This window comes from Geodermatophilus nigrescens (genome assembly GCF_900129495.1).
Lineage (GTDB): Bacteria > Actinomycetota > Actinomycetes > Mycobacteriales > Geodermatophilaceae > Geodermatophilus > Geodermatophilus nigrescens.
The window spans coordinates 113820-226471 of record NZ_FQVX01000003.1 but is presented as its reverse complement, the minus strand read 5'-3'; the positions used below and the strand labels follow the sequence as shown (position 1 = coordinate 226471).

Annotated in this window: 112 protein-coding genes, 1 tRNA gene, 1 pseudogene and 3 riboswitches (2 of these 117 cut by a window edge); of the genes and pseudogenes, 59 read left to right on the top strand and 55 right to left on the bottom strand. The window is 76.3% G+C overall.

The window, feature by feature from the left end:
- The 3 genes from BUE37_RS14720 to BUE37_RS14710 form a co-directional block, all read left to right on the top strand.
- On the top strand, positions 1-2156 hold the 3' portion of the coding sequence (locus BUE37_RS14720; protein WP_073421030.1) for a (Fe-S)-binding protein. Its footprint begins 136 nt before the window's first position; only the last 2156 of its 2292 coding nucleotides appear in the window; the start codon falls outside the window, past its left edge; it ends in the stop codon at positions 2154-2156.
- 101 nt (positions 2157-2257) lie between these two features.
- Entirely contained in the window at positions 2258-3229 is a 972-nt protein-coding gene (locus BUE37_RS14715) for a DUF389 domain-containing protein (protein ID WP_217651276.1), read from the top strand.
- Positions 3230-3288: 59 nt separating this feature from the next.
- Complete coding sequence (locus BUE37_RS14710) at positions 3289-4557, top strand: CynX/NimT family MFS transporter (RefSeq protein ID WP_073421028.1); 1269 nt, start codon at positions 3289-3291, stop codon at positions 4555-4557.
- On the opposite strand, the gene dcd is transcribed toward BUE37_RS14710, so the two are convergent.
- A complete protein-coding gene (gene dcd, locus BUE37_RS14705; RefSeq protein ID WP_073421027.1) occupies positions 4532-5113 on the bottom strand; it encodes a dCTP deaminase in 582 nt (193 codons plus the stop codon). The two genes, BUE37_RS14710 and dcd, sit on opposite strands and share 26 nt — an antisense overlap.
- A 157-nt stretch (positions 5114-5270) precedes the next feature.
- On the opposite strand from dcd, the gene BUE37_RS14700 reads away from it, so the two are divergent.
- The 4 genes from BUE37_RS14700 (at position 5271) to BUE37_RS14685 (ending at position 12535) form a co-directional block, all read left to right on the top strand.
- Positions 5271-8066 carry a S8 family serine peptidase gene (locus BUE37_RS14700; RefSeq protein WP_139252997.1) on the top strand — a complete coding sequence of 932 codons (2796 nt, stop codon included), beginning with the start codon at positions 5271-5273 and terminating at the stop codon, positions 8064-8066.
- Positions 8067-8180: 114 nt separating this feature from the next.
- Complete coding sequence (locus tag BUE37_RS14695) at positions 8181-8753, top strand: PAS domain-containing protein (RefSeq protein ID WP_073421025.1); 573 nt, start codon at positions 8181-8183, stop codon at positions 8751-8753.
- 1 nt (position 8754) lies between these two features.
- On the top strand, positions 8755-9705 hold the full coding sequence (locus BUE37_RS14690) for a methyl-accepting chemotaxis protein (protein ID WP_217651275.1): 951 nt from the start codon (positions 8755-8757) through the stop codon (positions 9703-9705).
- Positions 9706-9835: 130 nt separating this feature from the next.
- Entirely contained in the window at positions 9836-12535 is a 2700-nt protein-coding gene (locus tag BUE37_RS14685) for an ATP-binding protein (protein ID WP_245794618.1), read from the top strand.
- 6 nt (positions 12536-12541) lie between these two features.
- Here BUE37_RS14685 and BUE37_RS14680 read toward each other — a convergent pair whose 3' ends face one another.
- Positions 12542-13180, bottom strand: coding sequence for a maleylpyruvate isomerase family mycothiol-dependent enzyme (locus BUE37_RS14680; protein WP_073421024.1), 639 nt, complete (start codon positions 13178-13180; stop codon positions 12542-12544).
- Positions 13181-13303: 123 nt separating this feature from the next.
- Here BUE37_RS14680 and BUE37_RS14675 point away from each other — a divergent pair.
- Positions 13304-13374, top strand: a tRNA-Gly gene (locus tag BUE37_RS14675).
- A 16-nt stretch (positions 13375-13390) separates the two neighbouring features.
- On the opposite strand, the gene BUE37_RS14670 is transcribed toward BUE37_RS14675, so the two are convergent.
- The 4 genes from BUE37_RS14670 to BUE37_RS14660 are packed head-to-tail and all read right to left on the bottom strand — an operon-like array spanning position 13391 to position 17286.
- A complete protein-coding gene (locus BUE37_RS14670) occupies positions 13391-13870 on the bottom strand; it encodes a flavin reductase family protein (RefSeq protein WP_245794617.1) in 480 nt (159 codons plus the stop codon).
- Positions 13867-15741: an FAD/NAD(P)-binding protein gene (locus BUE37_RS14665; RefSeq protein WP_073421023.1), complete on the bottom strand. Its 1875-nt coding sequence runs from the start codon at positions 15739-15741 to the stop codon at positions 13867-13869. Before BUE37_RS14665 ends, BUE37_RS14670 begins: the two co-directional genes overlap by 4 nt.
- A gap of 43 nt (positions 15742-15784) precedes the next feature.
- Positions 15785-15862, bottom strand: coding sequence for a putative leader peptide (locus BUE37_RS24990; protein ID WP_425432426.1), 78 nt, complete (start codon positions 15860-15862; stop codon positions 15785-15787).
- A 59-nt stretch (positions 15863-15921) separates the two neighbouring features.
- Entirely contained in the window at positions 15922-17286 is a 1365-nt protein-coding gene (locus BUE37_RS14660) for an aminotransferase class V-fold PLP-dependent enzyme (protein ID WP_073421022.1), read from the bottom strand.
- A gap of 33 nt (positions 17287-17319) precedes the next feature.
- Positions 17320-17433: riboswitch (SAM riboswitch) on the bottom strand.
- A 70-nt stretch (positions 17434-17503) separates the two neighbouring features.
- Between BUE37_RS14660 and BUE37_RS14655 the strand changes: the two genes are divergently transcribed.
- Both BUE37_RS14655 and BUE37_RS14650 read left to right on the top strand, forming a co-directional pair.
- The gene (locus BUE37_RS14655; RefSeq protein ID WP_073421021.1) at positions 17504-17995 is read left to right on the top strand and encodes an NADPH-dependent FMN reductase; all 492 of its coding nucleotides are present in this window, start codon (positions 17504-17506) and stop codon (positions 17993-17995) included.
- Between the two features lie 3 nt (positions 17996-17998).
- Positions 17999-19084, top strand: coding sequence for an LLM class flavin-dependent oxidoreductase (locus BUE37_RS14650; RefSeq protein WP_073421019.1), 1086 nt, complete (start codon positions 17999-18001; stop codon positions 19082-19084).
- Between the two features lie 19 nt (positions 19085-19103).
- Here BUE37_RS14650 and BUE37_RS14645 read toward each other — a convergent pair whose 3' ends face one another.
- The 10 genes from BUE37_RS14645 to BUE37_RS23915 form a co-directional block, all read right to left on the bottom strand.
- A complete protein-coding gene (locus BUE37_RS14645) occupies positions 19104-20441 on the bottom strand; it encodes an NtaA/DmoA family FMN-dependent monooxygenase (protein WP_073421018.1) in 1338 nt (445 codons plus the stop codon).
- An 11-nt stretch (positions 20442-20452) separates the two neighbouring features.
- Positions 20453-21676 (bottom strand): LLM class flavin-dependent oxidoreductase, encoded by a 1224-nt coding sequence (locus tag BUE37_RS14640; RefSeq protein ID WP_073421017.1) that lies wholly within the window; start codon positions 21674-21676, stop codon positions 20453-20455.
- Complete coding sequence (locus tag BUE37_RS14635; RefSeq protein WP_073421015.1) at positions 21669-22499, bottom strand: DUF1684 domain-containing protein; 831 nt, start codon at positions 22497-22499, stop codon at positions 21669-21671. Before BUE37_RS14635 ends, BUE37_RS14640 begins: the two co-directional genes overlap by 8 nt.
- Positions 22500-22507: 8 nt before the next feature.
- On the bottom strand, positions 22508-23095 hold the full coding sequence (locus BUE37_RS24220; protein WP_073421014.1) for an FAD-dependent oxidoreductase: 588 nt from the start codon (positions 23093-23095) through the stop codon (positions 22508-22510).
- On the bottom strand, positions 23092-24093 hold the full coding sequence (locus BUE37_RS14625) for an ABC transporter substrate-binding protein (protein ID WP_073421013.1): 1002 nt from the start codon (positions 24091-24093) through the stop codon (positions 23092-23094). The genes BUE37_RS24220 and BUE37_RS14625 overlap by 4 nt, the downstream gene beginning before the upstream one ends.
- 30 nt (positions 24094-24123) lie before the next feature.
- The gene (locus BUE37_RS14620) at positions 24124-25095 is read right to left on the bottom strand and encodes an ABC transporter substrate-binding protein (protein ID WP_073421012.1); all 972 of its coding nucleotides are present in this window, start codon (positions 25093-25095) and stop codon (positions 24124-24126) included.
- A gap of 159 nt (positions 25096-25254) precedes the next feature.
- Positions 25255-26034, bottom strand: coding sequence for an amino acid ABC transporter ATP-binding protein (locus tag BUE37_RS14615; protein ID WP_073421011.1), 780 nt, complete (start codon positions 26032-26034; stop codon positions 25255-25257).
- Positions 26031-26999: an amino acid ABC transporter permease gene (locus BUE37_RS14610; RefSeq protein ID WP_073421010.1), complete on the bottom strand. Its 969-nt coding sequence runs from the start codon at positions 26997-26999 to the stop codon at positions 26031-26033. The genes BUE37_RS14615 and BUE37_RS14610 overlap by 4 nt, the downstream gene beginning before the upstream one ends.
- On the bottom strand, positions 26996-27526 hold the full coding sequence (locus tag BUE37_RS14605; RefSeq protein WP_073421009.1) for a GNAT family N-acetyltransferase: 531 nt from the start codon (positions 27524-27526) through the stop codon (positions 26996-26998). The genes BUE37_RS14610 and BUE37_RS14605 overlap by 4 nt, the downstream gene beginning before the upstream one ends.
- Positions 27527-27774: 248 nt before the next feature.
- Positions 27775-27888, bottom strand: a riboswitch (SAM riboswitch).
- A gap of 139 nt (positions 27889-28027) precedes the next feature.
- On the bottom strand, positions 28028-28201 hold the full coding sequence (locus BUE37_RS23915) for a VOC family protein (protein WP_175562897.1): 174 nt from the start codon (positions 28199-28201) through the stop codon (positions 28028-28030).
- A 112-nt stretch (positions 28202-28313) separates the two neighbouring features.
- Between BUE37_RS23915 and BUE37_RS14600 the strand changes: the two genes are divergently transcribed.
- From BUE37_RS14600 to BUE37_RS14585, 4 genes are read left to right on the top strand one after another with little or no spacing between them, the layout of a single operon-like run.
- Entirely contained in the window at positions 28314-28868 is a 555-nt protein-coding gene (locus tag BUE37_RS14600; RefSeq protein WP_139252996.1) for a TOPRIM nucleotidyl transferase/hydrolase domain-containing protein, read from the top strand.
- 47 nt (positions 28869-28915) lie between these two features.
- Positions 28916-29776 (top strand): putative protein N(5)-glutamine methyltransferase, encoded by an 861-nt coding sequence (locus BUE37_RS14595; RefSeq protein ID WP_073421008.1) that lies wholly within the window; start codon positions 28916-28918, stop codon positions 29774-29776.
- Positions 29777-29786: 10 nt separating this feature from the next.
- The gene (locus BUE37_RS14590) at positions 29787-30206 is read left to right on the top strand and encodes a hypothetical protein (RefSeq protein WP_073421007.1); all 420 of its coding nucleotides are present in this window, start codon (positions 29787-29789) and stop codon (positions 30204-30206) included.
- 38 nt (positions 30207-30244) lie between these two features.
- Complete coding sequence (locus BUE37_RS14585) at positions 30245-31912, top strand: GAF domain-containing sensor histidine kinase (protein ID WP_073421006.1); 1668 nt, start codon at positions 30245-30247, stop codon at positions 31910-31912.
- Positions 31913-31924: 12 nt separating this feature from the next.
- Here the strand turns inward: BUE37_RS14585 and BUE37_RS14580 are convergent, their stop codons facing one another.
- The 4 genes from BUE37_RS14580 to BUE37_RS14565 all read right to left on the bottom strand — a co-directional run bounded on the left by BUE37_RS14580 (position 31925) and on the right by BUE37_RS14565 (position 34803).
- Complete coding sequence (locus BUE37_RS14580) at positions 31925-32563, bottom strand: response regulator (RefSeq protein WP_139252995.1); 639 nt, start codon at positions 32561-32563, stop codon at positions 31925-31927.
- Between the two features lie 66 nt (positions 32564-32629).
- A complete protein-coding gene (locus BUE37_RS14575) occupies positions 32630-33658 on the bottom strand; it encodes a type III polyketide synthase (protein ID WP_073421003.1) in 1029 nt (342 codons plus the stop codon).
- A gap of 40 nt (positions 33659-33698) precedes the next feature.
- Entirely contained in the window at positions 33699-34454 is a 756-nt protein-coding gene (locus BUE37_RS14570; protein ID WP_245794616.1) for a methyltransferase domain-containing protein, read from the bottom strand.
- Between the two features lie 7 nt (positions 34455-34461).
- Positions 34462-34803, bottom strand: coding sequence for a DUF3140 domain-containing protein (locus BUE37_RS14565; RefSeq protein WP_073421002.1), 342 nt, complete (start codon positions 34801-34803; stop codon positions 34462-34464).
- 90 nt (positions 34804-34893) lie between these two features.
- Here BUE37_RS14565 and BUE37_RS14560 point away from each other — a divergent pair, with 90 nt between their 5' ends.
- The 10 genes from BUE37_RS14560 (at position 34894) to BUE37_RS14520 (ending at position 41682) form a co-directional block, all read left to right on the top strand.
- A complete protein-coding gene (locus tag BUE37_RS14560) occupies positions 34894-35445 on the top strand; it encodes a DUF6328 family protein (RefSeq protein ID WP_073421001.1) in 552 nt (183 codons plus the stop codon).
- Between the two features lie 28 nt (positions 35446-35473).
- On the top strand, positions 35474-36637 hold the full coding sequence (locus BUE37_RS14555; RefSeq protein ID WP_083628705.1) for a ribokinase: 1164 nt from the start codon (positions 35474-35476) through the stop codon (positions 36635-36637).
- Between the two features lie 128 nt (positions 36638-36765).
- Complete coding sequence (locus tag BUE37_RS23910; protein WP_175562896.1) at positions 36766-36906, top strand: hypothetical protein; 141 nt, start codon at positions 36766-36768, stop codon at positions 36904-36906.
- Positions 36907-37081: 175 nt separating this feature from the next.
- Complete coding sequence (locus BUE37_RS14550) at positions 37082-37720, top strand: TetR/AcrR family transcriptional regulator (RefSeq protein WP_073421000.1); 639 nt, start codon at positions 37082-37084, stop codon at positions 37718-37720.
- Between the two features lie 107 nt (positions 37721-37827).
- Positions 37828-38250: a hypothetical protein gene (locus tag BUE37_RS14545; RefSeq protein WP_073420999.1), complete on the top strand. Its 423-nt coding sequence runs from the start codon at positions 37828-37830 to the stop codon at positions 38248-38250.
- Positions 38251-38296: 46 nt separating this feature from the next.
- The gene (locus BUE37_RS14540) at positions 38297-38482 is read left to right on the top strand and encodes a hypothetical protein (protein ID WP_073420998.1); all 186 of its coding nucleotides are present in this window, start codon (positions 38297-38299) and stop codon (positions 38480-38482) included.
- A 59-nt stretch (positions 38483-38541) separates the two neighbouring features.
- Positions 38542-38940 (top strand): lipopolysaccharide assembly protein LapA domain-containing protein, encoded by a 399-nt coding sequence (locus tag BUE37_RS14535; RefSeq protein WP_073420997.1) that lies wholly within the window; start codon positions 38542-38544, stop codon positions 38938-38940.
- Positions 38941-39143: 203 nt separating this feature from the next.
- On the top strand, positions 39144-40988 hold the full coding sequence (locus BUE37_RS14530) for an acyl-CoA dehydrogenase (protein ID WP_073420996.1): 1845 nt from the start codon (positions 39144-39146) through the stop codon (positions 40986-40988).
- 243 nt (positions 40989-41231) lie between these two features.
- Complete coding sequence (locus BUE37_RS14525; protein ID WP_245794615.1) at positions 41232-41480, top strand: hypothetical protein; 249 nt, start codon at positions 41232-41234, stop codon at positions 41478-41480.
- Between the two features lie 10 nt (positions 41481-41490).
- Positions 41491-41682: a hypothetical protein gene (locus BUE37_RS14520; protein ID WP_073420995.1), complete on the top strand. Its 192-nt coding sequence runs from the start codon at positions 41491-41493 to the stop codon at positions 41680-41682.
- Between the two features lie 7 nt (positions 41683-41689).
- Here BUE37_RS14520 and BUE37_RS14515 read toward each other — a convergent pair whose 3' ends face one another.
- The 5 genes from BUE37_RS14515 to BUE37_RS14495 all read right to left on the bottom strand — a co-directional run bounded on the left by BUE37_RS14515 (position 41690) and on the right by BUE37_RS14495 (position 46865).
- Complete coding sequence (locus BUE37_RS14515) at positions 41690-42295, bottom strand: response regulator transcription factor (RefSeq protein WP_073420994.1); 606 nt, start codon at positions 42293-42295, stop codon at positions 41690-41692.
- Positions 42292-43506: a sensor histidine kinase gene (locus BUE37_RS14510; RefSeq protein ID WP_139252994.1), complete on the bottom strand. Its 1215-nt coding sequence runs from the start codon at positions 43504-43506 to the stop codon at positions 42292-42294. Before BUE37_RS14510 ends, BUE37_RS14515 begins: the two co-directional genes overlap by 4 nt.
- 41 nt (positions 43507-43547) lie before the next feature.
- Positions 43548-44363: an ABC transporter permease gene (locus BUE37_RS14505; protein ID WP_073420993.1), complete on the bottom strand. Its 816-nt coding sequence runs from the start codon at positions 44361-44363 to the stop codon at positions 43548-43550.
- A gap of 24 nt (positions 44364-44387) precedes the next feature.
- Positions 44388-45335, bottom strand: a complete 948-nt coding sequence (locus BUE37_RS14500) for an ABC transporter ATP-binding protein (protein ID WP_083628703.1) — start codon at positions 45333-45335, stop codon at positions 44388-44390.
- Between the two features lie 168 nt (positions 45336-45503).
- Positions 45504-46865: an MFS transporter gene (locus BUE37_RS14495; protein ID WP_073420992.1), complete on the bottom strand. Its 1362-nt coding sequence runs from the start codon at positions 46863-46865 to the stop codon at positions 45504-45506.
- Between the two features lie 243 nt (positions 46866-47108).
- Between BUE37_RS14495 and BUE37_RS14490 the strand changes: the two genes are divergently transcribed.
- From BUE37_RS14490 to BUE37_RS14475, 4 genes are all read left to right on the top strand, one after another.
- Entirely contained in the window at positions 47109-47861 is a 753-nt protein-coding gene (locus BUE37_RS14490) for a 3-hydroxybutyrate dehydrogenase (protein WP_073420991.1), read from the top strand.
- 17 nt (positions 47862-47878) lie between these two features.
- Positions 47879-49816 (top strand): helix-turn-helix domain-containing protein, encoded by a 1938-nt coding sequence (locus BUE37_RS14485; RefSeq protein WP_073420990.1) that lies wholly within the window; start codon positions 47879-47881, stop codon positions 49814-49816.
- A gap of 111 nt (positions 49817-49927) precedes the next feature.
- On the top strand, positions 49928-50818 hold the full coding sequence (locus BUE37_RS14480; RefSeq protein WP_073420989.1) for a 3-methyladenine DNA glycosylase: 891 nt from the start codon (positions 49928-49930) through the stop codon (positions 50816-50818).
- Positions 50815-51639, top strand: a complete 825-nt coding sequence (locus BUE37_RS14475; RefSeq protein WP_073420988.1) for a tyrosine-protein phosphatase — start codon at positions 50815-50817, stop codon at positions 51637-51639. The genes BUE37_RS14480 and BUE37_RS14475 overlap by 4 nt, the downstream gene beginning before the upstream one ends.
- A 4-nt stretch (positions 51640-51643) precedes the next feature.
- On the opposite strand, the gene BUE37_RS14470 is transcribed toward BUE37_RS14475, so the two are convergent.
- The 3 genes from BUE37_RS14470 to BUE37_RS14465 form a co-directional block, all read right to left on the bottom strand.
- A complete protein-coding gene (locus BUE37_RS14470) occupies positions 51644-53758 on the bottom strand; it encodes a diguanylate cyclase domain-containing protein (protein ID WP_083628702.1) in 2115 nt (704 codons plus the stop codon).
- A gap of 171 nt (positions 53759-53929) precedes the next feature.
- Positions 53930-54082: a hypothetical protein gene (locus tag BUE37_RS23905; protein ID WP_175562895.1), complete on the bottom strand. Its 153-nt coding sequence runs from the start codon at positions 54080-54082 to the stop codon at positions 53930-53932.
- A 160-nt stretch (positions 54083-54242) separates the two neighbouring features.
- Positions 54243-55937, bottom strand: coding sequence for a putative PEP-binding protein (locus BUE37_RS14465; protein WP_073421879.1), 1695 nt, complete (start codon positions 55935-55937; stop codon positions 54243-54245).
- A gap of 169 nt (positions 55938-56106) precedes the next feature.
- On the opposite strand from BUE37_RS14465, the gene BUE37_RS14460 reads away from it, so the two are divergent.
- The 4 genes from BUE37_RS14460 (at position 56107) to BUE37_RS14445 (ending at position 60399) form a co-directional block, all read left to right on the top strand.
- On the top strand, positions 56107-56877 hold the full coding sequence (locus tag BUE37_RS14460; RefSeq protein WP_245794614.1) for a DeoR/GlpR family DNA-binding transcription regulator: 771 nt from the start codon (positions 56107-56109) through the stop codon (positions 56875-56877).
- Positions 56874-57899 carry a 1-phosphofructokinase family hexose kinase gene (locus tag BUE37_RS14455; RefSeq protein ID WP_073420987.1) on the top strand — a complete coding sequence of 342 codons (1026 nt, stop codon included), beginning with the start codon at positions 56874-56876 and terminating at the stop codon, positions 57897-57899. Before BUE37_RS14460 ends, BUE37_RS14455 begins: the two co-directional genes overlap by 4 nt.
- A gap of 18 nt (positions 57900-57917) precedes the next feature.
- Positions 57918-60071 carry a PTS fructose transporter subunit IIABC gene (locus tag BUE37_RS14450; protein ID WP_073420986.1) on the top strand — a complete coding sequence of 718 codons (2154 nt, stop codon included), beginning with the start codon at positions 57918-57920 and terminating at the stop codon, positions 60069-60071.
- Positions 60072-60138: 67 nt separating this feature from the next.
- Positions 60139-60399 (top strand): HPr family phosphocarrier protein, encoded by a 261-nt coding sequence (locus BUE37_RS14445; protein WP_073420985.1) that lies wholly within the window; start codon positions 60139-60141, stop codon positions 60397-60399.
- A 62-nt stretch (positions 60400-60461) separates the two neighbouring features.
- Here BUE37_RS14445 and BUE37_RS14440 read toward each other — a convergent pair whose 3' ends face one another.
- Together BUE37_RS14440 and BUE37_RS14435 are read right to left on the bottom strand one after the other, a co-directional pair.
- The gene (locus BUE37_RS14440) at positions 60462-60929 is read right to left on the bottom strand and encodes an SRPBCC family protein (protein WP_073420984.1); all 468 of its coding nucleotides are present in this window, start codon (positions 60927-60929) and stop codon (positions 60462-60464) included.
- An 80-nt stretch (positions 60930-61009) separates the two neighbouring features.
- A complete protein-coding gene (locus BUE37_RS14435; protein WP_083628701.1) occupies positions 61010-62173 on the bottom strand; it encodes an AGE family epimerase/isomerase in 1164 nt (387 codons plus the stop codon).
- Between the two features lie 37 nt (positions 62174-62210).
- Between BUE37_RS14435 and BUE37_RS14430 the strand changes: the two genes are divergently transcribed.
- Positions 62211-62981: an SDR family NAD(P)-dependent oxidoreductase gene (locus BUE37_RS14430; RefSeq protein WP_217651273.1), complete on the top strand. Its 771-nt coding sequence runs from the start codon at positions 62211-62213 to the stop codon at positions 62979-62981.
- Between the two features lie 39 nt (positions 62982-63020).
- Here the strand turns inward: BUE37_RS14430 and BUE37_RS14425 are convergent, their stop codons facing one another.
- From BUE37_RS14425 to pdhA, 3 genes are read right to left on the bottom strand one after another with little or no spacing between them, the layout of a single operon-like run.
- Entirely contained in the window at positions 63021-64547 is a 1527-nt protein-coding gene (locus tag BUE37_RS14425) for a dihydrolipoamide acetyltransferase family protein (protein WP_073420982.1), read from the bottom strand.
- 2 nt (positions 64548-64549) lie between these two features.
- Positions 64550-65527, bottom strand: a complete 978-nt coding sequence (locus BUE37_RS14420) for an alpha-ketoacid dehydrogenase subunit beta (RefSeq protein ID WP_073420981.1) — start codon at positions 65525-65527, stop codon at positions 64550-64552.
- Entirely contained in the window at positions 65527-66666 is a 1140-nt protein-coding gene (pdhA, locus tag BUE37_RS14415) for a pyruvate dehydrogenase (acetyl-transferring) E1 component subunit alpha (protein WP_073421876.1), read from the bottom strand. Before pdhA ends, BUE37_RS14420 begins: the two co-directional genes overlap by 1 nt.
- Before the next feature lie 219 nt (positions 66667-66885).
- Here pdhA and BUE37_RS14410 point away from each other — a divergent pair, with 219 nt between their 5' ends.
- Both BUE37_RS14410 and BUE37_RS14405 read left to right on the top strand, forming a co-directional pair.
- Positions 66886-67383, top strand: coding sequence for an Lrp/AsnC family transcriptional regulator (locus BUE37_RS14410; RefSeq protein WP_073420980.1), 498 nt, complete (start codon positions 66886-66888; stop codon positions 67381-67383).
- Between the two features lie 9 nt (positions 67384-67392).
- Entirely contained in the window at positions 67393-68460 is a 1068-nt protein-coding gene (locus BUE37_RS14405; protein ID WP_073420979.1) for a M42 family metallopeptidase, read from the top strand.
- Between the two features lie 37 nt (positions 68461-68497).
- On the opposite strand, the gene BUE37_RS14400 is transcribed toward BUE37_RS14405, so the two are convergent.
- Positions 68498-68761 (bottom strand): DUF3253 domain-containing protein, encoded by a 264-nt coding sequence (locus tag BUE37_RS14400; protein ID WP_073420978.1) that lies wholly within the window; start codon positions 68759-68761, stop codon positions 68498-68500.
- 53 nt (positions 68762-68814) lie between these two features.
- On the opposite strand from BUE37_RS14400, the gene BUE37_RS14395 reads away from it, so the two are divergent.
- Positions 68815-69333, top strand: a complete 519-nt coding sequence (locus BUE37_RS14395; protein WP_073420977.1) for a hypothetical protein — start codon at positions 68815-68817, stop codon at positions 69331-69333.
- Positions 69334-69388: 55 nt separating this feature from the next.
- Here BUE37_RS14395 and BUE37_RS14390 read toward each other — a convergent pair whose 3' ends face one another.
- On the bottom strand, positions 69389-70732 hold the full coding sequence (locus BUE37_RS14390; protein WP_073420976.1) for a serine hydrolase domain-containing protein: 1344 nt from the start codon (positions 70730-70732) through the stop codon (positions 69389-69391).
- 15 nt (positions 70733-70747) lie between these two features.
- The gene (locus tag BUE37_RS14385) at positions 70748-71065 is read right to left on the bottom strand and encodes a DUF3817 domain-containing protein (RefSeq protein ID WP_073420975.1); all 318 of its coding nucleotides are present in this window, start codon (positions 71063-71065) and stop codon (positions 70748-70750) included.
- A 108-nt stretch (positions 71066-71173) separates the two neighbouring features.
- On the opposite strand from BUE37_RS14385, the gene BUE37_RS14380 reads away from it, so the two are divergent.
- A complete protein-coding gene (locus BUE37_RS14380; protein ID WP_083628700.1) occupies positions 71174-71707 on the top strand; it encodes a hypothetical protein in 534 nt (177 codons plus the stop codon).
- 69 nt (positions 71708-71776) lie between these two features.
- On the opposite strand, the gene BUE37_RS14375 is transcribed toward BUE37_RS14380, so the two are convergent.
- Entirely contained in the window at positions 71777-72913 is a 1137-nt protein-coding gene (locus tag BUE37_RS14375; RefSeq protein WP_245794613.1) for a C40 family peptidase, read from the bottom strand.
- 7 nt (positions 72914-72920) lie between these two features.
- Positions 72921-73064, bottom strand: a riboswitch (cyclic di-AMP (ydaO/yuaA leader).
- A gap of 181 nt (positions 73065-73245) precedes the next feature.
- On the opposite strand from BUE37_RS14375, the gene BUE37_RS14370 reads away from it, so the two are divergent.
- On the top strand, positions 73246-73467 hold the full coding sequence (locus BUE37_RS14370; protein WP_139252993.1) for a hypothetical protein: 222 nt from the start codon (positions 73246-73248) through the stop codon (positions 73465-73467).
- Positions 73468-73515: 48 nt separating this feature from the next.
- A pseudogene (locus BUE37_RS14365) lies at positions 73516-74334 on the top strand (YhjD/YihY/BrkB family envelope integrity protein); the annotation flags it as partial.
- A 17-nt stretch (positions 74335-74351) separates the two neighbouring features.
- Here the strand turns inward: BUE37_RS14365 and BUE37_RS14360 are convergent.
- Positions 74352-76799, bottom strand: coding sequence for a penicillin-binding protein (locus BUE37_RS14360; protein WP_073420973.1), 2448 nt, complete (start codon positions 76797-76799; stop codon positions 74352-74354).
- A gap of 86 nt (positions 76800-76885) precedes the next feature.
- Positions 76886-78940 (bottom strand): HelD family protein, encoded by a 2055-nt coding sequence (locus tag BUE37_RS14355; protein WP_073420972.1) that lies wholly within the window; start codon positions 78938-78940, stop codon positions 76886-76888.
- 105 nt (positions 78941-79045) lie between these two features.
- Here BUE37_RS14355 and BUE37_RS14350 point away from each other — a divergent pair, with 105 nt between their 5' ends.
- Complete coding sequence (locus BUE37_RS14350; RefSeq protein ID WP_073420971.1) at positions 79046-80059, top strand: zinc-binding dehydrogenase; 1014 nt, start codon at positions 79046-79048, stop codon at positions 80057-80059.
- 83 nt (positions 80060-80142) lie between these two features.
- On the opposite strand, the gene BUE37_RS14345 is transcribed toward BUE37_RS14350, so the two are convergent.
- The 3 genes from BUE37_RS14345 to BUE37_RS14335 all read right to left on the bottom strand — a co-directional run bounded on the left by BUE37_RS14345 (position 80143) and on the right by BUE37_RS14335 (position 84058).
- Positions 80143-80817 carry an acVLRF1 family peptidyl-tRNA hydrolase gene (locus BUE37_RS14345; protein WP_073420970.1) on the bottom strand — a complete coding sequence of 225 codons (675 nt, stop codon included), beginning with the start codon at positions 80815-80817 and terminating at the stop codon, positions 80143-80145.
- A gap of 4 nt (positions 80818-80821) precedes the next feature.
- Positions 80822-82048, bottom strand: coding sequence for an MFS transporter (locus BUE37_RS14340; RefSeq protein ID WP_073420969.1), 1227 nt, complete (start codon positions 82046-82048; stop codon positions 80822-80824).
- 195 nt (positions 82049-82243) lie between these two features.
- Positions 82244-84058 (bottom strand): phosphoenolpyruvate carboxykinase (GTP), encoded by a 1815-nt coding sequence (locus BUE37_RS14335; RefSeq protein WP_073420968.1) that lies wholly within the window; start codon positions 84056-84058, stop codon positions 82244-82246.
- A 219-nt stretch (positions 84059-84277) separates the two neighbouring features.
- Between BUE37_RS14335 and BUE37_RS14330 the strand changes: the two genes are divergently transcribed.
- Both BUE37_RS14330 and BUE37_RS14325 read left to right on the top strand, forming a co-directional pair.
- Complete coding sequence (locus tag BUE37_RS14330; RefSeq protein WP_073420967.1) at positions 84278-85450, top strand: NADH:flavin oxidoreductase/NADH oxidase; 1173 nt, start codon at positions 84278-84280, stop codon at positions 85448-85450.
- Positions 85447-85884 carry a hypothetical protein gene (locus BUE37_RS14325; RefSeq protein WP_245794612.1) on the top strand — a complete coding sequence of 146 codons (438 nt, stop codon included), beginning with the start codon at positions 85447-85449 and terminating at the stop codon, positions 85882-85884. The genes BUE37_RS14330 and BUE37_RS14325 overlap by 4 nt, the downstream gene beginning before the upstream one ends.
- Here BUE37_RS14325 and BUE37_RS14320 read toward each other — a convergent pair.
- Together BUE37_RS14320 and BUE37_RS14315 are read right to left on the bottom strand one after the other, a co-directional pair.
- Entirely contained in the window at positions 85848-86390 is a 543-nt protein-coding gene (locus BUE37_RS14320) for an SRPBCC domain-containing protein (protein ID WP_083628699.1), read from the bottom strand. The two genes, BUE37_RS14325 and BUE37_RS14320, sit on opposite strands and share 37 nt — an antisense overlap.
- Positions 86387-86728 carry an ArsR/SmtB family transcription factor gene (locus BUE37_RS14315; RefSeq protein WP_073420965.1) on the bottom strand — a complete coding sequence of 114 codons (342 nt, stop codon included), beginning with the start codon at positions 86726-86728 and terminating at the stop codon, positions 86387-86389. Before BUE37_RS14315 ends, BUE37_RS14320 begins: the two co-directional genes overlap by 4 nt.
- A 74-nt stretch (positions 86729-86802) precedes the next feature.
- On the opposite strand from BUE37_RS14315, the gene BUE37_RS14310 reads away from it, so the two are divergent.
- Together BUE37_RS14310 and BUE37_RS14305 are read left to right on the top strand one after the other, a co-directional pair.
- Positions 86803-87042 (top strand): hypothetical protein, encoded by a 240-nt coding sequence (locus tag BUE37_RS14310; protein WP_073420964.1) that lies wholly within the window; start codon positions 86803-86805, stop codon positions 87040-87042.
- 75 nt (positions 87043-87117) lie between these two features.
- Positions 87118-87360 (top strand): acyl carrier protein, encoded by a 243-nt coding sequence (locus BUE37_RS14305; RefSeq protein WP_073420963.1) that lies wholly within the window; start codon positions 87118-87120, stop codon positions 87358-87360.
- A 57-nt stretch (positions 87361-87417) separates the two neighbouring features.
- On the opposite strand, the gene BUE37_RS14300 is transcribed toward BUE37_RS14305, so the two are convergent.
- The 3 genes from BUE37_RS14300 to BUE37_RS14290 all read right to left on the bottom strand — a co-directional run bounded on the left by BUE37_RS14300 (position 87418) and on the right by BUE37_RS14290 (position 89679).
- On the bottom strand, positions 87418-88110 hold the full coding sequence (locus BUE37_RS14300) for a DsbA family oxidoreductase (protein ID WP_083628698.1): 693 nt from the start codon (positions 88108-88110) through the stop codon (positions 87418-87420).
- Between the two features lie 29 nt (positions 88111-88139).
- A complete protein-coding gene (locus BUE37_RS14295; RefSeq protein WP_073420961.1) occupies positions 88140-89153 on the bottom strand; it encodes a cation diffusion facilitator family transporter in 1014 nt (337 codons plus the stop codon).
- A gap of 148 nt (positions 89154-89301) precedes the next feature.
- On the bottom strand, positions 89302-89679 hold the full coding sequence (locus BUE37_RS14290; protein ID WP_073420960.1) for an FKBP-type peptidyl-prolyl cis-trans isomerase: 378 nt from the start codon (positions 89677-89679) through the stop codon (positions 89302-89304).
- A 270-nt stretch (positions 89680-89949) separates the two neighbouring features.
- Between BUE37_RS14290 and BUE37_RS14285 the strand changes: the two genes are divergently transcribed.
- Entirely contained in the window at positions 89950-91656 is a 1707-nt protein-coding gene (locus tag BUE37_RS14285) for a glycoside hydrolase family 13 protein (RefSeq protein ID WP_073420959.1), read from the top strand.
- Here the strand turns inward: BUE37_RS14285 and BUE37_RS14280 are convergent.
- The 4 genes from BUE37_RS14280 to BUE37_RS14265 all read right to left on the bottom strand — a co-directional run bounded on the left by BUE37_RS14280 (position 91646) and on the right by BUE37_RS14265 (position 95966).
- The gene (locus BUE37_RS14280; RefSeq protein WP_073420958.1) at positions 91646-92920 is read right to left on the bottom strand and encodes an MFS transporter; all 1275 of its coding nucleotides are present in this window, start codon (positions 92918-92920) and stop codon (positions 91646-91648) included. The two genes, BUE37_RS14285 and BUE37_RS14280, sit on opposite strands and share 11 nt — an antisense overlap.
- Positions 92921-92997: 77 nt before the next feature.
- A complete protein-coding gene (locus BUE37_RS14275) occupies positions 92998-93807 on the bottom strand; it encodes a lysophospholipid acyltransferase family protein (RefSeq protein ID WP_073420957.1) in 810 nt (269 codons plus the stop codon).
- Positions 93804-94559 carry a GNAT family N-acetyltransferase gene (locus tag BUE37_RS14270; protein ID WP_073420956.1) on the bottom strand — a complete coding sequence of 252 codons (756 nt, stop codon included), beginning with the start codon at positions 94557-94559 and terminating at the stop codon, positions 93804-93806. The genes BUE37_RS14275 and BUE37_RS14270 overlap by 4 nt, the downstream gene beginning before the upstream one ends.
- 150 nt (positions 94560-94709) lie before the next feature.
- On the bottom strand, positions 94710-95966 hold the full coding sequence (locus BUE37_RS14265; protein ID WP_073420955.1) for an acyl-CoA dehydrogenase family protein: 1257 nt from the start codon (positions 95964-95966) through the stop codon (positions 94710-94712).
- A gap of 176 nt (positions 95967-96142) precedes the next feature.
- Between BUE37_RS14265 and BUE37_RS14260 the strand changes: the two genes are divergently transcribed.
- Genes BUE37_RS14260 through BUE37_RS14250 form a run of 3 tightly spaced genes read left to right on the top strand, consistent with a single transcriptional unit; the run spans position 96143 to position 97973 of the window.
- Positions 96143-96943: a DeoR/GlpR family DNA-binding transcription regulator gene (locus BUE37_RS14260; protein WP_073420954.1), complete on the top strand. Its 801-nt coding sequence runs from the start codon at positions 96143-96145 to the stop codon at positions 96941-96943.
- Entirely contained in the window at positions 96940-97311 is a 372-nt protein-coding gene (locus tag BUE37_RS14255) for a DUF4406 domain-containing protein (protein ID WP_245794611.1), read from the top strand. The genes BUE37_RS14260 and BUE37_RS14255 overlap by 4 nt, the downstream gene beginning before the upstream one ends.
- Positions 97308-97973, top strand: a complete 666-nt coding sequence (locus BUE37_RS14250) for an NUDIX domain-containing protein (protein ID WP_073420952.1) — start codon at positions 97308-97310, stop codon at positions 97971-97973. Before BUE37_RS14255 ends, BUE37_RS14250 begins: the two co-directional genes overlap by 4 nt.
- Before the next feature lie 28 nt (positions 97974-98001).
- Here BUE37_RS14250 and BUE37_RS14245 read toward each other — a convergent pair whose 3' ends face one another.
- Positions 98002-99981 carry an acetoacetate--CoA ligase gene (locus BUE37_RS14245; protein ID WP_217651272.1) on the bottom strand — a complete coding sequence of 660 codons (1980 nt, stop codon included), beginning with the start codon at positions 99979-99981 and terminating at the stop codon, positions 98002-98004.
- Positions 99982-100153: 172 nt separating this feature from the next.
- On the opposite strand from BUE37_RS14245, the gene BUE37_RS14240 reads away from it, so the two are divergent.
- From BUE37_RS14240 to BUE37_RS14205, 8 genes are all read left to right on the top strand, one after another.
- Entirely contained in the window at positions 100154-101179 is a 1026-nt protein-coding gene (locus BUE37_RS14240; protein ID WP_073420950.1) for a hypothetical protein, read from the top strand.
- A 92-nt stretch (positions 101180-101271) separates the two neighbouring features.
- A complete protein-coding gene (locus tag BUE37_RS14235; RefSeq protein ID WP_073420949.1) occupies positions 101272-102675 on the top strand; it encodes a hypothetical protein in 1404 nt (467 codons plus the stop codon).
- An 88-nt stretch (positions 102676-102763) separates the two neighbouring features.
- Complete coding sequence (locus BUE37_RS14230; protein WP_073420948.1) at positions 102764-103165, top strand: DUF2237 family protein; 402 nt, start codon at positions 102764-102766, stop codon at positions 103163-103165.
- A 75-nt stretch (positions 103166-103240) separates the two neighbouring features.
- The gene (locus BUE37_RS14225; protein WP_073420947.1) at positions 103241-103735 is read left to right on the top strand and encodes a glutathione peroxidase; all 495 of its coding nucleotides are present in this window, start codon (positions 103241-103243) and stop codon (positions 103733-103735) included.
- Positions 103736-103863: 128 nt separating this feature from the next.
- Positions 103864-104580 (top strand): mycothiol-dependent nitroreductase Rv2466c family protein, encoded by a 717-nt coding sequence (locus tag BUE37_RS14220; RefSeq protein ID WP_073420946.1) that lies wholly within the window; start codon positions 103864-103866, stop codon positions 104578-104580.
- A gap of 98 nt (positions 104581-104678) precedes the next feature.
- A complete protein-coding gene (locus BUE37_RS14215) occupies positions 104679-105755 on the top strand; it encodes a FecCD family ABC transporter permease (RefSeq protein WP_083628696.1) in 1077 nt (358 codons plus the stop codon).
- Positions 105756-105765: 10 nt separating this feature from the next.
- The gene (locus BUE37_RS14210; RefSeq protein WP_083628695.1) at positions 105766-106875 is read left to right on the top strand and encodes a FecCD family ABC transporter permease; all 1110 of its coding nucleotides are present in this window, start codon (positions 105766-105768) and stop codon (positions 106873-106875) included.
- Entirely contained in the window at positions 106872-107720 is an 849-nt protein-coding gene (locus BUE37_RS14205; RefSeq protein ID WP_073420945.1) for an ABC transporter ATP-binding protein, read from the top strand. The genes BUE37_RS14210 and BUE37_RS14205 overlap by 4 nt, the downstream gene beginning before the upstream one ends.
- 117 nt (positions 107721-107837) lie before the next feature.
- Here the strand turns inward: BUE37_RS14205 and BUE37_RS14200 are convergent, their stop codons facing one another.
- The gene (locus BUE37_RS14200; RefSeq protein WP_245794610.1) at positions 107838-108770 is read right to left on the bottom strand and encodes a siderophore-interacting protein; all 933 of its coding nucleotides are present in this window, start codon (positions 108768-108770) and stop codon (positions 107838-107840) included.
- Positions 108771-108882: 112 nt separating this feature from the next.
- Here BUE37_RS14200 and BUE37_RS14195 point away from each other — a divergent pair, with 112 nt between their 5' ends.
- The gene (locus BUE37_RS14195; protein WP_073420944.1) at positions 108883-109884 is read left to right on the top strand and encodes an ABC transporter substrate-binding protein; all 1002 of its coding nucleotides are present in this window, start codon (positions 108883-108885) and stop codon (positions 109882-109884) included.
- 11 nt (positions 109885-109895) lie between these two features.
- Here BUE37_RS14195 and BUE37_RS14190 read toward each other — a convergent pair whose 3' ends face one another.
- Both BUE37_RS14190 and BUE37_RS14185 read right to left on the bottom strand, forming a co-directional pair.
- The gene (locus tag BUE37_RS14190; protein WP_073420943.1) at positions 109896-110858 is read right to left on the bottom strand and encodes an EamA family transporter; all 963 of its coding nucleotides are present in this window, start codon (positions 110856-110858) and stop codon (positions 109896-109898) included.
- Positions 110859-110899: 41 nt separating this feature from the next.
- The gene (locus BUE37_RS14185; RefSeq protein WP_073421869.1) at positions 110900-111295 is read right to left on the bottom strand and encodes a VOC family protein; all 396 of its coding nucleotides are present in this window, start codon (positions 111293-111295) and stop codon (positions 110900-110902) included.
- A gap of 120 nt (positions 111296-111415) precedes the next feature.
- Here BUE37_RS14185 and BUE37_RS14180 point away from each other — a divergent pair, with 120 nt between their 5' ends.
- Complete coding sequence (locus tag BUE37_RS14180) at positions 111416-111784, top strand: hypothetical protein (protein WP_073420942.1); 369 nt, start codon at positions 111416-111418, stop codon at positions 111782-111784.
- An 84-nt stretch (positions 111785-111868) separates the two neighbouring features.
- A protein-coding gene (locus BUE37_RS14175) for a thioesterase family protein (protein ID WP_073420941.1) crosses the window boundary here: on the top strand, positions 111869-112652 show its 5' portion. It continues 53 nt past the right edge of the window; 784 of the gene's 837 nt are visible here — the first part of the coding sequence; it begins with the start codon at positions 111869-111871; its stop codon lies off the right edge, out of view.

Sequence of the window (112652 nt, the reverse complement as noted above, 5' to 3'; positions counted from 1 at the left end):
GGCCGGTCGGCCCGCGGCTGAAGACGCTCGTGGTCGAGTCGCTCGGCCACACCCGGATGCTCAAGTGGTCGGCCATCGGCGCCGCCCACTGGTTCGTCTTCGTCGGCTTCTACGGCCTGTTCCTCACGCTGGTCGAGGCCTTCGGCGAGGTCTGGGACCCGGCCTTCCACCTGCCGCTCATCGGCGAGTGGGGCCTGTGGAACCTCTTCGCCGACGTCATCGGCACCGGCACGATCCTCGGGATCCTGTACCTGATCTACCGGCGCCAGAAGGACCACCCGCGCCGGCAGGGCCGCAGCAGCCGCTTCGCCGGCTCCAACGAGGGCCGCGGCTACTTCGTCGAGGCCGTCGTCCTCACCGTCGGCGTCTGCATCCTGCTGATCCGCGCGCTCAAGGTCTCCTCGGACCTCACCGAGGCCCCCACCTGGTCACACCCGGTCGCGAGCCTGCTGGCCACCGTGCTGCCCGACAGCCCCGACCTGCTCAGCGTCGTCGCCTTCGTGAAGATCGTCGTCTCGCTGACCTGGCTGGTCGTCATCAGCCGGATCCTCAACATGGGCGTCGCCTGGCACCGGTTCAGCGCCTTCTTCAACATCTACTTCAAGCGGAACGACGACGGCACCGTCGCCCTCGGCCCGCTGCAGCCCATGACCTCGAACGGCAAGCCGATCGACTTCGAGGACCCGGGCGAGGACGACGTCTTCGGTCGCGGCAAGATCGAGGACTTCACCTGGAAGGGGATGCTCGACTTCACCACCTGCACCGAGTGCGGGCGGTGCCAGAGCCAGTGCCCTGCCTGGAACACGGGCAAGCCGCTGTCTCCCAAGATGGTGATCATGGACCTGCGGGACCACCTGTACGCCAAGGCCCCGTACCTGCTCGGTGAGAAGACGGCGTCGGAGACCGCGCCGGACTACGACGTCCTGAAGCCGAGCGACGAGCAGGTCTGGTCCTCCGGCTACGCCCGCATCGAGGGCACCAACGACGCGCAGGCGCACCGGCCGCTCGTCGGCACGCTGGAGGAGGGCGGGGTCATCGACCCCGACGTCCTGTGGAGCTGCACCAACTGCGGCGCCTGCGTCGAGCAGTGCCCGGTCGACATCGAGCACATCGACCACATCGACGACATGCGCCGCTACCAGGTGCTGATCGAGTCCAACTTCCCGTCCGAGGCCGGCGTGATGCTGCGCAACCTCGAGAACCGCGGCAACCCCTGGGGCGTCAGCCCGAGCACCCGCGAGGACTGGATCAAGGAGATGGACTTCGAGGTGCGGATGGCCGACGGCCCGCTGCCCTACGACGTCGAGTACCTGTTCTGGGTCGGCTGCGCCGGCGCCATCGATGACCGCGCCAAGAAGGTCACCAAGGCCGTCGCGGAGCTGCTGCACACCGCCGGCGTCGAGTTCGCCGTCCTGGGCTCGGGCGAGACCTGCTCGGGCGACCCGGCCCGCCGCATGGGCAACGAGTTTGTCTTCCAGATGATGGCGCAGGAGAACGTCGAGACCCTCAACGGCGTCTTCGAGGGCCGCGTGCCGGGCACCCGCAAGATCGTCACCACCTGCCCGCACTGCTTCAACTCGCTGGGCAAGGAGTACCCGCAGGTCGGCGGCGAGTACGAGGTCGTGCACCACACGCAGCTGCTCAGCCAGCTGGTGGAGGAGGGCCGGCTCACCCCGGTCACCCCGGTCGACCGCAAGGTCACCTACCACGACCCGTGCTTCCTCGGCCGGCACAACAAGGTCTACACGCCGCCGCGGGAGATCCTCGACAGCGTGCAGGGCCTCTCCACCCAGGAGATGCACCGCTGCAAGGACCGCGGCTTCTGCTGCGGCGCCGGCGGCGCGCGCATGTGGATGGAGGAGAAGATCGGCAAGCGGATCAACGTGGAGCGCACCGAGGAGGCCCTCGGCCTCGACCCGGACGTCATCTCCACCGCCTGCCCGTTCTGCATCACGATGCTGTCGGACGCCCTGACGTCGAAGAAGCAGAACGGCGAGGCCGCCGAGCACGTCGAGGTCCTCGACGTCAGCCAGATCCTGCTGCGCTCGATGGCCCCGGTCGGCACGCCCGGCACCGAGCACGGCGCCGAGGTGGGCACCGCCGACGACGACGTCGCCGGCACCGGCTCGGCCGCCACCGGGCACGGCCAGGCCTAGCCCGCACCGCGCACCACCCCGACGGACGCCGTCGGCGAGGCAGCCCCTCGCCGGCGGCGTCCGTCGTCTGCAGGGGCCCGCGCTCCGGTAGAACACGCGTCGTGCTGCTGCACCTGAGGGTCACCGTCCCGCCGGACCGCACCGACGACGTCCGGGACCTGTTCGAGCGCTGCCCCGGGACGGCCCACCTCGCCGTGTTCCCCGGCTCCTCGCTCGACCCGCCGGGCGACCTGTTCCTCGTCGACGTCGCCCGGGAGTCCGCCGACGCGCTGGTCGCGGGCCTGCGGCGGCTGCACGTCGACCGCGACGGCGGGATCACCATCGAGACCGTCGACACCGCCGTCTCCGCCCGCGCCGAGCGCGCCGAGGAGGAGGCGCCCGGCGACGGCTCTGACGCCGTCGTGTGGGAGCAGGTGGTGCGGACGACGGCGGCCGACTCGTCGCTGTCGGTCTCCTACCTGGCCTTCCTCACCATCGCGACGCTGCTCGCGGCGGTGGCCATCGTCAACGACTCGGCGATCCTGGTGATCGGGGCGATGGTGCTCGGGCCGGAGTTCGCGCCGCTGGCCGGGCTCGCCGTGGCGCTCGTGCACCGGCGCCGGGGCATCGCGCGCACGGCCGCCAAGGCACTCGTCGTCGGCTTCGCCGTGGCGATCGCCGTCACCGCGCTGGTCACCCTCGCCGGCCGCGGGCTGGGCTGGTTCGGCCCGGAGGTGCTCGCCATGGAGCGCCCGCAGACCGGGTTCATCACCCGGCCCGACCGCTGGTCGGTCGTCGTCGCGGTGCTGGCCGGCATCGCCGGGGTGCTGTCGCTGACCTCGGCCAAGAGCAGCGCGCTGGTCGGCGTGTTCATCTCCGTCACGACCGTCCCCGCGGCCGCCGACATGGCGGTGGCGCTGGCCCTGGGCGGCGGCACCGAGTTCTGGCGGGCGACGGCGCAGCTGGGGATCAACCTCGCCGGCATCCTCGTCGCCGCGGTGGCCACCCTGGCGCTGCAGCGGGCGCTGTGGCGGCGGGTGCCGCAGGTCGTGCCGCGGCTGGAAGCGACGGACGGCGCCCGGCTGCACGTCTGAGGCGGTTGCACGCTGCACCCAGTGGCGGGCGCCGACCCGGCGGGGCGCACCATCGACGGGTGACCCGCACCGCCGCCGCTCCCCCGACCACCCCCGGCGCCGCCGACCGGCGGCGGGGCCTGGTGCTGGTGGCGACGGCGATCGTGCTGACGGCCGCCAACCTGCGGACGGCGGTCAGCACCGTCGGCCCGGTGCTCGAGGAGATCGAGCGCGGACTCGGCGTCTCCAGCGCCGCCGCCGGCGTGCTGACGACGCTGCCGGTGCTGTGCTTCGCCGCGATCGGCTTCGCCGGCCCGCCGCTGGCCGCCCGCTTCCGGGACGCGCACGTCCTGGCCGGCGCGCTGCTCACCATGGCCGCCGGGCTGGTGCTGCGGGCCGTCGTCGACTCCTTCCCGCTGTTCCTCGCCGGCACCGTGCTGGCCATGGTCGGCGGGGCCCTGGGCAACGTGCTGCTGCCCGGCCTGGTCAAGCGCTGGTTCCCCGGGCGCACGGGCCTGCTGATCGGCGCCTACAGCGCGAGCATGGCCATCGGCGGCGCCGTCGCCGCGGTCTCCACCGCGCCCATCGCCGCCGCCGTCGGCGAGTCCGGCTGGCGCTGGGCGCTGGGCGTCTGGGCGGTGCTGGCCCTGGCCGCCGCGCTGCCGTGGTTCCTCGTCCCGCGCCAGCCCGGCACCGGCCGCGCCGCGCACCGGGCGGTCCGGATGCGCCCGCTGGCGCGCAGTCCGCTCGCCCTCACCATGGCCGCCTTCTTCGGGCTGCAGGCGATGCAGGCCTACGTGGTCATGGGCTGGTCGGCGCAGTACCTGCGCGACTCCGGGCTCAGCGCCGCGACCGCCGGCCTCCTGCTGGGGATCAACTCGATCGTCGTCATCCCGGTGAACGCCGTCGTCCCGTCGCTCACCGTGCGGCAGAGCTGGCAGCGGCCGCTGCTGCTGGGCTTCATGGCCTGCTACGCCGTCGGCTGGACGGGGCTGTGGCTGGCTCCCCGCACGCTCCCCTGGCTGTGGATGAGCGTCCTCGCCGTCGGCATGGGCACCTTCAGCATGGTGCTGGCGCTGATCGGCCTGCGCGCCCGCACGCCGGAGACGGTCGCCGCGCTGTCCACGGTCACCCAGGGCTGGGGCTACGTGGTCGCCGGCACCGGCCCGCTGCTCGTGGGCGTGCTGCGCGGCGCGACCGGCGGCTACACCGGCATGTTCGTGCTGGTCGGCCTCGCCACCGTCGGGCTGACCGTCACCGGCTGGCTGGTCACCCGCGACCGCTACGTCGACGACGAGGTGCCCGGTTGGTCGCCCGCGGAGGTCAGCGCCGCGTCTCCGCGCGGGTGAAGTTGCGGAAGGACCGCGACGGCGTCGGGCCGCGCTGGTCCTGGTAGCGGGAGCCGTAGACCGCCGAGCCGTAGGGGTGCTCGGCCGCCGAGGTGAGCCGGAACAGGCACAGCTGGCCGATCTTCATCCCCGGCCACAGCGTGATCGGCAGGTTGGCCACGTTGGACAGCTCCAGCGTGATGTGGCCGGAGAAGCCCGGGTCGACGAAGCCCGCCGTCGAGTGGGTGAGCAGCCCGAGCCGGCCCAGGGAGCTCTTGCCCTCCAGCCGGGCGGCGAGGTCGTCGGGGATGCTCACCAGCTCGAGGGTGGAGCCCAGCACGAACTCGCCCGGGTGCAGCACGAACGGCTCGTCGCCGTCGGGCTCGACCAGGGTGGTGAGGTCGTCCTGCTGCTGGGCGGGGTCGATGTGGGTGTACCGGGCGTTGTTGAACACCCGGAAGTAGCGGTCGAGCCGGACGTCGATGCTCGAGGGCTGCACCAGCCCCGCGTCGTGCGGCTCGATGCCGAGACGCCCCTCGGCGATCGCGGCGCGGATGTCGCGGTCGGACAGCAGCATGGCGCGGAGTCTAGGGAGACGGCGCCTCACCCCTCCGGGTTCCTCCCGCGCCCGCCGGCTCCACCCCGCCCGCCGGCACGCCGAGGACCGTCGTGCCGGCCCGTCGGGGCGCCGGCCGCCGGCCGGGCGGGGGACCCGGGCCGGCAGGGAGGCGGACGTGTCCACCCTCAGCAGGCGCACGCAGGCAGCCGTGCTCGTGTCGGCCGTCGTGGTCGGCTACGCCGGCGCGGCGGCGTACACCGCGCTGGCCGCACCGGCGCTGCCGGTCGCCGAGGACTTCGGGCCCGGTGACGGCCTGGACCGCTACGTGGTGACGGCGGACAGCGGCGACGCCGCCGGGCTGCTCGGCGCGCTGGAGGCCCTCGGCGGCGTCGAGAACGCGCAGCGGCTGAGCGACGGCCGCGCCCTCGTCGCCACCGCAGAGCTGTCCGTCGCCGACCTCGAGGCGGTCGACGGCGTGGCGGCGGTGGAGCGCTCGCCCGAGGTCCCGGTGCTCGGCACCGTCAGCGACCCCTACTGGGCGCAGTACGGCTGGAACCTCGAGAACACCGGGACCAACGCCTACAACCAGGCCGCGGTGGCCGACGCCGACGCCGACGCCACCGACGGCTGGGCCGTCGGGACCGGCGCGGGCACCGTGGTGGCGGTGGTCGACACGGGCTTCGACTCCGACCACGAGGACCTCGCCGGGGCTCTGTGGACCAACCCGGCGGAACCCTGCGGCACCGTGGACACCGACCGCAACGGCAAGGCCGGCGACTGCCACGGGTGGAACTTCACGACGAACTCCCCCGACGTGGACAACGGCGCGCAGGGCACCCACGGCACCAACGTCTCCGGGACGATCGGTGCCCGGGCCGGCAACGGCCGGGGCACCGCGGGCATCGCACCTGACGCGACGATCATGCCGCTGGTGATCGGCAGCGGGAGCGGCGTCGACGCGTACCTCGGCGCCGAGGCGATCCGCTACGCCGCCGACCACGGCGCGGACGTCGTCAACGCCTCCTGGGGCGGGGCCTTCACCGGCGCGCCGCTCGAGGCGGTCCGCTCGGCCATCGCCTACGCCGGGTCCAAGGGGGTCCTCGTGGTCGCGGCGGCCGGCAACGACGCGGGCAACCGCGACACCCAGCCCGTGTACCCGGCCAGCTACACCGAGGCGAACCTGGTGACCGTCGGGTCCAGCACCGCGTCCGACACCGTCACCCCCTCGTCCGCCTACGGCGCGACGTCGGTCGACCTCTTCGCCCCAGGCAACCTGGTGGCGACGACCTGGAACGACGGCGGCTACCGCCTCGTCGGCGGCACCTCGATCGCGGCGCCGCACGTGGCCGCTGCCCTGGCGCTGTACCGGGCTGCGATGCCGACCGCCTCGATCGCCGAGCTCAAGCAGGCGCTGCTCGAGGACACCGACCCGGTCGCCGCCTTTCGCGGCCGGTCGGTGAGCGGCGGGCGCCTGTCGCTGACCGGCCTGGCCGAGCGGGTGCTCGACTCGGTCGACTACACGTTCACCGGCATGTCCGCCCCGGCCGGCGTGGTCAGCCCGAATGTCGCGGTGAGCGGCACGACGGCGCCCGGGACGTTCAGCGTGACCCTGGGCCTCGGCATGCAGCACGAGGGCGAGGTGTGGGCCGTCGCCGGCGCCGAGATCGGTCTCGACGGCGCGACCGTCACCACCGGCGACGACGGCCGGGCCGTCTTCAGCCTGGGCGCCCGGACCTCCCTCGACGGCCTGGCGCTGCGGCCCTCGGTGTCGCTGGGCGACGGCAGGTACGTGCTCACCGTCCAGCTCACCCGCGACGGCGCCGCGCTCGGCGGCACGCGGGCGGCCCCGCTCCTCGTGGGCACCGCGGCCGAGGCGGGACCCGACCGGCCGGCCGACGGGTCCGGCACGGGCGGCTCGGGCACGGGCGGCTCGGGCACGGGCGGCTCGGGCACCGGCGGGTCCGGCACCGGAGGATCCGGCACCGGAGGATCCGGCACCGGCGGGTCCGGCACCGGCGGCTCGGGCACCGGAGGATCCGGCACCGGAGGATCCGGCACCGGCGGGTCCGGCACCGGCGGCTCGGGCACCGGCGGGTCCGGCACCGGCGGGTCCGGCACCGGTGGATCCGGGACGGGCGGCTCCGGCACGGGTGGCTCGGGCGCCCCGGGCGACGGCGCGCAGACGCCCGACACGGACAACGGGTCGGGCACGGGCGGGTCCGGCACCGGCGGCTCCGGCACCGGAGGATCCGGCACCGGCGGCGCGGGCACCGGCGGGTCGGGCACCGGCGGGTCCGGCACCGGCGGATCGGGCACCGGCGGCACCCCGCCGTCGTCCGGCACGGGCACGGTGACCTACCCCGGGGTGGGCGAGTTCCGGATCACCTCGATCACCCCCGTCACCGTCGGGGCGTCGGGCGGGACGCGGGTGCGGGTCAACGGCCAGGCACTGCCCTCGGGCGCACGGGTCCGGATCGGCGACTCGGCCGCCGCGACGGTGGTCCGCTCGTCGACGACGTCGCTGGTGTTCACGACGCCGGCGCGGGTGGCCGGCCGCTACGACGTCACGGTCTTCGCGCCGGACGGGCGGTCGCAGGTGCTCGAGGACGTCCTCGAGTACGTGGCGGTCCCGGCGGCCGGCGCGACCCCCGCTCCGGACGGCGGCAGCGGCTCGGCCACCCCGCCCCCGGGCGGGTCCGGCACGGCTCCCGGCGGCACGGCGCCGGGCGGGGGCTCCGCTCCCGGCGGCGGCACGGCCCCCGGCGGCGGCACCGCGCCGGGTGGCGACACGGCTCCCGGCGGGACGGCCCCCGGCGGCACCACGCCCGGCGGCGGCTCGGCGACGCCCGAGACCCGCACCGGCCCGGACGGCCAGCGGCTGGTCCGCTCGGCCCGCCTGGGCGGCATCCCGGCGTCGCTCTGGGCGATGGACTGCTCGGTCTCCTGCCGCGGCCTCGTCGTCGGCAGCTGACCCCTCGGGCCGCCCGGTCAGGGACCAAGGTCCCGGACCGGGCGGTCCGGCTGCACCCGGAACGCCACCTGCCGATATCTGCGGGGAGGACCATCCGACGCAGGAGGACACCGCGTGCTCGACACCCGCCCCCGGACCGGCCGCAGCGGCCGCACGGCCGTGCGGCCCACCGGCGAGGAGCGCAGCTTCGCGGCCGAGGAGCTGATCGTCTCCAAGACCGACCTGCGCGGCGTCATCACCTACGCCAACGACGTGTTCCTCCGCGTGGGCGCCTACTCCCTCGACGAGGTCATCGGGCAGCCGCACAACCTCATCCGGCACCCCGACATGCCGCGCGCGGTGTTCAAGCTGCTGTGGGACACCCTGGCCGCCCGCCAGGAGCTGTTCGCCTACGTGAACAACCTCGCCGCCGACGGCGCGAACTACTGGGTGCTCGCCCACGTGACGCCGTCCTACGGCCCCGACGGCGCGGTCGTCGGCTACCACTCCAACCGGCGCCGCCCCTCGCGCCGCGCGCTCGACCGCATCCGCCCGCTCTACGAGCGGCTGCTCGCCGAGGAGCGCCGCCACCCTCACGCGCGCGCCGCGGTCGCGGCGTCGTCGGAGCTGCTCGGCCAGGTCGTCGCCGAGCAGGCCGCCTCCTACGAGGACTTCATCTGGACGGTCATCAGCCAGGAGGAGAACTGACGTGGCGCGCTCCCGGAACCGTTCCGACGCCGCCGAGCTGGAGGCCTACCGCGCCTTCGTGCGCCGCCTGACCGAGACGTGCGAGGCCGCCGCCCGCGGCGACCTCGAGGCCCGCGCCGTGCCCATGGCCGGCTCGGAGGACGTCCCCGAGCTCGTCGCCCTGCAGCACGGCGTCAACCGCGCGCTCGACGTCAGCGACGCCTTCGTCCGCGAGTCGCGCGCCGCGCTGACCTCGGCCGCCGAGGGCCGCTACCACCGCAAGGTGCTGCTCACCGGCCTCAGCGGGGCCTACCGGCAGGCCGCGACCGACATCAACACCGCCCGCGACGCCATGCGCGAGACCGCCGGGCGGGTCACCGACGCGCAGACCTCGCGGCTGCGCCTGGCCGACGACTTCGAGTCCGTCGTGCTGGCGATGAGCGAGCAGGTGGCGACGGCGGCCACCGAGATGAGCGCCTCGGCCGCCGGGCTGACCACCGCGTCCTCGGCCGCCTCCGGCGCCGTCGGCGACGCCTCGGCCACGCTGACCTCGCTCACCCGCACCTCTGCCGAGATCCGCCAGGTCATCGCGCTCATCGAGTCGGTGGCCGCCCAGACCCGGCTGCTGGCGCTCAACGCCACCATCGAGGCCGCGCGCGCCGGGGAGGCGGGCAAGGGCTTCGCCGTCGTCGCCTCCGAGGTCAAGGACCTCGCCGACCAGACCGCCTCGGCCACCGAGCGGGTGACCACGCAGGTCGAGGCGATCCGCGCCGCGTGCGACGAGGTCACCGCGGTCATCGGCTCGGTCGGCACCACCGTGGGCGAGATGAACGGCCTCGTCGACGGGATCGCCGCCGCCGTCGACGGGTCGGCGTCCCTGGGCACCACCGACACCGACGTCACCGGCCTGTCGCAGATGGCCGAGCGGCTGCGGTCGGAGGCCATCGGCTTCCTCGGGGAGATGCGCCGCTAGGGCTCCACCGTCGCGGCGGCTCCCCAGCGGACGGATGTACCGTGCAGCCAGTCGGTGGCCGTACTCGGCCGCCAGTTCCGACGCCGTCCCGTCCCCGGCGGGCCGGCGCTGCTGTGCCGTGGAGGTGTGCGTGGCCCCGGATGCCGCTGCGCGTCCCGGCGTCCAGGACATCCCGTCGGGGCCCGACGTCGCCGACGTGTTCGCCGGCGGCAGCGAGAACGGCCGGCTGATGGCCGCCGTCGACTGGGCGGCGACGCCGGTCGGCCCGGTGGCGACGTGGCCGGCGAGCCTGCGCTACGCCATCCGCACCGTGCTGGCCTCGCGGTTCCCGATGATCCTCACCTGGGGACCGGAGTTCACCCAGTTCTACAACGACGGCTACGCCACCCTCATCGGCGCCAAGCACCCCGCCGCCCTCGGCGGCGACCTCCGCGTGACCCAGGCCGAGCACTGGACCTCGCTGCAGGGTCCGATCGAGCAGGCCATGGCCACCCGCGTCCCGACCTGGATCCCGCAGCTGCTCCTGCTCCTTGAGCGGGCCGGGTACCGCGAGGAGACCTACTTCACCGTCTCCCACGCCCCGGCCTTCGGGGACGACGGCGAGGTGGCCGGCATGCACGCCGTCTGCACCGAGGTCACCCGGCAGGTGCTGGCCGAGCGGCGGCAGGTGCTGCTGCAGGAGGTGGCCGGCGCCGGCGGGCGCCGCGAGGACGAGCACGACCTCGCGACACAGGTGTGCGCCGCCCTCGCCACCGGTCCGCTCGACGTCCCGTTCGCCGCCGTCTACCTCACCGACGACGACGGGCGGCTGCAGCGGGCGGCCACCTGCGGGGTCGACGCCGGCCTGCTGCCCGCGACCGCCGGAGGCCTGCCCGACCTCGCGGCGGTCCCGGTCGCGGGCCTCGGCGTCACCGGCGGGCCGTTCGGCGAGCCGGTCACCGACGCCGTCACCCTCCCGCTGTCCGGCGGGTCCGGAGGTGAGCCGGTCGGCGCGCTGCTGGTCGGCGTCAGCCCGGCACGCGCCCTCGACGCCGAGTACCGCTCGTTCCACCAGCTGCTCGCCGGGCAGGTCGCCGGGGCCGTCGTCGACGCCCGCGCCTACGCCGGCGAGCGCGCCCGCGCCGAGGCCCTCGCGGAGCTCGACCGGGCCAAGACCACCTTCTTCGCCAACGTCAGCCACGAGCTGCGCACCCCGCTGACCCTGCTGCTCGCCCCCATCTCCGACGCGCTCGACGAGGCCGGGGACCAGCTGCCGCCCGCCGCGCACGACCAGCTCGTCCTCGCGCTGCGCAACGGCCAGCGCCTGCAGCGCCTGGTCAACGACCTGCTCGAGTTCGTCAGCATCGAGGCCGGCCGGACGGCCGCGGTGCGGGTGGCCACCGACCTCGCCGCCGACACCGCCGAGCTCGCCGGCGTGCTGCGCGCCGCCGCCGAGCGCGCCGGGCTGACGCTCACCGTCGACTGCCCGCCGCTCCCCCGGCCGGTCGCCGTCGACCCGCGGATGTGGGAGAAGGTCGTCCTCAACCTGGTCGCCAACGCGGTCAAGTACACGTTCGTCGGCGGCATCACCGTGCGGCTGGCCGCCGTGGACGACGGGGTCGAACTGACCGTCTCCGACACCGGCGTGGGCATCCCCGCCGAGGAACTGCCGGCGCTGTTCGACCGGTTCCACCGGGTGACCGACTCCCCCGCCCGCAGCCGCGAGGGCACCGGCCTGGGCCTCGCCCTGGTCCGTGAGCTCGTCGACCTGCACGGCGGCACCGTCGGGGTGCGGAGCACGCCCGGCGCCGGCAGCACCTTCACCGTCCGGCTGCCCTGGGGCGAGCCCGACGCCGCGAGCGCGCCGCCGTCGACCCCCGCCGCGGTGCGCGCCGCCGCCCTGACGCCCTGGGACGACGACCCCGGCCGGCGGGCGCGCCCCGCCGCGGCGGAGGAGACGCTGGGCACCGTCCTGGTCGTCGACGACAACGCCGACATGCGCTCCTACCTCACCCGGCTGCTCGCGCCGTCGTGGACGGTGCGGACCGCCGCCGACGGCGAGGAGGCGCTGCGCGCGACCCGGGCCGCCCTGCCCGACATCGTGCTGACCGACGTGATGATGCCGGGACTCGACGGGTTCGGGCTGCTCCAGGCGCTGCGGGCCGACCCCGGCACCCGCGACGTCCCGGTGGTCATGCTCACCGCCCGGGCCGGCCAGGAGGCCGCCGTCGAGGGCTTCGACGCCGGCGTCGACGACTACCTGCCCAAGCCGTTCGAGTCCGCCGAGCTGCTCGGCCGGCTGCGGGCCGTCCTCGAGCGCGCGCGGGGACGCCGTGCCGCGCTCCCGCCGCCGCCGGCGCACGCGCACCGGCCGGCTCCCGCGGCCGCCCCGCCGCCCCCGCGGCCCCGCGCCGGCGACGCGGCCGACCTGGCGCCGTCGAGCGCGCCGGCCCCGGCCGTCCCGGCCGACGGCGCCCGGCGGGCCACCTGGCGGTTCCCCTCGGCGGCGGCGTCGATCCCGCCGCTGCGCCGCCGGCTGCGCGGCTTCCTCGCCGACGCCGGGATCGACGAGGACCGCGCCTACGACCTGGTGCTGGCCTCCTGCGAGGCGGCCACCAACGCGATCGAGCACGCCCAGGACCCGCGGGAGCCGGTGGTCGAGGTGCGGGTGTCGGTCGACGACGGTGCCGTGGAGATCGCGGTGCACGACACCGGCCAGTGGCGGGAGCGCACCTCGAGCATGGACCGCGGCCGCGGCTCGATGCTGATGAGCGCCTTCGCCGAGGTCACCGCGGTGCCCGGCCCGGACGGCACCACCGTCACGATCCGCAGCCCGCGCCCGCGGGACTGAGCGGCCTCACCGCCGGCCGGCGAGCACGGCGGCGCCCGGGCCGGCGAGGTCCCCCATGGCCGCCCGGCGGCCGGCGGCGACGAGCAGCAGCGAGAGCACCGGCCCCTCGGCCGCCGGGCCCGTGCCGTGCCGCAGGCCGGTGTCGGTGGCCACCAGGGTGACGCCCTCGACCCGCTGCCGGCCGCCGCCCACGGCCTGGCCGCTGCGCACGTGCGCCAGCAGTGCCCGGGCCACGGCGTCGCGGGGCGGGTCGCGGGGGATGCCGAGCGGGCGCCGCACGTCCTCCCCGTGCACGAACGCCTCCACCAGCCGGGTGTCCCGCGGGGCGGGCGGGCCGGTCCGGCGGCCGGCGACGGCGCGGAAGGCGGCCAGCGTCTCCTCCGGGTCGGCGGCCCGCGCGGCGCGCAGCTCGGCCTCGTTGGCGGCGTCGAAGTCGAACCGGGCGGCCGCCATGCCGGCCAGGAACCGCAGCGGCGTCGTCCGCGCGCTGCCGAGCAGGTGCGCGAGCACGTCGTGCACGTCCCAGCCGGCGCACAGCGACGGCGTGGCCCACTGCGCGGGCGTCAGCCCGGTGAGGTCGTCGGCCAGCGCCCGGCGCTCGGCGGCGACGACGGGCCAGACGTCCTGCGGCGCGGTCCTCGGCACGGTCGGTGCTCCCGTCGGTCGGCGGCGGGCGGCCGGCTGACCCTCCCGGGGGACAGACCGGCACCGGCCGCGGGACTCATCGCGGGGCGCCTTGCTACGCTGGCGACCGGCCTCCGGGCCACTGCGGGTGTAGTTCAATGGCAGAACATCAGCTTCCCAAGCTGACAGTGCGAGTTCGATTCTCGTCACCCGCTCCGCGTACCGCTCTCGTCAGGCCGCCACCGGTGTGTGCGTCCCGAACCGCCGCCCGTGGTAGGTCAGCGGCGCTCCACTCCCTGCCGAGGCGTGCAGCACGGTGGCCAGCACGATGACGTGATCGCCGCCGGGGACCAGGTCGCTGACCTCGCAGGCGAGCCATCCGGGGCAGCCGCCCAGCCGCGGTGCCCCGGTGTCCTCCGACCACGCGACGCCCGCGAACCTGTCCTCGGCCCTGCGCGCGAAGAGCCCGGCCAGGTCCGCCTGCGAACTGCCGAGCACGTTGACGCCGAACGGCGCGCCCACCGCCAGCCGGCCTAGCAGACTCGACGAGCGGTCGAGCGCGGCCATGACCATGGGCGGCGCCAGGGACAGGGAGGCGAAGGAGCTGACGGTGGTCCCGTGCGGGTCGCCGCCGGACAGCGTGGTGACGACGGCCACCGGCGTCGCCACGCCCGCCATGACCTCCCGGAAGGCATCGGGGAGACCGCTCACGAGGCCACCTCCACCGCGGCCTCCGCGGGGGTGAGCACCTGCCACAGCGCGCGGGCGAGCGCGTCGTTCTGCCGGAAGAACGGGGCGTTGGTGTTCGGCCGCGCGAACGCCGCGACCTGTGCGCCGGAGGTCCAGTAGCCGGCGGCGAACACCCGCTGGTGCGCTACCCCGGCGGCGTCCACCACCCGCTGGGCGACGTCGACGTGCAGCCGCCCCCCGCCGCTCCTGCCCGCCGCCTCACCCCGCTGCAGCAGGCCACTGACCAGCGGGTCAGGAGTGACAGCGACGTCCGGGGCCGGCAGGCGTGCCTCCACCAGGGCACGCGCCTCCGTGACGCCGTCCACGTTCGCCGACCTGGCGCGGAACGAGCCCGTGGTGCCGTCGAGGTCGATCTGGACGTCGCCGCCGAGGAAGCGGACCACTCCGGCCTCGGAGAGCGCGACCAGCTCCTCCAGCCGCGGCGCCGGCGGCCCGCTGGCCAGGTAGCTGAAGAGGTTCATCCACCAGCCGGCCACGTCCTCGGCCTCCGACCGCGCGGTCAGCCGACCGGTGGCGGCGAGGGTGACGACGGTGCCGTGGCACAGCAGCAGCGCGGTGAAGACGGCGGCGTCCGGGCTGTGCGCCGGATCCGCCGCGCGGGCGAGGTCGCCGCGGACGTGCGCCCGCAGGGCCTCCTGCAGCGCGTCGCCGTCGGCGAACCGTCGGCCCGCCAGCGGGCGGTCCCGGGCGGGCAGGTCGAAGCGGTCCGCGGGGTCGGGGACGGCCCGCTCCACGAGCGCGTCCACCCCGGCCGGATCGGCGGCGAAGCGCTCGGCGAACTCCTCCCAGGCCACTCCCGTCCGCTCCGGGTGCGCGCGGAACAGCTCGGTGTAGTGCGCCCACGCCAGCTCGCGCGCGATGACCGGCGCCAGGTCCGCCCGCAGGTCGAGCCGGCCCGGGCCGAAGGCGTCGTCGATCGCCGCCGGGGTGAAGAAGCGCAGCGGGACGGGCGGACCCGGCCAGACGTAGCCGAGCTTGGAGCGGTAGGGCACCCCGCGACGCGATCCGACGTGCAGCACCGGCTCCCGCCCGGAGGCCAGGTAGCGCAGCCGCCCGTCGTCGCCCCGCTCGAACCGGCCTCCCCGGCCGCTGGTGAGGAGGACGACGAGGTCGACGAAGGCGAGTCCGGCGCCGCGGACGAGGACGTCCTCGCCGGACCGGAGCACCGACAGGTCCAGGTCGGCGGTGTAGCCGGGGGGCACGTACGTCAGGCCGCGGGCGGCGGCCCAGCGCTCGGTGGCCCGCTCGGCGGGAGCCGGCCGGGCGTCGAGGTGCCCCTGGGCCAGCAGGACGGCGTCGGCGGCCAGCACCCGGCCGTCGGCGAGGACGACGTCGGCGCCGTCGGGACGGGGCCGCACGTCGACCGCCCGCTGGCGGTGGCGGTGCACCCGCACCTGCGGCTCGCCGGCGGCCACCACCTGCTCGAGGACCCACCCGAGGTAGGCGTTGACCAGAGGACGCGACGGGAACGACGTCGGGGTCAGCCGCCGCGCCTCGGCACCGACGGGATCGGTCTCGGGCAGCGTGCGGCCGACGCGCTCGACCCACTGCCACAGCGTGGTCCCCTCCCCCACTGGGCCGTCGACGACGACGGAGCGGTCGGGCAGCACGGTGACGTCGGCGACCAGCGAGTTGGCCCACAGCAGCCGCGGCTGCTCAGCACGCCAGACGCGCCCGCCGCCCGGCGGGTGCGGGTCGACCAGGTGGACCTGTAGTGGCCGGTCCGCGGGCGACGCGGCGGCGTTGGCGACCAGGCGCTCGAGCACGCCGACGGCGGTCGGGCCGGCGCCGACCACGCACAGGACGGCAGGACGGGGGGACGGGATGGTCATGACGGATGGGCTCCAGGCCGGGACGTCGCGGGGAGGACGGCGTTCAGCGAGCCGGGCAGAGGGCGCTGCTGGTGCGGCGTAGGTCGATGTGCCGGCGTCGGGACAGAGCCGGTCGGCGCACGCACTCCCTCCTCTCCCTCTCCCAGGGGAACAGCCGGACGGCGATCGCGCTTCCCCGGGTCACTGGGTGCTCCCGCACCCGGCGCCCCGGGCGAGCGCGGCCGGGTCGGCGAGGGGGCGCGGGTCGTCGGCCGGCTGCCAGCGGCCGTCCCGGCGCGCGTAGGCGATCCGCGGCCCGGTGGTGCAGAAGGCGTCGAGAGCGGCCAGCAGACGGTCGGCGTCGGCCCGGGTGGTGCCCACGCCCACACTGGCCCGCAGCGCACCCTCCGGCACGCCCAGCCGCGCGAGCAGCGGGTGCGCACAGAACCGGCCGTCGCGCACGCCGATGCCGTGTTCGGCCGACAGGTACGCCGCGATGAGGCCGGGATCGGCTCCGGCGACGGTGAACGAGACGACGCCGGTCGGCTCGGCCGAGTCAGGCCAGATCCGCAGGACACGGACACCCGGCAGGGCGGCGAGGCCCTCGACCAGCCGCGCCCGCAGCTCCCGTTCGTGCCGCTCGAGCACACCCGCCGGGAGTCCGGCCAGCGCGCCACAGGCCTCGGCCAGCGCCACGGCGCCCAGCACGTTCGGCGAGCCACCCTCGTGCCGGTGCGGCGCCCGTGCCCATGCGACGTCGGTCAGGGCGACCTCGGTCACGGCACCGCCGCCGGCCAGGTGCGCGGGTGCGGCGTCGAGCCAGTCACGGCGGCCGACCAGGGCACCGGCGCCGAACGGGGCGTAGAGCTTGTGGCCGGAGAAGGCCACCCAGTCCGCGCCGGTGTCCGCGAGGGAGAAGCTCCGGTGCGGGACCAGCTGGGCGCCGTCGACGGCCACCCGTGTCCCCGCTGCATGCGCCAGGGCGACGACCTCGCCGAGCGGCAGTGCCTCACCGGTCACGTTGGAGGCCCCGGTGACCGCCAGCAGCGCGTACCTCCCTGCGGCCAGCTCGGCCGCCAGCACGCCCAGGGTCGCGGTCACCGTGTCCTGCACCGGCAGCACGGTCACCGGACCGCGCCGCTGCCAGGGCAACAGGTCGGCGTGGTGCTCGGAGTCGAGCACCAGCACCCGGGCGCCGGGAGGGACGGCTCCGGCCAGCAGGTTGAGGGCGTCGGTGGTGTGCCGGGTGACGACGCACACGTCGTCGGCCCGCGCGCCGACGAAGCCGGCCACGGCACCGCGGGCCGACTCGTACAGCGCCGTGGAGACCTGCGAGAGGTAGCCCGCGCCGCGGTGGACGCTCGCGTAGAGCGGCAGCACCTCGGTCACCCGGTCGGCGACGACCGCGAGGGCCCGGGTGCTGGCGGCGGTGTCCAGGTCCGCGTACCGCACGTCGCCACCGGTCGCGAGCGGGACGGTCGTGTCGGCACCCACGAGCGGGAGGAGCGGGCCCTGCCCGGGACGGACCGTCGGTGCGGAGCGGGGATCGAGGACGGCGGTGACCATGGGGGACTCCTGGCGGGCCGGGACCCGGGAGCGGGTCCGCGCTTGCGGACTGCCGGACGGCAGCCGCCTGGTCGTCACCCGGGGCACCCCATCGCGGAGGAGGGTTGCCGGCCAGCGAGCCGGGGCTTCGCGCTGGCACTCGTGACCTGCCCTCAGCGTGCCAGCACGCGGACATACACGTCAAACCCGATCGGGATGGTGTAGTTCACTAGGAGGCATGGGCACGATCGCCGTCGTCGGCAACCCCAGGCCCCGTTCCCGCACCCGCGCCGCGGCCGAGCTGGTCGTGGAGCGCCTGACGGGCGCGCCGCCGGACGTCGTGGTCGACGTCGTGGACCTCGGGCCGGGGCTGCTCGGCTGGGGCGACCCGGCCGTCGGCGAGGCGGTCCAGGCGCTGAGGGCGGCCGAGGTCGCCGTCATCGCCAGCCCCACCTACAAGGCCACGTACACCGGACTGCTCAAGCTCTTCCTCGACCAGATCGGCACCGGAGACCTGGCGGGTGTGGTCGCCGTGCCGCTCATGCTCGGCGGCGGGCCGACCCACGCCCTGGCGCCGGAGCTGCTGCTCAAGCCCGTGCTCGTCGAGCTCGGCGCGACTACGCCGACCCGCGGGCTGTACCTCGTGGAGAAGAGCTGGGACGACCCGGCGGCGCTGGAGCCGTGGCTGGCCACCGCGGCTGCGCAGGTCGCCGCCGCCCGGCGGGGCTGAGCCGTGGAGGTCCACTGGTTCCTGCCCAGCCGTGGCGACGGTCGGGACGTCGGCCCGGCCACCACCGACCGCGGGCACAACGCCGCGGCGCTGCGCCGCCGCCCGACGCTCGAGTACCTGGCCGCGGTCGCGCAGGCCGCCGAGCAGAGCGGCTTCACCGCGGTGCTCACCCCGACCGGCTCGGGCTGCGAGGACGCCTGGGTGCTCTGCTCGGCACTGCTGCCCCGGACCTCGCGGCTGGAGTTCCTCGTCGCCTTCCGACCCGGCTTCGTGCTGCCGACGCTGGCCGCGCAGCAGGCGGCCACCTTCCAGCGACTGTCCGGAGGCCGGCTGCGCCTCAACGTGGTCACCGGCGGCGACCCGGTCGAGCAGCGGGCCTACGGCGACTTCCTCGGCCACGGCGAGCGGTACGAGCGGACCGGGGAGTTCCTCGAGGTGCTGCGCCGCTGCCTGGCCGGCGAGCGCTTCGACCTCGCCGGCCGGCACGTGCGGGTCGAGGGCGCGGGCCTGACGCAGCCGGTCGACGTCGTCCCTCCGGTCTACCTCGGCGGCGCGTCCCCGGCCGCGGAGGAGGTGACGGCACGCTGGGTCGACCGCTACCTGCTGTGGGGCGAGCCACCGCCCATGGCCGGTCCGCGGATCGAGCGGGTGCGGGAGAAGGCGGCCGCGCACGGGCGCACGCTGCGCTTCGGCATGCGCCTGCACGTGGTCAGCCGCGACACCCCGGAGCAGGCCTGGGCCGAGGCCGACCGGATGCTGGCCGGGATGCCGGCCTCGGCGATCGCGGCCACCCAGGAGCGCTTCGCCCGCATGGACTCGGTCGGGCAGGCGCGGATGGCCTCGCTGCACGGCGGCCGGGCGGGTGACGGCGCCCGCTCGCTGGAGGTGGCGCCCAACCTGTGGGCCGGCATCGGCCTGGTGCGGGAGGGCGCCGCGACCGCGCTGGTGGGCAGTCACGAGCAGGTCGCCGAGCGGTTGGCCGAGTACGCCGCCCTCGGCCTCGACGAGTTCGTGCTGTCCGGCTACCCGCACCTGGAGGAGGCGTGGCGGGTCGGCGAGGAGGTCCTGCCCCTGCTCCGCGCACGCTGAGCGGGGGCAGGACCGCACCTCACGGCAGTGGCGCCAGGCCGAGGTGTTCGCGCAGCGTCGTCCCCTCGTAGTCGGCCCGGAAGACCCCGCGCTCCTGCAGCAGCGGCACCACGCGGTCGACGAAGGGGTCCAGCCCGCCGGGCACCAGGTGCGGCACGAGGATGAAGCCGTCGCTGGCGTCGGACTGGACGAGGTCGTCGATCTCCGCGGCCACCGTCTGCGGGCTGCCGACGAACGACTGCCGGCTCTGCACCTCGGTCATCAGCTCGCGGATGGAGTAGCCCTTCTCCGCGGCGAGCTCGCGCCACTGCCGGGCGGTGGCCAGCGGGTCGCGGTACATGCGCACCTGCGCCCGGCCCTGCGCCACGTGGGTCTCCCCCACCAGCGGGTCGACGTCGGGCAGCGGGCCGTCGGGGTCGTAGGCGGACAGGTCGCGGTTCCACACCTGCTCGATGAACCGCAGCGCCGTCTGCCCGGACACCTGCTGTCGGCGGATCTCGTGGGCCAGCTCGGCGGCCTCGGCGTCGGTGTCGCCGACGACGAACGTGGCCGCCGGGAGGATGAGCAGCTGGTCGGGCGTGCGCCCGTACCGCCCCAGCCGGCCCTTGACGTCGCGGTAGAAGGCCTGGCCGGCCTCCTTGGTGCCGTGCCGGCTGAAGATCGCGTCGGCGGACGACGCGGCGAACTCGCGGCCCTCCTCCGAGTCGCCGGCCTGGAAGACCACCGGCCGGCCCTGCGGGCTGCGCGGGACCGGGAACTGCCCGGCGATGTCGAAGTGCGCGTCGGAGTGCGCGAACGCGCCCGGGTGCGGGTCGCGCAGGAAGACCCCGGACTCCTGGTCCGCCGCGATCTCGTCGCCGCGCCAGGAGTCGAACAGCTCCCACGTCGTCTGCAGGAACGTGCGGGCCCGCTCGTAGCGCTGGTCCTGCGGGAGGAAGCCGCCGCGACGGAAGTTCTCGCCGGTGAACGCGTCCCAGGAGGTGACGACGTTCCAGGCGGCCCGCCCGGCGGTGAGGTGGTCGAGGCTGGCGAACTGACGGGCCACCTCGAACGGCTCGTTGAACGTCGAGTTGATCGTCCCGGTGAGGCCGAGCCGGTCGGTGACCGCGCCGAGGGCGGCCAGCACCGTGAAGGTGTCCGGCCGCCCGACGACGTCGAGGTCGTAGATGGCCCCGTTCTGCTCGCGCAGCCGCAACCCCTCGGCCAGGAAGAGGAAGTCGAACTTCCCGCGCTCGGCGGTCTGCGCGAAGTGGACGAACGAGCTGAACTCGATCTGGCTCCCCGACGCGGGGTCGCTCCACACGGTGGTGTTGTTGACGCCCGGGAAGTGCGCGGCGAGGTGCACCTGCTTGGTCACGTCTGCTCCTCTCAGGCGACGACGGCGTCGCGGGCGTAGCGGCTGGCGGGGCGCGGCAGGCCGAGCAGCCCGCGCAGCGTCGACGCCTCGTACGCGGTGCGGAACACGCCGCGGCGCTGCAGCTCGGGCACCAGGCCGCGGGTGATCGCGCGGAGGTCGTGCGGCAGGGCACCGGGGCGCAGCCGGAACCCGGTGAGCCCGGCGCCGGCCCACTCCTGCAGCAGGTCGGCCAGCTCCGCCGGCGTGCCCGCGAAGACCAGCGCGTCACTGCGGTACTCCACGCCTGCCCGCTCGTCGAGCCGCTCCCGGCGCGCCCGGGCGGCGGCCGGGTCGTCGTCCAGGAAGACGACGACGTCGCCGAACACGTGCACCTGCTCGTCGGCACGGCCGGCCGCGGCCTGCGCCTGCCGCACCTCGGCCAGGATCGCGCGGGCGTCGCCGGCGTCCCGCGGGGTGGCGAAGCCGAGGTCGGCGGACGAGGCGACCAGCTCGTAGGGGATGCGCTGGTGCGCCAGCGCCGCGACCGGCGGCTGCCCCTGCGGCGGGCGGGGGGTGATCGAGGGGCCCTTGACCGAGAAGGAGCGGCCCTGGAAGTCGATGTAGTGCAGCTTGTCGAGGTCGACGAACCGGCCGGTGGCGACGTCGCGGATCTCCGCGTCGTCCTCCCAGCTGTCCCAGAGCCGGCGGACCACCTCGACCCAGTCGGCGGCCTCGTCGAACGCGTCGCGCAGCACCTGCTGCACCGCGGGGTCGTCGCGGTCGACCCGGGTGAGCTCGGGGAACTCCCGCCGGCCGACCAGCCGGGCCTCGTGCTGGGCCAGGGAGACCTGCACCCGCACGCCGGCCCGCCCGCCGCTCACGAAGTCCAGGGTGGCGATCGCCTTCGACAGGTGGAACGGCTCGGTGTGGGTGACCACGGCGGTCGGCACCAGGCCGATGTTCCGGGTGAGCGGCGCGACCCGGGCGGCCACCAGGACGGCGTCGAGCCGGCCGCGCACCCGGTCGGTGCGGTCGTCGGGCCGGAACCGGTCGTCGGACTGCAGCGCGAACGAGTCCTCGATCGTGACCAGGTCGAGCAGGCCGGCCTCGGCCTCGCGGACCAGGTCGGCCCAGTAGCCGGCGGTGGACAGCTCCGCGGGGCGGGCGTCCGGCTCGCGCCAGGCGGCGGGGTGCCAGCCGGCGCCGTCGAGGGCGACGGCCAGGTGCAGGTGGCCGGTGGGTCGGGGGTCAGGCATCGGTGGAGTCCTCCAGCCGCTCGAAGGGGATCCGCTCGCCGGCCTCCACGGCCACCGGCAGGTGGTTGCCGGCGGGCGGCAGCGGACAGGTGGCCAGATCGGTGTAGGCGCACGGCAGGTTGGTCGCCCGGGTGAAGTCCAGGCTGACCGAGCCGTCGGGACCGGGCACGTCCAGCGCCAGCGACCGGTTGGCCGCGTAGGTGGTGACGCCGCTGGTCGCGTCGGTGAAGAGCACCAGGAGGCCGCCGGGCTCCGCGCCGGGGAACGCGGTGAGCGCCAGCGGCTGCCCGTCGAGCTCGAACTCGACGCGGCCCGGGGCGTCGTAGACGTGCAACAGCCCGTCGACCGCGGCGCCGACCGTGGTGGGACGCGGCTCGTCGAACGGGACGTAGCGCCCCGGGACGACCCAGCGCGGGTCCGGCTCGTACGCCGGCGTGCCGCGGTACCGGGCGCGCAGCGGGTTGTCCGGGCGCCGCGGCCGCAGGATGTCGTGGCCGCCGCGCTTGGCGATCTCCAGCACGGTGTCGCCGTACGTGGCCAGCACGCCGCCGCGCTCGGGGACGACGCCGAACACGTGCCGCCCGGCCAGCGGGACGCCGTCGAGGGCGAGCTCCTCGGTGACGTCGAGCACGACCTCGACACCCGCCGCGCCGGTGGACCAGGCGCCGGGCACCTCGTCGAAGCGCTGCGGCGTGCCGCTCAACCAGTGCAGGGCGGTGACGGCGAGGAACCCGTGCGGGTCGGCCAGTCGGGTCTCGTGCCGGTGGTGCCAGTCGGCCCAGGCGCGGGTGAAGGCGTCCCGGTCGGCGAGGGTGGTGGTCATGTCGCTCCTCAGGCGGTGAGGGCCGGGACGGGGATGCCGGGCTGCCCCAGCGCGAGGTCGGCGAGCACCCGGCCGACGGCAGGGGCGCCGACGAGGCCGCAGCCGCCGGCTGGGCCGACGACGACCCGACGGAGAACGACCGGGGAGACGCGGTCGGGCAGGAGGAACCCAGGCCCGAGCAGGGCGGGTGTCCGGTCGCCCGCGGTGACGACCGCGACGCGGGCGTGCACGTCGGCGCCTGCGGCCTGGCGCGCCCGGACGCCGTCACCGTCGGGCAGCACCGCGGTGACCCGGCGGTGGTGGCCGATGACGGCGCCGTGCGCGGCGGCCGCGTCCTGCAGCACGGTCACCGCGGTCCCGGGGTCCATCTGCTGTCCCGCCTCCTGTCCGAGTTCGGCCCACAGCCGGCGCCCCTCGGCGACCAGCGCCGGGTCGACGCGGCCGCGTGGGGTGCCGGGGCGGTACCCGGGGCCGACCCGCTCGAGCAGGACGACGCCGACGCCGCGGCGGGCCAGCCACCAGGCGGCCGCCGAACCCGTCGCCCCGCCGCCGACCACGACGACGTCGGTGGAGCGGGGGATGCCCACGGAGGTCACGACCCGACCGGCGGGTTGACGACCGGCTCGTCGACCGCCTCGTCCGACAGCCCCCACCGCTCCAGCGTCGCGGCGTAGCTGCCGTCGTCGAAGGCGTGCTGCAGTGCGGCCTCGAACGCCTCGACCAGCCCGTTGCCCTTGAGGGTGGTCGCCGCGACGTAGGTGGTGTTCGGCCAGCCCGCGTTGACGGTGCCGACGACCTCCACCTCGGCGTTGACGCTCTCCTGGTAGACGGCGTTGGGGTTGGGGCCGAGGTAGGCGTCGATCCGCCCGGACTGCACCCCGAGCAGCGCGTCCGAGGCCACCGCGTAGTACTCCAGGGTCGCGGGCTCGAGGCCTGCGGCCTCGTTCTGGGCGGTCCAGTCGAGCAGGATCCGCTCCTGGTTGGTCCCCGAGCCCACGGCGAGCGTCAGTCCCGCGATGTCGGCCGGCTCCTCGATGGTGAGGCCGCTGCCGGTGCGGGCGGTGAACGCCATGATCCCCTGGCGGTAGGTGGCGAAGTCGAACAGCTGCAGCCGTTCGGCGTTGACGCCGACGTTGCTGAACACCGCCTCGAGGTCGCCGCTCTGCACGCCCAGGGGCCACTGCTCCCAGGAGGTGTTCACCACCTCGAGCTCGAGACCGAGGGCGTCGGCGACGAGCTGGGCGACGTCGACCTCGCTACCGACGACGGTGGCGTTGTCGTCGGCGAGGAAGCCCAGCGGCGGCTCGCCGCTGCCGTTCACGCCGACGGTGAGCACGCCGTCCTCGCCGATGTCGGCCGGGACCAGCGCGGCGGCGTCAGGGGCCTCGTCGGTGCGCACCCGGTCGGCCTGCTCGGGGCTGGTGTCGACCGACAGCGGAGTGCTGCCGGCCGCCTCCGAGGCGGCGTCGGACGCCGACCCGGCGCGCTGGTCGGCCTCGATCTCGGCCGAGCTGGTGCAGGCCGACAGGGCCAGCGCCGCGCCCAGCGCGACGATGGCGGCCGGCCGGCGGGGGCGGAGGACGGTGCGGGACACGGGGATCTCCTCGGTTCTCGGATCGGCCGCTCAGGCGCCCAGGCCCGGCGGGTTGGTCTCGGCGTCGTCGACGGCCTCCGACGTCAGGCCCCAGCGCTCGAGCACCTGCGCGTAGCTGCCGTCGGCGATCGCGGCGTCGAGGGCGGCGGTGAACGCCTCGGCCAGGCCGTTGCCCCGGGCGGTGGCGACGGCGATCTCCGCGGTGTCCGGCCAGCCGCCGTTGGTGAGGCCGGCGACCCGGACGTCGTCGGGAGAGGTGGCCGCGCTGTAGGCGGCGGTGGCGTTCGGGCCGACGTAGACGTCGAGCCGGCCGGACTGCAGGGCGAGGACGGCGTCGTTGTAGGACTCGTAGTAGTCGATGGTCACCGGCTCCAGGCCCGCGGCGCGGTTCGCCTCGTCCCAGGCCAGCAGGATCTGCTCCTGGTTGGTGCCCGAGCCGACGCCGACGGTCAGCCCGGCGACGTCCTCGGCGGACTCCACCGACAGGTCGCTGTCGGCGCGCACCAGCCAGCCGAGCTGGTCGACGCGGTAGGAGGAGAAGTCGAACAGCTGCTTGCGCTCCTCGGTCACCGTGACGTTGGAGATGGTGGCGTCGACGTCGCCGGACTGCGTGGCCAGCGGCCAGTTCGACCAGTCGTTGGCGACGAGCTCGAGTTCCAGGTCGAGGGCGTCGGCGACGAGCTGGGCGATGTCGGTCTCAGAGCCGATGACGGTCTGGTTGTCGTCGGCGAGGAAGGCCAGCGGCACGGCGCCCGGGGTGACCGACACCCGCAGTACGCCGTCGGGGAAGGCGCCGTCGGGCAGCAGGGCGATGGCCTCGGGGCTCGGCTCGGTGCGGATGCGGTCCTGGTCGGCGCCGGTGTCGACGGTCAGGGCGCTGCCGCCCTCGTCGGCGCGGGCCTGCGCCTCGATCTCGCTCGCGCTGCTGCACGCGCCCAGCGCCAGCACCGAGGCGGCGGTCAGGGCGGTGGCGAGCAGGGCCCGCGGGGTCCGGACGGTCACGGGAGGGGTCTCCTTCTGGTGGGGGGACGGCGGCACGCGGGCGCGCGCCACCGGCGGGCGGCGCGCACGGGCGCCGTCCGGGTGGTGACGGGATGGAACGGCCCTGGTGCAGGGACCCACGCCGAGCCTGCGAGGCGTGGGGGGCAGCAGGGTCCTTCGTCAGAGGACGCGGGCGAGGAAGGCGCGGGTCCGGTCGTGCCGGGGCGCGTCGAGGACCTGGTCCGGCGGCCCGGACTCGACGACCCGGCCGGCGTCCATGAACACCACCTGGTCGGCGGCCTTGCGCGCGAAGCCGATCTCGTGGGTGACGACGACCATCGTGGTGCCGTCGCGGGCGAGGTCCTCGATGACGCCGAGCACCTCGCCGACGAGCTCCGGGTCCAGCGCCGACGTCGGCTCGTCGAACAGCAGCACCGCCGGGCGCATGGCGAGGGCCCGGGCGATGGCGACACGCTGCTGCTGGCCGCCGGACAGCTGCCGCGGGTAGGCGCCGGCGCGGTCGGCCAGGCCGACCCGGTCCAGCAGCACCCGCGCCTCGGCCTCCACCTGGGCGCGCGGCCGGCCCTGGGCCGACACGGGCGCCTCGACGACGTTCTCCAGCGCCGTCAGGTGGGGGAAGAGGTTGAACGACTGGAAGACGAACCCGAAGCGGGTGCGCTGGCGCAGGAGCTCCTTCTCCTTGAGCTCGTGCAGGGTGTCCCCGCGCCGCCGGTAGCCGACCAGCTCGCCGTCGAGGGCGACGAACCCGCGGTCGACCTTCTCCAGGTGGTTGAGGCAGCGCAGCAGCGTCGACTTGCCCGATCCCGAGGGCCCCAGGACGACGGTGACCGTCCCGGGCTCCACCACCAGGTCGACGTCGTGCAGCACCTCGACGCCGCCGTAGGACTTGCTCACCCCGTGCACCTCGACCCGCCCCGGGCGGACGGCCACGGTGGTCACCGGGCCACCTCGCGGGCGGTGCGGACGCGGGCCAGACCGGCGGTGAGGTTGCCCCGCAACCGCTGCAGCGGCGTCGGGGGCAGCGTGCGAACCGCGCCGCGGGCGTAGTGCCGCTCGACGTAGTACTGGATGACCGTCACCACGGTGGTGAGGACGACGTACCAGACCGCCGCGACGACGAGCATCGGCAGCACCCGCTGCGTGCGGCCGTAGATGACGCTCACCGTGTAGAACAGCTCGCCCAGCGCCAGCACGTAGACGATCGAGGTGCCCTTGAACAGGCCGATCACCTCGTTGACCGCCGTCGGCACGATGGAGCGCATCGCCTGCGGCAGCACGATGCGGGTGGTCTGCCGGCGGCGCGGGATGCCCAGCGACGCCGCTGCCTCGAGCTGTCCCTGGTCGACCGAGAGGATGCCGGCCCGGACGATCTCGGCCGAGTAGGCGGCCTGGTGCAGGCCGAGGCCCAGGATGGCGGCGCCGAACTTGTCGATCAGCGACAGCGTCTCGACGCTGGCGAACGACGGACCGAACGGGATGCCGAAGTCCAGCGACTGGTACAGGTAGGCGAGGTTGTACCAGAGCAGCAGCTGCAGGATCAGCGGCACGGAGCGGAACACCCAAGTGTAGCCCCAGCTCACCGCCTGCAGCAACGGCGAGCGCGACAGCCGCATGAGCGCGAGCACCGTGCCGAGCGCGAAGCCGAGGACGGCGGTGATCAGCGTGAGCTGCACCGTCGTCCACACGCCGCGGACGATCGACTCCTCGGTGAGGTAGGCCGCGACGACGTCCCACTCCCACCGCGGGTTGGTGACCAGTGAGTTGACGGCCATGGCCAGCAGGACCGCGACGACGGCGGTGGCCACCCAGCGGCCGGGGTGCCGTGCGGGCACCACCCTCAGCCGGTCGTAGGGCGTCCCGGCCGGCGGAGCCGCGGTCTCGGGACGGGAGGCGAGCGAGGTCATGCGGGTCCTCCCAGGGACCTCTCGAAGGCGTACAGGCGCTCGGCCACCGGCAGGCGGCGCAGGGTCTCGGTGTCGGTCGGGCGGGGGACGGCCGGGTCGAACAGCGGCGTCCATCCGGCGGAGAGGTACAGGTCGCGTGCCTCGGGCTGCCGCGGGCCGGTGGTCAGGTACATCCGGCGGTAGCCGGCGGCGGTCGCGCGGGCCTCGAGCTCGGCGAGCACCCGGCGGGCCAGGCCCTGCCGGCGGTGCGCCGAGGAGGTCCACATCCGCTTGACCTCGGCGGTGGCGGGATCGCCGTGCCGGCGGATCGCGCCGCCGGCCACCGGGACGCCGTCGGCGACGAGCAGGACCAGGTCGCCGTCGGGCGGCAGGAACTCCGCGTCGGGATAGCGGGTGAGCTCCTCGGCGGCGCCGCCGAAGAGGTCGCCGTAGCGGCGGTCGTACTCGACGGCGAGCTCGGCGAACAGGGGTGCGGCCAGCGGATCCCCGGGATGGACGGAGACGACCTCGAGCGGTGGTGCGGACATGGCGGGGCTCCTCGCGGACCTTCGTGGGAAGGGCAGGGCGCGCGGCATCGCCCGGCTGCCGGGCCGGCAGGCGGGAGGACGCGCGGGGATCTCCGGCGGTCAGCCGGTCACGAGGTCAGCGACAGAGCGCGCTGTCGGTGCGGTGCAGGTCGACGGTCGGTCGGCCGACCAGGTGGAGCGAGCAGATCCGCACGTCGCCGGTGCTCCCGTGTGCCACGGCTGAGCTCCTCTGTCTGGCCCCTGCGGGGCGGCTGGGCTTGCGGACGCGCGGTGCGCGTCCGCCAGGTCGTCACCCGGGGCACCCCGTCCCAGTGGAGGGTTGCCGGTCAGCGAGCCGGGGCTTGACGCTGACGCTCAGGACCTGGCAGCAATCTAGGACGCGGGCGCCAATCCCGTCAATTCCCATCGACTTGGTGTAGTTGCGACCTGGCGCACAGATCGCTCGGGGTCCGACCGCCTGGACGAGGCCGCCGGCGTCATCGGCGAGCCCCCGCCCTCTGGTCAGCTCCCCTGGCGGAGCTCCTCCGCCAGTCCGACGACGATCCCCTCCGGGTCGCGGACGTGGCACAGCCGGTGGAGGTCCTCGCACTCCGCGCCGAACTCGACGAGGAACGCGATGACCGCGTCCAGGTCCTCGACGACGACGAGCACGTCGTCCATCCGCGTGAGCGCCACGGGGTCCTCCTGTCCCTCGCGACCCCGTCGGCCGCTCCGTCCCGGGGATGACGCCATCCGGCCGGTCTCGACGTCCTGGGCGCCCGGCGCGCCGTCTGGGACAGTCCCGCGGGTGACCGCGCCCGATCCCCTCCCCCGGGCGGTGGTGCTGGTCGAGGGCGCGAGCGACCGGGAGGCCGTGCTCGCCGCCGCCCGCGCCCTGGGGCGGGACCTCGCCGCCGAGGGCGTCCGGGTCGTCGCGCTGGGCGGCGCCGGGGGCGTGGCCCGGCAGGTGGCGGAGCTGACCGCCGCCGGTCTCGGCGACCGCCTGCGCGGCCTCTACGACGTCGGCGAGGAGGCGTTCTTCCGGCGGGCGCTGGGTGCCGCCGACGCCGGCGACCTGGCGGCGCGGGGGTTCTTCGCCTGCGTGGCCGACCTGGAGGAGGAGCTGGTCCGCGCGCTGGGGGTGGCCGGCGTCGAGGCGGTGGTGACCGCCCAGCGGGAGGCCCGCGCGCTGGAGACCTTCCGCAACCAGCCGGCGCAGCGCGGCCGTGCCCCGGAGGCCCAGCTGCGCCGGTGGCTCGGCACCACCAGCGGGCGCAAGGCCCGCTACGCGCGGGCCCTCGTGGAGCACCTGGACCCCGGCGCCCTCCCGCCGCCGCTGCGCCGCCTCCTCGCGGCGACCTGACCCGGCGCACGGGGCGTCCCGGCCCGCCGCCCTGGCAGCCTGGCCCCGTGCACCTCTCCCCCGCCGGCACCGCGGCCCTCGTCGCCCGGCTGCGCGCGGCCGGCTGCGTCTTCGCCGAGGACGAGGCCCGCCTGCTCGCCGAGGCCGCGGCGACGCCCGGCGAGCTGGAGGCGCTGGCCGCCCGCCGGGCAGCCGGGGAGCCGCTGGAGCACCTGCTGGGCGCGGTCGAGTTCTGCGGCCTGCGGATCGCCGTCGGCGCGGGGGTGTTCGTACCGCGGCAGCGCACCGCGGCCCTCGTCGCCCGGGCCGCCGGTGCGGCCCGCGCCGCCCGGGCGCGGACCGGCCGGCCGCCGGTCGCCGTCGACCTGTGCTGCGGCTGCGGCGCCGTCGGCCGGGCGCTGGCCGAGGCCGTCGAGCTCGGTGAGCTGCACGCGACCGACGTCGACCCGGCGGCCCTGCCCTGGGCGCGGCGCAACCTCGACCCCGTCGGCGGGACCGTGCACGGCGGCGACCTCTACGCCGCGCTGCCCGGCCGGCTGCGCGGGCGGGTCGACGTCCTGGTCGCCAACGCGCCCTACGTGCCCACCGGCGCGCTCGCCCTCCTGCCGCCCGAGGCGCGGCTGCACGAGCCGGCCGGCGCGCTCGACGGCGGCGACGACGGCCTCGACGTGCACCGGCGCATCGCCGCGGGCGCGCCGGGCTGGCTGGCGCCGGGCGGGGTGCTGCTCGCCGAGGTGGGCGAGGAGCAGGCGCCCGTCCTGGCCGCCGTCCTGACCCGGGCGGGACTGCGGCCCGTCACCTGGCCGCCCGAGGAGGACGGGACGACCGTGGTGACCGGGACCCGAACGGGCGGTCCGGTTCCGGATACCGGGCCCTTGGTCCCTGTCCGGCGGGACGGACGCGGGTGAGGATCCGGTCATGGCCGCCGATCCGCACCTCGAGCCGATCCGGCTGCTGCCCCTGCCGTCCCGCCGGCCCGTCCCGTCGTTCCTGGTCGACGTCGACGGCACCGCCGCCGCCGACCGCGCGCTGAACTGGGCGCTGCGCGAGGCCGCCCGCCGGGAGGGCACCGTGCTCGCGGTCGCCGCCGTCGACGCCCCCGGGGAGGCCGGCCGCGCCGCCGCCCTGGCGCGGGCCGACGCCGCGGTGGTGCGCGCCGTCGCCGAGACCGGCGTCGCCGGCCGGGTGCGCACCGTCGTCGCCGAGCGGGCACTGCTCGACGCGCTGGGCACCGCCGGACGCGGCGGCGACCTCGTCCTCGTGAACGGCACCGGCCGCGCCCTGCTGCGCCCGGTCGCGCCGCGCTTCCCCGGCCGGCGCCCGGGCTCCGGCGCGTGACCCCGACGACTCCCCCTGCGTCCTCCTCGGGACGGGCCGTGCCCCCGCCTCCCCCCGGGGACCGACCGGACCGCACCGCCGCGGGCCCCGAGCCCGGCCTCACCGCCGGCGTGCGCGCCGCCGCGGCCGGCGAGCACCTGGAGGCCACCCTCCGCGAGATCGTGGAGGCGGCGGTGGCCCACGCCGACGCCACGTACGGCGCGATGGGCGTGCTGACCGCCGACGGCCGCGAGCTGGACCGCTTCGTCATCGTCGGCATGGACGACACCGTCCGGGCCGGCATCGGCCGTCCCCCGGCCGGCGCGGGGATCCTCGGCCTGCTGGTCGAGCGCCCGGAGCCGCTGCGGCTCGCCGACCTGGGCGCGCACCCCGCCTCGGTCGGCTTCCCGCCCGGCCACCCGCCGATGGCGTCGTTCCTGGGCGTCCCGGTGTGCGTGCGCGAGCAGGTGTTCGGCCACCTCTACCTCACCGAGAAGCGCGACGGCGGCGAGTTCACCGCGGCCGACGAGGAGGCGGTGCAGGCGCTAGCCGCGGCCGCGGGCCTCGCGATCGGCAACGCGCGGCTGGCGGAGGCCGCCGAGCAGCGCCGGGTCTGGACGCAGGCGGCCGTCGAGGTCTCGACCGCGCTGCTGTCGGGCGCGGAGCCGGTCGCGGCCCTCGAGTCGATCGTGCAGCAGGTGGTCGCGCTCACCGGCGCCGACGGCGCGTCCCTGCTCGTCGCGCGCGAGGGCGACCCCGACGCGCTCACCATCCTCGCCTCCGCCGGCGTGTACGCCGGCGAGCTGGAGGGCGTCCGGGTCCCGCTCGAGGACACCCACGTCGGGCGGGTGCACCGCAGCGGCGTCGGCGAACTGGTCGAGGACATGAGCGCCGACCCGGTGCGGGGGCGGCACGCGGAGGTCGCCGTCGAGCTGACCCGCGGCGCGCGCTCGGGCGTGGTCGTCCCGCTCGGCCGGTCGCTGGGGACGCTGGTGTGCGTGCGGGGCGAGGACCGCGAGCCCTTCGGCGCCGACGTGCTCGACGCCCTGACCTCCTTCGCGACCCAGGTGACGGTCGCCCTCGAACTCGCCCGCAGCCAGCGCCGCGAGCGCGAGCTGCAGGTCCAGGCCGACCGCGACCGCATCGCCCGCGACCTGCACGACCACGTCGTCCAGCGCATCTACGCCACCGCGCTGTCGCTGGACCGGATCGCCCGCTCGCTGGAGGAGGCCGACCCCTACGCGGCCCGCCGCGTCGAGCGCAGCGTCGACGAGCTCGACGAGACGATCACGCAGATCCGCTCGGCCATCTTCGAGCTGCACGACCCCGCCGACGCCCCCGACCACCTCGGTCTCCGGCTGACCGACGTCGTCACCCGGGTCACCGAGAACAGCGGCCTGGACTGCCGCGTGGACGTGACCGGCGACGTCGACGGCCTGACCGGCGCGCTGGCCCACGACCTGCTGGCGGTGGTCCGCGAGCTGGTGACCAACGCCGTCCGGCACGCCCGGGCCTCGCGACTCACGGTCAGGGTGGACGCCGGGCCGCCCGGCGGGGCCGACGTCACGGTCGTGGTGGCCGACGACGGCCGCGGCCTGCCCGCGGTGCCCCTGCGCAGCGGCCTGGACAACCTCACCGACCGTGCGCAGCGGCGCGGCGGGCGGCTGGCGGTGCGCAGCGCACCCGGCGGGACCGAGGTGACCTGGACGGTGCCGCGCCCCGCGTGAGGGCACGGGCGGTCAGCGGCCGGGACGGGGTCCGCGCAGCTCGGTGGCGAGGATGGCCGCCTGGGTGCGCCGCTCGAGGCCGAGCTTGGCCAGCAGGTGGCTCGTGTAGTTCTTCACCGTCTTCTCGGCCAGCCCCATCCGGGCGCCGATCTGCCGGTTCGTCAGCCCCTCCCCGATGAGCGCGAGCACCGTGCGCTCCTGCTCCGTCAGCCCGGCCAGGCGGCGGTCCGTCCCCGCCCGCTGCGGCTGCCCGGTGCCGGCGAGCGTCCCGCCGGCCGCCACGGTGCGCACCGCCGAGACCAGGTCCGCGCCGCGCACCTGCTTGACCAGGTAGCCGGCGGCCCCGGCGGCGAGGGCGGCGGCCACCGCCTCGTCCTCGGCGAAGCTCGACAGCACCAGGAACCGGCAGGCGGGCAGCCGGTCCCGCAGGCCCCGCACGACCTCGGCGCCGTCGCCGTCGGGCAGCCGCATGTCGACGACCGCGACGTCGGGCCGCACGGCGGGGCCGCGCGCCAGGGCCTCCGCCACGGTGCCGGCCTCGCCGACGACCACCAGCCCCGGGTCGTCCTCGAGGACCTCCGCCACGCCACGGCGGACCACCTCGTGGTCGTCGACGAGGAAGACGCGGACCGGGCGCTGCGGAGCTGCCACGACCACCCTCCCTCCGACCGTGACTGCGGTCACAGAGGGTAGTGCCTGAGGCGGCTGTCCTGCGCGTTAGGCGGGCAGCAGTAGCGCTGCGTACAGGGTCAACCCCGGACCGAAGGCCATGGCGACCACCGGGCCGTCGACGTCGGCCAGCTCCTGCAGCACCAGGAGCACGGTCGCCGACGAGCAGTTGCCGTGCTCGGCGAGCACCCGCCGGGAGGCGGCGATCTGCTCCTCGGCCAGGCCGAGCTCGTCGCGGACCACGTCGAGGATCCGCGGGCCGCCGGGGTGCACCGCCCAGCCGGCGACGTCCTCGACGCGCAGCCCGGCGCCGTCCAGCAGCTCGGCCACCACGTCGCCGACGTGCCGGGAGAGCACGTCGGGCACCCGCGGCGAGAGCCCCATGCGGAACCCGAGGTCGGTGACGTCCCAGGTCATGTGGTCGGCCGTCGAGGGGTCCGTACGGGCGACGACGCCGGCCAACCGGCGGCCGCGGCCCGCGCCGGGCTCGACGACGACGGCCGCCGCGGCGTCGGAGAACAGCGCGTGCGCCACGACCTGGTCGAGGTCCCGCACGGCGGGCTGCACGTGCAGGCTGGTCAGCTCGCAGCACAGCAGCACCGCCGGGCGGGACCGGGCGGTGACGAAGTCGCCCACCGCCGCCAGCCCCGGGACGGCGGCGTAGCAGCCCATGTGCCCCACGAGCAGCCGCTGCAGGCCCGCCGGCATGCCGAGGTCGCTGGCCAGCCGGATGTCCAGCCCCGGGGTGGCGTACCCGGTGCAGGTGGCCACGGCGAACAGGCCGACGTCGCCGGGGGCGAGGCCCGCGGAGTCCAGCGCCGTCGCCACGGCCTGCTTGCCCAGCGGCAGCGCCTCCTGGACGTAGCGCGCCATGCGCGCGCCGGTGCCCCACCCGCTGAGGTCCTCGTCGACGGGGTTGGCCACCGCGTGGCGGCGGCGCACGCCGGCGCTCGACCAGATCCGCTTCGCCGCCCGGACGCCGTCGTAGTGGCGGGCGAAGAAGCCCTCCCAGGCGGCGTCCTGGTCGAGGGTGGCCGGCAGGGCGGCGCCCGCGCCGGTCAGCACGGCGGCGCTCACCCGCGCGGCCCCCGGGGGAACGGGCTGGTCGGGGAGGCGGTCACCTCTCGACCGTACGTGCGGGCGGGGCGCCGCGCCGCCCGGGCGCCTCCCGCTTGCGGCCGTAGCCGGCGAAGAGCACGGCGGTGGTGCGCAGCGGCCGCATCCGGACGACGTCGCGGCGCCCGAGCCGCCAGGCGACGACGTCGCGCACCGAGGGCCGCAGGCCGACCAGCCGCAGGTCCAGGCCGAGCCGGTCGGCGGCCGCGAGCAGCCGGCGCCGGTCGACGAACAGCGCCGGATCGTGGATGCCCGGCGGCGGCCCGCCGGGCAGGCGCTCGGCGATCCGGACGGCGACCACCTCCGCCAGCCGGGTCGCGGCGATCGCGTCGACGACCAGCGTGCCGCCGGGGCGCAGCAGCCGCGCCGCCTCGGCGAGCACCGCCTCGTGCTCGGCGACGTGCTCGAGGATCTCCCCCGCGACGACGACGTCGGCGCACCCGTCGCGCAGCGGCACCGCGAGCACCGACCCGCGCACCGCGAGGACGCCGTGGTCCGCGGCGACCCGGAGCCCCGCGGCGCCGAGGTCGACGCCGACGTGCCGGTAGCCCAGGCGCGCGGCGTGCGGCGCCATCAGCCCGCCGCCGCAGGCGAGGTCGACCAGCAGCGCGTCCGGGCCGGCCGCGGGTGGGACGTGCCCGGCGCGCGAGGCGGCCAGCCAGTGCAGCATCGCGAACCCGCCGGCGGCCTCCCACCACTGGTCGGCCAGCCCGTCGTACTGGGCGAGGTCGTTGCGCCGCGGGTCGCCGATGCGCACCCGCCGGCTACTTCTTCAGGGGGTCGTGGCCCCAGTTCATCAGCGAGTACCGCCACTTCGAGGACTCGACGTCCTCCTTCTTCGGCTCCTGCGCCATGTGCCGCTGCACGTAGCCGTGGACCTTCTTCATGGCGGCGTAGTCGTCGTCGTCGAGGTCGCCCTTCTTCTTGCCCAGCAGCTCGACGATGCGGCGGCCCATCTCGTGCCCGGTCGACTCGCCGGACCCGCCGCTCTTCTGGCCGACCTCCTGCGACTCGTCGGTGTCCAGCCACTTCCTCAGCTCCGAGGCGCTCATGTTGACCGCCTCGTCGAAGTCCTTCCGGATGGCGTCCCGGTCGTCGTCGGCCACGGTTCCTCCTCGGTCGCGTCCCCCGCCGGTACCTCGCTCCCGACCTCGGGAAACGGGTGCGGCGCGCGGCGGCCGGGTAGGGCACCCCGTGTGAGCGTCGACGGGACGGGGCAGCGGTACACGCCGTCGGCCGCGCGCAGCGCCCAGGAGCGCGGGGAGACCCTCGACCAGCTGCTCGACCGGAACCTCGCCGAGCTGCTGCAGGAGCTCCGGGTGGCCATCACCGGCGTCCAGGTGCTGTTCGCCTTCCTCCTCGGCCTGGCCTTCACCGCGCGCTTCCGCGAGCTCGACGACGTCCAGCTGACCGTCTACACCGTCACCCTGCTGGCCACCGCGCTCGCGACCGTGGTGCTCATCGCGCCGGTGTCGTTCCACCGGCTGGTCTTCCGCCGCCGCCGCAAGGCCGCGCTGATCCGCGTCGCCGACCGGATGCTGCTGGCCGGGCTGGCGCTGCTGGTGCTGGCCATCAGCTCCGGGGTGCTGCTCATCCTCGACGTCGTCCTCGGCCGCTGGGCGGGCGTGCTCGGCGGCGGCGCGGTGCTCCTCGTCGGGCTGGTCACCTGGTACGCGCTGCCCCTGGCCGCCCGCCGGCACGAGGCCACCCCCTCCCCCGACGCCGACGCGGGGCCGCCCGCAGGATGAGGGCCCCGCCCGCACCCGGAGGTCGCCCGTGTCCGTCACCGTCGTCGGCAGCCTGAACGAGGACGTGCTGGTCGCCGTCGAGCGGCTGCCCGGGCGCGGCGAGACCGTCGTCGGCCGCGACGCCGCGCTCGCCCCGGGCGGCAAGGGCGCCAACCAGGCGGCGGCCGCGGGCCGGCTCTCCGGCACGGGGGTCGCCATGGTCGGGCGCGTGGGCGAGGACCCCGCGGGCGGGCGTCAGGTGGCCGCGCTGCGGGAGGCGGGCGTGGACACCGCGGGGGTGCTCGCGACGCCGGGGACGCCGACCGGCTCGGCCACCATCCCCGTGGAGGACGGCAGCGGCGAGAACCTCATCGTCGTCGTGCCAGGCGCCAACGCCGCCCTGGCCCCCGCCGACGTCGACGTGCCGGCGGTGCGCGGCGCCGACGTCGTCCTCCTGCAGCTCGAGGTGCCGCTCGAGGCGGTGCGGGCCGCCGCGGACGCCGCGTCCGGCACCGTGGTGCTCACCCCGGCGCCGCCCCGGCCGCTGCCGGAGGAGCTGCTGCGGCGGGTGGACGTGCTGGTGCCCAACGAGCACGAGCTCGTGCAGCTGGCCGGCGCCGGCCCGGCCGGGCGCACGCCCGCCGAGCTCGCGGAGCTGGCCCGCGGCCTCGGCGTCGCGGCCACCGTGGTCACCCTCGGCGCGCGCGGCGCGCTGGTCGTGCCGGCGGGGGGCCCGGCGCTGCTGCAGGCGCCGCCACCGGTGCGCGCCGTGGACACCACCGGCGCCGGCGACTGCTTCACCGGCGCCCTCGGCGCCGCCCTCGCCCGGGGCGACGACCTGCCCGGCGCCGTGCGCGAGGCGGTGGCCGCGGCGGCGCTGTCGACGACGGGCCCCGGCGCGCGCGGGGGCCTGCCCGACGCCGCCGCGGTGCGCGCGCTGCTGTCGCGGGTGCCCGGGGCGCAGGAGGTCGGGGCGAGCGAGGTCGACGGGGGTTCGGCGGCGGGCCGGGCTGGGCAAGGCCCCCTCGACCACCAGGACGGACCCGAGGAGGACGCCGTGACCGAGCCCGAACGGCCGCCACGCTCGCCGGAGCGCGCGGAGGGCGACCCCGCCGGCGAGCAGCCCGACGACGACGGCCGCACGCCCCGCGCCGAGGACCCCGCGGAGGGTCAGCCGATGGGCGACGGCCCCGCCGACACCCCCGGCAGCTGACGCCGGACGGACCCGTCCGGTCCCCGGGCCGGACGGGTCCCGGGGTGACGTGGATCACCTCACCCGCTGGGGGTCCGCGCAGCTCAGGGCCTGTTTCCGGGTCCGGCGGCTCGGGCAGGCTGGGCCTCATGGAGGACACCCAGCACGAGGACCGGCCGGCGCACGAGACCCCCGGCGAGCCCACCGGAGAGCCCGCGACGACGGCGCAGGCCGCCGCCGAGCGCGTCGTACGGCTGCTCGCCAACCCCCGCCGGACCCGCCGCGCCTGACCCGCGCGGCACCTCCGGCCACTCCGGTCCCGGAACCGGTTCGTCACAGCGGTCCCACCCGGCACCGGCGTCCCGACCTGCGCGTTCGCCTCTCGGGACCCCAGTGGGATCACCCGTGCCGGGGGTCCGGCGTGCCGCGAACTGATCCGTCACGGGAGGCGGCAGAGTCGCCGTCGTGACCGCCGCCCTCTCCCTCGCCGACGCCGACAGCCCGGCCCCGGTCCGCCGCAGCCGCGCGGAGCGGGAGGCCATCGTCCTGGACACCGCCGAGCGCCTGTTCGCCGCCCGCAGCTCCCGCAGCGTGGGCATGGACGAGCTCGTCCGCGAGACCGGTCTGGGCAAGATGACCGTCTACCGGCTGTTCAAGAGCAAGGACGAGCTCGTCGGCGCGTACCTCGCCCGCAAGGCCGCCACGGTGCTCGGCCACATCGACGAGCTGCTCTACCTCGCGCCGGACCCGCGCGCCGCGCTGCTCGCCGTCGTCGACTCGGTGCAGGCCGACGTCACCCGCGCCGGCTTCCGCGGCTGCCCCTTCACGAACGTGAGCAGCGAGTACGACGACCCGCAGCACCCCGCCCGCAGCGCGGCCGCCGACTACAAGTTCGAGCTGCACGCCCGGCTGGAGCGGCTGGCCGAGGAGGTGGCCCCCGGCGTCGGTGAGGACCTCGCCGCGCAGGTCCACCTGATCATCGACGGCATGTACCTCTCCGGCGGCCTGCTCGGCCCCGACGGCCCGGCCTCCCACGGCCGCGACCTCGCCGAGCGGCTGATCGACATCGCCACCGCCCGCTCCGCGGCCGGCGACGCCGCCTGACCCGCGTCGGCGGGGGCCCTCCGGCCCCTCCTCCCCCCGCGGCGACTGCCCGGCGAGCGCACCCCGCTCGCCGGGCAGACGTGTCCGTGGACCCGCAGGATGAGCCGGTGACCGACCGCACCCGTCCCGACCTCGACGACACGACCGTCGAGGGGCTGGGCAAGCTCTCCGAGGCCCTGGAGACCATCGAACAGGCCCGCGGCCAGCTCTACGGCTTCCACCAGCACTCCGGCAAGGCCGACCGGCTGCTGCAGGAGGCCGTCGAGAAGTTCCGCGAGGCCGGCCACACGCAGCTCGCCGACGACCTCGACCGCGACCTCGTCGGCCGCAACGTCATCGCCGACCGCTGGACCTTCCAGATCGTCGAGGACTACGACGCGTCCTACTGGTCGGCGTTCCGCGACTTCGACGAGCGGGCCCGCACGGAGCTCTCCGGCGGGGACCGGCACGTGTTCGAGGCGCGGATGAAGCAGCGCGAGCGCACGGCCGGGCACCCGGCGCACGAGGCCGGCCCCGCGCTCGACGACTGAGCCGCCCGGGTCGCCGTCGCCACGGGGCGCGCGCAGACTCGGGCCGGTGAGCACGCGCGAGCAGAAGATGCCCGAGCCGGACTCCCCGCGCTCGGTCGGCCCCCTCGGCAGCGACACGTCGGGCCCGCCGGCCCCGGACTCCGACGGCCCGGAGGCCACCGGCCCGGCCGACGGCGCGGCCGGCCCGTCCTGGCCGCCCGCGGAGACGGAGCCGGCGGCGCACCGGGACTGAGCTCCCCCGGCGGGGTGCCGGCCGTTTGAGCGGGGCCTCCAGCGGACAGACCGTCGGGCGTGACCGCTCCCGGAACGCCCGCCGAGCCCCGGCCCTCCGCGCCGGGCACCGATCCCTTCGCCACCGGCTACGGGACGACCGCCTCCGGCCCGACGGCCGGCACCCCGGCCGCCACGTCGGGTGGCACGTCCGGCGGCACCACCCCGGCCCCGCGGCCCTCCCGCGCCGGGTCCGCCGGCCGCACCATCGGCCGTGGCCTGGCGCTGGCCCTGCTCATCGCCGTCACGGTGGTCCTGGTGCTGTTCATCGTGTTCAACGGCGAGACGGTGCCGATCAGCCTGGTCTTCACCGACGTCCGCGCGCCCCTGGTGGTGGCGCTGCTCATCGCTGCTGGGCTCGGCGCCCTGTTCGCCGCCCTGCTGGGCGCGGTGCTGGCCGCCCGACGCCGCAACCGCTGACCCCCGCCGGGCCCGCCCGGCACCTCCTAGCCCGCCGGGCCTCCTCCCCGGCGCCGACGGCCCGGGACACCCCGCTCTGACCCCTGCGGGCGTGTCCCGGGCCGCGCCCTTGCTCCTGGTTACCCGCCGGTAATAACGTTCGTTACCGGCGAGTAGGCACACCTGCCGCCGCCCACCGGCACGGAGCACGGGAGCGACACCGCATGAGCCACTACACCGCGAACCTGCGGGACCTCGAGTTCAACCTGTTCGAGTTCCTCGACACCAAGGACCGGTTCGGCACCGGCCCGTTCGAGCAGATGGACGCCGAGACGGCGCGCGGTGTGCTCGCCGAGATCCGCCGGCTGGCCGAGGGCCCGATCGCCGAGAGCTTCACCGACGCCGACCGCAACCCGCCGGTGTTCGACCCGGCCACCTCCTCGGTGACGCTGCCCGAGAGCTTCAAGCGGTCGGTGCGCGCGATCGAGGACGGCGAGTGGTACCGCCTCGACCTGCCCGAGCACCTCGGTGGCTTCGGCGCCCCGCACGCCCTGACGTGGGGCGCCTTCGAGATGGTGCTCGGCGCCAACCCCGCCGTCTTCATGTACGGCTCATGGGCCGCCTTCGCCGCCGTCCTGCACGAGCTCGGCACCCCCGACCAGAAGCGCATGGCCGAGCTGATGCTCGAGCACAAGTGGGGCGCCACCATGGTGCTCACCGAGCCCGACGCGGGCTCCGACGTCGGCGCCGGCCGTACGAAGGCGGTGCGCCAGGACGACGGCTCCTGGCACGTCACCGGCGTCAAGCGGTTCATCACCTCCGCCGAGCACGACCTCTCCGACAACATCGTCCACCTCGTGCTGGCCCGCCCCGAGGGCGCGAAGCCGGGTACCAAGGGCCTGTCGCTGTTCGTCGTCCCCAAGTTCCACGTCGACCTCGAGACCGGCGCCCTCGGCGAGCGCAACGGCGTGTACGTGACCAACGTCGAGAAGAAGATGGGCCTCAAGGTCTCCACGACCTGCGAGCTCACCTTCGGCGACGGGCCGGTGCCCGCCAAGGGCTGGCTGGTCGGCGAGGTGCACGACGGCATCGCGCAGATGTTCAAGGTCATCGAGCACGCCCGGATGTTCGTGGGCACCAAGGCGATCGCCACCCTGTCGGCCGGTTACCAGCAGGCCCTGGCCTTCGCGAAGGAGCGGGTGCAGGGCGCCGACCTCACCGCGACGTCGAAGGACGCCCCGCGGGTGACGATCACCCACCACCCCGACGTGCGCCGCTCGCTGATGCTGCAGAAGGCGCACGCCGAGGGCATGCGGGCGCTGTACCTCTACACCGCGAGCTTCCGCGACCAGGTGACCGAGGCCGAGGCCGCCGGCACCGCGGACAGCGAGGAGGCGCGGCTGGCCGCCCGCGTCAACGACCTGCTGCTGCCGGTGGTCAAGGGGTACGGCTCCGAGCGGGCCACCCAGCTGCTCACCCAGGAGTCGCTGCAGACCCTCGGCGGGTCGGGCTTCCTGCAGGACTACCCGATCGAGCAGTACATCCGCGACTCCAAGATCGACACCCTCTACGAGGGCACGACGGCGATCCAGGGCCAGGACTTCTTCTTCCGGAAGATCGTCAAGGACGGCGGCGTCGCGCTGACCTGGCTGGCCTCGCAGATCCAGGCCACGATCGACGCCGAGGTGGGCAACGGCCGGCTCAAGGAGGAGCGGGCGCTGCTGGCCACCGCCCTCGCCGACGTCCAGGGCATGCTCACCGCGATGTTCGGCCAGCTCACGGCCGCGCAGGAGGACATGGCCAACGTCTACCGGGTCGCCCAGAACACCTCGCGGCTGCTGCTGGCCGCCGGTGACCTGGTCACCGCCTGGCTGCTCGTGCGCCAGTCGGAGGTGGCCCTCGCCGCCCTCGCCGGCGAGGTGGGCGAGAAGGACCGCCTGTTCTACGAGGGCAAGCTCGCCGCCACGCGCTTCTTCTGCACCCAGGTGCTGCCGAAGCTCACCGCGGAGCGGGCCATCGCCGAGGCCACCGACAACGCGCTGATGGAGATCCCCGAGGCCGCGTTCTAGGAGGACCCGCCTGCCCCCCACCGCTCGCACGCTCGCGGCGGGCCCCTGCAGGCGGGCCGTTCCAGCACCTCACCGAGATGGCCGCCGTCCCCACCCGGGGGCGGCGGCCGTCGTCGTGTGGGGCCGCCGTGTGGGCCCGGCCTCGCGGCATGGTGCCCGACCTCGCGCTGCGGGGTGGGGTCGGGCACCACACGGCGAGGCCGGCAGCCGGGGCCGGGCCGTTTCGGGGGGACGACGGCGGGCATGCCCCTCCCCGTGACCGACCCGCAGGGCAGCGACCGCATCCAGCAGGACGTCCCCACCGCGTCGGGGACCGGCGACAACAGCGACAGCGGCTCGTCCTTCGAGGACGTGCCCCTGACGCGCGAGGACGCGCTCGAGCGCGACGCGGCCGCGGGCGACGACCTGCCGGCCCGCGCGGACAGCGACGTCGCCCGCGCCCGGGGCGGCGACGCCTCCGGCGAGGTCGAGGGCCCCACCCCCCGTTCCTGAGGAGGACCAGATGAGCGAGACCGACCACAGCGGCTACGGGGAGTCCCCCGACACCACCGACGGGCCGACCGAGTCGAACATGGTCGACGGCGTGCCCGGCGAGGACCGCTCCGACGGCGGCGAGGCCGACGTCACCCTCACCACCGACGCCGAGGCGCAGCGCGACGACTCGGTCGTGCGCGGCGGCAACCAGGCCGGCTGAGCGCAGCTCAGATCCAGCCGTGGCGGCGGGCGACCTCGACGGCGACGTGCCGGTTGGCCGCGCCGAGCTTGCCCGCCGCCGAGGACAGGTGGTTGCGCACCGTCCCCGGTGACAGGTGCGCCCGCGCGGCGATCTCCTCGACCGGCGCCCCGCCGGCGGCCAGCTCCAGCACGTCGGCCTCGCGCGGCGTCAGCGGGCTGTCCCCCGCACTGATCGCCTCGGCGGCGAGCTCGGGGTCGACGTAGCGGCCGCCGCCCGCCACGGTGCGCACGACGTCGGTGAGCACCGCAGCGGGCACGGTCTTGGGCAGGAACCCGCGCACGCCCGCGGTGAGCGCCCGCTTGAGGTGCCCGGCCCGCCCGTGCCCGGTGACGATCACGACCGCGCAGCCGGGCACCAGGCCCTGCAGCTGGGCGGCGACGGAGATGCCGTCGAGGTCGGGCATCTGCAGGTCGAGCACCGCGACGTCGGGCGTGTGACGGCGGGCCATCGCCAGCGCCTCGTCGCCCGACGCCGCCTGCGCGACCACCTCCAGGTCGTCCTCCAGCGCCAGCAGGGCCGCCAGCGCCGAGCGGATGAGGTTCTCGTCGTCGGCGAGCAGCACGCGGATCACGGCACCTCCTCCACGGCCGGCACGCGCGCCGGCACCCGGGCCACGACGACGAACCGCTCGCCCACCGGCCCGGCCGACAGCTGCCCGGACGCCGCCGTCAGCCGCTCGGCCAGGCCGCGCAGCCCGCTGCCCCAGTCCGCCCCGGCGCCGGTGACGCCGTCGTTCTCCACCCGCAGCTCCACCGGGTCGCCGGGGACGAGGGTGATGGTGCAGGTGCCGGCCGAGCTGTGCCGCAGCACGTTGGTGACCGCCTCGCGCACCACCCAGCCCAGCGCCGCCTGCGCCGCCGTCGGCAGCCTGGTGCCGGCCTCCTCGCCGCGCACGGTGCAGGCGATGCCGGCGGCGCGCAGCACCGAGCGGGCACCGGCGAGCTCGCCGGCCAGGTCGGTGGAGCGGTAGCCGCGGACGACGTCGCGCACCTCGCGCAGCGACTCCTCGGCGATCCGGCTGATGTCGGCCACCTCGTCGGCGGCGCCGGGCCGGCCGCGGCGCACGAGCTCGCCGGCCAGCTGGCTCTTCACCGCGATCGCCGAGAGGTTGCGGCCCATGACGTCGTGCAGGTCGCGGGCGAAGCGCAGCCGCTCCTCGGCGACGGCGAGCTGCAGCTGCACGCCGCGACTGCGGTCCATCTCGACGACGACGTCGAGGATCCAGACGGAGAACCGGAAGGCCAGGGTCGTCGCGGCCACCGCCACCCCGATCGAGACCGCGCCGACCACGGCGGCCGGCACCGCGCTGCCGTCGAGCAGCGCGCCGACGGCGGTGAGGACCGTGACCCCGGCGGCGCCGGCCACCAGACGGCGGGTGGCGACGGTGACCGACAGCGCGAGCAGCACCTCGGCGCCGACGAACCCGGCCGCCCAGGGCACCGCGGGCGAGGGCCCGCTCGCCGTCCCCGCGGCGCCGACCACGACCACGCCGACGACGACCAGGCCGGCGAGGACCGCGACCGCGAGCGCCACCCGGTCGGGGCCGGCGGCGCGGTCGGCGAACCCGCGCCGGCTCAGCTGCACGGCGGCCGCCGTCGTCGCCAGGGTGGCGGCGAGGAGCAGCAGCTCCAGCCAGCGCGGGGCACCGGTCCAGTCCGAGGCCACGGCGAGGAGGCCGAACAGCGGCAGCGCGGCGAGGAAGGAGTAGTACGACCACCGGGTGTAGAGCTCGATCCGCTGGGGGTCGCTGCGGCTGCGCCACCAGCGTGCGACGGTCGGCACGGCGCCCATGCTGCCGTACCGACCGTCACGGGCGGGGTCGCTCACCGGCGCGGGGCCCACCGGAACACCTGGCGGGACACCGACGCGGCGACGGCGATCCAGGCGCCGAGCACCAGCAGGGGCTGCGGCGCGGCCGCCCAGGCACCGGCCCAGTCGACGGCCTGCCCGTCCCAGGTCTGCCCGGCCAGACCCAGGCGGGCGAGCTCCACGACCGGCTCCACCGGGGTGAACCGCAGCACCTCGGCGACGCGGTCGGGGAAGACGTCGAGCGGGTACAGCAGGCCCGAGGCCGCGGTGGCCACGAGCACCAGCGGCAGCGTGGTGATCTGCGCGGACTCCGGGGTGCGGGTGAACGACGTGCTGGCCACGGCGAGCAGCGTCATCAGCGCGGTCCCGCCGAGCAGGGCGAGCAGCGGCAGCACGACGTCGACCGGCGCCGCCCACTCGCCGATCACCGCGCTGCCGGCCAGCACGAGCACGACCTGGGCGACGGTGACCAGCAGCGTCGGGACGGCGGTGCCGAGCAGCACCTCCGCGCCGCTGAGCTCGCCGCTGCGCATCCGCTGCAGCACCAGCTCCTCGCGGCGGGCGACGAACGTGGTGACCAGGTTGTAGTAGGTCAGGAAGACCAGCGTCACGCCGAGGGAGGTCACCACCAGGCGGGGACCGAGCGCGCCCTCGCCGCCGATGTCGGTGAGCGGGACGAGCGCGACGAAGAACAGCGGCAGCAGCAGCGAGTTGACGACGGCGGTGCGGTTGCGCAGCAGCAGCCGGGTCTCGGCGCCGGCCAGCGCCAGCGTGCGGCGCAGCCGGGACGGCGCGGGACGGGACGGGGCGGGGACGGTGGCGGCGGTCATCGGGGCTCCTCTCGGGGGCGGGGGTCAGGAGGGGTCGGCGCCGTCGGCGACGGCGAGGAAGGCCTGCTCGAGGGAGGCCGCGCGGGCCTGCAGCCCGCCGAGGACGACGCCGCGCTCGGCGGCCTCCACGAGCAGGCGGGTGAGCACCGGCTGCAGCGCGCGGGTGTGCAGCTCCACCCGCGGGCCGTCCGAGACGACCTCGGCCCCGGGGACGGCGGGCAGCGGCGCGGCGCCGTCGGGCAGGGTGAAGCGGATGGTGGCCGGCTGGGTGGCGGCGATCTCGGCGGCCGTCCCGGACAGCACGATCCGGCCGGCCCGCATGACCGCGATGCGGTCGGCGAGCTCCTCGGCCTCCTCGAGGTGGTGCGTGGTGAGCACGACGGCGGCACCCTCGGCCACGCGCTGCCGGACCAGCGCCCAGACGGTGCGCCGGCTCTCCGGGTCCAGGCCCGTGGTGGGCTCGTCGAGGACGATCACCCGCGGGGAGCCGAGCAGCGCGAGGGTGAGGTCCAGGCGGCGTCGCTCGCCGCCGGAGAGGCTGCGGACGCGGACGTCGGCGCGGCCGGTGAGGTCCACCTGCGCCAGCGCCTCCTCGACCGGGCGCGGGCCGGTGAGGGTGGCCGCCCACATCGCGACGGTCTCGCGGACGGTGAGGTCGGCGGGCAGGCCGCTGGTCTGCAGCAGGACGCCGAGGTGCGGGCGGACGGCGGCGCGCTCCCGGACCGGGTCGGCGCCGACGACGCGCACCGTCCCGCCGGACGCCGGCGCCAGGCCCTCGAGCACCTCGAGGGCGGAGGTCTTGCCGGCGCCGTTGACGCCGAGCAGGGCGAACACCTCGCCGGGGTGGACCTCGAAGCTGATGCCCCGGACGGCCTCGACGTCGCCGTAGCGGCGGCGCAGGTCGGTGACCTCCACGACGGGGGCGGCACGGCCGGTCGCGGCCGGGACGGGAGCCGGGTGGGTGAGCGGCACGGGGCCTCCTCCTCGTGCCCCGCCGGCCGCTGGTCGGCCGGTCCTCCGGGGCACGTCCCCACGCTCCCGCCGGCGCAGGCCCGGCGCGGGTGCCGTCTCTCACGACCTGGCGCCGGGCGCGCACGGGCCCCCCGTGACGCGTGTCATGGGGGGCTCGTGGACCGGGTGTCAGACGGCGGCGGTGCGGCGCTCCCCAGTGGAGGCGACGGCGTCGTCGGCGCCGAGGTCGCGCACCCGCGTCTCGCCGTAGGAGAGGACGGCGACCAGGGTGACGACGGCGCAGGCGGCCACGTACAGCGAGACCCGGCCCGGGGTGGGCTCGGAGAAGCTGCCGAGCAGCGCGACGGCGATCAGCGGCGCGGGGGCGCCGGCGATGACCGAGGCGAGCTGCGCGCCCACGGAGACGCCGGTGTAGCGGGCCTTGGTGCCGAACAGCTCGGCGAAGAACGCCGCCTGCGGCCCGTACATGGCGCCGTGGAACAGGAAGCCGACGACGAGGGCGAGCACGACCAGCCAGAAGCTCCCGGTCTCGTAGAGCTCGAACAGGGCGAACGCCCACACCCCGGTCCCGGCGGCGCCGAGCAGGTAGACCGGCCGGCGGCCGACCCGGTCGGACAGCGCGCCCCACAGCGGGATGGTCACCAGGTGCACCGCCGAGGCGACGAGCAGCGCGTTGAGGGCGAACGAGGAGTCCAGGCCCAGCGCCTGGGTGAGGTACGCCGTCGTGAACGCCGTCAGCACGTAGAAGGACACGTTCTCCGCGATCCGGGCGCCCATGGCCACCAGGACCTCCCGCTTGTAGCGCGCGAGGACGACGGCGATCGGCGCCTGCTCGGCGGCACCGGTCTCGCGCGCCCGCGCCTCGGCGGCCCGCTGGGCCTCGAGGAACACCGGCGACTCGCTGACCGCCAGCCGCACCCACAGGCCGACGAGGATGAGCACGGCCGAGAGCAGGAACGGGATGCGCCAGCCCCAGGCCTCGAACGCCGCGTCGGACTGGAAGGCCGCGAGCAGCGCGAGCACCGCGGTGGACAGCAGCTGCCCGGCCGGGGCGCCGGCCTGCGGCCAGGACGCCCAGAAGCCGCGGTGCTCGGGGCGCCCGTGCTCGGACACGATGAGCACCGCGCCGCCCCACTCGCCGCCGAGCGCGAAGCCCTGCACGAGGCGGAGGAACACCAGCAGCAGCGGCGCGAGCGCGCCCACCGTGGCGTAGGTGGGCAGCAGTCCGATGGCGAAGGTGGCGCCGCCCATCATCAGCAGCGAGACGACGAGCAGCTTCTTGCGGCCCATCCGGTCGCCGTAGTGGCCGAAGACCAGGGCGCCGATCGGGCGGGCGGCGAAGCCGATCGCGTACGTGCCGAACGCCAGCAGCACGCCGGCGAAGTCGGACGAGTCGGGGAAGAACAGCGGGCCGAAGACGAGCGCGGCGGCCGAGCCGTAGAGGAAGAAGTCGTACCACTCGACGGTGGTGCCGATGATGCTCGCGCCGACGACGCGGCCGAAGCGCCCTCGCTCTCGGGGTGCGGTCATGCGGGGTCTCCTGGGGGGACGTCGGGGTCCGGTCGTCCCGACGCTAGGAAGCTGATCGCGTTCCGCCCATGTGCCCGAGGACAGTCCTGTGACCTGGTTCATGTGGTCCGGGCCCATGCACTCGCGGCGACGACCGGTGGCGGGGCACCGGATACCCGGTGTGGCCGGACACCACCGAGGCAGCGCCGAGTGTGTGGCCGCGAGCCGTGGGAGTCGCGGCGGTGCGGTCCTACCCTCGCCGCCATGGCTGCGCAGGACCTGGCGGGACGGCGGGCGCTCGTGACGGGCGGCGCCTCGGGCATCGGCCGGGCGGTCGCGGCCCGGCTGGCGGAGGCCGGCGCGGCGGTCGTCGTCGCCGACCGGGACGCCGCGGCGGCCGGGCGGGTCGCGGCCGAGGTGGGCGGCACCGCGGTCGCCGTCGACCTGACCGACCTCGCCGCCGTCGACGCGCTGGACCTCGACGTCGACGTGCTCGTCAACAACGCCGGCTTCCAGCACGTGGCGCCGCTGCACGAGTTCCCGCCCGACGTCTTCGCCACCATCCTGCGGCTGATGGTGGAGACGCCGTTCCGGCTGGTCCGCGGCGCGCTGCCGCACATGTACGCGCGCGGCTGGGGCCGGGTGGTCAACGTGAGCTCCGTGCACGGCCACCGCGCCTCGCCGTACAAGTCCGCCTACGTCACGGCCAAGCACGCGCTGGAGGGCCTGTCGAAGGTGGTGGCGCTGGAGGGCGCGGCGCACGGAGTCACGTCGAACTGCGTGGCCCCGGCCTACGTGCGCACGCCGCTGGTCGAGGGGCAGATCGCCGACCAGGCGCGCTCGCACGGGATCTCCGAGGACGAGGTGGTCGAGCAGGTGATGCTCGCCCCGGCCGCGCTCAAGCGGCTGATCGAGCCCGCCGAGGTGGCCGACGCCGTCGCCTGGCTCTGCTCGCCGGCCGCGGCCTCGGTCACCGGCACGTCGCTGCGGATGGACGGCGGGTGGACCGCCCACTGACGAGGCGGCCGGGCAGGATGCCGCACGTGACCCGGACCACAGCGCTGCCCGCCGACGGCGCCGGCCCGCCGCCGCGGGTGCCCTCCGCGGCCGCCGAGTACCTGCAGCTCGTCCTCGACGACGCCGCCGCGATCGAGTACGAGGGCCCGCTGGTGCGCGCCCGCTCGGGCGGCGCCGACCCCGAGAGCCTGGCCGAGCTCGAGCGGGTGCGGCTGCTGGCGCTGCAGGTGCGGGCCGCGTTCGCCGCCCGGCGGCGGCGCGAGTCGGAGCTCTCGGCGCTGTTCGACACGGCCAGCGACCTGGCCACGCTGCGCGGCGTCGACTCGGTGCTCACCGCGATCGTGCGGCGGGCCCGGCAGCTGCTCGGCACCGACGTCTCCTACCTGACCCTCAACGACGACGCCCGCGGCGACACCTACATGCGGGTGACCGACGGGTCGGTGTCGGCGCGGTTCCAGGCGCTGCGGCTGCCGATGGGCGCGGGCCTCGGCGGGCTGGTGGCGCAGACGGCCGCGCCCTACTCGACGGCGAGCTACTTCACCGACTCCCGGTTCCACCACACCGACGCGATCAACAACGGCGTGCGCGAGGAGGGCCTGGTCGCCATCCTCGGCGTCCCGTTGATCCGCGGATCGCAGGTGATCGGCGTCCTCTACGCCGCCGACCGCACCGAGCGCACCTTCGACCGCTCCGAGGTGGCGCTGCTCGGGTCGCTCGCGGCGCACGCCGCGATCGCGATCGACAACGCCCGGCTGCTGGAGGAGACCCGCACGGCGCTCGAGGAGCTGTCCGCGGCGACCCGGGAGCTGCGGGCGCACACCGAGTCGGTGGAGCGGGCGGCCGGGGCGCACGACCGGTTCATCGACCTGGTGCTGCGCGGCGGCGGCGTGGAGGACGTGGCGGCGGCGGTGACCGAGGCGCTCGGCGGGCGGATCACCGTGCTCGACGAGGAGGGCCGCCCGACCTCCGGCGACGACGGCGCGCTGCCGCCGGATCCCGCCGGCGCGCTGGCGCTGGCCCGCTCGACCGGGCGCACGGTGGGCGACGGCGGGTGGTGGACCGCCGCCGTCACCGTGGGCAGCGACCTGCTCGGCGGCCTGGTGCTGCAGCGCGACGGCGACCTCGCCGAGGGCGACCGGCGGATCCTCGAGCGCGCCGCGCTGGTCACCGCCCTGCTGCTGCTCATCCGGCGGACGGCCAGCGAGGCCGAGGGCCGGGTGCGCGGCGAGCTGCTCGACGAGCTGCTCACCGTGCCGCTGCGCGACCCCGAGGGGCTGCGCGAGCGGGCGCGGCGGCTGGGCACCGACCTCGACCGCCCGCTCGCGGTCGTCGTCGTCCGGGTGGAGGAGCGCTGCCGCGGGCGCGCGCTGGCCGCGGCCGGGCACCTGGCCGCCACCCGGGCGGGGCTGGCCGGCGTCCGCGACGGCCGGGTGGTGCTGTGCCTGCCGGACCTGGAGGCGGGCGAGGCGGCGGCGCTGGCGCGGCGGGAGGTCGCCGCGGCCGTGGGACGGCCGGTGACCGCGGGCGGCGCCGGCCCGGTGCCGGGCCCGGCCGCGGTGGCCGCCGCGGCGGCGGAGGCGGCGCGCTGCGCGTCGACGCTGCTGGCGCTGAGCCGCGACGGGCAGTCGGCGAGCGCCGGGGAGCTCGGCTTCGTCGGCCTGCTGGTGGGCGAGGGCCGCGACGTGCCGGGCTTCGTGCAGGCGACGCTGGCCCCGGTGCTCGACTACGACGCCCGCCGCGGCACCGACCTGGTGGCCACGCTGCGGGCGTGGTTCGACACCGGCGGCTCGCCGGCGCGGGCCGCCGAGGCGCTCAACGTGCACGTCAACACGGTCACCCAGCGGCTGGACCGGGTGGGCCGGCTGCTCGGGCGGGGCTGGTCCTCGCCCGAGCGGGCGCTGGAGGTGCAGCTGGCACTGCGGCTGCACCGGCTGACCGCGGCCGACGGGTCCTGACACCGGGCGTCCGCCGCGACACCGGGACGTGCACCGACGGTGCACCCGCGCGCCGCGGAGGCACACCGGCCGCACGTCAGCGGAGGCCGGCGGCCCTCCTACCCTGGTCGGGTGCCCGTCGCCGTCCTGCTGCCCGCGGCGGAGTGGACGGCGCGCGCCGCGGCCCACGACGCCCGCGTCGAGCGCTGGACCGCCCCGCACCGCGAGCGCCGCCGGCGCGGCGAGAGCCACCCGGTGCTCGACTTCCTGTTCACCTACTACTCCGAGACGCCGAGCCGGCTGCGCCGCTGGCACCCGGGCCCCGGCGTCGCCCTGGCGCCCGACGGCGGTCCCGCCCCGCACGCGGCCTGGCGCTGGTACGCCACCGGCGACGACGGCGCGGTGACCCTCGACGTCGCCGCGTACCTCGCCGACCGCGGCGACACCGTGCGGTTCGTCCGCGACCTGCTGGCGGCCACCGCGGCGCGGCCGGCGCAGACCGGCTGCCTCGGCCTGCACGAGTGGGCGATGGTCTACCGCGCCGACGAGCGCCGGCACGCGGTGCCGCTGCGGCTGGGCCGGGCGGGCACCGACGCCGTCGTGGAGTCCCACCCCGTGCGGTGCAGCCACTTCGACGCGTTCCGCTTCTTCACCCCGGACGCCGTCGGCCTCAACCGGCTGCGGCCGACGCGGGAGACGCAGGTCGCGATGGAGCAGCCGGGCTGCCTGCACGCCACGATGGACCTCTACAAGTGGGCCTACAAGCTCTCCCCCGCGGTGCCCGGCGAGCTGCTGGCCGACTGCTTCGCCCTGGCCGTCGAGGTGCGCGAGCTGGACATGCGGGCCTCCCCCTACGACCTCGCCGACCGCGGCTACGCGCCGGTGCGGATCGAGACGCCGGAGGGCAAGGCGGAGTACGTGGCCGCGCAGCGCGGGTTCGCCGAGCGCGCCGCGCCCCTGCGGCGGCGGCTCGTCGAGGTCTGCGACGCCCTCCTCGGGGCGCGCTCTACCGTCGGGGCGTGAGCTCACCGCACCCCGACCGCTGGCTGCGACTCGACGGCACCACCAACACGCGCGACCTCGGCGGCCTGCCGACCACCGACGGCCGGCGGACGCTGCCGGGCCGGGTGCTGCGCAGCGACAACCTGCAGACCCTCAGCGACGACGACCTGCGCCGGCTGGCCGAGCTGCCGCTGCGCGACGTGATCGACCTGCGCACCACCGCGGAGGTGCTGCTCGAGGGCCGGGGGCCGCTGCGCTCGGTGGAGGGCGTCACGCACCGGCACCTGAGCCTGCTGCCGGAGAAGGGCCGCCACACCGACGTCTTCGCCGTCGAGGAGGACGACCTCCCGGAGCTCCCCGCCGACTGGGTGGAGACGCTGCTGCCGCGGCAGACCACCGAGGCCGACGAGGTGGAGCCGCCGGCCGTGCGCGCCTACCTCGGCTACCTGCACCACCGGCCGGAGAACGTCCTGGCCGCGCTGCGGGTGATCGCCGGCGGCGAGGGCGCGGCGGTGGTCCACTGCGCAGCGGGCAAGGACCGCACCGGCGTCGTCGTCATGTTCACCCTGGCCGCGGCCGGGGTGCCCGAGGAGGAGATCGTCGCCGACTACGCGCTGACCGCCGAGGTCATCGAGGCGCTGGTGGCCAAGCTGCGGAGCTCGCCGACCTACGCCGAGGACATGACCCGGCGCGACGTCGCGAGCCACACCCCGCGCGCGGAGACGATGCGGCGGCTGCTGGAGATCCTGCACGAGCGGCACGGCGGGCCGCTGGGCTGGCTCACCGAGCACGGCTTCGGCCCCGACGAGCAGGCCGCCCTGCGGGCCCGGCTGCGCGACTGACCCCTCAGGTCGCCGAGCGGGGCTCCGGCGCCGGCGGCCGGTCGCGGTGCTTGGTGCGGTACATCGCCGCGTCGGCCTCGCGCAGCAGCCGCTCGGCCACCGCGTGCGGGTCGGCGGCCACCCCGGAGTGCACGGCCACGCCGGTGCTCGTGCCGACGTCGACCGGGATGCCGTCGAGCCGGAACGGCTCGCCGAACGCCGCGGCGACCCGGGCGACCACGCCGTCGGCGGCGCCCGGCCCGGCCAGCCGGGGCACCAGGACGGCGAACTCGTCGCCGCTGAGCCGGCCGATCGTGTCGCCGGGCCGGACGGCGGCGCGCAGCCGGGCCGACACCTGACGGAGCAGCTCGTCGCCGGCGGCGTGGCCGAGGCCGTCGTTGACCGCCTTGAACCGGTCGAGGTCGCTGAACAGCACGGCGACGTGACCGCCGGCCGGGGAGGCGGCGAGCGCCTCGACCAGCCGGTCGCGGAAGAGCACCCGGTTGGGCAGCCCGGTCAGCGCGTCGTGCGTGGCCTGGTGGCGCACGGTCTCCAGCAGCCGGGCCTTCTGCAGCGCCGTCGAGGCCTGGTCTCCGACGCCGCGCAGGCGGGTGAGCACCTCGCCGTCGAGGGCGTCGGCGGTCTGGCCGGCGGCCCAGCTGGCGGTGACCACGCCGAGGAAGGTGGCGCCGGCCTGCAGCGGCAGGGCGACGACGTCGGTGAGGTCCAGCGCGGTGAGCAGCTCCCGCATCGGCGCGCTGGACCCCCGCGCGGTGAGGACGCGGGGCTCGCGGTCGGTGAGCATGGCGAACAGCTCGGGGACGTCGGCGGCGCGCAGGTCGGCCGCGCGCAGCACCCGCTCCTGGGCGGGCGCGAGCCCGTCGCACGCCGCCGCCCGGAGCACCGCCCCCGCGGGGTCCCACAGCAACACGCCGGAGCTGCCGCACCCGACGATGCTGGGGAGCGCGCGGGCGACGACGTCGGCGACCGCGGGCGCCTCGGCGGCCTGCGCCAGGCCGTGGGCCAGGTCCAGGAGCGCGCCCGCGCGCCGGGCTTCGGCACGGCTGGTCTCCAGCGCCATCACCAGGTCGAGGGCGGCGGCCGCGTGACCGGCGTAGGCGGCGAGCATGGCCCGCTCGTCGCCCAGGCCGCCGTCGGCCCGGCCGAGAGCGGCCAGCCGGCCGTGGGTGCGCCGCGCGGAGGCGACGTCGACGGCGACGGAGCCCGGGCCGAGGTCCTCCCCGGTGAGCAGGCGGGCGGTGAGACCCGGGACCTCCGCCGCGGGGAGGCCGGCGCTGTGCACGAGGGGGGCGCCGCCGTGCGGTGAGGCGACGGCGAGCAGGTAGGCGGGCGCCAGGACGGCCGCGGCGGCGCGCTCGACGATGCGCGGGAGGACGGTGCCCAGGTCCTCGCCGTCGACGAGGTCGGTGGCCGCGGACTGCAGGGCCCGCACCTGGTCGCGCAGGGCGGCGAGCTCGGGGTCGGTTCCGGCGCGGCGGCGCCACGGCAGCCGCGACCGCCGGTCCCAGGACAGGGAGTAGACGCAGGCGGGGTGCCCGTCGGACTCGCACTCCTCGTGCACGACGCGCGCGGGGGCCAGCCCGAAGACGGTGGGGACCATGGTGATCAGGCCCCGGGCGTAGTCGCAGTCCAGCCGCGAGTGCACGTGGCCCTCGTGCAGCCGGTAGCGGAGGGTGGCCGAGGTGGCGTCGGCGTCGAGCACCTCCATCGTGGAGGTGGTGGAGAAGTTGGCGACCGCGCGCGGGAGCCTCGCGTAGACCTGCCGCGGGGACCCGAGGGCGCGCACCAGCACGACCACGCTCGCGTTGAGGCCCGCACGCAGCGACTCCGCGCCCACGCGGAACATCACGCCGGGGTCGCCGAGCACCTCGGTCGCCGCGGTGAACAGCCGGATGCGGGTGTCGTAGCTCGTCCAGGTCGACGGGAGGCTCAGCTCGGCCGCGCTGAACGGCACGCCCGCCCGCCGCAGCAGCTCCTCCACCCCCGCCTCGCCGGCGTGCGCGCGGACGAAGGACAGCACGAGCCCGGTCGTGGCGCCCGACGTCTCGCGGGCCTCCTCGGCCGCGGGGCCCGTCCCGCCGCCCCGCTGCTCCCCCGGCTCCCCGTGCGCTCCCGTCACGGGCGGGTCATCGGCACGACGCGCGGGCCGGTTGAGCCGCCGACCCGAAGGGGGGAGGCCGGCCGGAGGTCCCCGAGAGGACGGCCCGGGCGCCCCCGGACAGCAGTCGGCCCCGGGCTGCGGGGCAGACCGGGGCCGTGCGGATCGCGTCCCTCCGGGGGACGCCGCGCGTCAGAAGTCGCGGGTGTGGAACGCGCTGCTGTTGGCCATCGTGAGCAGCTCGTCGCGCATCGCCGGGCTGCTGCTGCGCGCGAGCGCACGGTCCAGCGCGCGCCGCGTACGAGCCGCCTGCCGACGCTGCCGCCAGGTGGTCGTGATCGACATCTCGTCGTCTCCTCTTTCGGTGCCGGTGTGGGGGTGCACCTGTAGTAAAGCAGGCACGGGCCACATCATTCCGACGATCCGTAGGGAGCGTCGTCACATCTCCGACGATCGTTCACCCTGAGGGTGGGGCGGGCGGCCTCCCGGCCACCCGCCCGACGGCTCAGCCCCGGGTGAGCGCGGCGCGGGCCGCGGCGCGCGCGGCCCGCGGGTCGTCCGCGGCGAGCGCGGCGTCGGCCGCCTCCCGGCAGGCCGCGGAGTCGACGGCGGCCAGCCGGGCACCGACCCCGGCCACGGCCGGCGCGGCGCACGACAGCGAGGTGACGCCGAGTCCGGCGAGCACGCAGGCCAGCAGCGGGTCGGCCGCCGCCTCACCGCAGACGCCGACCGGCTTGCCCGCGCGGCGGCCCGCGGCCGCGGTGGCCGCCACCAGCGCGAGCAGCGCCGGCTGCCAGGGGTCGGTCAGGTCGGCGAGGTCGGCGGAGAGCCGGTCGGCGGCCAGCGCGTACTGCGACAGGTCGTTGGTGCCGATCGACAGGAAGTCGACGTGCTGCAGGAACCGGTCGGCCAGCAGCGCCACCGACGGCACCTCGACCATGATCCCGGGCACCAGGCCGCGGTCGCGCACGCGCGCGGCGAAGTCCACGGCCTCCCCGACGGTGGCCACCATCGGCGCCATCACCCACGGCGTGCTGCCGGTGCGGCGGGCGGCCTCGGCGACGGCGTCGAGCTGGCGGTCGAGCAGCCCCGGGTCGCGGCGGGCCACCCGCAGGCCCCGCACGCCGAGGGCGGGGTTGGCCTCCTCCGGCGGCGTCGCGAACTCCAGCGGCTTGTCCGAGCCGGCGTCGAGGGTGCGCAGCACCACGCGGCGGCCCGCGGCGGCCTCGAACACCTCGGCGTAGCCGGCCGCCTGCTCCTCGACGGTCGGCTCGGCGGCGCGGCCGAGGAACGCGAGCTCGGTGCGGAACAGGCCCACCCCCTCGGCGTGGGCGGCCATCGCCGCGCGCGTGCCGGCGCCGTCCTGCACGTTGGCGTAGACGGGGACGGCGACACCGTCGCGGGTGGCGGCCGGGCCGCGGTAGCCGGCCAGCGCCTCGGCGGCGCGGCGGGCGGCCTCCACCTGGGCACCGGCGGACGACGGCTCCGGGTCGACGGTGACCGTGCCCTCCTCGGCGTCGAGCAGCACGGTGGCGCCCTCGGGGACGGCGTCGAGGCCCTCGACCGCGACGACCAGGGGCAGGTTGAGCTGGCGGGCGATGATGGCGGTGTGGCTGGTCGTGCCGCCCAGCCGGGTGGCGAGGCCCAGGATGCGTGCCGGGTCGAGGCCCGCGGTGTCGGCGGGCGCGAGGTCGTCGGCGAGCAGGACCGACGGGGTGTCGGGGGCCGGCGCTCCGGGCTCGCCCTGACCGGTCAGCTCGGCGACGACGCGGTCGCGCACGTCGCGCACGTCGGTGACCCGCTCGGCCATGACGCCGCCCAGTGAGGTGAAGACGTCGACGAACTGCTGGGCGGCCTGCACGGTGGCCACCGCGGCCGGGACCCCGGTGGCGATCCGCTGCTCGACGGCGCCCAGCAGGCCGCGGTCACGCGCCAGCCCCGCGGTCGCCGACAGCACCTCCGCGGTCATCCCGGTGGCGGCCGCGGCCCGCGCCGCCAGCCGGCCGGCGACCGCGTCCGCGGCGGCGGTGAAGCGCGCCCGCTCCTCCTCGCGCGCGGCCTCGGGCAGCGTCTCCGCGGACGCCGCGTCGGGCAGGCGCACCGCGCCGGCCGGGCGCACGACCGGGCCGAGGACGACCCCGGGGACGACGGGCGTGCCGGTCAGCGGGGTGGTGGCGCGGCTGGTGGTGGTGCTGGACATGCGGACCTCCACGTCGGGGATGAGCTGGGGACGCCGTCGTCCGTCGGTGACCAGACTCACGAATCCCTGTTGACTTGTCAACGTAACCAACGTAGAACCACAGAGACACAAGCCGGTTACCACATGTTCGGGCGACCGAGACCGGGGATCCGGCCGACGGAGGAGGTGGATGGTGTACGCCGAGGAGCGCCAGCAGGCGATCGCCACGCTCGTCACCGAGCAGGGCCGCATCGCGGTCACCGCGGTGGCCGAGCAGTTCGGCGTGACCACCGAGACGGTGCGCCGCGACCTCGCCGTCCTCGAGCGGGCCGGCGTGCTGCGCCGGGTGCACGGGGGCGCGGTGCCGAGCGGCGCGCTGACCCTCGTGGAGACGGCGCTCGTCGAGCGCAACGCCACCCACGCGGAGGCCAAGCGCAAGATCGCGGCGGCCGCGGCCGACCTGCTGCCCGCCGCAGGGGGCAGCGTCCTGCTCGACGGCGGCAGCAGCACCGCCGCGCTGGCCGAGGTGCTGCCGGGCGACCGCGGCCTGTTCGTCGCCACCAACTCGGTGCCGATCGCCGCCCGCCTCGCCACCGCCCCCGGGATCACGCTGCACGTGCTCGGGGGCCGCGTGCGCGGGCTGACCCAGTGCGCCGTCGGCGAGTCCCCCGTGCGCGCGCTCGCCGACCTGCGCGCCGACGTCGCCTTCCTCGGCACCAACGGCATCACCCCCGGCCACGGCCTGACCACCCCCGACGAGGCGGAGGCCTCGGTCAAGCGGGCGATGGTCGCCGCCGGCCAGCGCGTGGTGGTGCTCGCCGACAGCAGCAAGATCGGCCGCGAGCACCTCGTCCGCTTCGCCGCGCTCGACGACGTCGACGTCGTGGTCACCGACGGCGGCGCCGACCCGGCCGACGTCGAGCGGCTGGAAGACGCCGGCGTCGAGGTCGTGGTCGCGTGAGCGCCGCTCCGCGACGGGGCCGGGTCGTCACGCTCACCGCCAACCCCAGCCTCGACCGCACGCTGGCGCTGCCCGGCGCGCTGGCCCGCGGCGAGGTCGCGCGGCTCGGCGCCAGCGTCACCGAGCCCGGCGGCAAGGGCGTCAACGTGGCCCGCGCGCTCGCCGCGGCCGGGGCCGACGTCGTCGCCGTCGTGCCGGCCGACGCCGGGGACCCCCTGGTCGCCGCGCTGTCGGCGCTGGCGCTGCCGCTGGTCACCGTCCCCACCGGCGCGCCGGTGCGCACCAACTACTCGCTCACCGAGCCCGACGGGACGACCACCAAGCTCAACGAGCCGGGAACCACGCTGGACGCCGCGGTGCGCGCCGCGCTCACCGGCGCGCTGGTCGCCGCCGCCGAGGGCGCCGCCTGGGTGGTGCTGTCCGGCTCGCTGCCCCCGGGCACGCCCGAGGACTGGTACGCCGACCTGGTCCGCGCCGTCCGCGGCACCGGCGCCCGGGTCGCCGTCGACACCTCCGAGGCGCCGCTGCGCGCCCTGCTCGCCGCGGGCCCGGACGCCGCTCCCGACCTGCTCAAGCCCAACGCCGAGGAGCTCGCGCAGGTCACCGGCACGAGCGAGGCCGAGCTGCTGGCCGACCCGGCGGCGCTGTCGGCCGCGGTCGCGCGGCTGCACGACGGCGGCGTCGCCGAGGTGCTGCTGACCCTGGGCGGCGACGGCGCCGTCCTGTCCACCGCGGCCGGCGAGGTCTGGTCGGCCCGCGCGCCGCAGATCGCCGTCCGCAGCACCGTCGGCGCCGGCGACTCCAGCCTGGCCGGCCACCTGCTCGCCGACCTCGCCGGCGCGCCCGCCGCCGACCGGCTGCGGCGCGCCGTGGCCACCGGCTCGGCGGCCGCGGCGCTGCCCGGCTCCGCAGTCCCGACGCCGGACCGGGTCGACCCGGCCGCCGTCGCGGTCACCCCCGGCCTGCCCGGGGTGCCCGGCTCCCCCGAACCCGTCCCGGCCGCCGGCCGCGACGTCCCCTGACGCCCCGGAAGGTCCGTCATGTCAGCACTGATCACCCCAGAGCTGGTCGTCCTCGACGCCGATCTCGGCTCCGAGAAGGCCGCGGTCGTCCGCCGCCTCGCCGGCCTGGTCGCCGACGCCGGCCGCGCCACGGGCGCCGAGGCGCTCGCCGGTGACGCCCTCGCCCGCGAGGCGCAGGCGGCCACCGGCCTGCCCGGCGGCATCGCCATCCCGCACTGCCGCTCGGCGGCGGTCACGCAGGCCTCGCTGGCCTTCGCGCGGCTCGACCCGAAGGTGGACTTCGGGGCCGCCGACGGCCCGGCCGACCTGGTCTTCCTCATCGCCGCCCCGGCGGCCGGCGACGCCGACCACCTGACGCTGCTGTCCGCGCTGGCCCGCGCGCTGGTGCGGCCCGACTTCGTGGCCGCGCTGCGTGCCGCCGCCTCGCCGGCCGACGTCGTCGCGCTGGTCGAGGAGGTCGTCTCCCCCAGCCCGGCCACGGGCGCCACGGCCGCCACGAGCACCCCGGCACCGGCCACCACCCCGGCCGCCACCCCGGCCGCCGCGGCACCGGTGTCCACGGAGAAGAGCCCCGCCCGCCGCCGCCTGGTCGCCGTGACCGCGTGCCCGACGGGCATCGCGCACACCTACATGGCCGCCGACAAGCTCACCGCCGCCGCGCAGGCCGCCGGTGTCGACCTCGTCGTCGAGACCCAGGGCTCCTCCGGCGCCACCCCGCTGGACCCGGCGGTCGTCCGTGACGCCGAGGCCGTCGTCTTCGCCGTCGACGTCGGCGTGCGCGACCGCGACCGGTTCGCGGGCAAGCCGGTCGTGCAGGCCGGCACCAAGCGGGCCATCAACGACCCCGACGGGATGATCCGCGAGGCGCTGGCCGCCGCCGACGACCCGAACGCCCGCCGCGTCCCGGGTGCCGGCTCGGGCGCCGGCTCCGGTGAGGCCGCCGCGCCGGCCGCGCGCCCGGGCACCGCGTCGGAGATCCGCCGCTGGCTGCTCACCGGCGTCAGCTACATGATCCCGTTCGTCGCGGCCGGCGGCCTGCTGATCGCGCTGGGCTTCCTCTTCGGCGGCTACCAGATCGTCAACCCGAACCCCGACGTCGAGGGCTCCAGCTACGCGCTGAGCTGGGTGCTGAACAACTCGTTCTTCGACCTGCCCACCGCCTCCGGCGTCGAGGGCCTCAACGACGGCTTCCTCGGCTACCTCGGCGCGGTCTGCACCGTGCTCGGCCAGGCGGCGTTCGGCTTCCTGGTCCCGGCGCTGGCCGGCTACATCGCCTTCGCCATCGCCGACCGCCCCGGCATCGTGCCCGGCTTCGTCGTCGGCGCCGTCTCGGTGAGCGTGGGCGCGGGCTTCATCGGCGGCCTGGTCGGCGGCATCATCGCGGGCTTCGCGGCCCGCTGGATCGCCTCCTGGAAGCTGCCCACCGGCGTCCGCGGCCTGCAGCCGGTCGTGATCATCCCGCTGCTGGCCACGCTGATCTCCAGCGGCATCATGGCCGTCCTGCTCGGCCGCCCGCTGGCCGCGGCGCTCGAGGGCCTCGGCAACTGGCTCAACGGCCTGACCGGCACCTCGGCGGTCCTGCTCGGGATCATCCTCGGCCTGATGATGTGCTTCGACCTCGGCGGCCCGGTGAACAAGGCGGCCTACGTCTTCGCCACCACCGGCCTCGCCGCCGGCAGCGGCGCCCCGCTGGTCATCATGGCCACGGTCATGGCCGCCGGCATGGTCCCGCCGCTGGCGATGGCGTTGAGCACGCTGGTCCGGCCCAAGCTCTACACGCCGGCCGAGCGCGACAACGGCAAGGCCGCCTGGCTGCTGGGCCTGTCGTTCATCTCCGAGGGCGCCATCCCGTTCGCCGCGGCCGACCCGCTGCGGGTCATCCCGTCGATGATGCTCGGCGGCGCCACCACCGGCGCGATCGTGGCGGCCAGCGGCGTGGAGCTGCGGGCCCCGCACGGCGGGATCTTCGTGTTCTTCGCGATGAACGGGGTGCTGATGTTCCTGGTCGCGCTGGTCGTCGGCACCGTCGTCGGCGCCCTGGCGGTCACCGTCGCCAAGAGCATCGGCGGGAGGAAGACGGGCACGGACGTCCCCGAGGACGCCGTCGACCTGGCCCACGCGCACACCGCCGGCGCGTCCGCGCCGGCCCCCGGCGCGCCGGCCCGCGTGTGACACGGCAGGCTCGACCCCACCACGACCGTTCCTGAGAAGCACCGTTCCTGAGAAGCGAGGACGACGCATGCCCAGTCAGACCGTCACCGTCGGCTCCCGGGTCGGCCTGCACGCCCGCCCGGCCGCGCTCATCGCCGAGGCCGTGGGCAAGGCAGGCGTCCCGGTCACCCTGGCCACGCCCGGCGGCGCGCCGGTCGACGCCGGGTCGCCGCTGATGATCATGACGCTCGGCGCCCAGAAGGGCGCGGAGGTCACCGTCACCAGCGACGACGCCGCCGTCGTCGAGCGGATCGCCGGCCTGGTGGCCGCCGACCTCGACGCCGAGTAGCCCCGCGCACGACAGCGGCGCCCGTCCCCCGCGGGGGACGGGCGCCGCTGTCGTCGCTGCCGTCAGGCCTGGTCGGGCCGGGAGACGTCGCCGCGCCAGGCGCCGGTCTCGGTGCCGCGGCTCTCGATGAACTCCTTGAAGCGCTTGGCGTCGGCCTTGACCTGGCGGTCGTCGAAGCCCAGCGCCGCGCCGGCCTTCTCGACGATGCCCGTGGGCTCCCAGTCGATCTGGATCATGACCCGGGTCTTCGTGTCGTCGAGGCGGTGGAACGTCACCACGCCGGCGTGCTTGGCGTCGCCGGAGGTGCTCGTCCAGGCCACCCGCTCCTCGGGGTGCTGCTCGGTGATCTCCGCGTCGAACTCGCGCTTCACACCGTCGATGTCGGTGATCCAGTGGGTGTGCGTGTCGTCGATCTGCGTGATGCGCTCGACGCCGCCCATGAAATGGGGGAACGACTCGAACTGGGTCCACTGGTCGTAGGCGACGCGGATGGGGACGTCGACGTCGACGGATTCCTGCACGCTGGCCACGGGAACGCTCCTCGCTGCTCGGGGATGTCGTTGGGGTCCTCGAGCCCCTACCCCGCCCCGCCGGAGCGGACACACGCAGGTCAGCGCAGCGCGGCGGCCACGCTCCCCCGCACCGGCCGGCCGTCGAGCAGCAGCATCTGGGCCAGGTGGTAGGCGTCGGGCTGCCCGGCCCAGGTGCCGCTGGCGACCTCGCCGGACGGCGTCAGCTCGTGGTGCCAGCTGCCGGTGGCCGGGTCGGCGAAGCGCTCCTCGCCGTGCGCCCGCCAGGTGCGCGCGAGGTCGCCGAAGCTCTCCTCGCCGGTCACCGCGCCGAGCACCCCGGCCGCCGCGACCGCCTCGCACAGCACCCAGTGCATGCGCGCCGGCACGACGGGGCGGTCGTCCCAGCCGAGCGTGTACGGGAACCCGGGGGCACCGTCGGCCGCCCACCCCCGGCCGGCGGCCGCGCCGAACAGGGCGACGGCGTCGTCGAGCAGCCACGGCGGCGCCCCCTCCCCCAGCGCCGCGCGCAGGTGCAGGGCCAGGCGCGCCCACTCGAACTGGTGCCCGACCGTCACGCCGTAGGGGCGGAAGGGGTCGGCCGGGCGGTCGCGGTTGTGCTCGGGCAGCGGCTCCCAGCCGGCGGTGAAGTGCTCGGGCAGCCGCCAGTCGCGCTCGCGCGCCCAGCCGTGCACCACCCGCTCGACGCTGCGCAGGGCCCGCCGCCGCAGCCGGACGGCGTCGTCGCCGCCGAGGGCGTCGGCGGCGGCGAGCGTGGCCTCGACGCCGTGCATGTTGGCGTTGGCGCCCCGGTAGTCCGACAGCCGCGACCAGTCCGGCGTCCACTCCTCGGCGGCGAGGCCCTCGGCGTCGTCCCAGAACCGCCGGTCCCACACCTCGAGCGCCTCGTCGAGCAGCGCCCGCCCGCCCGCGATGCCCGCCGTCGTCGCCGTCGCCCCGGCCAGGACGGCGAAGGCGTGCACGTAGGCCGACTTCGTGCCGTCGTCCTCCGCGGCCCGCCATCCGCCGTGCTCCGCGTCGTGCAGCGGCCCGCCGCGCAGCGCCGCCACCCCGGACGCGGCCAGCGCCTCCGCGCCGGGCCGGCCCAGCAGGTGCGCCAGGCCGAAGACGTGCGTCATCCGGGCGACGATCCAGGTCTCCTGCGGGCGCGGGAGCACCTGCCCGTCGGCGCCGAGGTAGCCGAAGCCCCCGCCGGGCAGGGCGGAGCGGGCGGCGAAGGCGAGCAGCCGGTCGAGGTCGGTCACCGGCCCAGCCTGCCCTGGTCCCGGACAGGATGCCCGCGTGGACGCACACGTGGTGACCGGCGGCGGGCGCGGCGTCGGCCGGGCGATCGTCGAGCGGCTCCTGGCCGGCGGGGCCGCGGTGGTGGTCGTGGAGCTCGACCCGGCCGCCGTCGCCTGGGTCGCCGGGCACCCGGCCGGGCCGCGGGTCGAGGCGGTGGTGGGCAGCGCGGCGGACGAGGCGGTGGCCGGGCACGCGGCCGACCGCGCCACGGCGCTCGGGCGGCTGGCCGGCTGGGTGAACGACGCGGCCGTCTTCCGCGACGCCGCCCTGTCCACCGCGCCGGCCGGCGAGGTGCTCGACCTGATCGCCGCGAACCTGGCGCCCGCCGTCGTCGGCTGCGCCGTGGCCGTGCGCCGGTTCCGCGCCGCCGGCTCCGGCGGGTCGATCGTCAACGTCTCCAGCCACCAGGCGCAGCGGCCGGTCCGCGGCGCGCTGCCCTACGCGACCGCCAAGGCCGCCGTCGAGGGCCTGACCCGCGCCGCCGCCGTCGACCACGGCCCCGACGGCATCCGGGTCAACGCCGTGGCGCTCGGCTCCATCCGGACCGAGCGCTCCGACGCCGCGCTCGCCGCGCAGGACGGCGCCGCCGCCGCGGCCACCCGCCGGCAGCTGGCCGCCCTGCACCCGCTGGGGCGCGCCGGGGAGGCCGGCGAGGTGGCCGAGGCGGTGGCCTGGCTGCTGTCCGACGCCGCCGCCTTCGTCACCGGGGCGGTGCTGCCGGTGGACGGCGGCCGGTCGGCGTACGGCCCGGACCCCGAGGAGACCTGAGGTCCGGGCCGCAGCCCCCGTCAGGAGGGCAGCGCCCGGTCAGAAGGCGAGCGCCGTCCCGGGGTCGGACAGCAGCGCGCCGACGTCGGCGAGGAACCGGCTGCCCAGTTCGCCGTCGATGATCCGGTGGTCGAACGACAGCGCCAGCTGCGTCACCTGCCGGACCCGCACCTTCCCCTTGTGCACCCACGGCATCTCGCGGACGGCGCCGAAGGCGAGGATCGCCGACTCGCCGGGGTTGAGGATCGGCGTGCCGGTGTCGACGCCGAACACGCCGACGTTGGTGATGGTGATCGTTCCGCCGCTCATGTCGGCCGGCGCGGTCCGCCCGGCGCGCGCCGTCTCGGTGAGCCCGGACAGCGCCCCGGCGAGCTCGGCCAGCGACAGCCGGCCGGCGTCCTTGACGTTCGGCACGACCAGCCCGCGCGGGGTGGCCGCGGCGATGCCCAGGTTGACCTGCCCGTGGACGACGATCTCCTGCGCGGCCTCGTCCCAGGAACTGTTGACCATCGGGTGCCGCTGCGCGGCCAAGAGCAGCGCCTTCGCCACGAACAGCAGCGGGCTGACCTTGACGCCGGCGAACTCCGGGCGGGCGGCGATGCGCTGCCGGAGCTTCATCATCCGCGTGACGTCGACGGTGAGGAACTCCGTGACGTGCGGTGCGGTGAACGCGCTGGCCACCATGGCCGCCGCGGTCGCCTTGCGCACGCCCTTGACCGGGATCCGCTCGCCCGCGGCGGCCGCGGCGGCCGCGGCGGGCACGGCCGCGAGGGCCGGGGCCGGGGCGGACGCCGGCGCGGGCCCGGCCGCTGCCGCGGTGACGTCGTCACGGGTGATCACGCCGCCCGCGCCGCTGCCGGTGAGCAGGGCGAGGTCGACGCCGAGGTCCTTGGCCAGCTTGCGCACCGGCGGCTTGGCCAGCGGGCGCGCCCGCCCCCGGCCGGGCCCCGCGGGACGCGACGGCGCGGCCGCCTCGGTGCGGGCGTGCGCCTCGGCCTGCCGGCCCACCTCGAGCCCGCCGTGCCGCACCGGCTTCACCGTGGCGTCGGGAGCGGTGGCCAGCAGCGGCGGGCGCTCGGCGCCCCCGGAGCCGTAGTCGGCGCCGACGGGCTCGGGCGCGAGGGCCGGCTCGGCGGCGGGCCCGGAGGCCGGCGCGGCGTGGACCGCCCGGCGCGGGCGGCGGCGGGCCTCGGTGTTCCGCGGGCCGTAGCCCACCAGCACCGCGGTGCGGCCACCCGGGGCCGCTCCGCCGATCAGCCCGGCGGCGGGCTCGGAGGCACCGTCGGCCGGGGCGGCGGCCGGCGCGGGCGCCGGGGCGTCCCCGCCGACGTCGATGGTGATGATCGGCGTGCCGACGTCGACCGTCGTCCCCGGCTCGAACAGCAGCTCGGTGACCGTGCCGGCGAACGGCGAGGGCAGCTCGACGGCGGCCTTCGCGGTCTCCACCTCGCACAGCGGCTGGTTGACCGTGACGGTGTCGCCGACGGCCACGAGCCACTGCAGGATCTCGCCGTCGGTGAGGCCCTCCCCGACGTCGGGCAGCTTGAACTGGCGCAGCTCACCCATCGTCAGAAGCCCATCGAGCGGTCGACGGCGTCGAGCACGCGGTCGAGGTCGGGGAGGTACTCCTCCTCGAGCTTCGACGGCGGGTAGGGCGTGTCGTAGCCGCCCACGCGCAGCACCGGCGCCTCCAGCGAGTGGAAGCACTGCTCGGTCACCCGGGCGGCGATCTCCGCGCCGAGGCCCAGGGTCACCGCGGCCTCGTGGACGACGACGCAGCGCCCGGTGCGCCGCACCGAGTCGAACACCGGGTCGAGGTCGAGCGGGGAGAGGGTGCGCAGGTCGACGACCTCCAGCGACCGGCCCTCCTCCGCGGCGGCCTCGGCGGCCTGCAGCGCCGTCTTCACCATCGGGCCGTAGGCGAGCACGGTGACGTCGTCGCCGCCGCGCACCACCCGGGAGGCGAACAGCGGGTCGGGCGTGGCATCAGGGTCGACCTCGGCCTTCTCCCAGTACCGCCGCTTGGGCTCGAGGAAGACGATCGGGTCGGGGTGGGCGATCGCCTGCTGGATGCCCCAGTAGGCGTCGACCGGGTTGCTGACGGCGACCACCTTGAGGCCCGGCGTGTGCGCGAAGTACGCCTCCGGGCTCTCGCTGTGGTGCTCCACCGCGCCGATGCCGCCGCCGAAGGGGATGCGGATGACGATCGGCATGGCCAGCCGGCCGCGCGAGCGGGCGTGGATCTTGGCCACCTGGGTGACGATCTGGTTGTAGGCGGGGAATACGAACCCGTCGAACTGGATCTCGCACACCGGCCGGTAGCCGCGCATGGCCAGACCCACGGCGGTGCCGAGGATGCCGGCCTCGGCCAGCGGGGTGTCGACGACGCGGTCCTCGCCGAAGTCCTTCTGCAGGCCGTCGGTGATGCGGAAGACCCCGCCGAGGCGGCCGATGTCCTCGCCCATGAGCACGACCTTCGCGTCGTCCTCCATGGCGCGGCGCAGGCCCAGGTTGAGGGCCTTGCCGATCGTCAGCGTCTCGGCCATCAGTGCCCGCTCCCCTCGAAGGAGGCCTGGTAGGCCTCGAACTCCGCCTGCTGCGCGGCGAGCTGCGGCGTCTGCTCGGCGTAGACCCGGTCGAACATCGCCGTCCCCGGCGGGTCGGCCATCTCCAGCGTGCCCTTCCGGATCCGCGCGGCGAGCTCGTCGGCCTCGCCCTCGACGCCGTCGAAGAAGGCCTGGTCGGCGATGCCACTGCGGGACAGGTGGGCCTTGAGCCGGGCGATCGGGTCGCGCAGCTTCCACTCCTCCAGCTCGCTGGCCAGCCGGTAGCGGGTGGGGTCGTCGGAGGTGGTGTGCGCGCCCATCCGGTACGTGAACGCCTCGATGAAGGTGGGGCCCTGACCTTCGCGGGCGGCCTGCAGGGCGGCCCGGGTGACGGCCAGGACGGCGAGGACGTCGTTGCCGTCGACGCGGACGCCGGGGAAGCCGAAGCCGGCCGCGCGCTGGTACAGCGGGACGCGGGACTGCCGCTCCAGCGGCACGCTGATCGCGTACTGGTTGTTCTGGCAGAAGAAGACGACCGGCGCCGAGAAGCTGGCCGCCCAGATCATCGCCTCGTTGACCTCGCCCTGGCTGGTGGCGCCGTCGCCGAGGAAGGCGAGCGTGGCGCTCTCCGCGCCGTCGCGCTGCAGGCCCATCGCGTAGCCGGTGGCGTGCAGCGTCTGCGCGCCGATGACCACGGTGTAGAGGTTGAAGCCGGTGTCCACCGGGTCCCAGCCGCCGTTGTCGACGCCGCGGAACAGGCTGATGACGTGCAGCGGGTCGACACCGCGCACCCAGGCGACGCCGTGCTCGCGGTACGTGGGGAAGGCCATGTCGTCGGCGGCCATCGCCCGGCCGGCGCCGATCTGGGCGGCCTCCTGGCCGAGCAGCGAGGCCCAGATGCCCAGCTCGCCCTGGCGCTGCAGCGCGGTGGCCTCGACGTCCCAGCGGCGCACGAGCGCCAGGTCGCGGTAGAGCGAGCGCAGTTCCTCGTCGCTGACGTCGATCGAGTACTCGGGGTGCTCGACCCGTTCGCCCTCCGGGGTCAGCAGCTGCACGAGGCCCGGCTGCTGCGGGAGATGGGGGGCCGCCGCCCCCGGTACGGGGTCGACCACCTCGGTGGTCGCGCTGGACAGGCTCACGCGCTGCTCCTCGCCGTCGTCCGCGACCGCCGGGGTCACCGGCGGGGCCGCGGGATGGGACGTGTGTGTGGCACCGGGGTGTGGCGCCACTCACACATCGTGGCACGCCCCGCTCGGTTCCGGAGCACACCACCCCCCGGACGGGATGCGCAAGACCGCCACGACGGATCGAGCAGATCGCGCACTGCTAGGACGTCCGACCATGTCAGACTGAGCAGCGTGCCCCCCGGCCCCGATCGCCTGGACGCCACCGACGCACGCCTCGTGCAGGCGCTGACCGACGACCCGCGGGCCACCGTGATGGCGCTGTCGCAGTCGCTCGGGCTGGCCCGCAACACCGTCCAGGCGCGCCTGGCCCGGCTGGAGTCCAGCGGCGTGCTCGCGCCGTTCGCCTCCCGGGTCCGGCCCGAGGCGCTCGGCTACCGGCTCAGCGCCTACGTGACGGTGCAGGTGGTGCAGCGCAGCCTCGAAGAGGTGGCCGCCGCGCTCGCGGCCCTGCCCGAGGTGCTCGAGGTGACCGCGCTGTCGGGAGCCGCCGACCTCCTGGTGCGGGTGGTCGCCGTCGACGCCGACGACCTGTGGCGGCTCACCGAGCAGGTGCTGGCCCTCCGCGGCGTCCAGCGCACGGACACCGCGCTGGCGCTGCGCCGCTACGTCGACCACCGGGTGGACCCGCTGCTGAAGCGGGCGGCGGGAGAGCGCCCGCCGGCCGGGTAGGGCACCCCGGTGCCCGACGCCACGCCCCTCCCCGACCTGCTCGACGAGCTGCTGCGCACCTACGGCCCGTGCGGCGAGGAGGGCGCGGTGCGCGACGTCGTCCGCCGCGAGCTCGAGCCGCTCGCCGACGAGGTGACCGTCGACCCGGCGGGGAACCTGGTGGCGCTGCTGCACGGGACGGACCGGTCCGCACCGCCGGTCCGGGTGGCCGCGCACCTCGACGAGCTGTCGATGATGGTCAAGCGGGTCGAGCCCGACGGCACGCTGCGCGTGACCTCGCTCGGCGTCATGTACCCGGGCAACTTCGGCCTCGGCCCGGTCGCTGTCCTCGGCCGGCGGGAGACGCTCACCGGCGTGCTCATGCTGGGCTCGGAGCACACCACCACCGACTCCATGCGCATCTGGGAGACCAAGCCGGACCAGGGCGACAAGGCGATGGACTGGTCGCACGTCTACGTCTTCACCGGGCGGTCGGCGCAGGACCTCGCCGAGGCCGGCGTGCACCCCGGCACGCGGGTGTGCGTGCACGCCGACCGCCGCGGGCTCACCCGCTTCGGCGACTTCGTCGGCTCCTCCTTCCTCGACGACCGCGCCGCGCTGACCGCCCTGGTCGGCACCGCGCGGCTGCTGCGCGGGCGCCCGCACGCCGACACGTACCTGCTGGCCACCACCAGCGAGGAGATGGGCGGCATCGGCGCCACGTACGCGAGCCGCACGCTGCCCGGCGAGCTGACCGTCGCCCTCGACGTCGGGCCCGCCGAGCCCGAGTACCAGGTCACCGTCGACGGCGGGCCGGTCGTCGCCTACGCCGACGACGCCGTCGTCTACGACCGCCCGGTCGCCGACGCGCTCGTCGACGTCGGCCGCGAGCTGGGCCTGGCCCCGCAGACGGCGGTCTGGCAGTCCTTCGACTCCGACGCCTCGCAGGCCAAGGCCGTGGGCCAGGCGGCGCGGGCCGCGCTGGTCAGCCTGCCCACGCTGAGCACGCACGGGTACGAGGTGCTGCACGCCGGCACGGTCGACCGCACCGCCCGGCTGCTCGCCGCCTTCCTCGCCCGCCCCCTGCCGCCGGTCTGACCGCCGCTCCCACTGCCGCCGGGCCGACCGCTGCCGGTCAGCCGGCCCGGCGGATCCGCACCGGCCCGCGGGCGGTCGCGACGTCGACCACCGCGCCGCGCTGGGTCACCTCGACCTCGCCCCGCGCGGCGAGCCGCCCGGCCACCTCGCGCGCCTGCGGCATGAGGTCGCGCCAGTCCTCCGGGGCGACGGCGCGGGCCGCCTCCGACGGGCAGATCGTGGCGCCGGGCGCGCGGGCGTCCAGCAGGGCGCCGATCGCGCGCTCGAGAGCGGCGTCCGTGTCTCCGGCCGTCTCCTCCACTCCCCCACTGTGCGCCGTTTCCGCAGGTCGCGCCCGCGGGTACCCCGTCGGCCATGGCGAGGCAGACCCCGGTGGGGACGTTCGGCAAGGGCAAGCGCGGCATCAGCACGCTCGGCTGGGCGGTGCGCGGCGCGGCCGCCGGGGCCGCGGGGACCACCGCCCTCAACGCCGCCACCTACCTGGACATGACCGTCCGCGGACGCGGCACCAGCTCGACGCCGGAGCAGACGGTCGAGGCGCTGGCGGCGAAGGCGCACGTGCCGATCCCCGGCGACGAGGAGCACCGGGCGAACCGGATCGCCGGCCTCGGGCCGATCACCGGCCTCGCCGCGGGGATCGGCGTCGGCGTCGTCGTCGGGCTGCTGCGCGCCTCCGGCTTCCGGTCGCAGCCGCTGGTGGGCACGGTGCTCACCACGCTCGGCGTGCTCGTCGCCTCGAACGGGCCGATGACGGCACTGGGCATCACCGACCCGCGCACCTGGTCGGCCACCGACTGGGTCAGCGACCTCGTGCCGCACCTGGCCTACGGCGCCGTCGTCAAGACGACGATGGACGCCTTCGACCGCCCCTGAGCAGGCATGGGAAGCGATCCCCACGTCCTGCGGCCCAGGACGTGGGGAGAGCTTCCTATGCCTCGGAGGCCGGGAGGGTCCAGCCGCGGTCGTCGACGCCGCCGGGCACCGGTGCGGCGGGGTCGTAGGGCGTGCGGGTGAAGACGAACGTGCCGACGTCGAGGTGGTCGGCCGCGATCGTCAGCGTCTCGCCGGCGTAGTAGCCGTCCAGGCCCACCCACGTGCCGTCGTCGCGGCGGCGGAACCGGCTGGCCCGCCCGCTGCGGCCGGGCAGCGGCCCGAGGTGCAGCAGGCCGCCGGCCACCGCGCGCAGCGCCAGCGGCGCCGGGCCCCAGTACCAGACGCCGAGCTGCTCCAGCGGCACCGGCGGCTCCGCCGGCCGCCAGGCGTCGACCACGCGCGGCTCGGCGGCGCGCAGGTCGGCGAGCAGGCCCGGGACGAGCGCCGGGTCCAGCCCGCTGGTGGTGTTGGCCAGCGAGACCCCGCCGGCGCCCTCCTCGCGGTCGACGAACACGCCGGCGAGGAAGCCCGGCATCGAGCCGCCGTGCCCGACCAGCGTCCGCCCGTCGACCCGCAGCACCTGCAGCCCCAGCCCGTAGGACGACCAGGACGGCGACGACGGGTCGACGCCGGCCGGCACCGCCATCTCCTCCAGCGTCGCGGGCGCCAGCACGTCGCCGGTGTCGCCCAGCAGGAAGACGGCGAAACGGGCGAGGTCGTCCAGCGTGGCCCACAGCTGCCCGGCGGCGGCCATCACGCCGGCGTGGTGCTCGGGCTCGGGGAGGGCGACGTCGGCCCAGGGGTGCACCGCCCAGCCCTGCGCCGCCCGGCCGGAGGGCCGCGGCGTCGTCCGGGTCATGCCGAGCGGGGCGAGCACCTCCCCGGCGACGACGTCGTCCCAGGAGCGGCCGCGCGCCCGGGCGACGAGCTCGCCGAGCAGGCCGAAACCGAGGTTGGAGTAGTGGAAGCGCCGGGCCTCGCCGAGGACGACGTCGCCACCGTCGAGGCCGAGCTCCTCCAGCGAGCCGCCGGGCACCCGCTCCCACCAGCCGCCGGGGCTCTCCGCCGACGCGCCGGCCAGGTGCGAGAGCAGCTGCCCCACCGACCGGTCGCCGAACGGCGTGCCGGGCACGTGGTCCTCGAGCGGGTCGTCGAGGCCGAGCCGGCCCTCGTCGCGCAGCCGCATCACGGCGACGGCGGTGACGGTCTTGCTGATCGAGCCGAGCCGGTACTGGACGTCGGCGTGCGGCTCGGCGACGTCGCCGCGGCCGGCGGACCAGGCCAGGCCGCCGTCCCGGACCACGCCGGCGACCAGGCTCGGCGCCCGCCCGTCGCGCTGCGCGCGGGCGGTGCGGGCGAGCAGGGTGCGGGCGGTGGCGGGCAGCACGGGCTCGGGCATGCCCGGAACCGTAGGTCAGGCGCGGGCGGGGACCGCCAGCCGCCCGGTGCGCACCGCCCAGCGCTCGAACACCACGGTGGCCAGCGGCGGGATCGACGCGACGAGCGCGAGCAGCGTCGTCCAGCGCGACCAGCGCAGCACCCGGGCGGCGACGAGCGTGACGAGCACGTAGGCGACGAACACCGCGCCGTGGACGGGCCCGAAGACCTGCACGCCCACCTCGGAGGTCTCGGGCACGTACTTCACGTACATCCCGGCCAGCAGGCCCACCCAGGACAGCGCCTCGGCGACGGCGACGACGCGGAAGGCGAGGGCGACGGTGCGGGGGTTCATCGGTGCGGTCCTCGGGGTCGGGGGCGGGCTCGGGTCCGGAGGGTCCAACGCGGCGGGGTGGCCGGGTGTCCCGGACGGCGGTGTGACCTGGGTGGCAGGGTCGGCGCCGTGCGGGGTCTGGCGCGGCGGGAGTTCTGCCTGGTCCTGCTGCGCCGGATGGCCGACCTGCGGCCCGACCTCGTCGCCGGCGCCCTCCCCCGGCTCGGGGCCACCCGGGCGGAGGCGCACGCGGCGCACACCCGCTGGCAGGCGCTGCACCACGCGCCGCGGGCGCCGCGCGGGCTGGCGCTGCGGGCCGCCGTCCTCGGGCCGGCCGAGCGCGTCGAGGTGCGCCCGTTCGGCGACCTGGAGCTCGACGTGCGGCACTGGCCGCTGCCGCTGTGGCCGCACCTGCGCTGGGAGGTGGTGTCCACCGTCGAGGGCGCCGTGCTGCACGAGCACCTGGTGCGCGCGCCGGGCTCCCCGGTGCCGCCGGCCGCGGACGGGCGGCTGCGCGTCTGGGAGCACGTGGTCGCCGACGTGAGCGGCCTGCCCGGCGCGGAGGAGGCCGACCCGCAGGTGGTCACCCGCTGGGAGGTGCGGCTGCCCTCCGGCGACACCGCGGCCTTCGTGTGGGGGCTGCTGCAGCAGGTCCGGAGGTGACGCGCCGGAACGGCCCCCCTGCAGCGGCCCGCCGCGAGCCTGCGAGCGGTGGGGGAGGGAGGTCCTTCGTCAGCCGATGCGGCGGGCGCCGGCGTAGCCGCCCATCGAGTCGATGCTCGCGACCTTGACGACGTCGCCCGAGGTCGGCGCGTGCACCATCTGGCCGTTGCCGATGTAGATGCCCACGTGGCTCACCGGGCTGTAGAAGAACACCAGGTCACCGGGCTGCAGGTTCGCGCGGGAGACCGCGGCGCCCATCTGCGACTGCATGCGGCTGGAGTGCGGGAGGCTGATGCCGGCGGCGCGGAAGGCGTACTGCGTCAGGCCGGAGCAGTCGAAGGAGCCCGGGCCGCCGGCCGCCCACACGTAGGGCTTGCCGCGCTGGGCCATCGCGGTGGCGACGACGGTGCCGGCGACGCCGCTGGCGGGCGCCGCGGCCGCGGCCGGGGCGGACTCGGCGGAGGACGAGGACGACGACGAGGACGCCGACGACGGGGCGGCCGGCTCCTCGCGCTCCTCGTCGCGGCTGGCGCGCTGGCCCTCAGCGGCGTGCGCGGCCGCGGCGGCCTCGAGGGCGGCACGCCGCTCCTCGGCGGTGAGCCGCGCGAAGTCGGCCTGGTAGTCGGCGATCTGGCCCTCGAGGTCGGCCTGCTGGGCGGCGACGGCGTCGTACTGGCGCTGCGCCTCGGCGGCGTGCTCGGCGGCGGCGGTCTGCGCGGCGGTGGCGGCCTCGGTGGCGGCCGCGGCCTGGCCGAGCAGCTCGCCCTGGTAGCCGGCGACGCCCTGGAGCAGGGTGACGCGGTTGACGAACTCGTCGGCGTCGTCGCTGGTCATGAGGGCCTGGAGCGGGCCCATGGTGTCGCCGGTGTAGGCCGACCGGGCGATGCCGACGACCTGCTGGCGGGCGGCGTCGACGGCGGCCTGCGCCTGGGCGAGGGTCGCGGCGGCGGCCTCGGCGGCGGCCTGCTGGGCGCTCAGGGCCTCGCGCGCCTCGTTGAACTGCTCGGTGACGACCTCGAGCTCGTGGCCGCGGGCGGCGACCAGCTGGGCGGCCTCGGCGGCGGTGGCGGGCTCCTCGGCCTGCGCGGGGACGGCGCCCAGGCCCAGCCCGATGCCCAGGGCCCCGGTGAGGGCGAGGGCGGCGCGGCGGCAGCGGGAGCGGCCGGTCGCGGGCATGCCGGGGACAGACGTGCGCAGGGACGCCACGCGCCAGTTCTCCTCTTCCCAGGCCGCCTACCGGGTTAGCTGACGGGTTCGGGCGTGGACTCGCCCGGCGCGTGCGGACACGCGCTGCACCCCAGGACTGCGGTGGGTCCCCGGCCCGGCCTCCCGGAGGGAGGACCGGCTCGACGGCGTCCTCGGGGTGTCACCCAGGTTGGTGACGGAGCGCCCCGTTGGACGTACTGAGAGTAGGGGGCGTGACCGAGGCGTGACAATGGGTTTCTTGTAATTACATGGCTCACACCGCGGCCCCGGCGGGAGCAGGAGGACCGACCCCGCCGGTTTGGGACCGGCCCGGGACGTGTAGGAGTCTGCTCATGTCCTCCTCCACGCGGATGCGCCTCGCCCGCCCGCTCGTCGTGCTGGCCCTCCTCGGCTCGCTGACGGCCTGCGGCGACAACACCGACTTCACCCGCGGGCCGACGAACTGCGACTCCAGCGGGGAGAACGCCAGCAACGAGAACGACGCGAGCTGCCAGGAGACCGGGGTCAACCCGGGCAACGACGCGCCCACCACCGACGACAGCTCCGACGACTGACCGCCTCCCCGAGGGGCGTGCGGACGCGGCGTCTGGTGGCGTGACCCGGTGAGCCCCGGACGGACGTGGACGGCGGCCCGGCTGCGCGCCGAGTCCCGGGGGCTGCTCGGCGGCGCCCGCCGGCGGCTGCTGGGCCGCGACCTCGCGCTCATCGGCGCCGGGCTGACGTTCTACGCCGGCATCGCGGTGGTGCCGCTGCTGCTCGTGGCGGTGCGGCTGACCGCGCTGGTGACCTCGCGGGACGAGGTCCGGGCGCTCAGCGCGCGGCTGGCCGAGCTGCTACCCACCCCGCTGGGCGCGCCGGAGGCGGTGGAGCGCCTGGTCGCGGCCGGCGTCCGGGTGGACCTGCTGGGCTTCGTCCTGGCGCTGCTGCCGCTGTCGCTGTACGGGGAGGGCCTGCGGCGGGCGCTCATGCGGTTCAGCCGGCGGGAGGAGAACCTCACCGCCTGGCGGGGGCGGCTGTCGGCGCTGCCCCTGGTCGTCGTCACCCCGCTGCTGCTGTACCCGCTGCTGCTCGCCGCGCGGGTCATGGCGGACCTGGCCCGGGAGGACGGCGTCGGGCCGGCGCTCGGCCGGTTCTTCGTCGGCTACTACACGGTGCTGTTCGTGCTCACCGTGCCGCTGCTGTGGGGCTTCGGCGTGGTGGCCGGCGGGCGGCACCGCTGGGGCGCGCTGGTCAGCGGCGCGCTGTTCACCGCGGCCTGCCTGTCGGGGTTCCTGCAGGGCTTCGTGCTGTTCCTGTCGCTGCCGCTGGACCTCGGCGCGCCCTTCGGCGGCCTCGACGCGGTCGGCGCCGTGGTCGCCATCGGCCTGTGGCTGTTCCTGCTGCACCTGGTGCTGCTGAGCGGCTGGCTGCTCACCCAGGCGCTCGACGAGCGGCTCGGTCAGCCCGCGGGCTGGCCGGGCCAGCTGCCGCCGCCCCCGGGCCAGCCCCCCTCGGGAGCGGGTGCGCCGGGCGCCGGCGGGCCGGGCGCGGGCTCCGGCCCGGCGGGCGGCGGGCCGGGCGCCGGCTCGGCCGGTGGTGCCTCGGGAGCGGGCGCCGGCCCGGGATCGGGCGCACCGGGCCCGGGCGCCGGCGCCGGTTCCGCGGGCGGCGGCTCGGGCTCGGGGGCGGGCTCCACGTAGTCGCTGCCGTTGCTCACCCGGATCGACACGACCTGGCCGGGCACCGCGCGGCCACCGCGCGGCGGGCTCGTGCCGAGCAGCGTCCCGGGCGCCTCGTCGCTGTCGACGCGCACCGTCCGGGGCTCGAAGCCGGCGTCGGTGAGCGCCCGCTCGCAGCCGCGGACGCTCGAGCAGCCGGGCACCGGGCGGGTGTTGCCGTTCATCACGGTCTCGTCGGCGGGCGCGAAGTCGCTGCTGCCGCGGGCGGTGAGGATGGGCTCCATGGCGTCGCGCCAGATCGTGGCGCCCTTGCCGCCACCGAAGCCGCCGACGTCCTCGTTGCGCTTGGGGTTGAGCACCATGACGCTCGCGGTGATCTCGGGCGTGTAGCCGACGAAGGCGACCGAGTAGTTGTCCTGCGACGTGCCGGTCTTGCCGGCGATCTGGTGCCCGCGGACGTAGGCGCGCGACCCGGTCTGGCCCGGGTTCCCCGGCTCGACGTCCTTGCGGAGCATCTGGTTCATCGTGTTCGCGACGCCCGGCGGGATCGCCTCGGGCGTGCACCGGTCCCCCACCGCCAGCGGCTCGCCGTCGGCGCCGACGGCGGGCTCCCCGGTGGAGTCCAGGACGGCGGTCACCGGGACGACGTCGCACTGGGTGCCGCCGGCGGCGAACGTGGAGTAGGCGCTGGCCAGCGCGAGCGGGCTGGTGGCCTCCGAGCCGAAGGTGAACGACCCCCGGTTCTCGTCGATGATCTGCTGCGGCAGCTCCGGCGGGCTGAACTGGAACAGCCCCATCGCCTCGGCCATCCGCACCGGCTCCTCGACGCTGCCGAGCGCGTCCTCCAGCGCCAGGAAGTAGGTGTTGGAGGACTGGTAGAGCGCCGTCGTCAGGTCCAGCGTGGAGCGGTAGGTGCCGGCGTTCTCGACGTCGTAGGGCCGGCTGCCGTCGCGGTAGACCCGCGAGACGTAGGGGTCCGACGTCGTGAGCGTGTAGTACGAGGAGTAGCCGCGGGCCAGCGCGGCGGCCGCGACGAACACCTTGTAGGTCGAGCCCGAGCCCTGGCTGGGCGCGACGTTGAGGTTGAACGACTCCTGCGTCGGGTCGTTGCGGTCGTAGCCGAAGGTGCGGTTGACGCTCATCGCGAGCAGGTGGCCGGTGCCCGGCTCGACGGCGGTGAACATGCCGGCCAGCGAGTCGTCGGGCGCGAGCGTCTCGAGCACCGCGGCGTCGCCGGCGCGCTGCAGCTCCGGGTCCAGCGTCGTCTGCACGACGTAGCCGCCGTTGTCGAGCTGCTCCTGGGTGAGGCCGAGCTCCTGGATCAGGTAGCGCTGGACGAAGTCGCAGACGAAGGGGCCGACGCTGGCCTGCACGCAGCCGCGGCGCGGGGCGGGCGCCGGGGCCAGGTCCAGCGGGGCGGCCTGCGCGGCCGTGGCCTCGGCGGCGCCGATCATCCCCTGCTCGGCCATGCGGGAGAGGACCTCGTTTCGCCGGGCGGTGGCCGCCTCGGGGTCGGTGAACGGGTCGTCGTAGGTGGGGCTCTGCACCAGGCCGGCCAGCAGCGCCGCCTGCGGCAGGGACAGCGCGGACGCGTCGATGCCGAAGAAGGCCTGGCTGGCGGGCTGGATGCCGTAGGCGTTCTGCCCGAAGTACACGATGTTGAGGTAGCGGGTGAGGATCTCGTCCTTGCTGTAGGTGTCCTCGAGCGCCAGCGCCAGGCGGGCCTCGCGCAGCTTGCGGCCGAGCGTCGGCTCGGTGGCGGCGAACCGCTCCTCCGGGGTGTCGGCGGTCTGCAGCAGCGTCTGCTTCACCAGCTGCTGGGTGAGCGTGGACCCGCCCTCCTGCACGCCGCCGGCGGCGATGTTGGTGACCAGCGCGCGCACGGTGCCCTGGACGTCGAGGCCGCGGTGCTCGTAGAACCGCGAGTCCTCGATGGCCACCATCGCCTGCTTCATCACCTCGGCGATGGCCTCGGAGGCGACCGGCGCGCGGTTCTCCTCGTAGAAGGAGGTGATCGGCTCGCCGTTGGCCGCGAGGAGCACCGTGTTGCCGGGCGGGGTGTCGACGGTGAACTCGGTGGGCAGGTCGCCCAGCAGGCCCGTGGACTGCTGCGCGGCCACCGCGGGGCCGCCGACCCAGGGCAGCAGCAGACCCGCCAGCAGAGCCCCGGCGACCACGATCGTCGCGGCCAGCCGCATCAGCGTGCCGGCCGGGCTCCGCCGGTCCATGGGCCTCCCTCCCCGCCGGGACACTGCAACAGAGATCACTGCGCGCCACAACCACCCGCGCCGTGCCGCGCCCGGTCGGGGGACCGTCAGGAGGCCAGCGCGCCCGGCAGGTCGTCGCGGTGGAGCACCACGAGGGTGCTCACCGCACGCGTCAGCACCACGTAGAGCCGGTTGAGCCCCCGTGGCTCGGCGGCCACGATCGCGGCCGGGTCGGCGACGACGACGGCGTCGAACTCCAAGCCCTTCGCCAGCGTCGCCGGGACGACGGCGACCCGCTCCGCCGCCGACCCGTCGTCGGCGAGCACCGCCGCGGGCAGCCCGGCGTCGCGCAGCAGACCGGCGACCGCCGGCACGGCGTCCTCGGCGCAGACGACGCCGACCGAGCCCGGCCCCGCGGCGAGCCCCGCCACCACCTCGGCCAGCGGGCCGGCGAGGTCGGTCACCGGCCGGACCTCCAGCGCGCCCGGCTCGCGGCGCACGGCGGTGGCCGCGGGCAGGCCGGGCGCGATGACCGGCAGCAGCCGGTTGGCGTAGTCGAGCACCTCGCCGGGGACGCGGTAGCCGCGGGTCAGCGGGCGGACGGCGGTGTCCGGGCGGCCGAGGCCCGCCAGGGTGGGCGCCCAGTCGCCGGCCGACCAGGGGCTGGTGGCCTGGGCGAGGTCGCCGAGGACGGTGAGCGACCCGGCGGCCAGCCGGCGCGCCACCGACCGGCACTGCATGGGCGAGAGGTCCTGCGCCTCGTCGACGACGACGTGCCCGTAGCCGGCGGTCCGCTCGACCAGCCCGGCCGCCTCGTCGACCAGGACGGCGTCGGCCTCCGTCCACCGCGTGGCGCGCACCGACCGGGCCGGCGGGCGCAGCAGCAGCGCCTGCTCGTCGTCGGCGAGCACGCCGCGGGCGGCGCGGGCGAGGACGGCGGCGTCCGACAGCAGCCCGGCGACCAGCGCGGCCGGGTCGCAGGCCGGCCACACGGCGTCGCAGAAGGCGCGCACCTCGGGGCTGCGGGCGGCGCGGCGCGTCTCGGCGTCGGTCGGGCTGCCGCCGGCCTCCTCCTTCTGCCGGCGCGCGTCCTCGGCCAGCAGCAGCGCCAGGCGCTCCCGCCCGGCGGCGTGGTGCAGGCGCTGCTGGTCGTCGGCGACCCGCCCGCGGCGGCGCAGGTCGTCGACGTACCGCTTCAGCCGCTCCACCGGCACCCGGTAGCGGCGGCCGGCCAGCGGGACCAGCACGTCGTCGGCGGGCTTGGCGATCCCGCCCCACAGCGCCCGCTCGAGGACCTGCGCCATCCGGGCGTCGCCCTTGAGCGCGGCGACCTCCGGGGCGTCCTCCGCGCGGACCGGGACGTGCGCGGTCAGCTCGGCGACCGTCGTCTGCTCGACGTCGACCTCGCCGAGGGTGGGCAGCACCTGCTCGATGTAGCGCAGGAACGCGCGGTTGGGCCCGACGACGAGCACGCCGGTGCGCGCCAGCTGCCCGCCGTGCGTGTAGAGGAGGTAGGCGGCGCGGTGCAGGCCGACGGCGGTCTTGCCGGTGCCCGGGGCGCCCTGCACGCAGACCGACTCGGCCAGCGGGGCGCGCACGATCTCGTCCTGCTCGGGCTGGATGGTGGCGACGATGTCGCGCATCGGGCCGCTGCGCGGGCGCTCGATCTCCTCCCGCAGCAGGGCGCCGTCCCCCTCCTCCCCCGCCCCGAGCAGCTCGTCCTCGTAGCTGGTCAGTTCCCCGCCGGAGAAGCCGAACCGGCGGCGGCGCACCAGGCCCTGCGGGTCGGCGGCGCTGGCGCGGTAGAACGGCCGGCTCATCGGCGCGCGCCAGTCGATGACGACCGGCCGGCCGGCGGCGTCGCGCACGTGCCGGCGGCCGATGTGGAAGCTCTCGGCCCCGCCGTCGGGCAGCCCCGCGTCGGTGCGGCCGAAGAACGCGGGGACGTGCGGGTCGGCGGCGAGGGCGCGCAGCCGCTCGGCGCGGGCGGCGCCCAGCCGCTCGGAGGCCCAGGCGTCGACGCCCGCGTCGACGACGGCGGACGCGGCGGCGCGCATCTCGGTCAAGCAGTCCGCCGCGAGGGCCAGGTGGGCGCGCTCGGCGGTGAGGACGGGGTCGGTCGGGGAGGCGGTCCCGGTCGTGTCGGTCGGCGTCGCGGACACGGTCGGTGGACGTTACGCCGTCCTCGCGGCGCCGTCTCCGCCTTTCGCACGGGAGAGGCGGAGGCGCCGGTGTGCGCGGCGGAGGTCCCGGGGAGGATCGCCCCCATGCCCGACTCCATGCTCGCCGGCCGGCTCAACGTGCGCACCAAGCAGTTCGAGGTCAAGGAGGTGCCGCGCCCGGTGCCCGGTCCCGGGGAGGTCCTGGTCGAGGTGCGCGCCGCCGGGATCTGCCTGTCCGACGTCCACCTCGTCGACGGCACGCTCAACCCGCTGTTCCTCCAGGGCGAGGAGGTGACGCTCGGGCACGAGGTGGCCGGCGTCGTCGTGGAGCACGGCGAGGGCGTGACCGGCTGGGAGGGCCGCCGGGTCACCCTGCAGGCCGGCGAGGAGCTCGGCGGGTGGATCCACACCCGCGGCGTCGACTACGACGGCGGGTGGGCGCACTACGCGGTGTCCACCGTCTCGACGCTCGTGCCCATCCCCGACGCGATGCCCTTCGAGCAGGCCTGCATCGTCCCGGACGCCGTCTCCACGCCGTGGGCCTCGATCGTCACCACCGCGGGCGTCCGCGCCGGCGAGCCCGTGGGCGTGTGGGGCATCGGCGGGCTCGGCGCCCACGCCGTCCAGCTGCTGCGCCTCGCGGGCGCGGCGCCGATCGTCGCCGTCGACCCGGTGGAGTCCGCGCGGGAGCGGGCGCTGGCCTTCGGCGCGGACCTCGCGGTGGACCCCTCCGAGGACGTCGCCGCCCGGGTGCGCGAGCTGACCGGCGGCGCCGGGCTGGCCTACGCCTTCGACTTCGCGGGCGTCGCGCCGGTGCGCGAGCAGGCCGTCCGGTGCCTGGAGCGCGGCGGCGCGCTGGTGCTCGTCGGCCTCACCGACCAGCCGCTGACCATCCGCAACGGCACGCAGTTCAGCTACTTCGGCGAGCGCCTGCTCGGCCACTACGGCTCCGAGCCGCACCACGTGGAGCAGCTCGTCGGGCTGGTGCGGCACGGTCGGCTCGACCTGTCCCGCTCGATCTCCGGCACGCTCCCGCTCGAGGAGGCCGCGCGCGGCATCGAGATGCTCGAGCGCAAGGAGGGCAACCCGATCCGCCTCGTCCTCCAGCCCCACGGCTGACCCCGGGCCCTTGTAGCGGTATCGGCCCCGCCTCTCGCGCGCGGAAGGCGGGACCGCCTGGGCGGGAAGGGGCCTTTGTCGCGCTAATGGCCCTGAGGGCGGTCGGCGGGCTCCACGATGTGGACCTGCACGGCCCGGAACTGCGCCGGCGTCTGCTCCAGGACGGCGCGGGTGGGCTCGCCGACCTCCAGCGCGGGCCCCCGGCGCAGCGCCGCCAGGGGCGCGAGCCGGCGGTCGGCGAGCACGGCGTCGGCCATCCCGCGGTCGCCGCCGGTGAACAGCGCCTCGACGTCGGCCGCGTGCGGGAGCAGCACGCGGGCGGCGGTGTCGGCGGCGGCCTCGACGACGGCGTCGGCCTGGTTGGCCCGGCGCCGGGCGAAGCGCTGCTGGCTCCAGCCACCGGCGGCGCTGCGCCCCTGCACCAGCCGGGTGTCGACCTTCGAGACGACGAGCGCGGCGCCGTCGAAGACCCCGGTCGCCCACCGGCCGCGGCGCACCAGCAGGACGGCGGCGCGGCGCGGCTGCCGGGCCGCGGCGGTGAACGAGGTCAGCAGCGCGGGGCCCGGCGTCCAGGCGAAGGGCGCCCGCAGGGTGAGCGCGGTGCCGTCGGCGCAGGTGACCGCGACGGCGTCGTCGTCGAGGCGGGTGGCGGCGAAGGCGCCGTGCCGGTCGGCGACGCCGTCGAGCCAGCGGCCCAGCCGCTCCGGGGCGACGCCGAGGACGCGGCCGCCGCCGGCCGCCGGCCGGGGACGGGTCACCGGCTCAGCCGGTCGTCTCCCCGGCCAGGACCGGCTCGGCGATGTTCTCCTCGGGCACGTGCAGCAGCCGCTGCGCGAGCAGGACGACGACGGCGGCCAGCCCGGCCGAGCCCGTGGCGACGAGGAACGCGGCGTTCGCGCCCACGGTGTCGACGATCTTCCCGGCCATCGAGGTGCCCAGCGCCACGCCGAGCCCCAGCGCCGTGCCAATCCAGGTGAACGCCTCGGTCACGGCCTGCCGCGGCACGATCAGCTCGGCCAGGGTGAACGAGCTGATCAGCGACGGCGAGACGGCGACGCCCGCCACCACGACGAACGGGATCATCACCCACACGTTCGTCACCAGCGTCAGCGGCACCGACAGCACGGTGAGCACGAGCAGGACGACGAGCAGCCGGTGCCGCAGCGGGTGCTTCCAGTGCACCGCGCCCCAGCCGATGCCGCTGATCATCGAGCCGACGGCCAGGCCCGCGATGAGCACCCCGGACAGGGCCATCGCGTCCACCTCGTCGGCGAAGGCGACCAGCGCGATCTCCAGCGTGCCGAGGATCGAGCCGACGGCGGCGCCCACCACGAACAGCACGCGCAGGCCGGGGGTGCGGATCGCCGAGGGCCCCTTGCGCGCCTCGTGGCCGTGCGGCGGCGGCTCGGTGCGGCCCTGCGCGGCGAACAGCAGCGCCCCCACCACGGCGAGGGTGAACGCGGTGACCACGCCGGAGGTGGCGTGCCCGGTGGTGGACAGGAAGGTGACCAGGACCGGCCCGACGATGAAGACGAGCTCGTCGACGACGGACTCCATCGCCAGCGCCGCGGGCAGCCGGGTGGTGCCGCGCAGCAGGTGTGTCCAGCGGACCCGGATCATCGAGGCGACCGGCGGGATGCAGGCGCCCGCGAGGCCGGCGGTGAGGAACAGCGTCCAGCGCGGCCAGTCCTCCTTGACCGCGGCGAGGAACGCCGCCCCCGACGCGGCGAACACCGCGACGACGGGGAGCAGCGTGCGCCGCTGGCCGAAGGTGTCGGCGAGCCGGCCGAGGGCCGGGCCGGCGATCGCGGTGGTGACCGCGCCGGCGGCCGCGACCGCGCCGCCGAGACCGTAGGACCCGGTCTCCGAGGCGATCAGCAGGACGCAGCCGAGGCCGACCATCGACAGTGGCAGGCGGCCGACGAAGGCCGACAGCACCATGGGCAGCGCGTGCGGCGTGCGCAGGACGTGCAGGTAGGGACTGAGCACCGGGGAGGGACCTGTCGTCGGGGGGCTCTGTTACCGGTCAACGCTAACCGAGTCGCGGCCGCCGGGCCGGGAGACGGATGCATTCCGTGCCACACCGACCACGGAAAGGCACGAGCCCCGCCCCGGACGACGCTGTCCGGGGACGGGGCCCGTAGTCCAGGGGCGCCCGGGAGCTCAGGGTCCCGGGCGGCCGGTTCAGGCGAGGCGGCTCTTGAGGATCTCCAGCTCGTCCCACATGGTGCTGGGCAGCTTGTCGCCGAACTTCTCGAACCACTCGGTGATCTGCGGGACCTCCTGGCGCCACTCGTCCACGTCGACGGCGAGCGCCCCGCGCACCTGCTCCTCGGTCATGCCGAGGCCCGAGACGTCGAGGGAGTCCGGCGTCGGGACGTGGCCGACCGGGGTCTCCTCGGCGGCCGCGGTGCCCTCGAGGCGCTCGACGACCCACTTGAGCACCCGGCTGTTCTCGCCGAAGCCCGGCCACAGGAAGCCGCCGTCCTCGTCCCGGCGGAACCAGTTCACGTAGAAGATCCGCGGCAGCTTGGTGGCGTCGGCGCCCTTGCCGGTCTCCACCCAGTGCCGGAAGTAGTCGCCGGCGTTGTAGCCGATGAACGGCAGCATGGCGAACGGGTCGCGGCGGACGACACCGACGGCGCCGGTGGCCGCGGCCGTCGTCTCCGACGACAGCGTGGCGCCCATGAAGACGCCGTGGTTCCAGTCCCGCGCCTCGGTGACCAGCGGGATCGTGGTCTTGCGGCGGCCGCCGAAGAGGATCGCCGAGATCGGCACGCCCTTCGGGTCGGTGTACTCCGGCGCGAGGATCGGGCACTGCTCGATCGGCGTGCAGAACCGCGAGTTCGGGTGCGAGGACGGCTCGTCGGAGTCCGGCGTCCAGTCCTGCTTCTTCCAGCTGGTGAGGTGCGCCGGCGGCTCCTCAGTCATGCCCTCCCACCAGACGTCGCCGTCGTCGGTGAGCGCGACGTTGGTGAAGACCGAGTTGCCGTGGTCGATCGTGCGCATCGCGTTGGGGTTGGTGTCCCAGCCGGTGCCCGGGGCGACGCCGAACAGCCCGTACTCGGGGTTGATGGCGTAGAGCCGGCCGTCCTCGCCGAAGCGCATCCAGGCGATGTCGTCGCCGATGGTCTCGACCTTCCACCCGGGGATGGTCGGCTCGAGCATGGCGAGGTTGGTCTTGCCGCACGCCGACGGGAAGGCGCCGGCGACGTAGTAGGTCTTCTGCTGCGGGCTGGTCAGCTTGAGGATCAGCATGTGCTCGGCGAGCCAGCCCTCGTCGCGGGCCATCGCCGAGGCGATCCGCAGCGAGTAGCACTTCTTGCCCAGCAGGGCGTTGCCGCCGTAGCCCGAGCCGTAGGACCAGATGGCCCGCTCCTCGGGGAAGTGCACGATGTACTTGGTCTGGCTGCACGGCCAGGGCACGTCCTCCTGGCCCGGCTCCAGCGGCGCGCCGAGGGAGTGCATGGCCGGCACGAACGGCCGGTCGGTGCCCATCGCCTCGAGGATCCGCGAGCCGATCCGGGCCATGACCCGCATCGAGACGACGACGTACTCGGAGTCGGTGAGCTCGACGCCGAACATCGGGTTCTCGGCCTCGACGGGGCCCATGCAGAACGGGATGACGTACATCGTCCGGCCGCGCATGGAGCCGCGGTACAGCTCCGTCATGACCGACTTCATCTCGTCGGGGGCCATCCAGTTGTTGGTCGGCCCCGCGTCGGCCTCGTCGACCGAGCAGATGAAGGTGCGGTCCTCGACGCGCGCGACGTCGCTGGGGTCGGAGGCGGCCCAGAACGAGTTGGGCTTCTTCGCCAGGCGGGTGAAGGTGCCGGCGTCGACCAGCTTGCCGGTGAGCCGCTCCCACTCCTCGTCGGTGCCGTCGACCCACACCACCTGGTCCGGGGTGGTCAGCTCCGCCATCTCCCGCACCCAGGCCAGCAGCCGGGCGTGCGTGGTGGGGGCGTTGTCGAGACCGGGGGTGGTCACGGAGGTCACGGCGTCTCCATCCTCTGGGCACGCCGCGTGTCGTGGACACGGGCGCCGGTGCCTGGTGTCCCCGGGGGCGGCGGAACGGGTCCGACCGGCCGGGTCCGGGAAGCGTACGAGCGGGCGGACCCGCCTGTCATGGTGAGAGATGTTACGTCCTAGACGTCTAGGTCCGCTTCCCCCCGTCCCGGGGAACAGGCCAGGTGAGCGCGGTGTTCACTGCTCCACGTGACCAGCCTCACGCCCGCTCCGGCCCTGCTCACACCCCTGACGCTGCGCGGGGTGACCCTCCCGAACCGCCTCGTCGTCGCCCCGATGTGCCAGTACTCCGTCCGCGACGGCCTGGTCGGCGACTACCACCTCGTGCACCTGGGCCGGTTCGCCCTGGGCGGGTTCGGCACGGTCGTGGTGGAGGCGACGGCGGTGACGCCGGAGGGGCGGATCAGCCACGGCGACGTCGGGCTGTGGTCCGACGGGCACGTCCCCGGGCTGGCCCGGGTCGCGGACTTCCTGAGGGCGTCGGGGGCGGTGGCCGGCATCCAGCTCGCGCACGCCGGCGCCAAGGCCAGCAGCCAGCGCCCGTGGGAGGGCGGGGCCGCGGTGACGCCGGAGAACGCCCTCCCCGGCGAGGACCCGTGGCCCACCGTCTCGGCCAGCGCGGTGCCGGCCGGCCCGGGCTGGCCGGTGCCGCACGAGCTCACGGTCGAGGAGCTCGGCGGGGTGCGCGAGGCGTTCGCGGCCGCCACCCGCCGCTCGCTGGCCGCGGGCTTCGACGTCGTCGAGGTGCACGCCGCCCACGGCTACCTGCTGCACCAGTTCCTGTCGCCGCTGTCCAACCGGCGCACCGACGGCTACGGCGGCTCGCGGGAGGCCCGGATGCGGTTCCCGCTCGAGGTGGTCGAGGCCGTGCGGGCGGAGTGGCCGGAGGACAGGCCGCTGTTCGTGCGCGTCTCCGCCGTGGACGGCACGCCCGACGGGATCGGCCTCGACGACACCGTGGCCCTGGCCCGGGAACTGCGCGCCCGCGGGGTCGACGTCGTCGACGTCTCCGGCGGCGGCCTCGGCGGCTGGCAGCACCCGCTGGGCTACGGCTACCAGGTGCCCTTCGCCGCGGGCATCCGCGAGCAGGCGGGCATCGCCACGATGGCGGTCGGCCTGATCGTCGACGGCCGGCAGGCCGAGGCGGTCGTGGCCGGCGGGATGGCCGACCTGGTCGCCGTGGCGCGCGAGGCGCAGGAGGACCCGAACTTCGCCGTGCACGCCGCCCGCGACCTCACCGGCACTCACGACGCCTACCCGGTGCAGGCCGGCCCGCGGCTGGGCCGGCGCAACGCCTTCCTCGGCTCGCTCGGCGCCTGGACCGGCCCCGAGCCGGTGCAGGTCGCCGAGCCCGCCCGGTGAGCGCAGACCGGAGGGTGCTGCTGGCGGTCGCCGCGGTCCAGCTCGGCGCGGGCCTCACCGGGGCGGTGCTGTCGGTGCGCCGGCGGCACCCGTTCGACACCCCCGTCCTGTCGGGATCGGCGGCGCACGTGGGCCGCGACACCTGGTGGGCCGGGACGGCGCTCGGGCCGCCGGCCTGGACGCTGGCCGCGCACGGCTGGGCGCTGGCGCGCCTCACCGCGGGCGAGGACGCCACCGCGCGGCGGGTGCTGGCCGCGACCGGCGCCGCGCTGGTGCCCGGCTACCTCGCCGAACGGCTGGTGCGGCGGCGGCTGACGCCGGCCGGCGCGGAGCCCGCCGAGACGGCGGTGGTCGCCACCGGGCTGGCCGGCGCCGTCGCCATGGCCGTGCTCGGCGCTCAGCCCTCCGGCGCGTTCTCCGGCGTGCGGCCGTAGTCCGGGCCGACCTCGGCGAGGAAGGAGTCCCAGTCGCCGGGGGCCGGCCGGTCGCCCGCCACGGCGTCGAGCTTGTCGAGGTACCAGTGCCAGCCGAGGGCGAAGTCGGTGACGTCGGTGCCGGCGGCGAAGTGCTGGACGAAGTGCAGCGTCGTGCGCCCGCTCTCCACGGCGAGGGCCAGCTCGACCCGCCAGCCCTCCTGCTCGGGCCACTCGACCACCAGCCGGCGCGGCGGGTCGCACTCGGCGATGACCACCGCCTCGGCGGCCGGCTCGGCCTCGTGGGTCATCGTGAGGGTGCCGCGGGCGCCGGGGGCGCGCTCGCCCTCGTACGTGCCGAACCAGCGGGCCAGCCGGTCGGGCTCGGTGATCGCGTCCCACACGGCGTCGGGGCCGTCGGGCCAGGACCGGCGGAACTCCAGCCGGCGGCGGCCGTCGGGCAGGTCGGTGACCACCCCGCGGCGGCCGGTGGGCGGGTCAGCCGGGGTGGTCTGCGCGTCGGTCACGGGGCGTCTCCGTCCGTCGGGGGGTGGGCCCGGGACCGGCGGCCGCGGGCGATCTCGGTGTCGAGGGCGTCGAAGCGCTGCGCCCACAGGTCGCGGTAGGGCTCCAGCCAGTCGTCGAGCTCGCGCAGCGGGCGCGGGTCGAGCGCGTACAGCCGGCGGCGGCCCTCGACCCGGCTGCGCACCAGCCCGGCCTCGCGCAGCACCCGCAGGTGCCGGCTGATCGCCGGGCGGCTCACCGGGAAGCGCCCGGCCAGCTCCCCGGCCGCGACCTCGCCGTCCCGGAGCAGCGCGAGCAGCTGCCGCCGGGTGGGGTCGGCGAGGGCCTCGAGCGCCTCCATGCGCGGATGTGTAACACACGGCTTACGCATCCGGCCAGGGGTTGCGGGTGCGGAGGGCCGGGCAGGGAGGGGCCATGACCGTCACCGACCCCGACGTGCCGGACCCGTTGAACGACCCGCGGACGACGCAGGCCGACCCCGGCGCCTACGGCCAGGGCGCCGACCTGGCCTCCACCGCGGACGACCCGGCGTCCACCGGCGCCGACGAGCTCGACGCCGACGACGCGGAGACGACCGCCGGGCAGACCCTGGCCGACGACGCCGGCGGCGGCGACGTCACCGGAGGTGCGTTCTCCGAGGCGCCGCCGTCCTGAGGCGGACCGGTCCGTTTCGGCCCGCCCCGTCCGGGAACCCCTCGCTGCGTCCGACCCATCGACGAGGAGGCACCCATGGCCACCGGTGAGACCGGCTTCGAGGACGTCACCTTCGACCTGATCTCCGTGCAGTACCACTCGCTGAAGGCGGGCCACGACTACGGCCAGTACGTGCGGGACGCCGAGAACGCGGGCCTCGACGACGTCGCCGCGTTCTTCCGCGAGGTCATGGAGCAGGACTCGGCGCGGGCCAAGCGCTGCCACGACCTGCTCCGCAAGATCTCCGGCACCGAGCAGGGCGGCCCCGCCACCCAGTAGCGCAACGCACGGAGGGCTCCACCCGGACCGGGTGGAGCCCTCCGTCGTGTCAGCGGGTCAGACGGCGCAGGAGTCGCCCTCGCAGCCCTCGGCGGCGGGGACGGTGGCCAGCGGGTGGGCGTCGGCCCAGGCCCGCTCCAGCACCTGCAGCAGGAGGTCGGCCGGCTGGGCGCCCGCGGCGCCGTACTTCCGGTCGACGACGAAGAACGGGACCCCGGTCGCGCCGAGCGCCTGCGCGGTGGCGGCGTCGGAGAGCACCGCGGAGCGGTAGCGGGAGTCGGCGAGCGCCGCGCGGACCTCGGCCTCGTCGAGCCCCACCTCGACGGCCAGCGGCACGAGCGCGTCGACGTCGAAGACCGAGCGGGACTCCTCGAAGTAGGCGTGCAGCAGGCGCTCCTTCATCGCGCCCTGCAGCCCGCGGTCGGCCGCGAGGTGGATGAGCTCGTGCGCGAGCAGGGTGTTGCCGCTGACGCCGTCGGCGAGGGAGTACTCGAGGCCCTCACCGGCGGCGGTCTCCTCGACGTGCCGCATCATCGCCCGCATGTCCTCGACCGGGCGGCCGTACTTGGCGGCCAGCGCCGGGAGCGTCGCGTGCGTCTCGCCCTCGGGGACGCTCGGGTCGAGCTGGAACGACCGCCACACCACCTCGACCTGGTCGCGGTGCGGGAAGCGCTCGAGCGCGGACTCCAGCCGCCGCTTGCCGATGTAGCACCACGGACAGACGACGTCGGACCACACCTCGATGCGCACGGAACCGCTCAACCGCGCGCGGACCGCCGTCATTCCGGCCGGTGGGCCTCCGCCCGGGCGCGCCCGTCGCCGGGGGTGGGGTCGAGGAAGACGAACCGGACGCCGGCGTGGCTGGCGACCAGCCGGCGCTCGGCCTCGTCGGAGGCGCGCTCGATGTCGGCGACGGTCGCGGTGTCGGCGAAGTCGACCTTGGCGGAGACGATGAGCTGGCCGGGGCCGATCACCGAGGTGAGCAGGAACGGCACGTCGTCGACCTGCGGCAGGTCGAGGAGCTCCGCGCGCAGCCGGTCCTGGACGGACGCCGGCACCGACTGCCCGATGAGCAGCGAGACGTTGGCCCGCGCCAGGGAGCCGGCGACGACGAGCAGCAGGACGCCGATGAGGATCGCGGCGACGCCGTCCCACACCGGGTCGCCGGTGACCTGCTCGAGGAACAGGCCGAGCGCGGCGAGCACGAGGCCGACCAGCGCGGCGCTGTCCTCGAAGGTCACGGCCTTGACCGTGGTGTCGGTGGTCTCGGCGAGGTAGCGCCGCGGCGTGGTCCCCCACCGCCTCGCCGAGCTGCGCACCTGCCGGACGGCCTTGAGCCAGGACGCGCCCTCCAGCACGAAGGACACCGCCAGCACGACGTAGGCGACCGTCGGGGAGCCCTGCTCCTCGCCCTCGATGATCGTCTCGACGCCCTGGTAGAAGGAGAAGCCGGCGCCGAGGGTGAAGGTGGCCAGGCACGCCAGCAGCGCCCAGAAGTAGGTCTCGCGGCCGTAGCCGACCGGGTGCCGGGCGTCGGGGGCCTTGTCGCCGCGCTTGAGCGCGATGAACAGCAGCACCTCGGTGATCGTGTCGGCGACCGAGTGCGCGGCCTCGGACAGCATCGCCGAGGAGTGGCTGATCAGGCCGCCGACGAGCTTGGCGATGGCGATGCCGAGGTTGGCCAGCCCGGCGACGACGACGGTGCCGGTGGACTCGCCGCCGGCCTCCTCGGTCCCGGCCCTGCTCGCCGTCGAGGCGAGGGCGTGCTCACGGGTGGGGACCGGCTCGCTCATGGCCCGTGCGGTGCCCCGTCGTTGGCCGGTGCAACCGCCGGGCGCCCGCGACGATCAGGTGGCCTGATCCCAGCGCGTCCTGGCTCACGTCCCACGGTGAGCCAGGACGCCGCATGATCAGGCCACCTGGTCATCGACGCACCGGGGACTAGCGGACGCCGACCAGGTCGACGACGAAGACCAGCGTGGCGCCGGGCTTGATGACGCCGCCGGCGCCGCGGTCGCCGTAGGCCTTGTGGGCGGGGATGGTCAGCCGGCGGCGGCCGCCGACGCGCATGCCCTGGATGCCCTCGTCCCAGCCCTGGATGACCATGCCGACGCCGAGGCGGAACTCCAGCGGGTCGCCGCGGTCCCAGGAGGCGTCGAACTGCTCGCCGCCGTCGTGGGTGACGCCGACGTAGTGCGCGCTGACCAGGCTGCCGGCCGTGGCCTCGGGGCCGTCGCCGACGGTGATGTCCTCGATCACCAGGTCGTCGGGGGCCGGCCCGGTGGGCGGCTCGACCTCGGGGCGGGTGGGCTGGGACATCGCTGCTCCTCGCGTGGGGTGCCGGGCGGTGCCCGGCGGGACCCGACCATCCAAACAGCGGTCCGGCCGGGTCGCTCAGCGGCCCCCGGCGACGTCGAGCACGCTGCCGGTGCAGTAGCCGGAGCCCTCGCCGAGCAGCCACAGCACCGCGGCGGCCACCTCCTCCGGGGGTGCCGGGCCACCCCATCGGCACGGTGGGCGCCAGCCTGGCCACCCGGTCGGCCAGCGCGCCCGGGTGCGGGCCCGCCGCCGGAGTGCTGGGCTGGGCCGGTGACCCCCGCTGATGCGCCGTGGTGGACCCGTGCCGTCGTCTACCAGGTCTACCCGCGCTCGTTCGCCGACTCCGACGGCGACGGGATCGGTGACCTCGGCGGCGTCCTGTCGCGGATCGACCACCTCGCCGACCTCGGCGTCGACGTCGTCTGGCTCTCGCCGGTCTACCCCTCGCCGCAGGCCGACAACGGCTACGACATCAGCGACTACACCGACGTCGACCCGCTGTTCGGCACCCTCGCGCAGCTCGAGGAGCTCATCGCCGCGCTGCACGACCGCGGGATCCGGCTGGTCATGGACCTGGTGGTCAACCACACCAGCGACGAGCACCCGTGGTTCGTGGAGTCGCGCTCGTCGCCGGACTCGCCCAAGCGGGACTGGTACTGGTGGCGCCCGCCGCGGGCGGGGATGACGGCGGGGCAGCCGGGTGCCGAGCCGACCAACTGGCACGGCTTCTTCTCCGGTCCGACCTGGGAGCTGGACGAGGCCAGCGGCGAGTACTACCTGCACCTGTTCGACCGCAAGCAGCCCGACCTCAACTGGGAGAACCCGGAGGTCCGGCAGGCCGTCTACGCGATGATGCGGGAGTGGCTCGACCGCGGGGTCGACGGGTTCCGCATGGACGTCATCAACCTGGTCAGCAAGGACGTCGGCCCCGACGGCTCGCTGCCCGACGGCCCACCCCTGCCGGGGCTGCCCTACGGGGACGCGACGGCGTCGGTGGTCGACGGGCCGCGCATCCACGAGTTCCTGCAGGAGATGCACCGCGAGGTGTTCACCGGCCGGCGCGAGCAGCTCCTGCTCGTCGGGGAGACGCCCGGCGTCACGGTCGAGGAGGCGCGGCTCTACACCGACCCGGCGCGCGGCGAGCTGGACATGGTCTTCCAGTTCGAGCACGTCGGGCTGGACTTCGAGGGCTCGAAGTTCGCCCCGCGGCCGCTGCGGATGCGCGACCTCAAGGCGTCGTTCGGCCGGTGGCAGGCGGGCCTGGCCGACGTCGGCTGGAACTCCCTGTACTGGGACAACCACGACCAGCCGCGCGCCGTCTCGCGCTTCGGGGACGACTCGCCCCGGTTCCGCCGGGACTCGGCCACGTGCCTGGCCACCCTGCTGCACCTGCACCGCGGGACGCCGTACGTCTACCAGGGCGAGGAGATCGGGATGGCCAACGCCCCGTTCGACTCGGTCGACGACTTCCGCGACGTCGAGTCGCTCAACCACTTCGCCCAGGCCGTCGCGCACGGCGAGGACCCCGGCGAGGTGCTGGCCGCGCTGCGCCGGATGAGCCGCGACAACGCGCGCACGCCGGTGCAGTGGGACGACTCGCCGCACGCGGGCTTCACCACCGGCACGCCGTGGCTGCCGGTCAACCCCGACCACACCGCGTGGAACGTCGCCGCCCAGCGCGACGACCCCGGCTCGGTGCTCGCCCACCACCGGCGGCTGATCGCCCTGCGCCACGACGACCCGGTGGTGGCGCTCGGCGACTTCACGATGCTGCTGCCCGAGCACGACGAGGTGTACGCCTTCACCCGCGCGCTGGACGGCGACGCGCTGCTCGTCGTCTGCAACCTCGGCGGGGGCACGCACGACCTCGCGGAGCTGCTGCCGGAGGCGCCGGCGGCGGAGCTCGTCCTCGGCAACCTGCCCGAGGACGACCCCGCCACGCTGCGCCCGTGGGAGGCCCGGGTGCTCAGGCCCTGACGGGCTCGGCCGGCTCCTCGGCCGGCACGTCGAGGGGGTGGGCCAGCTCGTCGGCGGGCAGCCGCCAGGCGAGCACGGCGACGACGGCGAGTACCGGCGGCACGAGCCCGGCGAGCAGGAAGGTGCCGGTGAGCCCGACGGCGCCGCTGACCGGCCCGGCCAGCGCCATCGACAGCGGCATGAACGCCAGGGACACGAAGAAGTCGAGGCTCGACACCCGCCCGAGCAGCGCCGGCGGCACGCGGCGCTGCAGCAGCGTGCCCCAGATGACCGTGCCCGCCTCGAAGGCCGCGCCGAGGACGCCGGCCGCGGCGACCATCAGCCACAGCGACGACGTCCAGCCGAAGACGACCATCGGCACACAGCCCAGGCCCCAGAGCAGGTTCATCACCGTGAGGTAGCGCCGGGGCAGCCGGAACGAGGCCACGACTGCCGACCCGAGCGCGCCGCCGATGCCGAACGCGGCCAGCACCAGCGCGTGCTGGGACGGGCCGCCGCCGGCCTGGTCGCGCACCGCGAAGGGCACCAGCACCTCGAACGGGCCCATGAGCACGAGCACCATGAGCGAGGCGAACAGCAGCGTGGCCAGCAGCCACGGCGTGCGGACCATGTAGGAGACGCCCTCGCGGACGTCGGCGAACAGGCCCGCCCCGAGTTCCTCGCGGCGCACCGGCAGGGTGGGCAGCGCCGCCACGCAGGCGGCCGCGGCGGCGGAGGTGAGCGCGGTGACCAGCAGCGCGACGCCCGGGGAGAACGCGCCGACCAGCAGCCCGGCGGCGGCCGGGCCGATCGCCATCGCCAGCGCCGGGCGCACGACGCCCTCGAGGCCGTTGGCGGCCAGCAGGTCCGACGGCGGCACGACGCCGGGGACCAGCGCCGAGTAGGCCGGGTAGTACAGCCCCGTGGCCACCCCACCGGCCAGCGCGACGGCGGCCAGCGGTCCGAGCGCCAGCGATCCGGTGAGCGACAGGACGGCGACCAGCCCGACCGCCGCGGTCTGCAGCAGCGCGACGCCGAGCAGGATCCGGCGCTGCGGCACCCGGTCGGCCAGCGCGCCGCCGAGCAGCGTGCTGGCGAGCATCCCGCCGGCGGAGAGCGCGGTGGCCAGCGAGAGCGCCGCCGGGCCGCCGCCGAGGTCGACCACCTGCCAGACGAGGGCGACCGTCCACAGGCCCTGCGCCAGCAGCGACAGGCCCATCGAGGCCGCCAGCAGCCGGTAGGAACGGTGCCGCAGGGGCGCCAGCGCGCGCGGCAGGCCGGCCATCGGGGTCCTCCTCGGGGTGGCGCACCGTCGGCGCCGTCGGCCCCATGCTCGCCGACGGGGCCGACAGGGGCAGCCGGTTATCCCGGGGAGAGCAGGAACGGTCGGGGCGGGGTGCGGCGGGCCGGGCGCGGATGGGCGGCCACCATCGGCGCGGCCGCCTCGACGACGCCGGCCACGGCGAGCTCGGCCAGCGCGGCCAGGGCGCGCCGGTCGGTGCCCGGCCGCAGCGGCGGCAGCACGTGCACCTCGAGCACCAGGTCCCCGGCGCAGGCGACGCGGCGGAGGCTGCGCCACAGCGGGTCGTCGCCGAGGTAGCCGGCGAGCGTGGTGGGCCCGGCGGCGGTGCGGTAGCGCAGCGCGACCGGCAGCACCGGCGCGGCGGCGTCGACGGCGGCCTGGAAGAAGGCCGGCCGGAAGCGGCCGAGGCGGGCACCGCAGGCGGTGGTGCCCTCGGCGTGCACGGCCACCGCCTGACCGGCGCGCAGCAGCGCCGCGACCTCGGCGACCGTGCCCGGCAGCGTGGACAGCCGGGCGCGGTCGTGCAGGACGACGCCGGTGCGCCGCGCCCACGCGCCGACCACCGGCCAGCCGCCCACCTCGGCCTTCGCCACCGGGCGCGCGTCCGGCAGCAGCGCGGCGAGCGCGAGGTCGTCGAGCCAGGAGACGTGGTTGCTCACCACGAGCGGCGCGGGGCCACCGCCCGGCCGCGGCAGGTCGCCGGAGACCTCCAGGGCGACGCCGAGCGCAGCCAGGACCCGGGCGGGCGCGTCCGCGGCGGGGCGCGCCAGCGCCGCGGCCACCCCGGCCAGCCGCCGGGCCGCGCCCCGGCCGGCACCGGCGTCGGCGCAGGCCGGCGTGCAGTCCGAGACCGCCAGCCAGGGGTTCACCGGCCGGCGCCCGTCAGCCGGCCCAGCACCCGCGGGTCGACGTCGGCCAGGTCCAGCAGCACGTAGAGGTCGGCGGTGCCGAACGCCGGGTCGTGCGCCGGGGGGCCGCCGACCCGGGCGCCGAGCTGCAGGTAGGCGCGCAGCAGCGGCGGCAGCACGGGGCGCAGTGGCCGGGGCGGCGCCTCGACGTCGAAGGGGACGTGCGGGAGGACCCGCAGGGCCGCGGGTGCGAGGTGCCGCGTGCGGACGACGTCCCAGACGCCGGCCGCTGTCGCGCCGCCGTCGGCCAGCGACACCGAGGCGCAGCCGCCGAGGTGGGTGTGGCCCCCGTCGAGGACGTAGCGGGCGAGCCCCGCCCACAGCTGGGTGATCACCGCGCCGGAGCGGTGGTCGGGGTGGACGCAGCTGCGCCCGGCCTCGACCAGGCCCGGCCGCAGCGGCGCGAGCCGGGTGAGGTCGAACTCGCCGTCGGAGTAGCCGCGGCCGCGCGCGGCGGCCCGCTCCGGCGGCAGCACCCGGTAGGTGCCGACCACCTGCCCGGAGGTCTGCTCGCGGACGAGGAGGTGGTCGCACAGCGCGTCCCACTCGTCCTCGTCGCGGCCGTCGGCGGCGGCCGGGCCGTCGAGGACGGCGCCGCACTCGAGGGCGAAGACGTCGTGCCGGAGCCGCTGGGCCTCGGCGAGGTCGGCGGTCGTGCGGGCGAGGGTGGTCCGGTAGCGGACGGCGGGGCGGACGGGCGCTGCGGCGGTCACGTCCCCGGAGGGTCGGGGAGGCCGGTGTCGCGGCGGGAACGGCGACCCGGCGGGGTGGTGACGATCAGCGGTCGGCGGTGCCCGGGGGTCCCGGGCCGGGTCGTGCTCTGCCCCGCCGGTGGGGGCAGAGCACGACCGCGCGCCGGAGGACTAGGTGAGGGGCGAGCGCGGCAGCATCCGGTCGCTGATGATCCGCTTCTGGATCTCGCTGGTGCCCTCGAAGATCGTGGTCAGCCGGGCGTCGCGCCAGTGCCGCTCCACCTGCCGCTCGGTGGTGTAGCCGTTGCCGCCGTGCAGCTGCATGGCCTGGTTGGTCACCCGCACCGCCATCTCGGTGGCCTCCAGCTTGACCATCGAGGCCTCCCGCTCGCAGCGCACGCCGAGGTCGATCAGGTGCGCCACCTGCCGGTAGAAGGTGCGGGCCTGCTCGACCTGCGCGGCCATCTCCGCGACGGCGAAGCGCAGCGCCTGGAAGTCGCCGATCGGGTGGCCGAACTGCTCGCGCTCCTGCAGGTAGACCACGGAGTCCTCGAGCGCGGCTCGGGCGAGGCCGACGGCGCGGGCGGCGGTGTGCACCCGCGCCGTGTTCAGGAACGCCTGGGCCGCGGCGAACCCGGCACGCGCGGCGGCCTCGCCCTGCTCGTCGCTGGCGGCGGCCTCGTCGACGACGTTCTCCCGGGGGATCCGGACGCCGTCGAAGACCAGGTCCCAGGTGAGGAAGCCATGGTAGCCGATCTTGTCGATCGGGGTGCCGGTCAGGCCGACCGGGAAGGAGCCGCGGTCCTTCTCCAGCAGGAGGTTGACCAGGCCCTTCGACCGGGACTCCCCCGGCTCCGGGTCGCGCTCGCGCACGAGCACCTGGATGAAGTCGGCGGCCTCGGCGTTGCCGCACCAGCGCTTGTGGCCGGTGACCACCCACTCGTCGCCGTCGAGGACCGCCCGGGTGGAGACGCCGGCGAGGTCGGAGCCGGCGTCGGGCTCGGACAGCGCGATCGCGCCGATCCACTCGCCCTTCGCGCTGCGCCGCAGCAGCTCGCCGCGCCGGGCGGGGTCGGCCACGGCCGTCCCGAGGCCCTGCGAGCGGGCGAGGATGCTCGCGCTGCTCATCCAGGCACGGGCGAGCTCCTCGGAGACCATGCAGTACTCGAAGACGCCGAGGCCCAGGCCGCCGTGCTCGGCGGGCACCGTGATGCCGAACCAGCCGAGCTCGGCCATGCGGGCCAGCAGCGACTCCGGCAGCAGGCCCTTCTGCGGGTCGAGCTCGTTCGCGACCGGCAGCACCTCGTCGTACGCGAAGCGGCGGGCCTGCTCCTGCAGGGCCTCGCGCTCGGGGGTGTGCCACGGCGGCAGGAGCGCGGGCGGGGCCGGCTCGAGCAGCTCGGCGGGGCGGTCCGGGGTCGACGTCATCGTCGTGGGGCCTCTCTCCGTCGCGGTGGGGATCGCGGTCAGGGCGTCTGCCCACCATGCGCGCCGCGCCCCTGACCTGCACGGCGCGCCCGCGGGAGCGTGACCGACGGCACTCCCGCCGCGGCGATCGCACAACCACTTCACAGATCTCACACCATTCTGGTAGGAACTGCGCCGTGGCCGTCCCCGATCGACTCGACGTGACGCTGCGGCTGGTGCGCAACGCCGGCCGGGTGTCCCTCGCCGACCTCGCCGCCCGCCTCGGCGTCTCCGAGATGACCGTGCGCCGCGACCTCGACGCGCTGCAGTCCCGCGGCTTGGTGGAGCGGGTCCGCGGGGGCGCGGTCGCCGCCGCCGAGCCCGAGAGCGCCGCCGGCTTCGCCGCCCGCGCCGGCTGGCAGGCCGGGATCAAGGACCGGATCGGCAAGGCGGCCGCCGCCCGGGTCCCGGCCGGGGCCACCGTCCTGCTCGACGCCGGGACGACGACGGTGCACGTGGCCCGCGCGCTGGCCGACCGGGCCGCGGCGGGCGAGGGCCCGTTCACCGCCGCCGTCGTCAGCCTGCCGGTGGCCGACGCGCTGGCCGACCGGCCGGGGATCCGGCTGCTCGTCGTCGGCGGCGAGGCACGGCCGGGCGAGCGCAGCCTGGCCGGGCCGCTCACCGCCGCGGTGCTGCGGCAGCTCACCTTCGACCTGTTCGTCATGTCGATCGGGGCGGTCGACGCCCGGGCCGGCTGGTCGGAGTTCACCCTCGAGGACGCCGCCGTCAAGCAGGCCGGCCTCGAGCAGGCGCGGGAGACGCTCGTCGTCGCCGACGCCTCCAAGCTCGGCGTGCGCGCCTTCGCCTCGGTCGCGCCGCTGTCCGCCGTCGGGCGGCTGGTCACCGACGCCAGCGCCCGCGACCCCCAGCTCACCCCCGCGGCCCAGGACACCCTGGCCGCGCTCGACGACGCCGGCGTGGAGGTCGACCTGTCGTGACGCAACCCCTGATGATCCTGGTGGCCGGCCCCTACCGCGGGGGCACCGGCGACGACCCGGAGCGGATCGCGGCCAACCACCGCGCCATCCAGCTCGCCTGCCTGGAGCTGTTCCGCGCCGGGCACCTCGCCGTCAACGGGGAGGACCTGGCGCTGCCCCTGGCGGAGCTGGCCGGCTCGACCCGCGTCGGCGACGCCGCCTTCGACGAGGTCTTCCACCCGATGGGCCGGCGCCTGGTGGCCCGCTGCGACGCCGTCCTGCGGCTGCCCGGCGCCTCGGCCGGCTCCGACGAGATGGTGGCGCTGGCCCGGGCGAGGGGCGCGGCGGTCTACACGAGCGTCGCCGAGGTCCCGGCGGTGACGGCGTGACCGGCGTCCTCGGCGTCGACCTGCCCGACTCCCGCGGCCGCACCGGCCTCGACCGGGTGGGCCGGGACCTCACCGGCAACCCCGACGTCGTCGTCCGCGACGTCGAGCTGCTGGCCGCGGCGTGGCACGTGCTGCGCCGGACCACCTTCGACCAGCGCCGCCGCGACGGCCGGTGGACCACCGAGCAGCGCGAGACCTACGACCGCGGCAACGGCGCCGCCCTCCTCCCCTACGACGTCGCGCGGCGGACCGTGCTGCTCACCCGGCAGTTCCGCTTCCCCGCCTACGTCAACGGCTCGCCCGACGGGATGCTCGTCGAGGCCGCCGCCGGGCTGCTCGACGAGCAGGACGCCGAGACCGCGGTGCGGCGCGAGGCGGCCGAGGAGCTCGGCGTCGTCGTGGGGGAGGTGACGCGGGTCTTCGACGTCTTCACCAGCCCGGGCTCGGTGACCGAGCGCGTCGTCTGCTTCGCCGCCCCCTACACCCCGGCCGACCGGGTGACGGCCGGCGGCGGGGTGGCCGAGGAGGGCGAGGACATCGAGGTGCTCGAGCTCGACGTCGACGAGGCGCTGGCCATGGTCGACGACGGCCGGATCGCCGACGCGAAGACGATCATGCTGCTGCAGTGGGCCGTCCTGCGCGGCCCGTTCCGCCGCCCCTGACCCCGGCGGCGGCGCGGCCCGGGAGCGCTCAGCGCGCGCCGCGCTCCCGGGCCAGCGCCACGTAGTGCTCGACCAGCGACGCGTCGTCCACGGCCCCCGGGTTGACCGCCTTCTCCGGCGGCACGCCCTGGAACAGCCGCTTGAGCGGCACCTCCAGCCGCTTGCCCGTGCGGGTGTGCGGGACGCCGGGCGCCACGAGGATCTCGTCGGGCACGTGCCGCGGGCTCGCCGAGCTGCGGATGGCGGCGCGGATGCGGTCGCGCAGGTCGTCGTCCAGCTCGGCGCCGGGGGCGAGCTGGACGAACAGCGGCATCCAGTAGCCGCCGTCGCGCTGCTCGACGCCGAGGACGACGCAGTCGGCGACCTCGGGGAAGCTCTCGACGGCGGCGTAGATGTCGGCGGTGCCCATGCGCACGCCGCCGCGGTTGAGCGTGGAGTCCGACCGGCCGGTGATCACGCAGGTGCCGCGGTCGGTGACCTCCATCCAGTCGCCGTGCCGCCAGACGCCCGGCCACGGCTCGAAGTAGGCCTCGCGGTAGCGGGTGCCCTCGGGGTCGTTCCAGAAGTACAGCGGCATCGACGGCATCGGCTCGGTGATCACGAGCTCGCCGAGCTCGCCGACGACCGGGCGGCCGTCCTCGCCCCACGCCGCGGCGGCGACGCCGAGCATCGGCCGCTGCAGCTCACCGGCGGTCACCGGGAGCAGCAGCGTGCTGCCGATGAAGCCGGTGGCGACGTCGGTGCCGCCGGACGCCGAGCTGAGGAAGACGTCGTCGCGGACGGCGTCGTACACCCAGGAGTAGGCCGAGGCCGGCAGCGGCGAGCCGGTGGACCCGATGACGCGCAGCGCCGACAGGTCGTGGGTCTCCCCCGGCCGGATCCCCGCCTTCTCGCAGGCGATCAGGTAGCCGGCGCTGGTGCCGAGGTAGGTGATGCCGGTGCGCGCGGCGAGGGCGAACTGCGCGTCGACCGAGGGGTACGCGGGCGCGCCGTCGTGGACGACCACGGTGGCGCCGCGCAGCAGCGCCGAGGCGGCGATGTTCCACATGATCCAGGCGGTGGAGGCGTACCAGTAGAAGCGGTCGCCGGGGCCGACGTCGCCGTGCAGGCCGAGCTGCTTGTGCTGCTCGAGGACGACGCCGCCGTGGCCGTGCACGATCCCCTTGGGCAGGCCGGTGGTGCCCGACGAGTAGACGATCCACAGCGGGTGGTCGAAGGGCAGCGCCTCGAACTCCGGCTCCCGCGGGCCGGCGACGGCGTCGGCCCAGGACAGCGCGCCGTCGGGGACCTCGCCCGGGAACAGCCGGGGGACGGCGACCGTCGCGCGCACGGTGGGCAGCGCGGCGCGCAGCTCGGCGACCACCTCGCGCCGGTCGTGCGGCCGCCCGTTGAACCGGTAGCCGTCGACGGCCACCAGCACCGTCGGCTCGATCTGGGCGAACCGGTCGAGGACGGCGCGGGTGCCGAAGTCGGGCGCGCACGAGGACCACACCGCCCCGATCGAGGCGGCGCCGAGGAAGGCGACGACGGCCTCGGGCACGTTGGGCAGGTAGCCGGCCACGCGGTCGCCGCGCCGCACGCCGAGCCGGCGCAGGGTGGCGGCGAAGGCGCCGACCTGCCCGCGCAGCTCCGCCCAGGAGACCTCGACCGGCTCGGCGTCCTCCGCCACCGCGACCAGCGCCGGGTGCTCCTCGGTGCCGTGCCGCAGCGCCTGCTCGGCGTAGTTGACCGTCGTCCCCGGGAACCACTCGGCGCCGGGCATCTCGCGCCGGGTGAGCACCCGGTCGTCGGGCACGCGGTCGAGCACGTCCGACCAGACGGCGACGTCGGCCCAGAACTGGTCGAGGTGCTCGACCGACCAGCGCCAGATCGCGTCGTAGTCGGTCGGATCGAGGTCCAGGCCCCGCCGCTGGGCGACCTCGCGGGCGAACGCGGCGAGCCGGGTGGCCTCCTTCGTCTCCTGGTGGGGCTGCCAGAGGACGGGGGCGCCGGGAGTGTCGACGGTCACGCCGGGAGCCTGCCACCGCTGCCCACCCATCGGGTGACCGGGCCGTCCGCGCCGGACCGGACGGTCACGTTCCGTCAGCGGATCCCAGCCGATCGGGGGACTGCCGTGTAGTGATCACGTTCCGCTGCAATCCATGTGCACAACGTCACTGCCGTGCGCTGGGGGAGGTGCGATGGCCGAGCTGTCCGCCCGGACGGGCCGTCGCGCCCGCCTGCGCCGCTGGGGCGGCCGCGCCCTCCTGGTCGCCGGGCTCGGCACCGGGGTGTGGCTGGCCGGCTCCACCGGCGCCTCCGCCGAGGAGCCGCCACCCGGCTCCCCGCTCGGCGCGGTCACCGCTCCGGTGGGCGCCGCGCTCGGGGAGGTCACCGAGCCGCTGACGCCGGTGCTGGCCCCCGTGACACCGGTCGTGCAGGCGGTCGCCGACACGGCCGCGCCGGTGACCGCGCCGCTCCGGGAGGTCGTCGCGCCCGTGCCCCAGACGCTCGCCCCGGTGACGGAGGCCCTGCCGCCCGTGACGGAGGTCCTGGCGCCGGTGACCGGGGGGCTGCGGCCCGTCACCGGTGCGCTGGCGCCCGTGACCGACGTCCTGGCCCCGGTGACCGACGTCCTCGTCCCGGTGACCGACGTCCTGGCCCCGGTGACCGACGTCCTCGTCCCGGTGACCGACGTCCTGGTCCCGGTGACCGACGTCCTGGTCCCGGTGACCGACGTCCTGGTCCCGGTGACCGACGTCCTGGTCCCCGGCGTCGTGGCCCCCGACCTCGTCGTCCCCGCTCCCCCGGCGCCGGTCCCGGCCGCCGGGCTGCCCTCTCCCGTCCCCGGTGCCGTCGCCGACGCCGCCGTCGCCGCCGGGGCTCACCTCCCGGCGGGCCCGGGTGCCGTGCACCCGCACCCGGGCCCGTCGGGCGCGGCCGGCGCGACCACCGCCCCGGGCGCCGCGTCTCCCGCTGCCGCCGCGTTCGTGCCGGCGCAGCCGCTGCCCGCCGCGCCGCAGGCCCCCGCCGTCCCCGGCGTCCCGGCCGTCCCGGCACCGGCCGGGACCGCCGCCTCGGGCGCCGGTGCCGACCGCGACCCGCTCTCCGCCGACCTGACCGGGGCCGTCCCCGCCGCGCTGCTCGCCGCGGCCGGGGCGGTCTCGGACGGCGCCCGCGCCGCTGCGGCCGCCGACCCGGTCGACCCCGCCACCTCTCCCGACTGAGTGCCGCGCCGCCGGCTGTCCGCCGGCCGAGCGCACGACCCCCGCCGTCCCGCCCGGGACCGGGGTCCCAGCACCCAGTCAGGAGAACTGCCATGTCCCGATGGGCCACCCGCGCCCTGCGCGTGACACTGCTGACCGGCGGCCTGCTCGCCGTCGGCACCGGTGTCGCCGCCGCATCCGACCAGCCCGGGAACGGGGACCTCGACGTCGTCGTCCCGGTCACCGTCACCGACAACGCCGTCGGCGTCCTCGGCGACGCCCCCGCGGGAGGCGGCCTCGAGCTGCCCGCCGTCTCCGCGGACCTCACCCTCGACCTCGGCCCGGTCGCCGTCTCGGTGCCGGTCACCGTCGGCGGCAACGACGCCGCGGTCGGCGACGCCGGGGTCTCCCAGCCGCCCGCCGCACCGGCGCCGGGCACCTCGCAGCCGGCCGACAGCCCGGCGGACACTCCGGCCGACATCGCGGTGCCGGTCACCGTCGCCGGCAACGGCATCGGCGTGCTCGGCGACGCCGAGGCCTCCGGCACCGCCCCCGCCGCGCCGGAGGGCGCGGTGACCGTGCCGGTGACCGTCTGCGGCAACGGCGTCGGCGTGCTCGGCGACGCGGTCGGCGGCTGCACCCCGGTCGCCGGCACCGGCACTCCCGCCCCCGGGGCGGCCGGCCCGCTCGACGACCTGCTCGACGTCGACGTCCCGGTGACCGTCTGCGGCAACGGGGTCGGCCTCCTCGGCGACGCGGCCGGCGGCTGTACCCCCGCCGGGACGACCGGCCCGGGCACGGGCGGCACCGACGGTGGCCTGCTCGACGTCGACGTCCCGGTCACCGTGTGCGGCAACGGGGTCGGCGTGCTCGGCGACGCCGCCGGCGGCTGCACCGCCGCCGGGACGACCGGCCCGGGCAGCGGTGGGACGGACGGCGGCCTGCTCGACGTCGACGTCCCGGTCACCGTCTGCGGCACCGGCATCGGCCTGCTCGGCGACGCGGGTGGCGAGTGCGCCCTGCCCGGCGGCGGCACCCCCGGTACGGGCACGCCCGGCACCGGCACCCCGGGCACGGGGGACGGCGGCATCGACGTCGACGTCCCGGTGACCGTGTGCGGCATGGGCCTCGGCCTGCTCGGCGACGGCACCGGCGACTGCACCCCGCAGGCCGGCCCGACCGACCCGACCGGCCCGCAGGGCCCTGGCACGCCGCAGCAGCCCGGACCGCAGCAGCCGGGCACCGCGCACCCCGCTGTGCATCACCCGGCCACGCAGCACCTGGTCACGCAGCACCCCCGCCTGGTCACCCCGGTGACCGGCGCGGGCTCGTGGACGGCGGCCGGCAACGGCGGCGGCGCTCTCGCCGGGAGCGGGGCGGGCTCCGGCTCGTCCCACGGCGGGCGGCTGGCCTACACCGGCAGTGACGTCACCGGCGTCCTCGGCGCCGGCCTGCTGGTCCTGCTGGCGGGCGCCGGGCTGACGCTCACGGCCCGCCGCCGCACCGGCACCGCCTGACCGCACCGCCCGACCGCACCACCGCGGGCCCGGCCGGATCGTCGGCCGGGCCCGCGCGCGGGCGGTGCCGCTCTGCCACGATCCCGGCATGGGCGAGCCGGCGACCGAGCGCAACGTGCTGGGTGGCGAGCTCGAGCCCTGCGGCACCGAGCCGCTGACCGGCTTCTTCCGCGACGGGGCCTGCCGCAGCGGGCCCGAGGACCTCGGCAGCCACACCGTGTGCGTGGTGGTCTCGGCGGAGTTCCTGGCGATGCAGCGGGAGCTGGGCAACGACCTCGGCACCCCGCGACCGGAGTACGGGTTCCCCGGCCTGCGGCCCGGCGACCGCTGGTGCGTCGTCGCCGCCCGGTGGCTGCAGGCGTACCAGCGGGGCGTCGCGGCCGGCGTCGTCCTGGCGGCCACGAACGAGCGGGCGCTGGAGGTCGTGCCGCTGACGGCGCTGCGACAGCACGCCGTCGACGTGCCCGACGACGTCAGCAGCCTGGAGTGAAGCCGGGGTGACCGGAACAACCCGGCGGGCGGGCGCGCTGTGTGCCGGCATCCCGGCCCGACGCGAGGAGCTCCCGTGACCGACCTGCTCGACCTGCCCGTGGCCACCCTGCGCGGCGAGGACACGACGCTCGGCGCCCTGACCGGCCGGCGTCCGGCGCTGGTGGTCAACGTGGCCAGCCGCTGCGGGCTCACGCCGCAGTACACGCAGCTCGAGGCGCTGCAGCGTGAGTACGGGCCGCGCGGGTTCACCGTGGTGGGGGTGCCGTGCAACCAGTTCGCGGGCCAGGAGCCCGGCACCGCCGAGGAGATCGCCACCTTCTGCTCGGCCACCTACGACGTCACCTTCCCGATGACGGAGAAGGTCGACGTCAACGGCGACGGCGCGCACCCGGTGTACCAGCGGCTGACGGAGACGCCCGACGGCGACGGCGAGTCCGGTCCGGTGCAGTGGAACTTCGAGAAGTTCCTGGTCGACGGCGACGGCGCGGTGGTGGCCCGGTTCCGACCGGCGACCGAGCCCGGCGCCCCCGAGGTCCGCACGGCGATCGAGGCGCTCCTCCCCCGCTGACGCCGCTCCCTCCTGGAGGGATGCGGGATCGCGGGTGTTCCTCGCGCATCGACGGCGCTGCAGGACCGGCAACGCACCAGGAACACCGGCGACGCGCGGGTCCGGGCCGGCGGGGTGAGCATGGAGCCGTGGCCGACCTGCACTTCTACTTCGACCCCGTCTGCCCGTTCGCCTGGCTGACCAGCCGGTGGGTGCGGACGGTCGCCGCGCAGCGCACGTACGAGGTGGACTGGCGATTCATCTCGCTGCGGCTGCTCAACGCGCACGTCGACTACGACGCGCAGTTCCCGCCCGAGTACGAGGCCGGCCACACCGCCGGGCTGCGGCTGCTGCGCGTGGCCGCCCGCACGCGGGAGGAGCACGGCCGGGCGGCGGTCGCCACGCTGTACGAGCACCTCGGCCGGCGGATCCACGACACCGAGCCCGACCGCCCCGGCACCGCCGGCGAGCGCGGCACCCGCGGCTACCTCGAGCCGGTGCTCGAGCGGACCGGGCTGCCGGCCGGTCTCGCCGACGCCCTCGACGACGACCGCTGGGACGCCGTCGTGCAGGCCGAGACCGACGAGGCGCTGGCGCTGACCGGCCGCGACGTCGGGACGCCGATCCTGCACTTCGAGCCGCCGGAGGGTGTCGCCTTCTTCGGGCCGGTGATCAGCCGGGTGCCTCCCGAGGACCGCGCCGTCGAGCTGTGGGACCACGTGGTCGGCCTCGCGCGCTTCGCCGGGTTCGCCGAGCTCAAGCGCAGCCTGCGCGAGCGCCCGCAGCTGGTCTCGGCCGGCGTGGCGCCCGGCGAGGTCGGCGTCCAGGAGGAGTGGCAGGCCGGCAGCCGCCGCCTCCACCGGTGAGCCTCCGCGGGTAGGCCATCACCGGTGAGCGAGGTGTCCCGGCCGACCTGCGGCGACTAAGGTGAGCCTCACCTGCCCTCGTCGTCCGGAGCTGCCCGGTGTCCGTCCCCAGCGCCACGCGCACCCCCGCGGGGACCGCGGCGCCCGCGGTGACCCCCCGGACGGCCGCCGCGCGGCGCACGCGGCGCCGGGCCCTCGGGACGCTGGCGCTGCTGGTCCTGGTCCTCGCCGCGTGCGCCGCGAGCATCGCGATCGGCACCCGGCCGCTGGCGCCGGGCACCGTCTGGGAGGTCCTCACCGACCGGTCGCTGCGCACGGAGGAGGCGGTGATCGTCTGGGACCTGCGGGTCCCGCGCACCGCGCTCGGCCTCATGGTCGGCGCCTCGCTCGGGGTGGCCGGGGCGCTGATGCAGGGCCACACCCGCAACCCGCTGGGCGACCCGGGCCTGCTCGGCGTCACCGCCGGCGCGTCCTTCGCCGTCGTCCTGGCCATCGCGCTGCTCGGCGTGGCCACCCCGGCCGGCTACGTCTGGTTCGCCTTCGCCGGGGCGCTGGCCGGCACGGTCGCCGTCTACCTGCTCGGGGCGGCCGGCCGCGGCGGGGCCACCCCGGTCACGCTCGCCCTCGCCGGCTCGACGCTGTCGGCCCTGCTCTACGCCCTGGTCCGGGCGATCCTCGTCAGCGACTCCAACTCCCTCGACGCCTTCCGCTTCTGGGTGGTCGGCGCGCTGGCCGGCCGCGGCGCCGACATCGCCTGGCAGGTGCTCCCCTTCATCGTCGCCGGACTGGTGCTCGCGCTGGTCAACGCGCCGGCCCTCGACCTGCTCGGCATGGGCGAGGACGTCGCCCGCGGGCTGGGCCAGCGGGTCTGGCTCGCCCGCGCGGTCGGCCTGGTGGCCATCACGCTGCTGGCCGGCGCGGCGACGGCGGCCTGCGGGCCGATCGCCTTCGTCGGCCTGGTCGTGCCGCACGCCGTCCGGTCGTTCACCGGGCCGGCCCACCGCTGGCTCGTCCCGTGCGCGGCGATGGCCGGCGCGCTGCTGCTGCTCACCGCCGACGTCGTCGGGCGGGTCATCGCCCGCCCCGGCGAGGTGCAGGTGGGCATCGTGCTCGCCCTGCTCGGCGGCCCGTTCTTCATCGCGCTGGTGCGGCGCAAGCGGTCGGCGACGCTGTGATGGGGCCCCGGTGACCGCCACCGTCGAGACGATCCGCGGGACGACGCCGCCCGAGCCCGGCGGGCGCCCGCGCGGCCGCGCGGTGGTGCTGCGCCGCGGGCCGTTCTCCGCGCGCTTCCGCTGGCGCTCGGTCGTCGTGCCGCTCGCCGCGCTGGTCGTCGTCGTGCTGCTCTCGGCCGTCGCGCTGGGCCGCGGCGACTACCCGATCGGCCTCGGCGACGTGCTGCGCACGCTGGTCGGCGCCGGCGAGGCGGGGCAGCGCTTCGTCGTGCTGGAGCTGCGGGCGCCCCGCGTCGTCGTCGGGGTGCTCGTGGGCCTGGCGCTCGGGGTCGCCGGCGCGCTGTTCCAGACCTTTGCGCGCAACCCGCTGGCCTCCCCCGACATCCTCGGCATCACCTCCGGCGCCTCCGTGGGCGCGGTGACGGCGATCGTCGTCAGCGGCTCCTCCTCGGTGGGCGCGGTGCTCGGCGGCCTCGGCGTCCCGCTCGCGGCGCTGGCCGGGGCGCTCGGCGCGGGCCTGCTGCTGTTCCTGCTGGCGTTCCGGTCCGGCGTCGACGGCTACCGGCTGGTGCTGGTCGGTGTGGCGATCTCCTCGATGGGCCTCGCCGTCGTCGACTGGCTGCTCACCCGCGCCGCCATCTACGACGCCGCGGCGGCCTACGTGTGGATCGTCGGCTCGCTCAACGCCCGCACGTGGGACCAGGCGGTCCCCCTCGCCCTCGCGCTGGCGGTGCTCGTGCCCCTGGCGCTGGCGGCCGGCCGGGTGCTCGGCGTGATGCAGTTCGGCGACGACACCGCCCGCGGGCTGGGCGTGCGGCTGGCCGCGGCGCAGGCCGCCGTCGTGCTCGTCGCCGTCGTGCTCGTCGCGGCGGCCGTGGCCGCCGCCGGGCCGATCACCTTCGTGGCCCTGGTGGTCCCGCAGATCGCCGTCCGGCTGACCGGCGGGTCCCGGCCGCCGCTGCTGGCCTCCGGCCTCCTCGGCGCGGCGCTGGTCGTGCTGGCCGACCTGCTCACCCGGACCGTCCTGCCGCAGGCCCTGCCGGTGGGCATCATCACCGCGGTCGTGGGCGCCCCCTACCTGCTCTGGCTGCTCGTCCGCGGGAGGCGGACTCCCGCATGACGACTCACCTCTCCGCCGGGCACGCCCCGCCCACGGCTCCCGCCGGCCCCCCTCCGCGCGTCCGCCTGGCCGCCGAGGGCCTGCGGCTGGCCTACGACGACCGGGTCGTCGTCGACGGCCTCGACCTCGCGCTCACCGACGGCTCGTTCACCGCGATCGTCGGGCCCAACGGCTGCGGCAAGTCCACGCTGCTGCGCGCGCTGGGCCGGTTGCTGCGCCCGGCCGCCGGGCAGGTGGTCCTCGACGGCCGGTCGATCGCCCGGACGCCGACCCGCGAGGTGGCCCGCGTGCTCGGCCTGCTGCCGCAGACGCCGGTGGCGCCGTCGGGCCTGACCGTCGCGGACCTCGTCGCCCGGGGGCGGCACCCGCACCAGAGCTGGCTGCGGCAGTGGTCCAGCGACGACGAGGCCGTGGTGACCGAGGCGCTGGCCTGGACCGACATGGCCGACCTCGGCGACCGCCCGGTCGACGAGCTGTCCGGCGGGCAGCGGCAGCGGGCGTGGATCTCGATGGCGCTGGCGCAGGAGACCGACCTGATCCTGCTCGACGAGCCGACCACCTACCTCGACCTGTCGCACCAGATCGACGTGCTCGAGCTGGTGGCCCGGCTGCACGCCGAGCGCGGACGCACCGTCGTCGTCGTGCTGCACGACCTCAACCTGGCGGCGCGCTACGCGCAGCGGCTGGTGGCCATGCGTGACGGCGCCCTGGTGGCGTCGGGCACGCCGCACGAGGTGCTCACCGAGGAGCTGCTCGCCGACGTCTTCGACCTCGAGGCCCGCGTGGTGCCCGACCCGGTCGCCGGCACCCCGATGGTCGTCCCGGTCCGCCGCCTCCCGAGGTGAGCCCGTCGCGGCGGGATCAGGGGACCTGATCGTCGGACCTCCTCCCTCACGTCCCGCCGCGGGGGAGGAGGCGCTCCGATCAGGGGAGCTGATCGGAGCGCGAGCGCCGGTCCTCCCTCAGTTCTCGGCGCGGCCCTCGCGCCAGTAGCCCATGAAGGCCACCGAGCGCCGGTCGACGCCGAGGTCGCCGACCAGGCGGCGGCGCAGCTGCTTGACCATCCCGGCCTCGCCGGCCAGCCAGGCGTAGCAGCCGGCACCGGCCGCCGGGTCCTCGGGGACCTCCCACAGCAGCTCGGTGTCGAGGTCGACGTCCTCGGGGGCGGGCGCGGGCGCGGCGCAGACGCCGAGGTCGACCAGCGCGGCGTGCACCGCGGGGACCAGCAGCTCGCCGCGCGGGCGGTCGGCGCGGGCCAGCCAGCGCACCTGCACGCCCTCGGGCAGCCGCAGGTCCTGCAGGTCGCCGGCCTCGGGCACCTCCAGGACGGCGATCGCGCGCCGGCCGGCGGGCAGCGCCTCGAGGATGGCGCTCACGGCCGGCACCGCGGTCTCGTCGCCGGCCAGCAGCAGGTGCGTGGCGGACGCGGGCGGCGCCCACTCGACGCCCCACGCGCGGCCGCGGCCGGGCCGGTCGGGGCCCATGAGGACCATGCGGTCGCCGGGCGCCGCCTGCGCGGCCCAGGTCGCGGCCGGGCCCGCGTGCCCGTCGGTGACGCCGTGCAGGACGACGTCGACGTCGACCTCGGCCACCTCGGGCCGGGCGGCGCGCACGGTGTAGGTGCGCAGCACGGGCCGGCGCTCCTCCGGCAGCGCGCAGTACGCCGGGTACCACTCGGCGCCGGCGGCGTGCAGCTCGGCCAGCGCGGTGGGGTCGGGGGCGAGCACGAGCTTGACCCGCTGGTCGTCGCCGGCGAGGCCGAACTCCGCGAGCCGGGGCCCGGTGAGCGTGATCCGCCGCATGCTCGGGCCGAGCGGCGCCACGCGGGCGACGACGGTGTCGAAGAACAGCCACTGGGGCAGCGCGGCGGTCGGGGCCTCGGTCGTGGTGGTCACCTGCAGGTCTCCGTCTCGCCGTCGGACGGCCCTTGCGGACCGCGTGTAAGGCAAGGCTAACCTGTGCGCCGCCCGCAGGGGAATCCCCCTGCCCGACCTGCGAGGAGACCCCGTGTCCCGACCCCCGCGCCTGCTCGGCGCCTCCCTCGCGCTGGTGGCGCTGCTCGCCGCCGGCGCCTGCTCGAGTGCCGAGGACACGGAGGCGGCCGCCGCGACCGACGAGGGCTGGTCGTTCACCGACGACCTCGGGAACACCGTGGAGCTCGACGCCCGGCCCGAGCGGGTCGCCGGCCTCAACGACGTCGCGTCGTCGCTGTGGAACTACGGCATCGCGCCCGTGGCCACCTTCGGCCAGACCTCCGCCGCCGACGACGTCCAGTTCGAGGGCCGCGACCTCTCCGGCGTCGAGATCGTCGGCGAGAGCTACGGCGCGATCGACCTCGAGGCGCTCGCCGCCGCCGACCCCGACCTCATCGTCACCACCGTCTACCCGGTCGACTCCGAGGGGACGCTCGACGAGACCCAGCCGCTCTACGGCCTGGAGTCCCTCGAGCAGCAGGAGCAGCTCGAGCAGATCGCGCCGGTCGTCGCGATCGCCTGGCGCGGCTCGGCCGCCGAGGTCATCGAGCGCACCGCGGAGCTCGCCGAGTCCCTCGGCGCCGACATGGACGGCGAGGAGGTCCGCGCCGCCCGGCAGGACTTCGAGGACGCCTCCGCCGCGCTGACCGAGGCCGCCTCCTCCGGGGTCACCGTGCTGCCGGTCGCGGCCTACCCGGACGAGGGCTTCTACATGGCCAAGGCGCCCGACGACCCCTCCCTGCGGCTCTACTCCGACCTCGGCGTGCAGTTCGTCGACCCGGGCGGCGACGGCTACTTCTGGCAGACGGCGAGCTGGGAGCAGGTGCCCGAGTACGCGAGCGACGTCATCCTCTACTCGCTGCGCGGCGCCATGACGCCGGAGGAGATGGCCGGCCAGCCCACCTACGCGCTGCTGCCGGCAGCGCAGGCCGAGCAGGTCTACCCGTGGGAGTACGTCGGCATGGACTACGCCGCCCAGGCCCGCTACATGGACCGCCTCGCCGGCTGGCTCGCCGACAGCGAGAAGGTCAGCTGAGCTGAGCTGAGCTACAGCGGCGCCGGCGTCTCGGGAACGGGCGCCGGCGCCGCCCGCCGCGCGGTGACCCGCGCGGTCTGGGCCAGCGCGATGCCGGTGAGGACGACGATCCCGCCGAGCACCTGCCAGCCGGTGAGCACCTGCTCCACCCACAGCCAGGCGACGACGGAGGCGAACACCGGCTCGACGGTGGCCACCAGTCCCGCGGTCGTGGGCGGCAGGTGCCGCAGCGCCGCGATCGACAGCCAGAACGGCGTGATCGCCCCGAGGACGACGATCCAGGCGACCAGCACCCACAGCGGCAGTCGCGCCGAGCCCAGCGACACCGGCACCGCCTCGCCGAGCAGGGCGGGGTCGAACGGCGTCCACGGCGCGACGACGGCCCAGAACAGCGCCGCGGCCACGAAGCTCCAGCAGGTCAGCGCCACCGGGTCACGGTCGGCGGCCCCGCGCTCGCCCATCAGGTAGTAGGTGGCCAGGCAGACGGCGGCCGCCAGCGCCGCGCCCACGCCGAGGGCGTCGAGCGAGCCGCCGCCCTGCCACACCTGCGCGACGAGCACGAGCCCGCCGAGGGAGAGCGACAGCGCCAGCCAGATGCGCGGCCGCACCGGCTCCCTGCGCACCAGCCGGACCCACAGGGCGATGAGGACCGGCGCGGTCATCTCGAAGACCAGCGCGATCCCGACCGGCAGCCGGCCGATGGCGACGTAGTAGAGGAACTGGGTCAGCGCGACGCCGACCACGCCGAACACCACGAGGAACGGCACCTCGCGCCGGGTGAGCCGCAGCCGCCGCGGCGACACCAGCGCCAGCGCGAGCAGCAGCCCGACCGCGGCGCCGCCGCAGCGCATCGCCGTCAGCCAGGTGGGCGGCACGCCGGAGCGCAGCGCCAGCGTGGAGACCGTGCCGTTGACGGCGAACAGCCCCGCCGCGGCGACGGTGAGCAGGTACCCGACGGCGGGACGGCGGTGCACGACGGCGACAGTAGCCGCCGTCGGCCCCGACGCCGCCTACGTCACGGCGTGCCGGACGGGTCCATCCACATGACCTCCCAGACGTGGCCGTCGGGGTCGGTGAAGCTGCCGCCGACCATGTAGCCGTGGTCCTCGGCCGGCCGCCACGTGCCGCCGCCCGCGGCGAGCGCCTTCTGCACGAGCGCGTCGACCTCCTCGCGGCTGTCGCAGGACAGCGCGTGCATCGCCGACGTCTGCCGGGGGTCACCGGCCTGCCGCCCCTCGGGGAGGAAGGACGCGAAGCGCTCGGTGCTCAGGAGCTGCAGGAAGATGGCGTCGCTGACGACGACGGAGACCGAGGAGTCGTCGCTGAACTGCTCGTTCACCGAGAAGCCGAGCGAGGTGTAGAAGGCGCGGCTCGCCGCGACGTCGGACACGGGCAGGTTCACGAAGATCATGCGCACGGGGGCTCCCGGGGTCGGTGGGCCCGGCGTGGGCCCGTCGGCAGGAGAGACGCTGCCGTACGGCGGAACTCATCGGCAGGGGTGGTCCACAGGCAGGGCGGGCACCCTCGGGGCGTGACCGAGCCCCGTCCCCCGTGGTCCCGGCGCCGTCGGCGGCTGCTCGCCGGGCTCGCCCTCGGCGGCGTCGCGGGCGGCCTCGGCGCGCTCGTGCTGCCCGCCGAGGCGGGCGTCACCGCGGCGTACCTCGGCGCGCTGTGCGGGCTCCTGCTGGTCGCCGCCGTCGTGGTGTTCCTGGCGATCCCCGGGCCGGACACCCTCGGCACCCTGCTGCGCACGACGCCGCTGGCCGGCGCGGTGTGCGTCGTCGCGGCGCTGCTCGCGCTGTCGAACCCCGGGGAGTCGCTGCGCTGGCTGTGGTGGACGGCCGCCGGGGCCGGCGCGGCGTGGTCCGCCGCGGCCCTGTGGCTGAACCGCGGCGCCTGACCCGCGGCGCCTGACGCGCGGCACGCGACCGCCGGCGCCGACCCCCGACACGACGGCGACCGGCCCGGCGCGAGACTGCCGGGCGTGGACCTCCCCCGCGCCTGCTACCTGCCCGACGGCGACGACGGGTACGTCGCCACAGCGCTGACCATCGGCCCGTGGGACCCCGGCCTGCAGCACGCGGGCCCGCCGGCCGCCCTGCTCGCCCGCGCGGTGGAGCGCACCGGCGGCATCCCGGACGGGCAGGCCGTGCGGCTGGCCTACGACGTCCTCGGGCCGGTGCCGGTCGGCCCGGTGCGGGTGACCGCCCGGGTGCTGCGCCCGGGCCGGCGGATCGAGCTGGTCGAGGCGGCGCTGGAGGCCGGCGGGCGCACCGCCATGCGGCTGACCGCCTGGCGGATGCGCACCCGCGACTCCGCGGCGACCGCCACGCCGCCGCAGCCGTTCGCCGTCGGCCCGGAGGAGGCCCGGTCCGCGGCCTTCGACGTCTTCTCCGAGGAGGTCGCCTACCACCGGGCGCTGGAGTGGCGTGCGGCCGCCGGCTCGCTCACCACGACCGGGCCGGCCGCGGCCTGGACCCGGCCGCTGTGCGAGCTGGTCGAGGGCGAGCCGATGACGCCGCTGGAGCACCTGCTCGTGATGACCGACGCCGCCAGCGGCATCTCGACCGAGATCGACTGGTCGCAGGCCACCTTCGCCAACGTCGACCTCGTCGTCGCCCTGTTCCGCCAGCCGGCCGGCGACTGGCTGGGCATGGACGCCGTCACCACGCTCGGGCCCGGCGGGGCCGGGCAGTGCGCCGCCGACCTCCACGACCGCCGAGGGCGCATCGGCCGGTCGGTGGCCTCGCTGTTCGTCGAGCCCCGGG

What these genes read in the sequence shown, in the direction of transcription:
- dcd (WP_073421027.1), bottom strand. Translation starts at nt 5,113, where the DNA reads ATGCTGCTGTCCGACCGCGACATCCGCGCCGCGATCGCCGAGGGGCGT.
- BUE37_RS14665 (WP_073421023.1), bottom strand. Translation starts at nt 15,741, where the DNA reads ATGACCATCCCGTCCCCCCGTCCTGCCGTCCTGTGCGTGGTCGGCGCC.
- BUE37_RS14660 (WP_073421022.1), bottom strand. Translation starts at nt 17,286, where the DNA reads ATGGTCACCGCCGTCCTCGATCCCCGCTCCGCACCGACGGTCCGTCCC.
- BUE37_RS14655 (WP_073421021.1), top strand. Translation starts at nt 17,504, where the DNA reads ATGGGCACGATCGCCGTCGTCGGCAACCCCAGGCCCCGTTCCCGCACC.
- BUE37_RS14640 (WP_073421017.1), bottom strand. Translation starts at nt 21,676, where the DNA reads ATGCCTGACCCCCGACCCACCGGCCACCTGCACCTGGCCGTCGCCCTC.
- BUE37_RS14635 (WP_073421015.1), bottom strand. Translation starts at nt 22,499, where the DNA reads ATGACCACCACCCTCGCCGACCGGGACGCCTTCACCCGCGCCTGGGCC.
- BUE37_RS14610 (WP_073421010.1), bottom strand. Translation starts at nt 26,999, where the DNA reads ATGACCTCGCTCGCCTCCCGTCCCGAGACCGCGGCTCCGCCGGCCGGG.
- BUE37_RS14605 (WP_073421009.1), bottom strand. Translation starts at nt 27,526, where the DNA reads ATGTCCGCACCACCGCTCGAGGTCGTCTCCGTCCATCCCGGGGATCCG.
- BUE37_RS14590 (WP_073421007.1), top strand. Translation starts at nt 29,787, where the DNA reads ATGGCCGCCGATCCGCACCTCGAGCCGATCCGGCTGCTGCCCCTGCCG.
- BUE37_RS23910 (WP_175562896.1), top strand. Translation starts at nt 36,766, where the DNA reads ATGGAGGACACCCAGCACGAGGACCGGCCGGCGCACGAGACCCCCGGC.
- BUE37_RS14530 (WP_073420996.1), top strand. Translation starts at nt 39,144, where the DNA reads ATGAGCCACTACACCGCGAACCTGCGGGACCTCGAGTTCAACCTGTTC.
- BUE37_RS14525 (WP_245794615.1), top strand. Translation starts at nt 41,232, where the DNA reads ATGCCCCTCCCCGTGACCGACCCGCAGGGCAGCGACCGCATCCAGCAG.
- BUE37_RS14520 (WP_073420995.1), top strand. Translation starts at nt 41,491, where the DNA reads ATGAGCGAGACCGACCACAGCGGCTACGGGGAGTCCCCCGACACCACC.
- BUE37_RS14505 (WP_073420993.1), bottom strand. Translation starts at nt 44,363, where the DNA reads ATGACCGCCGCCACCGTCCCCGCCCCGTCCCGTCCCGCGCCGTCCCGG.
- BUE37_RS14495 (WP_073420992.1), bottom strand. Translation starts at nt 46,865, where the DNA reads ATGACCGCACCCCGAGAGCGAGGGCGCTTCGGCCGCGTCGTCGGCGCG.
- BUE37_RS14490 (WP_073420991.1), top strand. Translation starts at nt 47,109, where the DNA reads ATGGCTGCGCAGGACCTGGCGGGACGGCGGGCGCTCGTGACGGGCGGC.
- BUE37_RS14485 (WP_073420990.1), top strand. Translation starts at nt 47,879, where the DNA reads ATGCCGCACGTGACCCGGACCACAGCGCTGCCCGCCGACGGCGCCGGC.
- BUE37_RS23905 (WP_175562895.1), bottom strand. Translation starts at nt 54,082, where the DNA reads ATGTCGATCACGACCACCTGGCGGCAGCGTCGGCAGGCGGCTCGTACG.
- BUE37_RS14465 (WP_073421879.1), bottom strand. Translation starts at nt 55,937, where the DNA reads ATGTCCAGCACCACCACCAGCCGCGCCACCACCCCGCTGACCGGCACG.
- BUE37_RS14460 (WP_245794614.1), top strand. Translation starts at nt 56,107, where the DNA reads ATGGTGTACGCCGAGGAGCGCCAGCAGGCGATCGCCACGCTCGTCACC.
- BUE37_RS14450 (WP_073420986.1), top strand. Translation starts at nt 57,918, where the DNA reads ATGTCAGCACTGATCACCCCAGAGCTGGTCGTCCTCGACGCCGATCTC.
- BUE37_RS14445 (WP_073420985.1), top strand. Translation starts at nt 60,139, where the DNA reads ATGCCCAGTCAGACCGTCACCGTCGGCTCCCGGGTCGGCCTGCACGCC.
- BUE37_RS14425 (WP_073420982.1), bottom strand. Translation starts at nt 64,547, where the DNA reads ATGGGTGAGCTGCGCCAGTTCAAGCTGCCCGACGTCGGGGAGGGCCTC.
- BUE37_RS14420 (WP_073420981.1), bottom strand. Translation starts at nt 65,527, where the DNA reads ATGGCCGAGACGCTGACGATCGGCAAGGCCCTCAACCTGGGCCTGCGC.
- BUE37_RS14395 (WP_073420977.1), top strand. Translation starts at nt 68,815, where the DNA reads ATGGCGAGGCAGACCCCGGTGGGGACGTTCGGCAAGGGCAAGCGCGGC.
- BUE37_RS14390 (WP_073420976.1), bottom strand. Translation starts at nt 70,732, where the DNA reads ATGCCCGAGCCCGTGCTGCCCGCCACCGCCCGCACCCTGCTCGCCCGC.
- BUE37_RS14385 (WP_073420975.1), bottom strand. Translation starts at nt 71,065, where the DNA reads ATGAACCCCCGCACCGTCGCCCTCGCCTTCCGCGTCGTCGCCGTCGCC.
- BUE37_RS14370 (WP_139252993.1), top strand. Translation starts at nt 73,246, where the DNA reads ATGTCCTCCTCCACGCGGATGCGCCTCGCCCGCCCGCTCGTCGTGCTG.
- BUE37_RS14360 (WP_073420973.1), bottom strand. Translation starts at nt 76,799, where the DNA reads ATGGACCGGCGGAGCCCGGCCGGCACGCTGATGCGGCTGGCCGCGACG.
- BUE37_RS14350 (WP_073420971.1), top strand. Translation starts at nt 79,046, where the DNA reads ATGCCCGACTCCATGCTCGCCGGCCGGCTCAACGTGCGCACCAAGCAG.
- BUE37_RS14315 (WP_073420965.1), bottom strand. Translation starts at nt 86,728, where the DNA reads ATGGAGGCGCTCGAGGCCCTCGCCGACCCCACCCGGCGGCAGCTGCTC.
- BUE37_RS14310 (WP_073420964.1), top strand. Translation starts at nt 86,803, where the DNA reads ATGACCGTCACCGACCCCGACGTGCCGGACCCGTTGAACGACCCGCGG.
- BUE37_RS14305 (WP_073420963.1), top strand. Translation starts at nt 87,118, where the DNA reads ATGGCCACCGGTGAGACCGGCTTCGAGGACGTCACCTTCGACCTGATC.
- BUE37_RS14295 (WP_073420961.1), bottom strand. Translation starts at nt 89,153, where the DNA reads ATGAGCGAGCCGGTCCCCACCCGTGAGCACGCCCTCGCCTCGACGGCG.
- BUE37_RS14290 (WP_073420960.1), bottom strand. Translation starts at nt 89,679, where the DNA reads ATGTCCCAGCCCACCCGCCCCGAGGTCGAGCCGCCCACCGGGCCGGCC.
- BUE37_RS14280 (WP_073420958.1), bottom strand. Translation starts at nt 92,920, where the DNA reads ATGGCCGGCCTGCCGCGCGCGCTGGCGCCCCTGCGGCACCGTTCCTAC.
- BUE37_RS14265 (WP_073420955.1), bottom strand. Translation starts at nt 95,966, where the DNA reads ATGACGTCGACCCCGGACCGCCCCGCCGAGCTGCTCGAGCCGGCCCCG.
- BUE37_RS14240 (WP_073420950.1), top strand. Translation starts at nt 100,154, where the DNA reads ATGGCCGAGCTGTCCGCCCGGACGGGCCGTCGCGCCCGCCTGCGCCGC.
- BUE37_RS14235 (WP_073420949.1), top strand. Translation starts at nt 101,272, where the DNA reads ATGTCCCGATGGGCCACCCGCGCCCTGCGCGTGACACTGCTGACCGGC.
- BUE37_RS14230 (WP_073420948.1), top strand. Translation starts at nt 102,764, where the DNA reads ATGGGCGAGCCGGCGACCGAGCGCAACGTGCTGGGTGGCGAGCTCGAG.
- BUE37_RS14205 (WP_073420945.1), top strand. Translation starts at nt 106,872, where the DNA reads ATGACGACTCACCTCTCCGCCGGGCACGCCCCGCCCACGGCTCCCGCC.
- BUE37_RS14185 (WP_073421869.1), bottom strand. Translation starts at nt 111,295, where the DNA reads ATGATCTTCGTGAACCTGCCCGTGTCCGACGTCGCGGCGAGCCGCGCC.